The organism is Arthrobacter pascens, from assembly GCF_030816475.1.
In the GTDB taxonomy this organism is placed as follows: Bacteria; Actinomycetota; Actinomycetes; order Actinomycetales; family Micrococcaceae; genus Arthrobacter; species Arthrobacter pascens_B.
Map to the genome: position 1 here is coordinate 3325411 of NZ_JAUSXF010000001.1, position 114382 is coordinate 3439792.

The 114382-nt window shown below is 64.6% G+C and carries 106 protein-coding genes and 2 pseudogenes (2 of these 108 running past the window's edge); 53 read left to right on the forward strand and 55 right to left on the reverse strand.

Going from position 1 to position 114382, the window contains the following annotated elements:
* The 4 genes from QFZ40_RS15190 to QFZ40_RS15205 all read right to left on the reverse strand — a co-directional run.
* On the reverse strand, window positions 1–866 hold the 5' portion of the coding sequence (locus QFZ40_RS15190) for an FAD-dependent oxidoreductase (RefSeq protein WP_306905416.1). Its footprint begins 526 nt before the window's first position; the window shows 866 of its 1392 coding nt (coding positions 1–866); it begins with the start codon at window positions 864–866; its stop codon lies off the left edge, out of view.
* A 212-nt stretch (window positions 867–1078) separates the two neighbouring features.
* A complete protein-coding gene (gene trxB / locus QFZ40_RS15195; protein ID WP_306905418.1) occupies window positions 1079–2056 on the reverse strand; it encodes a thioredoxin-disulfide reductase in 978 nt (325 codons plus the stop codon).
* Between the two features lie 24 nt (window positions 2057–2080).
* Window positions 2081–2503, reverse strand: coding sequence for an arsenate reductase ArsC (locus QFZ40_RS15200; RefSeq protein WP_306905420.1), 423 nt, complete (start codon window positions 2501–2503; stop codon window positions 2081–2083).
* 157 nt (window positions 2504–2660) lie between these two features.
* Window positions 2661–3335 (reverse strand): metalloregulator ArsR/SmtB family transcription factor, encoded by a 675-nt coding sequence (locus QFZ40_RS15205; protein WP_306905422.1) that lies wholly within the window; start codon window positions 3333–3335, stop codon window positions 2661–2663.
* A gap of 45 nt (window positions 3336–3380) precedes the next feature.
* Between QFZ40_RS15205 and QFZ40_RS15210 the strand changes: the two genes are divergently transcribed.
* From QFZ40_RS15210 to QFZ40_RS15220, 3 genes are all read left to right on the forward strand, one after another.
* Complete coding sequence (locus tag QFZ40_RS15210; protein WP_306905423.1) at window positions 3381–4121, forward strand: aquaporin; 741 nt, start codon at window positions 3381–3383, stop codon at window positions 4119–4121.
* 65 nt (window positions 4122–4186) lie between these two features.
* A complete protein-coding gene (locus QFZ40_RS15215) occupies window positions 4187–4537 on the forward strand; it encodes an ArsR/SmtB family transcription factor (protein ID WP_306905424.1) in 351 nt (116 codons plus the stop codon).
* A gap of 35 nt (window positions 4538–4572) precedes the next feature.
* Window positions 4573–5118, forward strand: a complete 546-nt coding sequence (locus tag QFZ40_RS15220; protein WP_306906939.1) for a GNAT family N-acetyltransferase — start codon at window positions 4573–4575, stop codon at window positions 5116–5118.
* Here QFZ40_RS15220 and QFZ40_RS15225 read toward each other — a convergent pair.
* Together QFZ40_RS15225 and QFZ40_RS15230 are read right to left on the reverse strand one after the other, a co-directional pair.
* Window positions 5075–5428, reverse strand: a complete 354-nt coding sequence (locus QFZ40_RS15225; protein ID WP_306905425.1) for a cupin domain-containing protein — start codon at window positions 5426–5428, stop codon at window positions 5075–5077. The genes QFZ40_RS15220 and QFZ40_RS15225 overlap by 44 nt on opposite strands.
* Window positions 5429–5513: 85 nt before the next feature.
* Entirely contained in the window at window positions 5514–6563 is a 1050-nt protein-coding gene (locus QFZ40_RS15230) for a serine hydrolase (protein WP_306905427.1), read from the reverse strand.
* A gap of 199 nt (window positions 6564–6762) precedes the next feature.
* Between QFZ40_RS15230 and QFZ40_RS15235 the strand changes: the two genes are divergently transcribed.
* Entirely contained in the window at window positions 6763–7665 is a 903-nt protein-coding gene (locus QFZ40_RS15235) for a potassium channel family protein (RefSeq protein ID WP_306905429.1), read from the forward strand.
* Window positions 7666–8140: 475 nt separating this feature from the next.
* On the opposite strand, the gene QFZ40_RS15240 is transcribed toward QFZ40_RS15235, so the two are convergent.
* Window positions 8141–9322, reverse strand: coding sequence for a GmrSD restriction endonuclease domain-containing protein (locus QFZ40_RS15240; RefSeq protein WP_306905430.1), 1182 nt, complete (start codon window positions 9320–9322; stop codon window positions 8141–8143).
* A gap of 391 nt (window positions 9323–9713) precedes the next feature.
* Here QFZ40_RS15240 and QFZ40_RS15245 point away from each other — a divergent pair, with 391 nt between their 5' ends.
* Both QFZ40_RS15245 and QFZ40_RS15250 read left to right on the forward strand, forming a co-directional pair.
* Window positions 9714–10175: a MarR family winged helix-turn-helix transcriptional regulator gene (locus tag QFZ40_RS15245; RefSeq protein ID WP_306905431.1), complete on the forward strand. Its 462-nt coding sequence runs from the start codon at window positions 9714–9716 to the stop codon at window positions 10173–10175.
* Window positions 10172–11431 carry an MFS transporter gene (locus QFZ40_RS15250; RefSeq protein ID WP_306905432.1) on the forward strand — a complete coding sequence of 420 codons (1260 nt, stop codon included), beginning with the start codon at window positions 10172–10174 and terminating at the stop codon, window positions 11429–11431. The genes QFZ40_RS15245 and QFZ40_RS15250 overlap by 4 nt, the downstream gene beginning before the upstream one ends.
* Window positions 11432–11438: 7 nt before the next feature.
* On the opposite strand, the gene QFZ40_RS15255 is transcribed toward QFZ40_RS15250, so the two are convergent.
* Window positions 11439–11819, reverse strand: a complete 381-nt coding sequence (locus QFZ40_RS15255) for a VOC family protein (protein WP_306905434.1) — start codon at window positions 11817–11819, stop codon at window positions 11439–11441.
* A 344-nt stretch (window positions 11820–12163) separates the two neighbouring features.
* On the opposite strand from QFZ40_RS15255, the gene QFZ40_RS15260 reads away from it, so the two are divergent.
* Window positions 12164–12745 carry a dihydrofolate reductase family protein gene (locus QFZ40_RS15260; RefSeq protein WP_306905435.1) on the forward strand — a complete coding sequence of 194 codons (582 nt, stop codon included), beginning with the start codon at window positions 12164–12166 and terminating at the stop codon, window positions 12743–12745.
* Window positions 12746–12757: 12 nt separating this feature from the next.
* Here QFZ40_RS15260 and QFZ40_RS15265 read toward each other — a convergent pair whose 3' ends face one another.
* Both QFZ40_RS15265 and QFZ40_RS15270 read right to left on the reverse strand, forming a co-directional pair.
* Window positions 12758–13102, reverse strand: coding sequence for an iron chaperone (locus QFZ40_RS15265; RefSeq protein ID WP_306905436.1), 345 nt, complete (start codon window positions 13100–13102; stop codon window positions 12758–12760).
* Between the two features lie 64 nt (window positions 13103–13166).
* Window positions 13167–13505 carry a DUF1801 domain-containing protein gene (locus QFZ40_RS15270; protein ID WP_306905438.1) on the reverse strand — a complete coding sequence of 113 codons (339 nt, stop codon included), beginning with the start codon at window positions 13503–13505 and terminating at the stop codon, window positions 13167–13169.
* 217 nt (window positions 13506–13722) lie between these two features.
* Here QFZ40_RS15270 and QFZ40_RS15275 point away from each other — a divergent pair, with 217 nt between their 5' ends.
* Window positions 13723–14124, forward strand: coding sequence for a hypothetical protein (locus QFZ40_RS15275; protein ID WP_306905439.1), 402 nt, complete (start codon window positions 13723–13725; stop codon window positions 14122–14124).
* Between the two features lie 108 nt (window positions 14125–14232).
* Window positions 14233–15156, forward strand: coding sequence for an NADP-dependent oxidoreductase (locus QFZ40_RS15280; protein ID WP_306905440.1), 924 nt, complete (start codon window positions 14233–14235; stop codon window positions 15154–15156).
* Window positions 15157–15458: 302 nt separating this feature from the next.
* Here QFZ40_RS15280 and QFZ40_RS15285 read toward each other — a convergent pair whose 3' ends face one another.
* The 4 genes from QFZ40_RS15285 to QFZ40_RS15300 are packed head-to-tail and all read right to left on the reverse strand — an operon-like array spanning window position 15459 to window position 19450.
* Window positions 15459–16490, reverse strand: a complete 1032-nt coding sequence (locus QFZ40_RS15285) for a LacI family DNA-binding transcriptional regulator (RefSeq protein ID WP_306905441.1) — start codon at window positions 16488–16490, stop codon at window positions 15459–15461.
* A gap of 35 nt (window positions 16491–16525) precedes the next feature.
* Window positions 16526–17260 carry a cupin domain-containing protein gene (locus tag QFZ40_RS15290; RefSeq protein ID WP_306905442.1) on the reverse strand — a complete coding sequence of 245 codons (735 nt, stop codon included), beginning with the start codon at window positions 17258–17260 and terminating at the stop codon, window positions 16526–16528.
* Between the two features lie 3 nt (window positions 17261–17263).
* The gene (locus QFZ40_RS15295; protein WP_306905443.1) at window positions 17264–18289 is read right to left on the reverse strand and encodes a PmoA family protein; all 1026 of its coding nucleotides are present in this window, start codon (window positions 18287–18289) and stop codon (window positions 17264–17266) included.
* 39 nt (window positions 18290–18328) lie between these two features.
* Window positions 18329–19450 carry a Gfo/Idh/MocA family protein gene (locus QFZ40_RS15300; RefSeq protein ID WP_306905445.1) on the reverse strand — a complete coding sequence of 374 codons (1122 nt, stop codon included), beginning with the start codon at window positions 19448–19450 and terminating at the stop codon, window positions 18329–18331.
* A 224-nt stretch (window positions 19451–19674) separates the two neighbouring features.
* Between QFZ40_RS15300 and QFZ40_RS15305 the strand changes: the two genes are divergently transcribed.
* Complete coding sequence (locus QFZ40_RS15305; protein WP_306905446.1) at window positions 19675–22068, forward strand: beta-glucosidase family protein; 2394 nt, start codon at window positions 19675–19677, stop codon at window positions 22066–22068.
* Here the strand turns inward: QFZ40_RS15305 and QFZ40_RS15310 are convergent.
* Window positions 22010–23164 (reverse strand): low temperature requirement protein A, encoded by a 1155-nt coding sequence (locus QFZ40_RS15310; RefSeq protein WP_306905448.1) that lies wholly within the window; start codon window positions 23162–23164, stop codon window positions 22010–22012. The genes QFZ40_RS15305 and QFZ40_RS15310 overlap by 59 nt on opposite strands.
* Window positions 23165–23255: 91 nt before the next feature.
* Here QFZ40_RS15310 and QFZ40_RS15315 point away from each other — a divergent pair, with 91 nt between their 5' ends.
* From QFZ40_RS15315 to QFZ40_RS15325, 3 genes are read left to right on the forward strand one after another with little or no spacing between them, the layout of a single operon-like run.
* Complete coding sequence (locus QFZ40_RS15315; RefSeq protein ID WP_306905449.1) at window positions 23256–23936, forward strand: TetR/AcrR family transcriptional regulator; 681 nt, start codon at window positions 23256–23258, stop codon at window positions 23934–23936.
* 25 nt (window positions 23937–23961) lie between these two features.
* Window positions 23962–24879, forward strand: a complete 918-nt coding sequence (locus QFZ40_RS15320; protein WP_306905450.1) for an ABC transporter ATP-binding protein — start codon at window positions 23962–23964, stop codon at window positions 24877–24879.
* Complete coding sequence (locus QFZ40_RS15325) at window positions 24879–26567, forward strand: ABC transporter permease (RefSeq protein WP_306905451.1); 1689 nt, start codon at window positions 24879–24881, stop codon at window positions 26565–26567. Before QFZ40_RS15320 ends, QFZ40_RS15325 begins: the two co-directional genes overlap by 1 nt.
* Before the next feature lie 56 nt (window positions 26568–26623).
* Here the strand turns inward: QFZ40_RS15325 and QFZ40_RS15330 are convergent, their stop codons facing one another.
* From QFZ40_RS15330 to QFZ40_RS15350, 5 genes are all read right to left on the reverse strand, one after another.
* Complete coding sequence (locus QFZ40_RS15330) at window positions 26624–27094, reverse strand: pyridoxamine 5'-phosphate oxidase family protein (protein ID WP_306905452.1); 471 nt, start codon at window positions 27092–27094, stop codon at window positions 26624–26626.
* 63 nt (window positions 27095–27157) lie between these two features.
* The gene (locus QFZ40_RS15335) at window positions 27158–27721 is read right to left on the reverse strand and encodes a hypothetical protein (protein WP_306905453.1); all 564 of its coding nucleotides are present in this window, start codon (window positions 27719–27721) and stop codon (window positions 27158–27160) included.
* Window positions 27722–27769: 48 nt separating this feature from the next.
* Window positions 27770–29914 (reverse strand): glycosyltransferase family 39 protein, encoded by a 2145-nt coding sequence (locus QFZ40_RS15340; RefSeq protein ID WP_306905454.1) that lies wholly within the window; start codon window positions 29912–29914, stop codon window positions 27770–27772.
* 8 nt (window positions 29915–29922) lie between these two features.
* Entirely contained in the window at window positions 29923–31287 is a 1365-nt protein-coding gene (locus QFZ40_RS15345; protein WP_306905456.1) for a glycosyltransferase, read from the reverse strand.
* A gap of 81 nt (window positions 31288–31368) precedes the next feature.
* On the reverse strand, window positions 31369–32364 hold the full coding sequence (locus QFZ40_RS15350) for an aldo/keto reductase (protein WP_306905457.1): 996 nt from the start codon (window positions 32362–32364) through the stop codon (window positions 31369–31371).
* Between the two features lie 318 nt (window positions 32365–32682).
* Between QFZ40_RS15350 and QFZ40_RS15355 the strand changes: the two genes are divergently transcribed.
* On the forward strand, window positions 32683–33240 hold the full coding sequence (locus QFZ40_RS15355; RefSeq protein WP_306905459.1) for an NADPH-dependent FMN reductase: 558 nt from the start codon (window positions 32683–32685) through the stop codon (window positions 33238–33240).
* A 172-nt stretch (window positions 33241–33412) separates the two neighbouring features.
* Window positions 33413–35601 (forward strand): annotated as a pseudogene (gene helR, locus QFZ40_RS15360) (RNA polymerase recycling motor ATPase HelR).
* 4 nt (window positions 35602–35605) lie between these two features.
* Here helR and QFZ40_RS15365 read toward each other — a convergent pair.
* The 5 genes from QFZ40_RS15365 to QFZ40_RS15385 form a co-directional block, all read right to left on the reverse strand.
* Complete coding sequence (locus tag QFZ40_RS15365) at window positions 35606–36793, reverse strand: acetyl-CoA C-acetyltransferase (RefSeq protein WP_306905460.1); 1188 nt, start codon at window positions 36791–36793, stop codon at window positions 35606–35608.
* A 59-nt stretch (window positions 36794–36852) separates the two neighbouring features.
* Window positions 36853–38877 carry a 3-hydroxyacyl-CoA dehydrogenase NAD-binding domain-containing protein gene (locus tag QFZ40_RS15370; RefSeq protein WP_306905461.1) on the reverse strand — a complete coding sequence of 675 codons (2025 nt, stop codon included), beginning with the start codon at window positions 38875–38877 and terminating at the stop codon, window positions 36853–36855.
* 81 nt (window positions 38878–38958) lie between these two features.
* The gene (locus QFZ40_RS15375; RefSeq protein WP_306905462.1) at window positions 38959–40122 is read right to left on the reverse strand and encodes an acyl-CoA dehydrogenase family protein; all 1164 of its coding nucleotides are present in this window, start codon (window positions 40120–40122) and stop codon (window positions 38959–38961) included.
* Complete coding sequence (locus QFZ40_RS15380; protein ID WP_306905464.1) at window positions 40119–41363, reverse strand: CaiB/BaiF CoA transferase family protein; 1245 nt, start codon at window positions 41361–41363, stop codon at window positions 40119–40121. The genes QFZ40_RS15375 and QFZ40_RS15380 overlap by 4 nt, the downstream gene beginning before the upstream one ends.
* Before the next feature lie 32 nt (window positions 41364–41395).
* Window positions 41396–42607, reverse strand: a complete 1212-nt coding sequence (locus tag QFZ40_RS15385; RefSeq protein WP_306905466.1) for an MFS transporter — start codon at window positions 42605–42607, stop codon at window positions 41396–41398.
* Window positions 42608–43127: 520 nt separating this feature from the next.
* Here QFZ40_RS15385 and QFZ40_RS15390 point away from each other — a divergent pair.
* From QFZ40_RS15390 to QFZ40_RS15415, 6 genes are all read left to right on the forward strand, one after another.
* Window positions 43128–44159, forward strand: a complete 1032-nt coding sequence (locus tag QFZ40_RS15390; RefSeq protein ID WP_306905467.1) for a LacI family DNA-binding transcriptional regulator — start codon at window positions 43128–43130, stop codon at window positions 44157–44159.
* A gap of 94 nt (window positions 44160–44253) precedes the next feature.
* The gene (locus QFZ40_RS15395) at window positions 44254–45255 is read left to right on the forward strand and encodes a VOC family protein (RefSeq protein WP_306905469.1); all 1002 of its coding nucleotides are present in this window, start codon (window positions 44254–44256) and stop codon (window positions 45253–45255) included.
* A gap of 44 nt (window positions 45256–45299) precedes the next feature.
* Entirely contained in the window at window positions 45300–45842 is a 543-nt protein-coding gene (locus QFZ40_RS15400) for a carboxymuconolactone decarboxylase family protein (protein WP_306905470.1), read from the forward strand.
* Between the two features lie 60 nt (window positions 45843–45902).
* Window positions 45903–47012: an alcohol dehydrogenase catalytic domain-containing protein gene (locus tag QFZ40_RS15405; RefSeq protein WP_306905472.1), complete on the forward strand. Its 1110-nt coding sequence runs from the start codon at window positions 45903–45905 to the stop codon at window positions 47010–47012.
* Window positions 47013–47114: 102 nt separating this feature from the next.
* Entirely contained in the window at window positions 47115–47297 is a 183-nt protein-coding gene (locus tag QFZ40_RS15410; RefSeq protein WP_306905474.1) for a hypothetical protein, read from the forward strand.
* Window positions 47298–47330: 33 nt separating this feature from the next.
* On the forward strand, window positions 47331–47615 hold the full coding sequence (locus QFZ40_RS15415) for a hypothetical protein (protein ID WP_306905476.1): 285 nt from the start codon (window positions 47331–47333) through the stop codon (window positions 47613–47615).
* A gap of 38 nt (window positions 47616–47653) precedes the next feature.
* Here the strand turns inward: QFZ40_RS15415 and QFZ40_RS15420 are convergent, their stop codons facing one another.
* Window positions 47654–48184 (reverse strand): cupin domain-containing protein, encoded by a 531-nt coding sequence (locus tag QFZ40_RS15420; RefSeq protein ID WP_306905477.1) that lies wholly within the window; start codon window positions 48182–48184, stop codon window positions 47654–47656.
* Window positions 48185–48359: 175 nt separating this feature from the next.
* On the opposite strand from QFZ40_RS15420, the gene QFZ40_RS15425 reads away from it, so the two are divergent.
* The 8 genes from QFZ40_RS15425 to QFZ40_RS15460 all read left to right on the forward strand — a co-directional run bounded on the left by QFZ40_RS15425 (window position 48360) and on the right by QFZ40_RS15460 (window position 56650).
* Window positions 48360–49385 carry a fumarylacetoacetate hydrolase family protein gene (locus QFZ40_RS15425; protein ID WP_306905480.1) on the forward strand — a complete coding sequence of 342 codons (1026 nt, stop codon included), beginning with the start codon at window positions 48360–48362 and terminating at the stop codon, window positions 49383–49385.
* Window positions 49386–49438: 53 nt separating this feature from the next.
* A complete protein-coding gene (locus tag QFZ40_RS15430; RefSeq protein ID WP_306905482.1) occupies window positions 49439–50428 on the forward strand; it encodes a C-terminal binding protein in 990 nt (329 codons plus the stop codon).
* Window positions 50425–51729, forward strand: coding sequence for a phosphopyruvate hydratase (gene eno, locus QFZ40_RS15435; RefSeq protein WP_306905484.1), 1305 nt, complete (start codon window positions 50425–50427; stop codon window positions 51727–51729). The genes QFZ40_RS15430 and eno overlap by 4 nt, the downstream gene beginning before the upstream one ends.
* Window positions 51726–52772 carry a phosphotransferase gene (locus QFZ40_RS15440; protein WP_306905485.1) on the forward strand — a complete coding sequence of 349 codons (1047 nt, stop codon included), beginning with the start codon at window positions 51726–51728 and terminating at the stop codon, window positions 52770–52772. Before eno ends, QFZ40_RS15440 begins: the two co-directional genes overlap by 4 nt.
* Window positions 52769–53707, forward strand: a complete 939-nt coding sequence (locus QFZ40_RS15445; protein ID WP_306905486.1) for a fumarylacetoacetate hydrolase family protein — start codon at window positions 52769–52771, stop codon at window positions 53705–53707. Before QFZ40_RS15440 ends, QFZ40_RS15445 begins: the two co-directional genes overlap by 4 nt.
* Window positions 53708–53777: 70 nt before the next feature.
* Window positions 53778–54716: a quinone oxidoreductase family protein gene (locus QFZ40_RS15450; RefSeq protein WP_306905488.1), complete on the forward strand. Its 939-nt coding sequence runs from the start codon at window positions 53778–53780 to the stop codon at window positions 54714–54716.
* Window positions 54717–54782: 66 nt separating this feature from the next.
* Window positions 54783–55007, forward strand: a complete 225-nt coding sequence (locus tag QFZ40_RS15455; RefSeq protein ID WP_306905491.1) for a hypothetical protein — start codon at window positions 54783–54785, stop codon at window positions 55005–55007.
* Window positions 55008–55072: 65 nt separating this feature from the next.
* Window positions 55073–56650 carry an arylsulfotransferase family protein gene (locus QFZ40_RS15460; RefSeq protein ID WP_306905493.1) on the forward strand — a complete coding sequence of 526 codons (1578 nt, stop codon included), beginning with the start codon at window positions 55073–55075 and terminating at the stop codon, window positions 56648–56650.
* Window positions 56651–57375: 725 nt separating this feature from the next.
* Here the strand turns inward: QFZ40_RS15460 and QFZ40_RS15465 are convergent.
* The 5 genes from QFZ40_RS15465 to QFZ40_RS15485 form a co-directional block, all read right to left on the reverse strand.
* A complete protein-coding gene (locus tag QFZ40_RS15465) occupies window positions 57376–57699 on the reverse strand; it encodes a hypothetical protein (RefSeq protein WP_306905495.1) in 324 nt (107 codons plus the stop codon).
* Between the two features lie 83 nt (window positions 57700–57782).
* Entirely contained in the window at window positions 57783–58370 is a 588-nt protein-coding gene (locus QFZ40_RS15470; protein WP_306905497.1) for a TMEM175 family protein, read from the reverse strand.
* A gap of 81 nt (window positions 58371–58451) precedes the next feature.
* Window positions 58452–59135 carry a DUF4166 domain-containing protein gene (locus QFZ40_RS15475; RefSeq protein WP_306905499.1) on the reverse strand — a complete coding sequence of 228 codons (684 nt, stop codon included), beginning with the start codon at window positions 59133–59135 and terminating at the stop codon, window positions 58452–58454.
* Between the two features lie 2 nt (window positions 59136–59137).
* Window positions 59138–59944 (reverse strand): SRPBCC family protein, encoded by an 807-nt coding sequence (locus tag QFZ40_RS15480; RefSeq protein WP_306905501.1) that lies wholly within the window; start codon window positions 59942–59944, stop codon window positions 59138–59140.
* A 58-nt stretch (window positions 59945–60002) separates the two neighbouring features.
* Entirely contained in the window at window positions 60003–61043 is a 1041-nt protein-coding gene (locus QFZ40_RS15485; protein WP_306905503.1) for a LacI family DNA-binding transcriptional regulator, read from the reverse strand.
* 236 nt (window positions 61044–61279) lie between these two features.
* On the opposite strand from QFZ40_RS15485, the gene QFZ40_RS15490 reads away from it, so the two are divergent.
* Window positions 61280–61801: a hypothetical protein gene (locus QFZ40_RS15490; RefSeq protein ID WP_306905505.1), complete on the forward strand. Its 522-nt coding sequence runs from the start codon at window positions 61280–61282 to the stop codon at window positions 61799–61801.
* A 13-nt stretch (window positions 61802–61814) separates the two neighbouring features.
* Window positions 61815–64199, forward strand: coding sequence for a carbohydrate binding domain-containing protein (locus QFZ40_RS15495; protein ID WP_306905507.1), 2385 nt, complete (start codon window positions 61815–61817; stop codon window positions 64197–64199).
* A 141-nt stretch (window positions 64200–64340) separates the two neighbouring features.
* Here QFZ40_RS15495 and QFZ40_RS15500 read toward each other — a convergent pair whose 3' ends face one another.
* Window positions 64341–65240 carry a helix-turn-helix transcriptional regulator gene (locus QFZ40_RS15500; RefSeq protein ID WP_306905508.1) on the reverse strand — a complete coding sequence of 300 codons (900 nt, stop codon included), beginning with the start codon at window positions 65238–65240 and terminating at the stop codon, window positions 64341–64343.
* Window positions 65241–65425: 185 nt separating this feature from the next.
* Here QFZ40_RS15500 and QFZ40_RS15505 point away from each other — a divergent pair, with 185 nt between their 5' ends.
* The 4 genes from QFZ40_RS15505 to QFZ40_RS15520 all read left to right on the forward strand — a co-directional run bounded on the left by QFZ40_RS15505 (window position 65426) and on the right by QFZ40_RS15520 (window position 67986).
* Window positions 65426–66661, forward strand: a complete 1236-nt coding sequence (locus QFZ40_RS15505) for a multidrug effflux MFS transporter (protein ID WP_306905509.1) — start codon at window positions 65426–65428, stop codon at window positions 66659–66661.
* Between the two features lie 53 nt (window positions 66662–66714).
* On the forward strand, window positions 66715–67212 hold the full coding sequence (locus tag QFZ40_RS15510; RefSeq protein ID WP_306905511.1) for a DinB family protein: 498 nt from the start codon (window positions 66715–66717) through the stop codon (window positions 67210–67212).
* Window positions 67175–67624, forward strand: coding sequence for a DUF1801 domain-containing protein (locus QFZ40_RS15515; RefSeq protein WP_306905512.1), 450 nt, complete (start codon window positions 67175–67177; stop codon window positions 67622–67624). Before QFZ40_RS15510 ends, QFZ40_RS15515 begins: the two co-directional genes overlap by 38 nt.
* 104 nt (window positions 67625–67728) lie before the next feature.
* Complete coding sequence (locus tag QFZ40_RS15520; RefSeq protein ID WP_306905513.1) at window positions 67729–67986, forward strand: hypothetical protein; 258 nt, start codon at window positions 67729–67731, stop codon at window positions 67984–67986.
* A 14-nt stretch (window positions 67987–68000) separates the two neighbouring features.
* Here the strand turns inward: QFZ40_RS15520 and QFZ40_RS15525 are convergent, their stop codons facing one another.
* The 7 genes from QFZ40_RS15525 to QFZ40_RS15555 all read right to left on the reverse strand — a co-directional run bounded on the left by QFZ40_RS15525 (window position 68001) and on the right by QFZ40_RS15555 (window position 76099).
* Window positions 68001–68474, reverse strand: coding sequence for an SRPBCC family protein (locus QFZ40_RS15525; RefSeq protein WP_306905514.1), 474 nt, complete (start codon window positions 68472–68474; stop codon window positions 68001–68003).
* Window positions 68475–68629: 155 nt separating this feature from the next.
* Window positions 68630–69388, reverse strand: coding sequence for a DUF624 domain-containing protein (locus tag QFZ40_RS15530; RefSeq protein WP_306905515.1), 759 nt, complete (start codon window positions 69386–69388; stop codon window positions 68630–68632).
* A 69-nt stretch (window positions 69389–69457) separates the two neighbouring features.
* Window positions 69458–71101 carry an ABC transporter substrate-binding protein gene (locus tag QFZ40_RS15535; protein ID WP_306905516.1) on the reverse strand — a complete coding sequence of 548 codons (1644 nt, stop codon included), beginning with the start codon at window positions 71099–71101 and terminating at the stop codon, window positions 69458–69460.
* A 21-nt stretch (window positions 71102–71122) separates the two neighbouring features.
* Window positions 71123–71992: a carbohydrate ABC transporter permease gene (locus QFZ40_RS15540; RefSeq protein WP_306906940.1), complete on the reverse strand. Its 870-nt coding sequence runs from the start codon at window positions 71990–71992 to the stop codon at window positions 71123–71125.
* A 29-nt stretch (window positions 71993–72021) separates the two neighbouring features.
* The gene (locus QFZ40_RS15545) at window positions 72022–73005 is read right to left on the reverse strand and encodes an ABC transporter permease (RefSeq protein WP_306905518.1); all 984 of its coding nucleotides are present in this window, start codon (window positions 73003–73005) and stop codon (window positions 72022–72024) included.
* A gap of 12 nt (window positions 73006–73017) precedes the next feature.
* The gene (locus QFZ40_RS15550; protein ID WP_306905519.1) at window positions 73018–75063 is read right to left on the reverse strand and encodes a beta-galactosidase; all 2046 of its coding nucleotides are present in this window, start codon (window positions 75061–75063) and stop codon (window positions 73018–73020) included.
* Between the two features lie 292 nt (window positions 75064–75355).
* Window positions 75356–76099, reverse strand: coding sequence for an aspartate/glutamate racemase family protein (locus QFZ40_RS15555; RefSeq protein WP_306905521.1), 744 nt, complete (start codon window positions 76097–76099; stop codon window positions 75356–75358).
* Window positions 76100–76211: 112 nt separating this feature from the next.
* Between QFZ40_RS15555 and QFZ40_RS15560 the strand changes: the two genes are divergently transcribed.
* From QFZ40_RS15560 to QFZ40_RS15580, 5 genes are all read left to right on the forward strand, one after another.
* Window positions 76212–77036, forward strand: a complete 825-nt coding sequence (locus QFZ40_RS15560) for a MurR/RpiR family transcriptional regulator (RefSeq protein WP_306905524.1) — start codon at window positions 76212–76214, stop codon at window positions 77034–77036.
* Between the two features lie 134 nt (window positions 77037–77170).
* Entirely contained in the window at window positions 77171–78742 is a 1572-nt protein-coding gene (locus QFZ40_RS15565; protein WP_306905525.1) for an NCS1 family nucleobase:cation symporter-1, read from the forward strand.
* A gap of 147 nt (window positions 78743–78889) precedes the next feature.
* Window positions 78890–79327: a TfoX/Sxy family protein gene (locus QFZ40_RS15570; RefSeq protein WP_306905526.1), complete on the forward strand. Its 438-nt coding sequence runs from the start codon at window positions 78890–78892 to the stop codon at window positions 79325–79327.
* Between the two features lie 22 nt (window positions 79328–79349).
* Window positions 79350–80135, forward strand: a complete 786-nt coding sequence (locus QFZ40_RS15575) for an SDR family NAD(P)-dependent oxidoreductase (protein ID WP_306905527.1) — start codon at window positions 79350–79352, stop codon at window positions 80133–80135.
* A 104-nt stretch (window positions 80136–80239) separates the two neighbouring features.
* Window positions 80240–80491 carry a hypothetical protein gene (locus tag QFZ40_RS15580; protein WP_306905528.1) on the forward strand — a complete coding sequence of 84 codons (252 nt, stop codon included), beginning with the start codon at window positions 80240–80242 and terminating at the stop codon, window positions 80489–80491.
* A gap of 269 nt (window positions 80492–80760) precedes the next feature.
* On the opposite strand, the gene QFZ40_RS15585 is transcribed toward QFZ40_RS15580, so the two are convergent.
* Window positions 80761–82122 (reverse strand): MFS transporter, encoded by a 1362-nt coding sequence (locus QFZ40_RS15585; protein WP_306905529.1) that lies wholly within the window; start codon window positions 82120–82122, stop codon window positions 80761–80763.
* 154 nt (window positions 82123–82276) lie between these two features.
* Here QFZ40_RS15585 and QFZ40_RS15590 point away from each other — a divergent pair, with 154 nt between their 5' ends.
* The gene (locus QFZ40_RS15590; protein WP_306905530.1) at window positions 82277–83527 is read left to right on the forward strand and encodes an Nramp family divalent metal transporter; all 1251 of its coding nucleotides are present in this window, start codon (window positions 82277–82279) and stop codon (window positions 83525–83527) included.
* 13 nt (window positions 83528–83540) lie between these two features.
* Here the strand turns inward: QFZ40_RS15590 and QFZ40_RS15595 are convergent, their stop codons facing one another.
* Complete coding sequence (locus QFZ40_RS15595) at window positions 83541–83894, reverse strand: GNAT family N-acetyltransferase (RefSeq protein WP_306905531.1); 354 nt, start codon at window positions 83892–83894, stop codon at window positions 83541–83543.
* A gap of 201 nt (window positions 83895–84095) precedes the next feature.
* On the opposite strand from QFZ40_RS15595, the gene QFZ40_RS15600 reads away from it, so the two are divergent.
* Window positions 84096–84422 carry a DUF6457 domain-containing protein gene (locus QFZ40_RS15600; protein ID WP_306905533.1) on the forward strand — a complete coding sequence of 109 codons (327 nt, stop codon included), beginning with the start codon at window positions 84096–84098 and terminating at the stop codon, window positions 84420–84422.
* A 104-nt stretch (window positions 84423–84526) separates the two neighbouring features.
* Here the strand turns inward: QFZ40_RS15600 and QFZ40_RS15605 are convergent, their stop codons facing one another.
* Window positions 84527–86839 carry an FdhF/YdeP family oxidoreductase gene (locus tag QFZ40_RS15605; RefSeq protein WP_306905534.1) on the reverse strand — a complete coding sequence of 771 codons (2313 nt, stop codon included), beginning with the start codon at window positions 86837–86839 and terminating at the stop codon, window positions 84527–84529.
* Window positions 86840–87066: 227 nt separating this feature from the next.
* On the opposite strand from QFZ40_RS15605, the gene QFZ40_RS15610 reads away from it, so the two are divergent.
* From QFZ40_RS15610 to QFZ40_RS15620, 3 genes are all read left to right on the forward strand, one after another.
* The gene (locus QFZ40_RS15610) at window positions 87067–88839 is read left to right on the forward strand and encodes a RecQ family ATP-dependent DNA helicase (protein ID WP_306905535.1); all 1773 of its coding nucleotides are present in this window, start codon (window positions 87067–87069) and stop codon (window positions 88837–88839) included.
* Between the two features lie 129 nt (window positions 88840–88968).
* A complete protein-coding gene (locus QFZ40_RS15615) occupies window positions 88969–90165 on the forward strand; it encodes a TerC family protein (protein WP_306905536.1) in 1197 nt (398 codons plus the stop codon).
* Between the two features lie 139 nt (window positions 90166–90304).
* A complete protein-coding gene (locus QFZ40_RS15620) occupies window positions 90305–93964 on the forward strand; it encodes a TM0106 family RecB-like putative nuclease (protein WP_306905537.1) in 3660 nt (1219 codons plus the stop codon).
* Window positions 93965–93996: 32 nt separating this feature from the next.
* Here the strand turns inward: QFZ40_RS15620 and QFZ40_RS15625 are convergent, their stop codons facing one another.
* The 5 genes from QFZ40_RS15625 to QFZ40_RS15645 form a co-directional block, all read right to left on the reverse strand.
* A complete protein-coding gene (locus tag QFZ40_RS15625; RefSeq protein WP_306905538.1) occupies window positions 93997–94311 on the reverse strand; it encodes an acylphosphatase in 315 nt (104 codons plus the stop codon).
* Window positions 94312–94316: 5 nt separating this feature from the next.
* Window positions 94317–94862, reverse strand: a complete 546-nt coding sequence (locus QFZ40_RS15630) for a YceI family protein (RefSeq protein ID WP_306905540.1) — start codon at window positions 94860–94862, stop codon at window positions 94317–94319.
* A gap of 98 nt (window positions 94863–94960) precedes the next feature.
* Window positions 94961–95755, reverse strand: a complete 795-nt coding sequence (locus tag QFZ40_RS15635; protein WP_306905541.1) for an alpha/beta fold hydrolase — start codon at window positions 95753–95755, stop codon at window positions 94961–94963.
* Window positions 95756–95840: 85 nt separating this feature from the next.
* The gene (locus tag QFZ40_RS15640; protein WP_306905542.1) at window positions 95841–96821 is read right to left on the reverse strand and encodes a pullulanase X25 domain-containing protein; all 981 of its coding nucleotides are present in this window, start codon (window positions 96819–96821) and stop codon (window positions 95841–95843) included.
* Window positions 96822–97111: 290 nt separating this feature from the next.
* The gene (locus tag QFZ40_RS15645) at window positions 97112–98173 is read right to left on the reverse strand and encodes an adenosine deaminase (RefSeq protein WP_306905543.1); all 1062 of its coding nucleotides are present in this window, start codon (window positions 98171–98173) and stop codon (window positions 97112–97114) included.
* A gap of 321 nt (window positions 98174–98494) precedes the next feature.
* Here QFZ40_RS15645 and QFZ40_RS15650 point away from each other — a divergent pair, with 321 nt between their 5' ends.
* Window positions 98495–99124, forward strand: a complete 630-nt coding sequence (locus QFZ40_RS15650) for a transglycosylase family protein (protein ID WP_306905544.1) — start codon at window positions 98495–98497, stop codon at window positions 99122–99124.
* A gap of 130 nt (window positions 99125–99254) precedes the next feature.
* Here the strand turns inward: QFZ40_RS15650 and QFZ40_RS15655 are convergent, their stop codons facing one another.
* Window positions 99255–99845 (reverse strand): hypothetical protein, encoded by a 591-nt coding sequence (locus QFZ40_RS15655; RefSeq protein WP_306905546.1) that lies wholly within the window; start codon window positions 99843–99845, stop codon window positions 99255–99257.
* A gap of 156 nt (window positions 99846–100001) precedes the next feature.
* Here QFZ40_RS15655 and QFZ40_RS15660 point away from each other — a divergent pair, with 156 nt between their 5' ends.
* The 5 genes from QFZ40_RS15660 (at window position 100002) to QFZ40_RS15680 (ending at window position 104952) form a co-directional block, all read left to right on the forward strand.
* Window positions 100002–100922, forward strand: coding sequence for an MSMEG_6728 family protein (locus QFZ40_RS15660; RefSeq protein WP_306905547.1), 921 nt, complete (start codon window positions 100002–100004; stop codon window positions 100920–100922).
* Between the two features lie 4 nt (window positions 100923–100926).
* A complete protein-coding gene (locus QFZ40_RS15665; protein WP_306905548.1) occupies window positions 100927–101787 on the forward strand; it encodes an NAD-dependent epimerase/dehydratase family protein in 861 nt (286 codons plus the stop codon).
* Window positions 101788–101919: 132 nt separating this feature from the next.
* The gene (locus QFZ40_RS15670; protein WP_306905549.1) at window positions 101920–102330 is read left to right on the forward strand and encodes a DUF1622 domain-containing protein; all 411 of its coding nucleotides are present in this window, start codon (window positions 101920–101922) and stop codon (window positions 102328–102330) included.
* A 33-nt stretch (window positions 102331–102363) separates the two neighbouring features.
* On the forward strand, window positions 102364–102996 hold the full coding sequence (locus QFZ40_RS15675; protein ID WP_306905550.1) for a CG0192-related protein: 633 nt from the start codon (window positions 102364–102366) through the stop codon (window positions 102994–102996).
* Window positions 102997–103182: 186 nt separating this feature from the next.
* A complete protein-coding gene (locus QFZ40_RS15680; protein ID WP_306905551.1) occupies window positions 103183–104952 on the forward strand; it encodes an HNH endonuclease signature motif containing protein in 1770 nt (589 codons plus the stop codon).
* Window positions 104953–105031: 79 nt separating this feature from the next.
* Here QFZ40_RS15680 and QFZ40_RS15685 read toward each other — a convergent pair whose 3' ends face one another.
* Window positions 105032–105352, reverse strand: a complete 321-nt coding sequence (locus tag QFZ40_RS15685) for a hypothetical protein (RefSeq protein WP_306905552.1) — start codon at window positions 105350–105352, stop codon at window positions 105032–105034.
* A gap of 116 nt (window positions 105353–105468) precedes the next feature.
* On the reverse strand, window positions 105469–107973 hold the full coding sequence (locus tag QFZ40_RS15690; protein ID WP_306905553.1) for a Tex family protein: 2505 nt from the start codon (window positions 107971–107973) through the stop codon (window positions 105469–105471).
* A 139-nt stretch (window positions 107974–108112) separates the two neighbouring features.
* Here QFZ40_RS15690 and QFZ40_RS15695 point away from each other — a divergent pair, with 139 nt between their 5' ends.
* Window positions 108113–108409 carry a hypothetical protein gene (locus QFZ40_RS15695; protein WP_306905554.1) on the forward strand — a complete coding sequence of 99 codons (297 nt, stop codon included), beginning with the start codon at window positions 108113–108115 and terminating at the stop codon, window positions 108407–108409.
* Between the two features lie 29 nt (window positions 108410–108438).
* On the opposite strand, the gene QFZ40_RS15700 is transcribed toward QFZ40_RS15695, so the two are convergent.
* Window positions 108439–108873 carry a nucleoside deaminase gene (locus tag QFZ40_RS15700; protein ID WP_306905555.1) on the reverse strand — a complete coding sequence of 145 codons (435 nt, stop codon included), beginning with the start codon at window positions 108871–108873 and terminating at the stop codon, window positions 108439–108441.
* Between the two features lie 243 nt (window positions 108874–109116).
* A complete protein-coding gene (locus tag QFZ40_RS15705) occupies window positions 109117–110187 on the reverse strand; it encodes an alkene reductase (RefSeq protein ID WP_306905556.1) in 1071 nt (356 codons plus the stop codon).
* 214 nt (window positions 110188–110401) lie between these two features.
* Here QFZ40_RS15705 and QFZ40_RS15710 point away from each other — a divergent pair.
* Window positions 110402–111721, forward strand: a pseudogene (locus tag QFZ40_RS15710) (aspartate aminotransferase family protein); the annotation flags it as partial.
* An 83-nt stretch (window positions 111722–111804) separates the two neighbouring features.
* Here QFZ40_RS15710 and QFZ40_RS15715 read toward each other — a convergent pair.
* From QFZ40_RS15715 to QFZ40_RS15725, 3 genes are all read right to left on the reverse strand, one after another.
* The gene (locus QFZ40_RS15715; RefSeq protein ID WP_306905557.1) at window positions 111805–112317 is read right to left on the reverse strand and encodes a hypothetical protein; all 513 of its coding nucleotides are present in this window, start codon (window positions 112315–112317) and stop codon (window positions 111805–111807) included.
* 434 nt (window positions 112318–112751) lie between these two features.
* The gene (locus QFZ40_RS15720; protein WP_306905558.1) at window positions 112752–113405 is read right to left on the reverse strand and encodes a DUF6318 family protein; all 654 of its coding nucleotides are present in this window, start codon (window positions 113403–113405) and stop codon (window positions 112752–112754) included.
* 218 nt (window positions 113406–113623) lie between these two features.
* Window positions 113624–114382 carry the 3' end of a purine-cytosine permease family protein gene (locus QFZ40_RS15725; RefSeq protein ID WP_306905559.1) on the reverse strand. Its footprint extends 999 nt past the window's final position, so only the last 759 of its 1758 coding nucleotides appear in the window; its start codon lies beyond the right edge, outside the window; the stop codon is at window positions 113624–113626.

Consider the following 114382-nt stretch of genomic DNA (forward strand, 5'->3'; position numbering starts at 1 on the left):
GTGACGGATGAGTCCAGGGATTTGATTGAGCTGATGCCAAAGCCGGTGTGCAGTTCTATCTTTCCGGCCTCCACAAGCCGGCGGACCCGGCCTCCGAGCTGGCCCCGGGCCGGCAGCCCGTCGAGGTCTCCTCCGCCGTAGACCTTCGCGGCCGAGTCGCCCCTAACAGCCCACAGAATCCGGGTGTCCGGCTCGTCCCAGGCGAGGTCAGCGAGGTTGATCAGGGTGTTGGCGGCGGAGTGCCCGGCACCAGCCACCAAGACCCGGCGGCCGGCAAACGACGCGCGGTCACGGCCCGTGACGTCAGGCAGCGGCACGGAGATCCGGCCCTCTGCTGCATCTTCGCCGATGGCGGGAAGGCCCGAGGTTCCCAGCGGGTTCCGGGTGAACCATGTGCCGGAGGCGTCGATAACTGCCGCGACGGTGTGGTCCCGGGTTCCGCCGTCGGCATGTACTACCCGGACTTCGAAAGGTGTGTTTTCCCGATCCCGGACGTGGGTCTTGTCCAGGCCCTGACGGGTGACGCCGGTGACCCGGGAGCCGGCCTGCAGACGCGACGAGATCTGGGGAAGTGCAGCCAGGGGTGCGAGGTAGCTGTCGATCAGCTCCCCTCCATAGGGCAGGGCAGTGGGCCGTGGCGCTTCCCAGCCGGTTGCTTCCAGGAGGCGGACGGCGGCGGCATCGAGGTTGAACCGCCAAGGTGAGAACAAGCGGATGTGGCGCCATTGCTCAATGGCCGCCCCGGCAGCAGTGCCGGCTTCGAAGATCAGCGGTTCCAGGCCCCGTTCGAGCAGGTGGGCCGCGGCAGCCAGGCCGACCGGACCGGCGCCGATGACTGCGACCGGGAGGGTCTTCGCTGGCTCCACGGTGTCCTCTTTCATCCGTCGTGGTGGTGCGTTAAGACTTACTTCCCCAACTAGGTAGCAGCAGATGTCGTTTTGAGCGGGCAAAACCACATCTGCTGCTACCTAGTTGGGCGAAAGTGGGTCAGCAGCAATCCAGATCGTCGTCGTCACAGCAACCGGAGTCGCTGCAGCATCCGTTCCTCATCGAGCTCACCCCCTCCCCTCTTCCCGGTTTAGGCGTGCGTGGGTTCTTCCACCAGCGCAGTGGCTATGCTGTCCGCATCGGCCAGGGCGGCCAGGTAGCGTTCTGCATCCAGTGCGGCAGCACACCCGGTTCCCGCCGCCGTAATCGCCTGGCGGTACCGGTGATCCACGGCGTCCCCGCAGGCAAACACACCGGAAAGATTGGTCACGGTGGTGGGCGAGTCCACCTTGATGTAGCCCTCGGCGTCCAGGTCTATCTGCCCGGCCACGAGTTCGGTGCGCGGGACATGGCCAATGGCCACGAAGAGGCCGGTGGCCGTGTGCTCGCGGGTCTCGCCGGAACGGGTGTCCGTCAGGGTTACCCCGGTGACCTTCCCGTCGCCGTGGATCGCGGTGACGGCGGAGTTCCACGCGAAGCTGATCTTCGGGTTGTCCTTGGCGCGCTGGGCCATGATGCGGGATGCGCGCAGTTGATCCTTACGCACGACGACGGTCACGGACTTTGCGAACCGGGTCAAGAAGGTGGCTTCCTCCATGGCAGAGTCACCGCCGCCGACGACGATGATGTCCTGTTCGCGGAAGAAGAAGCCGTCGCAGGTGGCACACCAGGAGACGCCGTGCCCGCTGAGCCTCTTCTCCTCCGGCAGGCCGAGTTCTTTGTAGGCGGATCCGGTGGCCAGGATGACCGCCGGGGCCTGGTGCGTTTCGCCTGATCCGGTTACCACGATCTTCAGGTGACCTTTGAGATCAACTGACGTGACGTCGTCGAACACTACCTTGGCGCCGAATTTTTCGGCCTGTTCCTGAAGCCCGTCCATCAGCTCAGGGCCCTGGATTCCGCCCGGGAAACCGGGGAAGTTTTCCACCTCGGTGGTGTTCATCAGGGCTCCGCCGGCGGTGACAGATCCGGCCAGCACCAGCGGTTCCAGTCCGGCACGCGCCGCGTAGATGGCTGCGGTATAACCTGCGGGGCCGGATCCGATGATGATCAGCTGTTCGTTGCTCATGGCGCGTTCCTCAGTGGTTTCGGGCTACTTGGCGGCCGGGATCAGCGAGTCGATCAGACCCTCGATGCGGGTCTTGATCTCGTCGCGGATAGGCCGGACCGACTCTACGCCCTTGCCTGCCGGATCCTCCAGGACCCAGTCCTCATAACGCTTCCCCGGGAAGTAGGGGCACTCATCGCCACAGCCCATGGTGATCACCACGTCGGACTCCTTCACGGCCTCGGTGGTGAGGACCTTTGGAACCTCTGCGGACATGTCGATCCCGACCTCGGCCATAGCCTCGACGGCGGCAGGGTTGATCTTGTCGGCCGGCTGGGAACCTGCCGAGCGGACCTCGATTTCGCCTTTCGAGAGGGATGTCAGGAACGCCGCGGCCATCTGGGAGCGGCCGGCGTTGTGGACGCAGACGAAGAGGACGGAGGGCTTCTTGGCTGTTTCGGTGGTCACGCTGTTCTCCTGGATTCGGTTGGGTTGGGTGGGTACGGTCTGATCTGCGATGACCCTGTGACTCCCAAACCGAACATTGATGATGATCGATATAGAGAGTATCCGGTCATACATTGATGAATGTCAATATTGTTCTGAATGAAGCTTTCCAAACCGCTCAGGCTGCGCTGACACGTGGCGCAAGGTCGGTAACGCGGTGGGCGATGTCATCAAAGGCCCGATCGAAGGCCTCCTTGGTGCCCAGGCGCAGGGGGTCAGGGATGGACCAGTGGATGCCCGTCATCCCGCGCAGTTCCTCGTGGGCGTTGTCGCAAACGGTCACGACGAAGTCCGCTTCGTTCGCCACCTCACCCAAGGCTCGGGGCGATATGTTGGGAAGGTCCAGGCCGTGGCGGCGGGCAGTTTCGATGGCACCAGGGGCGATGCGGTTCGCGGGATGCGTTCCGGCGGAGACTGAGGGGATACTGCTAGCCTGCCCCCAGAGGGCTGCGGCCAGCTGCGAGCGCGCACTGTTGTGCGTGCAGACAAACAGGACGCGGCGGGCTCCGTGGACAGCTCCCGGCACCAGTCCATCAAGAGCCCCGGCCGCGAGTCGAAGATAGCTCCGGCGCTTGTCCGCTTCCGAGCGGTGCCGGGTCGCTAGTCCGGCGTCTTCCAGCGTTTTCAGGTGGTGCGAGAGCAAATTGGAGGACATGCCCAGTTCCGCCTGCAGTTCCGTGGGAGAGAAATCCCCCAGCGTCAGCAGGTCCACGATGCGCAGGCGCGCCGGATCGGCGAGGGCTGCGTGCCTGGCTACGCGCGCTTGGAAGGTGGAAGCTGCCTCAATATCCATTGATTCAATTTTGACTGAGGTAATTTCTTGCGTCAAGCTGGAGGCATGATTTCAGACCAGCCGCCCCTGTGGCGCCGAGCCGTCGCTGAACTCCTCGGCACCGGCCTGCTCGTTGCCGTCGTCGTCGGTTCCGGGATTGCCGCCCAACAGCTCTCCCCGGGCGACGTCGGTCTGCAGCTGTTCGAAAACAGCACCGCAACAGTTCTGGGCCTGACGGTGCTGATCCTGGCGTTCGGTCCGGTCAGCGGCGCCCATTTCAACCCGGTCGTTTCGCTGGCCGACTGGTTTTTGGGCCGGCGCAGCGGGTCCGGCCTGACCCTGCCGGATGTCGGCGCCTACGTGACGGCCCAGGTGGCCGGGGCCATTGGCGGCAGCGTGCTGGCCAACGCAATGTTCGACGTCGGGACGTCCATCTCTGCCAAGGAACGGGCAACGTCGGGGCACCTGCTCGGTGAGGTCGTCGCGACCGCAGGGCTCATCCTGCTGATCTTCGCCCTCGCGGCTACGAAACGCGGCGCCCTTGCGGCACCCGCAGTAGGCGCCTATATCGGGGCCGCGTACTGGTTCACGTCCTCAACGGCGTTCGCCAACCCCGCCGTGACCGTCGGCCGCATCTTCAGCGACACCTTCGCCGGTATCGCGCCGGGCTCCGCGCCCGCCTTCGTCGTCGCCCAGGTGCTCGGTGCCGCCGTCGGCCTGGGCCTGCTGCTTCTGCTGTTCCCCGCTGCTTCCCGCGCTGCGGACGATGTCGTGATCCCTCATGCCACCCGGACAACCAGGCCATAGGCTCTTCTTGCGGGGGCATCCGGCTCATAGATTGATGGACGTCAATATTCGGGCATAATGGATAGATGACCTCACTGCCTCTGCTTGAACCGGCCGCGGACACCGCCGCCTGTTGCCCGCCGGCGGCGCCCGGGATCGGTGCTGCCGAAGCTCAAGACACAGCGGCCGTGTTCAAGGCGCTGGCCGACCCCAACCGGCTGCGGCTCCTTTCCATCGTCAAGGGCGCCGAGGGCGGAGAGTCCTGCGTCTGCGACCTCACCGAGCCGCTGGACCTGGGCCAGCCCACCGTGTCCCACCACCTGAAAATCCTCGTCGATGCCGGGCTGCTCCGCCGTGAAAAGCGCGGAACCTGGGCCTACTACTCGCTGGTTCCCGGCGCCCTTGAGCGCACGGCAGGACTACTGGAGACCCTGTGACCGCAGCTTTGCCATTGGCAATCACCATCCGTTCCATGCGCCAGGAGGATTGGCCGTCCGTCCAGAGCATCTACCAGCAGGGGATCGACACCGGCCACGCGACGTTCGAATCCTTGGCGCCGGACTGGGATGGGTTTGACGCGTCCCGGCTTCCCCGCCACCGGATCGTGGCCGAGACAACGCAGGGCCGCATCGTCGGCTGGGCTGCCGTCTCTCCGGTGTCAGCGCGCCCTGTCTACGCCGGCGTCGTCGAACATTCCGTGTACGTCGCGGCCGAAGCGCGGGGCCTCGGCGTGGGCACAGCACTGCTGCGGGCCCTTTCCGCATCAACCGAGGCGGACGGGATCTGGACCATCCAAGCCAGCGTCTTCCCCGAAAACGAAGCCAGCCTCAACCTCCATCTCGCCAACGGCTACGTCGTCGTCGGACGACGGCAACGCATAGCCCGGATGGGCCACGGACCCCTTAGCGGCACATGGCGCGACACCATCCTGATCGAACGCCGCTCACCCGAGCCGGGCGCCGCCGTCGTTCTCCCTACGCCGGAAGCTGCACCAGCCGGTCAGTCTTCACCACCGTAAAGAGCACCGCTGAGTCTTCTTCCGCCTCGAGGCTGTGCAGTCCCTCCGGCACGATCAGCAGGTCCCCCGCCTTCCCCTGCCACGAGTTCCCGCCTGACTTCAGCCAAACACTTCCCTTCAGCACAAAGACCGTGGCCTCGCCGGGGTTCAGATGTTCGCTGAGCCGGGTGCCGGCACGGAAGGCCATGACGGTTTGGCGGAGGGTTTTCTCGTGCCCGCCGAACGCTGTATCTGCTGCGCGGCCGCTGGGGGCGGCAACCGCGGCCTCGATTTGCTGACGGGCCAGGGCGTCGATCGATATCTTCTGCATGAGGCCACCGTACCCATGTTTGCGGCTGCTAACCGGGAGATGTGCGGCTGCGCGCCCAAGGGTGAGGCACAGCCACGAGGACTTCCTACGGGCTCGGGGCCGGGGAAGGAAAGAGTGCCTCCACGATTGTCTTCGTCAGCGAGTGGATCATCCTGATGCGGCGGGCCTGGTCCCTACTGTCGGCGCTTTCGGTGTAGATCACCAGTGCATAGGTTGTGTCATGGAAGCTCAGCAGCGCGACGTCGTGGAGGTTCCCGTAAACCTGCCCGTATTTGTGATGCACCGTGATATCCGGTCGGGTGGCGGCGGGGATAAAGGCTTCAACGTTGGTGTTCTGCATGTAACTGAGCAGCTGCTTGGTGTTCTCCGGGCTGAGCAGATCCCCTGCATAGAGTTGCTTTAGGAAGACCGCCATTTCCGCCGGTGTAAGCCGGTTCTGTCGCGGATCGTACGTGATGCCTATTGAGGCGGCGTACTGAATGAGATCCGGAAACCCGACAGCGTTCATCAGCAGGAGCCACGAATCGTTGTTGCTGGTATTGATCATGGACCTAATTTGAAAACCGGCGCTGTAGCTCCCCAGCTCTTGTTCCATCGTTGCTTTACCGGTTTCAACGAGGTGATAGTAAGCCGCTGCGGTGATGAGCTTCGCCGTGCTGGCCGCAACGAATGCCGACGCATCTCCATATGTGCGTGTCTCGCCGCCGGCAACCGCAGTCAGGGCAACACCCACGCGGTAGCCCTTGGCGCCCTTGAGAATCCGATCGATTTTGTTCTGCAGGTTCGCAGGCATGGCTGCCGTCGCCCGGCCTTTTGGTTCTGCAGCCAGCGTGGCGGTGGCGGCAGGGAACTCCGAAGCAACCGGGGCGGCAGACGAGGCAGGGGCAGTCGGGGCCCCGGAGGCAGGCAGTGCCGGGGCAGGCAGGGCGGGGGCAGTCGTAGCCCAGACAGCCGGAGCGTCGGGCCAACTCAGCGAACCGGACCAGGAGGGGAGTCCCGGAGGAGCCACTCCGAACGTGACGCTGGCCAGGATAACCAGCGCGAGGGTACCCCCCGAGAAAGCGAGTTGTTTCCGCCAGCGCAGCGGTGATCGGTAATGGCTGCCCTCCTGATACAGCGGCAAATCCAAGGGCATTGGGGATCTCCTGTCTCGACCATAGATCGAAGCAGCATCAGCATCCCCAGCCACCGCCAATACCAAGCACGCTTATTAAAGCACGGGTATCTGCGGAACGAGACTATTGACGTTTCCAGGCGTGCATGCATGCCCGTCGGCCGGGGCGCCGCCCGGCTGCCTCCCTCTGGCGCGATGCATGTCCGCCCTAAGATGAGGCATGGACTTCGCGGATATGCTCTGGACGGTTTTGGGGGCCGGGCTGATCCTGCTGATGCTCGCCGACGTCTTTCGCACACTCCTCTTTCCGCATGGTTCAGGTCCTGTAAGCCGGGCCATCATGCGGGGACTTTGGCGGCTCAGCCGGAAGCTGAGGGGCCGGGGGTCCACCATCGCAGCGCCGTTGGCCATGGCTGCAGTCATCGGCGCGTGGGCAGGGATGGCGGCCATCGGGTGGGCGCTGCTGTATCTGCCCCACCTGGCAGATGGCTTCGTCTACGGCGATGGGGTGCCGCGGGAGGCTGACTTCGCCGAAGCGCTCTATATCTCGCTGGTCACTCTTTCCACCGCGGGATACGGAGACATTGTGGCGGCCTATCCGCTGCTCCGGCTGGTGGTGGCCTTCCAGGCCGTCACTGGTTTCGGCTTGCTTACCGCCACGGTCTCCTGGATCCTGCAAATGTACCCGGCGCTGAGCCGTCGGCGGGCTCTTGCCCATGAGCTGAACCTGTTCCGGGAATCTGCAGGTCCTGAAGGTTTGGCCTCACTGGATCCGCAGCATGCAGCCGGGCTGCTCGAATCACTCGCCAGGAACGTGGCATCGGTCAGCATAGATCTGCTGTCATTCCAGGAGACCTATTACTTTCATGAAGTCGAAGAGAGGAGTTCGTTGCCGGCGACAGTTGGCTATGCCGGCCAACTGGCGGCAGACGCCGAGCACAGCGGGAACCCCGACCTGCAATTTGCCGGACGGATGCTGCATGCAGCACTTGAACATCTCGCAGAGGTCCTCCGCGGGAATTTCGGCCATCCCGGGACGACGTCGTCTGACGTGTTTGACAGCTACGCGCTGCATCACAAACACACGCAGTCCCGGAAAACGGACACTTCGGAGGCGGAGTAGTTGGCTATTTAGCCGCCTGAATGGCTTTGCGGACCGCTGAACCCAGCACCGAGATAACCGGGACCAGGCAGGCGAGCGCCACCACGGTATTGGGCCGGAAAACCACTCGTCCACGGATACAGCGGTAGACGCCCAGCGGCAGGACCTGCCGCCTCCCCCTCCGCCGGACGCGCCCACCTGTCCGGCCTCGCCGCCGCCGCCGAACCCGAAGGACACCAGCGCAACGGGGATGACCTCCTCGCCGCCAAGCTGGACGGGCGCGGCATAAGCCTTTGAGACGCCCACGTTCTTGAAGGTTTCAACCAGGGACGCGAAAGTATCAGGCATGGCTCCCACAATATGAGCCCGCGCCAACTATCGATACCCCTGGTTAGCGCCTCTATAGATGGACTGCTCAAACAGCCTCATATGAAAGCCGTGGATACCTTCTACATGAAAAGGTATCCACGGCCATCAGAGCCTGAAGAGGCAACCATTACTCGCAGGCGATCCCGTCGGAATCCCGGTCAAGGGCACCCCGGTAGCCAGGCTGGTTCGCATACAAGGGAGCGGCACCGGCCGCCCTGACAGCATCGCAATTTTTGTAGTAGGCAGCCGGAGCAGGTGCGGGAGCCGGAGCGGGAGCAACGCGGGCAGCGGGGGCAGGTGCCGGTGCCGCGACGGGCGCAACCGGCGCCTTCTCGTTGGTCGGTGCGAGCTGACCTGGGCAGTCAGCCAGAATCCTGGCCATCGCATCGTGCTCCGCTTGGGTAACCCACAGGCTGTACGTTGCCTTGACCGAAATCTGGCGGGCGACGTACTCGCAGCGGAAACCCTTGTTCGGCGGCAGCCAGGTGGCCGCGTCGCCGTCGCCCTTCTTGATGTTGGTGGGACCGTCTGTCGACTGCAGGTTCAACGGATCATTGGCGAACGCCGTCCGCTGCTCGGTTGTCAGCTGCTGCGCGCCCTTCTGCCAGGCGTCGCTGAGGGCAACCACATGGTCGATCTGGACGGCGCTGCTGGTGGCAGTCCCCCGCAGGAAGCTGATGGTGGAGCCCGTGTAGGGATCCGCCAGCGTTCCCGTCTGCACCTTGCAGGGAACACTGTTGGTGAACGTAATGGCCGTCAGGTCGCGCTTGAGAATGTCGTTCCTGGTGTCGCAACCGTTACGGTCCACGTCCGCCCAGGCCTGCCCGAACAACGCACGGTCATATCCCGTTTTGGGCGCCCGGCCCTTAATCGGGAGCGTGGCCAGCAGATCGACCGCCTTCGTCGCGAAGGCCGGCTGCGTCTTCGGAGCCGTGGCGGTGATGCCCTGCGCCAAAAGGTAGGGAGTCTCCGGATCCAGCGGCTCACCCGTCTCCTGGGCCGTCGGAGCGGACGACGGCGTGGGCGTGGGTATGGCTGTTGCGCTTGCTTTTGTGGTGGTTGGCGAAGCGTTCTTATCCAAAGAGGCGGCCCGGAGGTCCTCCGGAGCAGGCCGCGGCGTTACGGCGGCCCCGGCGATAAGAAGCGCAAAGGAGACAGCAAGGGCGATGGCACCTGACTTCCGCTTCGCCGGTAGCCTCGCCCAGGATCGGCGTCCGGTTGCCAGGACATAGAGGCCGGTGATGGCGCCCGAGAAGGCCAGGACGACGAGTGCTCCTCCCACGCCACTGCCAAACGAAGCGATGATCATGAACAGGGCGGTGACGGCCCCAACGATGAACGTTGAAACAGGCTGCTTACGCGGCGGCTTCTGGCCAGGCCCGGGCCCGGGAGCAGATGGAGCTGACCCCAGGAGGGTCTCATAGTTCGACAAGTTTCCCCATTAATAAAGGCCCAGGCAACCTGGCCGGGCCTCTTGCTTTCAACACATTTGTGCTCTGACAAGCCTATTTAGTTGCAGGCCCGTGCGGTCGATATCGCGGCGATCCTGCCGAAAGCCTGATTGAGTCTTGATCCAACCTTGATAACCGTCCGTCGAATTGCCATCCGCAGAACGTCCCTTGCAGCCGCCCACTGACCGGAGCATAATGGTTAGCAGAGCTAATTAGCAGTGCTAACTATCGCCGGAGGCGCAAGAGTCCATGACCATCAACGAAACGACGGACCGGGAAACTATCGGGTCCATCAGTCCGCACACCCTGGCGATGGAGCTTCGCACTGCCGTCATGCGGACCTCCCGCCGGCTCCGGGTCGAAGCAACCGGAGAGGTGATCACGCCGGGACAATACACAGTGCTGGCTCAGCTGCACGGCGGCGGCCCCCGCACGCTCCGGGAACTGGCTGAAAGCGAGCATGTACAGGCACCTTCCATGACACGCATCGTCAATGCCCTTACGGAGCAGGGCTTTGTGTCCCGGTCGGCCAGCCCCGAGGACGGACGCCAGGTGCAGGTAACCATCACGCCTGCCGGTGCGGCTGTCCTGGAACAGGCCCGCAGCCAGCGGACCGCATGGCTGGCCCACCGGGTGGCCGGCCTCAGCGCCGAGGACCGCCGGACACTGAGCCGCGCCGCCCACATCATGCAGGACATGAGCGCCAAATGAGCACGATGTTCCAGGCACTGGAGGACCGCAGCTACCGCTTGTGGGCCGGCGGGGCCCTGGTGTCCAACGTTGGCACCTGGATGCAGAGGGTGGCGCAGGACTGGCTGGTACTGACCGTCCTCACCAACCATTCAGGCACCGCCGTCGGCATCACTACGTTTCTCCAGTTCCTTCCGATGCTGCTGCTCGGCCCCTACGGGGGCGTCCTCGCCGACCGTTACCGCAAACGCGTGATCCTGCTGTGGACGCAGTCGGCAATGGGCCTGTGCGGGCTGGCCGTTGGGCTCCTGGTGGTGACCGGTTCAGCGCAGCTGTGGCATGCCTATCTGACTGCCCTCTGCCTCGGACTGGCCAGCGCCGTTGACGGACCCACACGCCTGGCCTTCGTTTCCGAACTCGTGGGCCAGGACAAGGTAGCCAATGCAGTGGCACTGAATTCTGCTTCTTTCAACACCGCCCGGCTCACAGGTCCTGCCATCGCTGGCGTGCTCATTGCCTGGGTCGGCACCGGCCCCGTGTTTCTGCTGAATGCAGCCAGCTTCGCGGCCGTCATTATCGCGCTGACACGGATCCGGGCAGCGGAGTCTGCCCCGTCCGCTCAGGCACCCCGAGGCAAACGCCAGGTCGCGGAGGGCCTGGGCTACGTGCGCCGCCGGCCCGACCTGGTGCTGATCCTTGTCCTGGTGGGCATCCTTGGGGCCTTCGGCATGAATTTCCCCATCACCAATGCCCTGATGTCCACGACGGAATTCGGGATGGGGCCCGGGGAATTCGGGCTCCTGGGCTCGATCATGGCCGTGGGAACACTGGCCGGCGCGCTGCTCGCCGCCCGCAGGGACCGTCCCAGGCTGCGTTTCCTTCTTGGCGGGGCCCTGGGGTTGGGCTTCTTCACCCTCATTGGCAGCGTGTCGCCGTCGTTCTGGTTGTACGCGGCGGTCCTGATACCCGTCGGCCTGGCATCAATGACATTCCTGAACAGCTGTAATACGAGCATCCAGCTCACCGTGGACCCGCGGTTCCGCGGACGGGTGCTTGCCCTGTCCCTGGCCGTCCTTCAGGGCGGGACCGCCCTGGGGGCGCCCCTCATGGGCTGGATCGGCACCGAACTCGGCGCGCGCTGGGCCGTGGCCGCCAGCGGAACGATTGTCTTGCTGACCGGCCTGTGCGCGGTGACAGTTGTCGCCCGAAGAAGCCGGCTGACCTTCCGGGAGCAGCTTCGGACCGCGCTCCCCCGGAAGCGCGAATCCGTCGCCTGAATGGTTGTTAGCTGCGCTGGGAGATATTGAGAATATTCCCCTCGCTGTCCAGGAACCAGGCGGCTTTCCCCCAGTCATTGGTGGCAACGCCGTTCTCCGTCTTCAGGCCGGGAAAGTCGTACTCTTCGAAAACGACGCCGCGGCCCCGCAGTTCCTCCATCTCGCGTTCGATGTTGTCCGTCTCCCAGCCCATCTGAGTGTTTTTGGCTGAACCTGCATTCTCTGTCTGGTAAACGAGGAAGCTCGTCCCCTTGCCTGCGCGGTACATCAGGCTGTCGTCCTCAGGGGTTTCGGAAGGCTCCAACCCCAGCTTGTCCCGATAGAAATCCTTCGCCCTGTTGATGTCCTTCGCGGGGAGGACAGCCATGATCTCTAAGTCCTTGAGCATGATGATTTCCTTTTGTGCATTCTTTTGTTGCTGGATGGCGATCCTCTCCCCCGGTTTCGGTCCCGGAGCGTGCTTATCCGGGCCGCGTGGCCGCCCGTTCCGCCGAATGCCGGGACGGCCACCTGGGACTCTGCAACGCCCCTCCAGCCATCATCGGCGCGAGGGTCCCCGAAAGCTTATGTGGCCATTATGGAACTGATTTGTGCCCACGGAAATAGTCGTTTAATTACCGTCCACGGGCCGGTTCAGAACCCTTCGACTTTCACGCAATTAACCCCGCTCCGGGCGCCCCTATGGGCGGGATAATGAAAACTCAGCGCTCGGACGGCTCTAAGGAATCGATCATGGGAAAAGTATCCGTCACCAACAATGTCTCGCTGGACGGCGTGATGCAGGCCCCCGGCAGGCCCGACGAGGATACCCGCGGGGGCTTCGACCGCGGCGGCTGGGCGGTGCCCTACACAGATCCCGTCATGGCCGGCGCCATGGCGGAAGGAATGTCGCGGCCGGGCGTCCTCCTGTTGGGGAGGCGCACCTATGAGGATTTCGCAGGCTACTGGCCGCAGCAAAAAGACAATCCCTATACGGAAGTCCTGGACAACACCTGGAAATACGTCGCCTCGAACACGCTGACAGAACCGTTGCCCTGGAAGAACTCCACCCTCCTCACCGGTGACGCGGCAGATGCGGTGGCCGAACTGAAGAACCAGCCCGGGCCGGACATTGCCATCCTCGGCAGCGGGGAACTCATCCAGTCGCTGAGGCGCCGGAATCTCATCGACGAGTACGTGCTCCTCATCTATCCGCTAATTCTCGGAGCGGGCCGCCGCCTGTTCCCTGACGGGGCGCCGCCGTCGGGGCTCCGGCTCACCAACAGCCTGACGACGACCACCGGCGTCGTGATCGCCACGTATCAGACAGCGTGAACCAAGCCGGCCCTACTTCAGGATCTCCGCGCGGCGCAGTAGGACGATGTCCTCCAGCACGTCGTCCGGGACAGGGTGGTCCGGCGTGAAACGGATGGTCCCCTTGGACAGGGAGTATCCCTCAAGCCTGCCGGCGACGGCGTCAATCACCGCAGGGGAAAACGGAAAGATGGAGAGGTGCTTGGCCGCCGCCACGACACCGATGAGGGGCTTGCCCTCTAACTTCAGGGCAGGCATCCCGTAGCTCATCCCCTCCACAGCCTCCGGCACCAAGGCCCGGGCAGTGTCTATGACGCGCTGCAGGCATCCGCGTTCGGGCTCAGGCAGATCGGCCAAGGAATCGTCAACGGAACCCATGGGCCATTCTATTCACGCCGGACGTGACGGCGGCACTGAGATGAGGGGGTGGCACGGGACCGTGTCAGGCAGCGGCTTTCTCGACGAGCGCGCGAATCTTGGCCTCCGTTGCAGCATCCAGCGAGGTGATATTCCAAGCGACCGGGTGCATATGGGCGCCTTCCTCACGTGCGGGGTTCACAACTTCGCCAAAACCGAACGCGATGAAGTCCTTATCCGGTTTGATGTAGCAGATGTCCTTGCCGTCCTTCACATAGAACGGGAGTCCCCAGCGGACGATCGGTTCTAACGAGGGCGCGCTCTCCCGGATGATGCGATGCAGGCGTTCCCCAATTTCCCGATACTCTGCGGGGGCTTCGCTGAGTTTGCTGAGAACAGCCGCGTCACCCTTCTTCGTGAACATCGTGTTCAGGCCTCCTTCAAATCGTCGTCAGGCAGTTGTTGTAGCCGGCCTCGTGTGCGCGTGGACCACGCAGGTGTCGGGACCAGCGACGGCGCCAAGCCTATGTCGCCGGAGCGAGGTAGTCGAGGCATGCAGGAGTTGGCCGTCACCGAGCGCCCGTTGACTGGGTGGGGTCGGCACGGCAGGCTGTGAGGACATCCGCGGCAAGGGGAGCACGATGAAGTACCCGGTGTACCTGATCGCCGTCGCGGCTGTGCTCGGGTTCGCCCTTGGCGAGGGGCAGATGACCGCGGCCTACCGATCCAAGCGCGAGCGGGACCTCACAGTGGTGGCCCGGTCGAAGGCCGGATTCAAGTCGATGGGCTTCTGGTACACGTCCTTTTCAACCACGGTAACGGTGGAGTCGGTGGAGGTGACCGGTTCGGAGGCTGGCGTCCGGTTCAAGGAATTAACCGAGCAATACCAGGCCTCGACGGCGAATGGGCCCAGCATCGCCCCCTCGGCCTACTCGCTGCCGCAGACCGCAACATTCCGTGCATCCGGGGACGGCTGGCAGCTGGACAGCATCACCCCTACCGTGCACGGGGGCGGCCTGCCAATGTCCGTCGTCGAGGACTGAGAACTGCCCCGTAGGCCGGCCTGCTTTCAGGCGGTCATTGCCCGGGACAAGGGTCGTTGGCATGATGAGGAAACCAACCGTGCCGCAAAATCAGACGGGGAGACTGCCATGAAAGCTGTCCAATTCACCGAGTATGGCGGGCCGGAGGTCCTCAAGCTCGTCGACGTAGAGGAACCGCACGCCGGGCCTGGCCAGATCCGTGTGGCCGTTCGTGCGGCAGGCGTCAATAGCTTCGACTGGAAGATTCGACGCGGGGCACTGGCAGCCGTCATGCCGATGAGTTTTCCTGCCGGAGTGGGGCTGGATGCATCGGGAATCGTGGACGAGGTCGGCGACGGTGTGCAGGGAACTGCAGTCGGTGAGGAGGTCTTCGGCAGCGTCCCCATTAACCCCTCCTCCACCGGCGCGGCGGCCCAGTACGCGGTGTTGGCCGAGTGGGCGAAGAAGCCGGAGAGTCTCTCCTTTGAAGAGGCTGCCGGGTATCCGATGTCGACCGAAACGGCGCGCCGGGCGTTGAACGTGTTGCCCCTGGAGACCGGTCAGACCCTCCTTGTCAATGGAGCCGCTGGCGGTGTGGGCCTGTCCGCCGTCCAATTCGCCCTCGCCGCCGAAGCCACTGTGATCGGCACGGCCAGTGAGGGGCATCACGAGTATTTGCGCTCCCTCGGTGCGATCCCGACGACGTACGGCCCCGGTCTGGTTGACCGGGTGCGGGAGCTTGCCCCGAGCGGAGTCGATGTCGCCCTCGACGCGGTGGGCTCCGGGATCCTGCCGGAGCTCATTGAGCTCACAGGCAGTGCCGACAGGGTTATCACCACCGCCGACAACCGGGCCGCCGAGTATGGCGTGCGGCTCACTGGCGGAATAGGCCCGGACCGTGCGCCGCAAGCACGCACCGAAGCGGCTGCGCTATTCGAGCAGGGAAAGTTTCGCCTGCCGGTCGAGGAAACCTTTTCGTTGGAAAATGTCGCGGCCGCGCACGCGAAAAGCGAACAGGGCCACGTGCTGGGCAAATTCATCGTGACTGTGTAATCGTCGGCATACCGGAAAACATCTGGCGGCAATCCGTTTCGCTCCGCCATCAACGGAATAGACCAGTCCCTAATCTTGAGCAAATACTTCACCCGTTTTCGGCTGATGCTGAGCAGAGATGGCTAGCTTGGGTGCATCAGCGAAAGGGAAGGTGAACTGGAATGACGATATTTGAGTACTTGTCAGGATTAGCCATCATGCTTGGTTCTCTGGCAGCGCTCCTCGGACTGTCTGCGGGAGTCATCCGCTACCGGACAGGACGGCACGTAACGCCGGCTCCTTAAGCCGGAGCCCCGCCGACGTCACAATGGCGGGGTGCTCGGTGCCGCCGTCGACCCCCGCACCACCAGCTCCGTCCCGAGCTCGATCCGCTGCGGCAGTTCCTCGTCCCCGTCCAGGTGCCGGAGCAGGGCGCGCATCGCGGTCTCCGCCATCTGGACCACAGGATGGCGGATGGTGGTCAGCCCGGGCTCGATCCACTCAGCCGCTGGAATGTCGTCAAAGCCAACGATGGACAAATCCTGCGGAATACGGAGGCCGGCCGCGCGCGCAGCCCGGTACGCACCCAGGGCCTGGGCGTCGTTGCCCGTGAAAATCGCGGTGGGCCTTTCGGCCAGCTCCAGTAATTTCCGGGTTCCGGCCTCGCCCGCCTCAGTTGAGAAGTCGCCCGGAACCATCAGTTCCGGATCCACCCTGACCCCGGCGCGGCGCAGCGCGGAAATGTACCCGTCCTCGCGGGCACTGCTGCACTGCAGGTCCTCGCGGCCGCCGATCATGCCGATCCGCCGGTGGCCCAGCTGCAGAAGGTATTCCGTCGCCGCGTGGGCGCCCTCCCAGTTCGCGGCCCCCACCGTCATCAGATCAGGGCCGGGCTGGCCCACCGGGTCAATGAGCACCACCGGGATCCCCAGCGACTTGATCCGCTGGATCTGCTTGGCGTCGAGTTCATAGACCGCCATCAGCAGCCCGTCCGACTTCCGCTCGGCAAGGTTCGCCAGCCAGGGCCTGATCCGCGAGCCGTCCATGGACAAGCTGCTCACTACCGTGCCGTACCCGGCATCCTGCGCCACGCGCTCCACGCCTTCGATGATCTCCAGCGCCCACTCCGAACCCAGCCCGGGGAACACCAGATCGATCAGGCCGGCCTTCTTGCTCCGCTTCGCCGGGCGGCGGGCATAGTCCCGCCTGGCGATGATCTCCTCCACCCGGGCCCTTGTGGCCGTCGCAACATGGGCACGGCCGTTCAGCACTTTGGAAACGGTGGGAACCGAGACGCCGGCCTCCCGGGCAATCTCGCTGATCGTCGCCCGCCCGACGTCCTGTTTGCTCACCACGGAACCCACCTTCCAGCCGGAGTGACCTCGCAGCGCTAATCGGTTTCGGAAAGTTCCCAAGCCTGGATCCGGCCGCACATGCCGTAAATCCTGCTGGTATTCCGTTTTCCCATGATAGTCCGCGCATCCTGCAGATAGAAACTTTCGGCCGCTTCCAGAGAACGCAACTGCTTCCGGGTGGTTTCGGCCTGCTGCTCCGCTCCTTCGGACAGGAATTCCGCCCACCTCCCGGCCTTGGAACTGACCAGCCGCGCCGCCGCAGCATGGAAACCTGCCAGGGCGGCGGGGCCGGATGCCAGGACGGCCTCCTTCAGCGCCAGGTACCCTTCGAGTGCCAGATCACGACGACGGCGGGCGGCGTCCTCGCCTGCCGCCAGTCCGGCGTCGGCGTCCCGGAGTTCAAGCACCGCCGCGCGGCGGTACGCCTCAGCGTCGGCGAGGTGCTCCTGCGGGAAGGTCATCACGGCGTCGCCGTTTTCCGGCAGCCCGGCGTTCTGCATGACCACCAGGACCTTCAGGTCGCCCGAATCGTTGATGGCCCGGTGCACTGTGCCGGGGGTGAACCACACCACGGCTCCCGGCGCCAGCAGTGTGGACGTGAACCCGCGCGAGTCCAGCGTCTCCAGCCGGCCGGTGCCCGCCAGCACCACATAGGCCTCGGTGGATGCGGTGTGCAAATGCGGTGCGCCACCGGCGGCACCGTCCTGGCCCGGCCAGTTGTAGATGCTGATCTCGGACACGGCGGTGGCTCCGGGAAACGTGGTGCCCACGGTTCAGGTCCAGCTGTCCAGCGCGGCCCGGGCGGCGCCGGCGAGCGCCCCGGCGAAGCCTTCATCCAGGCTCCCGTCCGCGATTACCACGGCGTACCGGTACGTCAGCGGCGCGCCTTCACTCAGGGGCACCACCTCACTGAAGAACGGCGCGGAACCCAGGCAGGCGAACATCGATGAGCGGGCGAACCACTGATTCGGCGCCCCGGGGTTGGCGCCGTCCTCCACGAACATGATCGAAGAGAAGCGGCAGGTCACATCATGCTGGCCTGTGAAGGCGATCCACGGCGACCGGCTGCCCATGAGCTCGTCCCCGCCGGCGCCCTGCCCGGAGCGGAATTCGCCTCCCGTGAAGGACCGCGGTCCGCGCCAGAACAGTCCGCCGTAGCCGGCGTTGTCCCTGCCCTCCGTGGTGGGGCTGCCGATCCCGATCTCGGCGCCGGAGATGTTGTGCATCTCCGTCTCGAACAAAAGCACCCAGCCGGCCGCGGGCCTGCCGGGAACATCCAGCAGCCGGACGTTGAAACGGCGCTGCTCGGCTATCACCGGCCGGCCGTCCTGGCCGGACCAGTGCAGGACTTCCGACGCCGTGATCCCGGCACCGGAATCATTGATCGCCGTGAACGCCCGATGCTTCATGGCGCCGTTGTTGTCCAGGTTGGCGTAGCCCGTGGCCCGGGTGTACGTGGCGCCGCCCCAGAAGTTGTGCTCCCCTACATTGGGCAGCGCCCAAGAGAGGCCCTTGTGCCACACATGGTCCCAGGGCCGGGAAATGGTCACCTCGTCGCCGTCCAGGGTGGTGAGCGGGTGGAAGAACGGCCGCGGGCTCTCATACTGGTCATCCGCGGGCCGGTAGGTGTACCTGGCAATCTGCTGGCTGCCGGCCGAGAAGACCAGGGCGGTGCCGTCGTCGGAATAGCTCAGCTCTGTTTGTTCCACGGCGGTTTGTTGCACGGCGGTTTGGTGCACGGCGGCTTGGTGCAGGGCGGGATCGGTAGCAGCGGAATCGGTTGCGACAGGGCTGGTCATGAAAACTCCAAATATCGGGGGTTTGGTGCCGGAAAAAGATCAGGCGACGGCGGTGGCGGCAGTGGCTGTTGAATTCAGGACCCGGGTTCCCAGGCCGTCGCCGTCCATGCCTGAGTAAAAGGTGTGGCCGGGGACAATCTCTCCCCGGCGCACGGTTTTGCCCGTGAAGGCGGAGGCGTAGATGGCGGCAGCGAACTCCAGCGTCTGCCGGGCCGAGTCCGCCCCGGCTGGAAGCGGCTGTCCGGCGTCGAGCGCGTCATACATGGCCAGGAACTGGGCGGAGTGGCCGCTGCCCAGTTCCAGCGGTTGGCTTTCCCACGCATTCCGGACCGGATCCTCATGACCCGGCGCGGCAGTGATGGTCCAGTCGTTGCTGCCGTACCCGTACAGGTGGCTGAGCTCCACGGTGGCGAACTCGCAGTCGACCCGGATGTCCGAGGTCTCCCGCGGGGACAGCAGCGAGTTGGTGACGGTGGCTACAGCGCCGTTGGCGAAGCGCACAATTGCCACGGACAGATCCTCGGTGGAGGTGGCCCGCGCCTGCCGCGAGGCAAGGGCCGTCACCTCCTCCCACGGTCCCAGCAGATGGAGCAGGAGATCGAACTGGTGGATGCCGTGGCCCATGGTGGGACCGCCGCCTTCGGCTGCCCAGGTGCCGCGCCACGGCACATCCCAGTAACTGTCGGGGCGATACCAGAGGGTATCGCAGCGCGCCACGAGCGGACGGCCGAAATCGCCGGCGCCGATCAGGGAGCGGGCAGCGGCCGAGGCATCCCCGAACCGGTGCTGAAAGACGCAGGAGAACTGCGCTCCGCCTTTTGCCTGCGCCGTTTCCAGCCTGTCGAAGTCGGCCAGGGACAGGGCCGGCGGCTTCTCGGAGAGGACGTGGGCGCCGGCTTCCAGGCACTCGATGGCCTGGTCAATGTGCAGCATCGGCGGGGTGCACAGGTGCACGATGTCCGGCTTCGCCTCCGCCAGCAGCTCTGTGAGGCCCAGGTAGCGGCCCGAAATGTTGTGCTGGTCGCCGAAGGCCTGCAGCCTGGACTCATCCACATCGCAGGCGGCCACCAGCTCCGCCCGGCCGCCGGTCCGGGCCAGATTGTCAGCATGCACCGCCGCAATCCCGCCTGTTCCCACAATGGCCACTTTGTACGTCCGCATCTGAAATTCTCCGCCTTTGCAGTCAGTCATCGGGAGCGCTCCGGATATTTCCGAAACTTTCCAAACTGCACCAGAAGTTTCTGCCGCAGCTTGAGGGCAGCCTTGCCCCGGCCCTTCAACCGTAGGAAGCCAATCCGTTCAAAGTCAAGGGTTTTCAAATCTAGAAAGTAAACAAAATTTTCTGATACTTTCTAAGAAACGTGTTCCAAACCTAGGAGAAGCGTGTGAGCAGCGTTGCCCAGAATGAAGTTCTGCCCCGCGATGCCGGTCAGGACGCCGTCGAACGCCTGGTGCGGGAGATGACCCTGGAGGAAAAAGCAGCCCAGCTGGTGGGCGTCTGGGTGAATGCCTCGACCGACGGCGACTCGGTTGCGCCGCTGCAAAGCCAGCTGGCCGGCGATGACCGGTCCTGGGATGAGGTCATCTCCCGGGGCCTGGGGCAGATTACCAGGATGTACGGGACAACACCGCTGGAACCCGTGGAGGGTGCACGGCGCCTGGCGGCGGCCCAGGAACAGATTATGGCAGCCTCCCGCTTCGGCATTCCTGCCCAGGTGCACGAGGAATGCCTGGCCGGCCTCGCCGCCTGGAAAGCCACAGCATTCCCTGTGCCGCTCGCCTGGGGCGCCACGTTCAACCCTGACCTGGTGCGCATGATGGCCGGAAGGATCGCTGCCGGCATGCGTTCACTGGGCGTGCACCAGGGCCTGGCGCCCGTGCTGGATGTGGTCCGGGACCTGCGCTGGGGCCGGGTGGAGGAGACCATCGGCGAGGATCCTTATCTGGTGGGCACTGTGGCCACCGCCTACGTCCAGGGCCTGGAGTCCGCGGGAATCGTAGCCACGCTTAAGCACTTTGTGGGCTACTCGGCCTCCCGCGCCGGCCGCAACCACGCGCCTGTCTCCATGGGTCCGCGCGAACTGGCCGACGTCATGCTGCCGCCTTTCGAGATGGCCATCAGGCACGGCGGGGCCCGGTCGGTGATGCACGCGTACACCGACATCGACGGCGTCCCGGCCGCGGCCAACCCCGCCCTGCTCACTACGCTTTTGCGGGACGAATGGGGCTTCACCGGAACTGTGGTCGCCGACTACTTCGGCGTGGCCTTCCTCCACCACACCCACGGCGTGGCGGCCGACGCGGGCGATGCCGCGGTGCTGGCACTGCAGGCGGGGGTCGACGTCGAACTTCCCACCGTGAACTGCTTCGGCGAGCCGCTGCTCCAGCGCGTCCGCGACGGCGCACTGGACGAATCGGTCATTGATACCGCGCTGCGCCGGGTCTTGCGGCAGAAGCTGGAAGCCGGGCTCCTCTCCCCCGGCTTCCAGCCTGCCCCGCCTGCCCTGGCCGGCGGCCAGGTCGATCTGGATCCGCCTGGGAACCGTGATCTCGCCCGGCTCGTGGCGGGGCAGTCCCTGGTGCTGTTGAGCAACAGGACGTTCGACGGCGGTCCGGCGCTTCCGCTGCTCCCCGGAGGTCAGGGTTCACTGGGCATTGTGGGCCCGCTGGCCGAGGATCCGTTTGCCATGCTGGGCTGCTATTCCTTCGACGCGCATGTCGGAGCGTCGCACCCGGACGTGCCCATGGGCATTTCGGTGCCCACCGTCGCCGGGGCCGCTTCGGCGCGGTTTGGCACCGTCCACAGTTCGGTGACGGGCACCTGCGAGGCGGCCAGCGAGGAACAGGTCCTGGAGGCCTGCCGGGTTGCTTCCGAGGTGGATACCTGCGTGATCGTCGTGGGTGACAATGCGGGGCTGTTCGGCCGCGGAACCTCCGGCGAGGGCAACGATGCCGCCGATCTCCGCCTCCCCGGCGACCAGCACCCCATGCTGGACCGGATCCTTGCGGCTGCGTCCGGCGCCGGCACCCGTACCGTCCTGGTGGTCCTCAGCGGCCGGCCCTACGCGCTCGGGGATTTCGCCGAACGGGCCGACGCCATCATTCAGGGGTTCTTTCCCGGCGAGGAGGGTGCCGAGGCGCTCTGGGACGTGCTCACCGGCGTCGTCAATCCATCCGGCAAACTTCCGGTGTCCATCCCCCGGACCCCGGGCGGGCAGCCTGGCACCTACCTGCACAGCAGGCTGGCGGGCCCTTCAGAGGTCAGCGCTCTTGACCCGTCACCCCTGTACGGCTTCGGCCACGGCGGCTCGTACACCACCTTCGGCTTCTCGGACCATCATTGCAGCAGCCGCTCCATCCCGACGTCGGGCGCCGTCACCATCGGCTGCACTGTCACCAACACGGGCGTGCTGGCTGGCGCCGAGGTAGTGCAGCTGTACCTCGAGGACCCGGTGGGCGAGGTGGTCCGCCCGGTCCGGGAGCTGATCGGCTACACCCGGGTGGAACTGGCCGCCGGTGCCTCCGCCGCCGTGGAGTTCACCGTGCACGCCGACCGCACGTCCTTCACCGGGCTGGGGATGGAACGCATCGTGGCGCCCGGACTCGTGAAGCTGCACGTGTCGACGTCGAGCACCACCGACGTGCATACGCACGACGTGATCCTGGACGGTGAGCGCCGGGTGGTGGGGTTTCAGCGGGAGATGCTGACGCCGGCCAGGGTCACGCCCAGCTCGTCCGCCGCGCGTGGCGCCGCCTCCGAAGCTCCACGTAGCCAGTGACAAGGAGCAGCAGCATCACGGCAAACGCGAGGACGACGGCGGCGGGCACCAGCGCGCTCACCGGTATGAGCAGGGCAGCGATCACCACTGTCGGCAGTGCCCAAGGCAGCACAGTGCGCACCGGCTGCCCGTATCGCAGCGAGATCATCGCGTTGGTCGCGTAGAACAGGGCCACACCCCCGCCGAGCGATATGCCGGAACCGAGCGGCAGGTGCTCATACGGCTCCGGAATCGCCGTCGCGATTGCGCCGGCGATTGCTGTCACTCCCAGGACCAGGAGAAACGGCAGGAACAGTGTGGTCTGCAGTATCCCGGCGAAGTCTGACCGGGCCTGGAGCCGCAGCAGCCCCGCCGTCATCGTACCGGTGCCGTACTGGAAGAACGCCCAGCCAAGGAGGGCAACGACGAGGAACCCCAGTGCCCCGACCAGGCCGGAGCCCGGGCCCCATTCATCCGAGACCTCACTGACGATGGTAAAAATCGATTCGCCAAGAACGATGATCACAAAAAGGCCGAGCCGTTCAGACGCATGCTCGATGTTGATGCCGCCGACTCCCCTGTCCGGCCAAAGGCGGGCGCCCAGCGCCGCCATGCCGACCTCGACGGCGATGGAGACGGCCCACAAGATGACAGCAATGTGGAGCGGTAAAAAGGCTGCGGCGAGCCAGAGGAGCGCCGTTCCGCCGTTATAGATCCAGATCCGCCACGGTGTATCCGCCGATTTTTGGCCATGCTGGTAAAGCCACAGGACCAGCAGGACGGCGCGCATCGCGGCGTTGCCAAGCGAAAAGGCCCACGACCGTTCACCAAAAGCGCCCGGAGCTGCGGCCGCCATGACGCTGCTTGCGGCCATGGCCGCCAGCATCGCAACGCCCAGCGCCCGGGCCGACAAACGGGGCAGCAGGTTAACGACAGAGGCGATGTTGACCCAGGCCCACCAGGCCGGGAAGAAAAGCAGGACAAACGTGCCGAACTGGGCCAGGCCGGGGTCGCCGTGGATCCCGTGGGCCAACTGCCCCACGAACGCGACAAAGACGAGGTCGAAGAACAGTTCCATCCAGTGCACGCGGCCGGGATCACGGAATCTCTCCATCATTGCCCCATGCTATTGCCGGGCCACCCGGTTATGTAGGTCCCGGCTACACACGCTCTTGTCCTTAGCTATACACTCGAGTAGCATCCTATACATGCGTACAGCAGTGATGACTTCGCTGAGCAGCCAGAACCTGGAGCTGACTGCCCGGACACGGCTTCGCAACGCGGCAATCGAGTGCTTCGCCATCGACGGGTTCGATGTCTCCGTGCGCACCATTGCCTCGCAGGCCGCCGTAAGCGCCGGCCTGATCAGGCATCATTTCGGGTCAAAGGACCTGCTTCGGGAGGAATGCGATGCCGCCGTCCTGACTACGCTCCGCGAGCTCAAGAGCGCCGCCGTCGAAATGCCCTCCGGGCAGCTCATGGAACTGCTGGCTCAGGCCGACGAATACGGCGGTCTCCTGCTGTACATCCTGCGCAGCGTGCGCGACGGCGGCAGCGGGGGCCGGGCGTTCCTCGAGCACATGATCGCCGATGCCCAGGAATACACCCGGAAGGCCATCGACACGGGCCTGCTGAAGCCGAGCCACGATCCGGAGGCCCGCGTCCGCTATCTGGTGATGCAGGGTGTCGGCGGCATGATCGTGGCACTCTCCCGCTACCCGAACATCACCATGGACAATTTTTCCGCCATCATGTCCGAGATCATGGCCGACATGACGCTGCCGCAGCTGGAGCTGTACAGCCAGGGACTATTCGCCGACAGCAGTGTCTTCGACGAATATCTGCGCGCCACCGGCAGGACGGACCGCCCTGCTTCAACCCAATCCTGATCGGTTCTCAGCAAGAGGAGTTCCCGTGTCCACATCAAGTCCCGCCATTGAAGTTGTTGGCCTTCGAAAGTCGTTCGGGCGCCAGGTTGCGCTCGACGGCCTGGACCTGAGGGTCGGGACAGGCCAGATCGCCGGCTTCCTTGGACCCAACGGATCAGGCAAGTCCACCACCATCCGGATCCTGCTGGGAATGCTGCGGGCTGAAGCCAGCACCGTGCGGGTCCTCGGCGGTGATCCCTGGAACGACGCCGTCGCCCTGCACCGCCGCATTGCCTACGTCCCCGGGGACGTGAATCTTTGGCCGAACCTCACCGGAGGGCAGGCAATCGACATCCTGGGTGAGCTCAGGGGCGGCGCCAGCAGGGCCCGCCGGGATGAGCTTCTGCAGCGTTTCGAACTTGATCCGTCGAAGAAGGCGCGCGCCTACTCGAAGGGGAACCGGCAAAAGGTCGCCCTGGTCTCCGCACTGGCATCGGATGCGGAACTTCTGATCCTGGACGAGCCGACGTCGGGGCTCGACCCGATCATGGAGGCTGCGTTCAGGGCCTGCATCCGGGAGGTCAAGGCCGAGGGCCGCTCGGTGCTGTTGTCCAGCCACATCTTTGCCGAGGTCGAAAACCTCTGCGACACCGTGACCATCATCCGGAAGGGCAGAACCGTCGAGTCCGGGACCCTTGCCGAGCTTCGCCACCTGCGGCACACCACCATTTCGGTAACCCTGGACGACCCCGCCGCCGACCTGTCCCTCGTCCCCGGAGTCAACGACCTGGCACGGGACGGGGAGCGCTGCACTTTTACCGTTTCCGACGCGGATCTTGCCGGCGTCTTGGCGGCTCTGGCCCGCTGGCGGCCACGGGCGCTTGTCTCGACGCCGCCGTCGCTCGAAGAGATTTTCCTCCGGCATTACGGCCCGGAGATGGCAGCTGAAGGGGTGACGGTCTGATGACTGCGGCTCCGGCATCAGCCTCGTCCTCGCCATCGGCATCGGCCAGGAAGCCGCGTGCTTCCACCCACCGGCTCGCGTCCCAATCAACTACGCAGGGCCTGCGGAACATGGTGGTCTTCATCCTCCGCCGCAACTGGCTGCGGCTGCTGGTCTGGACCATGCTGCTGGCGAGCATGATCCCGCTCGTCTACGAGTCGCAGCGCGCCGCGTTTCCCACCCAGGCCGACCGCGAGGCCTACGCGTCGATCGCGAACACGCCGGCGGTGGCCGCTCTCACCGGGACGCCGTATGCAGCCGATACGCTGGGCGGCATCCTGGTCCTCAAGATCTGGATGACGCTCGCCATCACCCTCGCCTTCGCCACCGTCTTCCTTGTGACACGGAACGGCCGCGCCGACGAGGAAGCAGGACGCACTGAATTGCTGCGGTCCAGCGTGCTCGGCCGGCACGCCTACACCCTGGCGAACTATCTCGTCGTCGGCGCCTTCAATGTTCTGGTCGGTATCACGATTGCAGGTGCCGCGGTCGCCCTTGGCCTTCCGGTCGACGGCGGCCTGGTCCTTGGCGCGTCACTCACCGGCCTTGGGCTCTTCTTCCTGGGCGTTTCCGCCGTTGTTGGTCAGCTCGCCTCGACCAGCCGCGGCGCGAATGGTTTCGCCAGCATGGTCATCGGCGCGGCGTTTGTGATCCGCGCGGTCGGCGACCTGGAAGGCATGGGCACCACACCCGGCTGGATCTCCCTCGTGTCTCCCATCGGCTGGGCGCAACAGATGCGCCCGTTCGGGGAAAACCAGTGGTGGCCGCTGGCTCAGTTAGTGGTGGGCGGCGTCCTGCTTTGTGCCGTTGCCCTGCGGCTCGAAGCCCGGCGCGACCTCGGATCCGGCGTGCTGCCGGACCGGCCCGGGCCGGCCGAGGCGAGCCCGGCCATGATGATGCCGTTGGGCCTGGCTCTCCGGCTTCAGCGGGGTTCCCTTGTCGGCTGGTTCGCCGCCGTCGTGGTCATGGGCCTGCTGTACGGCTCGGTGGCCGCACAAATGGCTGACCTCCTGGCATCCAACGCCATGTACGCCGCCATGTTCGCTGGCCATGGCTCGTCGTTCACGGACGGCGTCATCGGGCTGCTCGTGATGCTGAACGCCATCGTCGCCAGCGCATTCGTCGTCGAGAGTGCGCTGCAGGTGCGGGCCGAGGAGGCCTCCGGCCTCGCCGAGCCCCAGCTTGCGGGGAGCGTCTCCAGGCTTCGATGGACCGGCGGCCGCCTGCTGCTGCCGGTGATCGGCTCCGCGCTGCTGCTGGTCATTGGGGGGCTGGTGATGGGCGCTGCATACGGAGCCTCGCAGTCCGATGCCTCGCAGGTCTGGGTGCTCCTGGGTGCGGCCATTGCCTATTGGCCCGGCGTGCTCGTCACGGCCGGTGTCGTGGTTCTGCTCATCGGTGTCGCCCCGCGACTGGCCGCCACCCTGTCATGGTTCTATTTCAGCACCATGGTCATTATCAGCGTTTTCGGGGCGCTGTTCAGCCTCCCGCCCGAGGTGACAGGGAACACCCCGCTCACGGCGACGCCCCGCCTGCCGGCCGACGCCTTCACGGTGCCGCCGGTCCTGGCCCTGTCCGCGATTGCTGTTCTCCTGTGGGCCGCTGGCCTGGTGTGGTTTACCAGGCGCGATATCGCCCAAGGGGCATAAAGGGCGTCAAGGATCCACGAAGTCAGCCATTCTTGGTTCGCGCGGGTTGTTGAGGGTCATTCAAAGGCTGAACGATGAGCGCCTTCGGTGGGGGTCCACCAGGTATTGGGCGGAGCGACGGTAAACCGGCGTCCTGATATCTGGCCGGGCACGACCCGTACGAAATGATCTTTCTTGCCTGCTTCCCAAGGGAACAGCGGTAGGGAGAAGGTGCTCAGGACATCTTCCTTTTGAGTCAGGAGCTCCGCCTTGCCCCGAAGAACAACGCTCCAGGCAACGCCGGTGTCAGGATCGACGCCGTCAGCTTCCATGGCCACGGGAAAATCACTCAACGCCGCCTGAAGCTTGGCGCCCGAACCGGTCCGGAAGACCACTGTTCCATGATCGGTGGTGTAGTTGACGGGAAAGATGTCAGGTCCATCCTCATGCCAGACTGCCAGACGGCCTACCGATACCTGCCGCAACAGGTGCCAGCACTCCTGGCTTTCCAGTTGCTCTGTCTTGGGCACCAGCGGCTCGTTTTCCATACCACCGATCCTAGGCTCACCGGCAGCCGAAAGCACTGGCCTTTTCAATAGTGCCCAAATGGGTCAGGACACAGCGAAGAGTGCCAGCGCTAGGCCCGCCGCGACCAGCGCCTCCCGGGCCGCGGTCAGGCCCGGCACCGGCCTCGGACCAGAATCCGCGCGCAGGGTGAAGGTGGCAAGCAACCATCCGGCCGACGCGAACACCATCACTATGGCCACTAGCAGGTCTACGAGCAGGACACCGAGTTCGTGGCCGGGATGACCCGTCCCTGAACCTGCGTTGCGGGCCGCTTCAAACAGGACCCAGCCTCCCAACCCGGCCAGGACGGCGTGGTAGACAGCCGGAGCCGCTCCATCGCCGGATCCGGGCGACGGCGTCGCCAGTTGAAATACCATCCGCCCGACAAACCACAGGAACACCGCCCCCAGAACAGCCGCCAAAGGCAGCTGTCCCGACGGCGCCCAGCCCAGTCCCACGGCCGCCACAGCGGCCGCCACCAGGGCAGAACCGCCCGCATCCGCCTTGCCCGCCACTGTTTTGGCACGGAGGATGCCTGCCACGCTGCACAGGACAGCGGCCGTCAAAGCCAGCACGAGCGCCGTCACCAGGAGGGTGCTGCGGAACATATGAAATTTCCTTCCAGAGAATGCAAAGCCCTGAGACGTCGGTTGTCTTTAGGGGTGGAGACGGTAGACCGTTGATCCTCCGACCTGGGTGGAAGGGAACGTCGCTTCAACCCATTGGGTGATGGCTGAGGATGTTCCGTTCCCCCCGGGACGTCCCCGGCCACCGGTGCTGGCGCCGGCATTACCGAATCCGCCGAACCCGCCGAACGCATTGCCGGGAACGAAGTAGGCGATCTGCCCGTCGTCCACCAGCTGCTTGAACTGGTCCAGTGTCGGATACGGATCCGAGCCGCTGAAACCGCCGATGGCCATGACCGATGTGTTGGACCCGAGCTCCAGGGCGGCCGCGCTGTTGGCCCCGACGGTGGCGGCTGCCCATGTCGTCTGGGTCTTCTGCAGTAACGCATCCAATGCCGGGTTGCCCGGGGTTTCGCCAAAGCCCACGCCAGCAGGTGTCGCTGCACCTGCCCCGGCCCCGGCCGCGGCCCCTGCGAAGCCTTCCGCATCCCGGGAGCCGGCGAACCTACCCGATGCTCCGCCGCGGGGAAAGCCGCCGCTCTGGCTGGTGCCCGCAAGTCCCATGGTCCGGTTGTTGGTTTCGGGGGCCGGCCCTGACGCAGGCGAACCACCCGTGTGGCCCACCGCCGCCGTCGCCGCCGTCCAGGCGCCTGTTCCCAGGCCTGCCGAGAGCAGGGCCGAAATCAGTACCGCCGCCCCCGCCTTCCCGGTACGCGCCGGGCCGGCGGCAAGCAAAGCCGCAGCCAGGACACCCAGGATCACAACCACCCAGCGAAGCCAGGGCAGCCAGTCAGGGACACTGGATAGCAGGACGAAGGACCAGATCGCGCTGAGCAGGACAGCGGACGCGAGGACAGCCCGGGCTGCCGGCCGGGCCCGGAGCTTCCAGAGCTGTACGCCGGCGACGCCGATCACCGCGGCCACAGCCGGCGCCAGTTCAATGGTGTAGTAAGCGTGGATGGTGCCGCTCATGAAGGAAAAGACGACGGCGGTGGTCAGCAGCCAGGTGCCCCAGAGGATCAGGGACGCGCGGACCATATCCGTCCTGGCCGCCCGGAGCGTGAACCACAGTGCACCCGCGAGAAGGACGAACGCGGTGGGCAGCAGCCAGGCCACTTCGGCACTGAACTCGCCCCCGAACAGGCGCAGCACGCCGGGAGGGCCGCCCATGGCAAATCCACCCCCGCCGACGCCAGGGAAATCCCCGGCGCGCCCGGCAAAGTCGGGGAAGTCCTGCGCCGCAGGCCCGCCGGCATTTCCGCCGTTACGGCCAAGGATGCGGCTCAGCCCGTTATAGCCGAAGGCGAGTTCCCAGAAGGAATTTGTCTGCGAACCGGCCATGTACGGCCGGTCGGATACCGGGGTCAGCTGGAACACCAGCGAATAGGCTCCGGCGACGAGCGAGATGCCTCCGGCGGCGGCCAGCAGGTGCAGGAGCCGCTTCTTGAAAGAAACAGGAGCCGCGATCAGGTAGGCAAGTGCGAGGGCCGGGACAGTCATGAATCCCTGCAGCATCTTGCTCAGGAAGGCCATGCCCACAAAGGTGCCCGCCCAGAAAAGCCACGCGGGACTGCCTTTCCGGGTGGCGGTCACCGTCATCCAGGCCGCCACCATAAGGCAGAAGACCATCATCGCGTCGGGATTGTTGAAACGGAACATGAGTGCCGCCACCGGTGTGGCGGCGAGGGCAGCGCCGGCGATGAGTCCGGCGGCCGGTCCGGCGGCCTTCCGGACAGCAAGGTAGAGCATCCCGACCGACGCGACGCCCATCAAGGCTTCGGGCAGAAGCATGGTGAAGGAACCGAAACCGAAGACGCGGCCCAGCAGGGCGGGTATCCAGAATGCTGCCGGCGGCTTATCCACTGTGATGGCGTTGGAGGGGTCCAGGGACGCGAACAGCAGCGCCGTCCAGTTCTTTGTCCCTGCCTGCACGGCCGCCGCATAAAAGGCATTCCCGTAGCCCGAGTTTGTCAGGTTCCAGAGATAGGTCAGGGCGGTGACGAGGAGCAGGGCCGCTGCCGACGGTCGCACCCACGCAGGTTGCTGGTCGCCAAAGGCCAGCTGCTTCCAACGGGGTGCCGACGATTGCCGGGAAGCGCGCGCATTCACTCCGGCGGGGCCGGGGGAAATTCGGTCTCGGCCGTGGCCGGCGTCGATGACGGATTCGGTGCTCATGGTGTCTCTCACTTGGTAGCGGGGGCGCCAGGTTGGGCCGGGGCGGTAGCCGGTGCCGGGGCCGGCGCGGGAATGTTCCGGCCGGGACGTTTGAAAACCCATGCCCGGAACAGGATGAACTTCAGGAGTGTGGCCAGCAGGTTTGCGCCGACGACTGCGGCCACTTCAACACCCCTTGAGGGCTCGGGTCCGGAGTGAAGCCAAAACAGCACGCCTGACGTCATTACCAGGCCCAGGGCGAAAATAACGAGACCCTGGAACTGGTGCCTGACCGCGCCGGAGCGCCCGGAAACCCCGAACGTGAAAAGCCTGTTTGCCGCGGTGTTCGCAACCGCCGTGAGCAGCAACGCAATAAAGTTCGCGGTCTGGGCACCGGAAAACCCGCGCAGGAAGACGAACAGTGCCAGGTAGGCGAGGGTCGAGAAGGCGCCGATGACGCCAAAGCGGACCAGCTGCCCCAGGAGCGCCCCGCCGCTTTGCGCGGGGGCTTTGCGGCCAAGGGCGCTACGCAGCTCCGCAACGGGGATGCGTCCGTTCATCATGTCCCGGCCGATCCGCATGATCCCTTTCAGGTCATCGATGGAGGTGCGTACGACGTCGACCGACGAGTCCGGGTCATCAGTCCAGTCCACCGGCACTTCAGCCACCCTCAGTCCGGCGCGGTCGGCGATGACGAGCAGCTCAGTGTCGAAAAACCACGAGTCGTCGACAGTGCAGGGCAGGAGGGCGTCCGCTATGTCCGAGCGGATGGCCTTGAAGCCGCACTGGGCGTCCGAGAACCGGGCGCCGAGGGAACCGCGGAGGATCAAGTTGTAGCTTCGGGAGATAAATTCACGCTTTGCCCCGCGGATGACACGCGAGTTCCGGTTTAGCCGGGTTCCGATGGCCAGATCGGAATGCCCAGACAGCAGAGGGGCGACTAGCGGCAGGAGGGCTGCAAGATCTGTGGACAGATCGACGTCCATGTAGGCAACCACGGCCGCCTCTGAGGCAAGCCAGACCGTCCGGAGCGCCAGTCCGCGTCCCTTCCGGTCCAGGTGGGTGAAGCGCACTTCTTCCAGTTCCCGGCTCAGGCCACGGGCAATGTCCAGGCTCGAATCAGTGCTGGCATTGTCCGCGATGGTGATCATGAAGGGGTGCGGGAAACTGGCCTTCAGGTAGGAATGCAGGCGCCGGACTGCTGGTTCCAGTCCGGCTTCCTCGTTGTAGACGGGTATGGCCACGTCGAGAACCACGGTCCCGCTGGACGTGTCGACGGGAGCACGTTCACGCCGGATGGCGGCGAAACGATCCACCGGGTTTTCAACCGCCTGACGAAGGACCCCTGGCGCTTCGGGCTGTAGCCGCCCCGGCTCGGTTGTTGTACTGGACATGCTTTGAAGGTAGGCAAGGAAGGTTGGTGCTTCCCCTACGAATGCTGGAAGTACGCCCTAAAGCCTCCCCTCAGCTGTCCTTTACACTCCTGCGGGCAGGCGATCCAGGATGGCCTCGATGTCACGGTGCTGGCTTTTGCTGAGCGGCCCATAATCGAGTGCGGCAACGTTCTCAGCGACCTGTGACGGGTTCCGGAATCCGGGCAGCGGGACAGTCTGAGGGTGGTGTGCCCAGATCCATCCCAGCGCACCTTGCGCCGGCGTCCGGCCTTCCGCAGTCAGGATGTGCCTGACGGCATCGAGCCGTTCCAGGAACTCCGGGGAGGGGCTGCCGTCGCTGAACCATCGCAGCCATTCCGGTTGCCGGCCGCGGATATCGTCAGCGGGGAGCCTGCTGGCCGAGGTGTATCTGCCTCCAAGCAGCCCCATCGCCAGCGGCGAACGGCACAGCCCGGCGAGGTCGTGACGCTCGCACACGTCGAGCATGTCGGGGTTGTCGTCCAGAACGTTGAGCTGCAGTTGGACCGCGGTGCAGCGGGGGCCGGCAGCAAAGACCTCGGCCCGGCCCGGGTCATCGGTGCTGATGCCGTACCAGCCGATAAGCCCTTCTGCGGCCAGGTCTTCCAGGGTGTCGACGAGTTCAGCGGCACGAGCGTCGTCGACGTCGGGGGTGTGCAGTTGATAGAGGTCGACGCGGTCGCGGCCGAGCCTGCGCAGCGACGCCTGCAGAGCCTCGCGGACATAGGACGGCGACGTGTCGACGCCGGTGAGCTGCCGGGTGGATTCATCGATGGTGTTGCCAAACTTGGTGGCCACCAGGACGTCGGGATGATCAGCCAGCACCCTGCCCAGGAGTCTTTCGCTGTGCCCTGCGCCGTAGGCGTCGGCAGTGTCAAACAGGGTGATACCCAGCTCGACGGCGCGGTGCAGGCCCTGTACAGCGAGGTCGTCGTCGACACCGGCGTACCCAAGCTGTTGGTCACCTGCGGCCATCGCTCCGCCGATGGCCCAGCAGCCGAGGCCAAGAGCGCTGACTTCCAGGTTTGAGCGGCCAAGCCGCCTTGTCATTACGGTCATGCGGTTTTTCCCCTTGTAGGTCGCAATAATGGCGTCAAGGACCAGGGCGTCCTACTGTGAAGCGGCTTCAGCGGCACCCAATATACCGGTCAGGGACCAGTTCACATGGGGACCGCATTTCGAGTCAACCCCTCAACGTGACCTAGCGGAACCGGAGGACAATGGAGCCGCTTCAGCGGCCGGACCTTGAACTCCACGCCGATCAGGCATCCCCTGGACAGTGGCAGCAGCTCGCTGATCGACTGAGCTGGTCAAGAGTATTCTGAGACCGAGATCGGAACCCGCGACCGAAACGGGAATTCAACGGGGGTGGTTTACATGGTGAGGATCGCTGTGGTGGTCGGCAGCACCAGGCCAGGGCGACGAAGCAGGCAGGTGGCGGACTGGGTGATGTCCCGGGCATCTTCCCGGGGAGGTGCCGACTTCGAGATGCTGGACCTGGCCGACTACAACCTGCCGTTGTTGGACGAGCCCGTCCCTCCATCCCTCGGGGACTACAAGCATGAGCACACCAAAGTGTGGGCGCAGGCGGTCTCGCGGTTCGATGGCTTCGTCTTTGTCACGGCTGAATACAATCACTCAGTGCCCGGCGTCCTGAAGAACGCCCTGGACTTCATCTACGCCGAATGGAACAACAAGGCCGCGGGCTTCGTCTCCTATGGAAGTGCCGGCGGCGTTCGTGCCGTCGAAAACCTGCGGTTGGTCGCCGGTGAACTCCAAATGGCTGACGTCAGGGCGCAGGTGTCACTGCCATTTGCCACCGACTTCGAGAACTTCACCACTTTCACCCCGAGTGAAGCAGCGGAAGAGGCCCTGGAGCCGCTCCTGGACCAGCTGATCTCCTGGACAACAGCCCTGAAAACCATCCGGGGCTGACTCCCAGTGGAGGCGTCGACATTCATGCGGGCGTTGACAATTTCGGGGAACAGGGAGAACGGAGGCATCACATTCCTCCTATTTCCAATCTATAGCTGACAGGGGGTCTTGCCGCAAGACCGGGGCACTGCCGCAGAATTGGGAGCCGAAGCCCCGGAGAGGAACTGATGCCATGCCCCTGACCACCAGCGCGTTCAACCTTCCTGATCACCTCATGCACAAGGCGGACCCGGCGCTGATCGCCGGGGATGAGCAGCATTTTTCGGCAATTGCGGAGAGCCTTGAGCTGTCGATCGCCGATCTGTCCGCCCGGCTCGATGCCACACGCAAGGCGCCCGGCCGGTTAGGCCAGGAGGCGCTGGAGCGGGACGTTGAGATCCGCCGGCTGACCTCTCGCCTGCGCGCGCTGCGCCGCTTCGGTTTGGATCTGTGCCTTGGCCACATCGTCAGCGCGGACAACGCCCGGCCCGTCTACATCGGACGGCTTGGCCTCACGGATGCTGAGGGGCGCCGGCTGCTCATCGACTGGCGCTCCCCCGCGGCCGAACCGTTCTTCGGAGCGACCCACGCCAACCCGATGGGTCTGGCAAGCCGCCGCCGGTACCGCTGGACCCGCGGCCGGATCAGCGACTACTGGGACGAAGTATTCACCACTGACAGTTCGGTCGGGATTGCCCACTACCCCGCCCTCGATGACCTGTCTGCCTTCATCGCCAGCCTGGGCACCAGCCGGACGGCCCGGATGCAGGACGTGCTCGGCACCATCCAGGCCGACCAGGACGCCATCATCCGTGCGGCACCCCGCGGCGCTCTCGTCGTCGACGGCGGTCCGGGCACGGGGAAAACCGTCGTCGCCCTGCACCGCTCCGCCTACCTCCTGTACTCCGACCCCCGCCTGGGTCAGCGTGGCGGTCATCGCAGGAGCGGCCTGCTGTTCGTTGGTCCGCACCGGCCCTACCTGTCCTACGTCGCCGACGTCCTCCCCAGCCTCGGCGAGGAGGGCGTGCAGACGTGCACCCTGCGGGACCTCGTCCCCGAAGGCGCCCTGGCAGCAGTTGAGACCGACCCGGACGTGGCGCTCCTGAAGTCGTCAGCGCGGATGGTCAAAGCAATCGACGCAGCCGTCGGGTTCTACGAGAAAGCGCCCGCCAAGGGGCTGGAGATCGAGACGCCGTGGGCGGACGTCTGGCTCAGTGCTGAGGAGTGGGCCGAGGCGTTCGGGACGCCCGTTCCGGGCACGCCGCATAACGAGGCGCGCGAAGAGATCTGGGAGGAACTGCTCACCATCCTGGTCGACAAGTTCGACGGCGGCGACGTGCCGGAAGACCTGCTCCGCAGGGCGTTGGTCCAGGACACCGAGTTGGTGGAAGCGTTCAGCCGGGCTTGGCCGTTGCTCCATTACGCGGACGTCGTCAGCGACCTCTGGTCGGTGCCCGCCTACCTCCGGCTGTGCGCGCCCTGGCTCAGCGCTGACGAGGTGAAGAAGCTGCAGCGCCGGACCGGCAAGGCCTGGACCGTGTCTGACCTGCCGCTCCTGGATGCCGCCGGGCAACGGCTCGGCGACCCCGAGGCGTCGCGGCGCAAGCGCCGGCAGGAGGCCACACTGGCCGCCGGGAGCTCATGGACCGTGTGGTCGATGACCTGGTGGCGGCCGACGACTCCGAACTGCTGGTGATGTCGATGCTGCGCGGGGAGGACATGCAGGACAAGCTGGTCGACGACGACGCACTTCCAGGCCTAGACCCGGACGAGCTCGCCGGCCCGTTTTCCCACATCGTGGTGGACGAGGCGCAGGAGCTGACCGACGCCGAGTGGCAGATGCTGCTCCTCCGCTGCCCGTCCCGGAGCTTCACCGTCGTCGGGGACCGCGCCCAGGCCCGGCACGGGTTCGCTGAATCGTGGCGGGAAAGGCTCGAGAGGGTTGGCTTGACCAACGTGAACCTGGCCACCCTCGGCATCAACTACCGGACGCCGAAGGAGATCATGGCGGAAGCCGAGCCGGTCATCAGGGCCGCGCTCCCGGACGCCAACGTGCCGACCTCCGTCCGCAGCAGCAGGATTCCCGTCGTCCACGGATCGACTTTGGAACTGGATGCTGTCCTTGGCTCCTGGCTCAGCTCCCATACCGACGGGATCGCCTGTGTGATCAGCACCAGTGACGTCCTGCACGGCTCCTTCGGGGAGACGTCCCGGATCAGATGGCTGACCCCGGAACTGTCGAAGGGCCTCGAGTTTGACCTGGTGGTCCTGGTCGACCCGGATGCCTTCGGCACGGGCATTGAGGGGGCAGTCGACAGCTATGTCGCCATGACCCGGGCGACGCAGCAACTCGTCATCCTGACGACCCGCGGTTCATCGTGAGAGTTCATCGTGAGAGCAGCAACGCTTCACCCTGGCCGCCGCCTCCGCATAGTGCAACAGCCGCCTTGCCCGTGCCGCGGCGCTGGAGCTCGTATACGGCGGAGACCACTACCCGTGCGCCGGAGGCACCGATGGGATGACCGAGGGCGATTGCTCCCCCGTTGACGTTGATTTTGTCCATCCCGATCCCCAGCTGTTCGGCCGAATGCAGGGCAACGGAGGCGAAGGCCTCATTGATCTCCACGAAGTCCAGTTCCTGCACGCTCCAGCCCTCCGTCTCAAGAGCCTTGCCTATGGCGCGGGCAGGCTTGTCCGGCAGGGACGTGTCCGGTCCAGCTGTCTGTCCCGCGGCGCCAAGAACCGCCATGATCTCCAGGCCATGCGTCTCTGCATAGGCCCGGGTTGTCAGGACGACGGCGGCCGCGCCGTCGTTAAGGGGTGAGGCGTTTCCGGCAGTAACCGTGCCTGCTGGGGAGAACGCCGGCCGGAGCCTGCCCAGAGTGTCCTCATTGCTGTCGGGTCGCACTCCCTCGTCGATGCTTGCCAGCTCGGCTTCCCCGCGGCGCCGCGGCACCTTGACCGGGACAATCTCCGCGTCGAAGAGGCCGGCGGACTGAGCGGCAGCTGCCCGGCGGTGGGAGTCGGCTGCTGCTTTGTCCTGCGCGGTGCGGGGAATCCCCATGGCGTCATTGGCATGATCGGTGGCCAGGCCCATGGCCTCATGGTCGAAGGCATCGGTGAGTCCGTCGTGGGCGGCCGAGTCGATGAGCGCGGCATTGCCATAAAGATATCCGGCGCGCGAACCCGGCAGCAGGTGCGGGGCGTTGCTCATTGATTCCTGTCCGCCGGCGACCACCACGTCGGCCTCTCCCAGCCGCAGGAGCCGGCTCGCGTCGATGATGGCGCTGAGTCCGGACAGGCACACCTTGTTTACTGTGGCGGCGTGGGCGCTGAGCGGGATGCCGCCCGCGACGGCTGCCTGGCGGGCGGGATTTTGCCCGGCCCCGGCCTGCAGTACGTGTCCCATGATGACGGCGCCGACGGTGTCGGGGGCAACGTCGGCGCGGTCGAGGGCCGCGGCGATTGCGGCGCCACCGAGCTCGACGGCGGACAGCGGGGCAAGTTGTCCCATCAACTTGCCCTGCGGTGTGCGGGCGGCCCCGACGATGACAACATCTGTTTTGTGGTTCATGACTTCTCTTTCGATGGGGCGAGGTGCAGCTGGCGAAACGGCGAGGATGCGGAGCCGGGCTAGCCGGCGGCGGGAATGGGAACGCGCAGTTTCGGATGGAAGGCACTGCCTGTTTCCCGGTCCAGCAGGGGCGTCAGGCCGCCGGTGTGGAAGGGAAAATTGGCTCCGAGGATCATGCACAAGTCAATCTGCTCAGGTCCTGCCACCACCGATTCGTCCAGCATGGCCGTGACTTCCTCCGCCAGCGCGCCCAGGAGTGAGGCGCGGACTTTGTCCGGGTTTGCCGCCTTCGACGCCGGCAGCAAGGCAGCAGTGGCCGGCGAGATGCCGCCGTGGTGGTCCAGGTAGCCCGGCAGACCTCCAGCCACAAGCGAGGTCAGGCTGCGGCTCACCCCGAAGCGCTGAGGGTACGCCTGATGCATGGTCTCGCAGATGTGCAGCTGCACCGCCGGGCCGATGAACTGCAGCAGTTCCAGCGGTGTCATGGGCAGGCCAAAAGGATCCAGGGCGTGATCGACGACGCCGGGATCGCTGCCTTCATCGATCAGGGCCAGGACCTCGTCGAACAGCCGGGTCAGCACGCGGTTCACCACAAAGCCCGCCGTGTCAGTGGTGAGTACCGCCGTCTTTCGCAGCCTACGGGCGAGTTCAAACGCCGTGGCAAGAGTCGTCTCGTCTGTCTGCGGTGCGGTGATGATTTCCACGAGCGGCAGCACTCCCACCGGGTTGAAGAAGTGGAAGCCGATCAGCCGCTCCGGGCGGGCTAGGGTGGCGCCTATGGCCTGGATGGACAGCGAGGAGGTATTGGTCAGCAGCAGGGTATCCGGGCGCACGTGCGGTTCCAGTTGCTCAAACACCGCGCGTTTGACCGCCAGCTCCTCAAAAACTGCCTCGATGACCACATCGCAGTGAGCGAATGCCGCCTTGTCCGTGCCGCCGGTAATCAGGGCGCGAATGGCCTCAGCGTCGGCGGCCTTCAGGCGCCCTCGGTTCACGAGTTTGTCCAGCTGCCCGGCGATCCAGCTCATTGCCGCGTCGATGCGGTCCTGGGACAGGTCCGTGATCCGTACCGGCACGCGGAGCTGCTGCGCGAAGACGAGGGCCAGCTGGCTGGCCATCAGTCCGGCACCAACGACGCCCACTGAGCGCACCGGCAGTGGCTCCTCGTCCGGCCTGCCCGCGGGCTTCTTCGCCAGGGATTGTGTGAGCTGGAAGGCGTAAATGCTGGCACGTGCCTCATCGGAGAGCAGCAGCTCACCAAACGCGCAGATCTCGGCTGCCTCGTTGCCGGCGCTGCCAGCTGCGGCTGCCGCCTCGGCGATCAGCTGCAGGGCGCGGTACGGTGCGGGGGCGGCGCCATGCAGCCGGGCATCCAGCTGTGTCCGCACAGCGTCCAGGTCTGCCGGTGTGTCAGCGAAGCCAGCCCGGGGCGCCGCCGTCGACCTGCCGGAAAGGATGCCGGCGGCGAAATCCAGCGATGCCGCCAGGAAGCCCTCGTCCGTCAGTACGGCATCGACCAGGCCAAGGTCAGCAGCGCTGCGGGCCGAAAGGTTCTTTCCCGCGAGCGAATCCGTGACCACCAGCCGGGCGGTCGCGGCAGCGCCGAGCAGTGCAAAAGTGCGCGGGATGCCGCCCCAGCCAGGCACCAGGCCAAGGCGGACCTCCGGAAATCCCAGGGCCCGGACAGAATCGGCGGCGGTGCGGTGGTCCGCGTGCAAAGCCAGTTCCAGCCCGCCGCCAAGCGCGGTCCCGTTAATGAACGCGAAGGTGGGCACCGGAAGCGCCGCAAACTGGCCCAGCGCCTCCAGGCCCTGCCGTGCCACGGCCTCAGCCTGCTGCGGCGTGGCCGCCTGCGTCATCGACTTCAGGTCCGCACCTGCGCAAAAGACCGGGCCCTGGCCGGTCACGGCCACCGCATCCACTCCCGCCAGATCCAGATCGCTCACCGCGGCCGCGTACCCGGCCAGCGATGCCGGACCCAGGGTCACCGGGCGATGGCCGGAGTTTTCCAGGGTGAGGAGGGCAAAGCGGAAACCGTCGTGGTCCACAAAGGTAGTCCGGGTTTCGGTAACGGTTTCTGACACAGGTGTTCCTTCAGGTAGACATACAGGACAGCAGAACCTGACACCAGATAGCTCAGGGTCAGGGCTGAGGGCTAGCGAGGGCTACGAGAAGCTCGGGATGCCTGTGATCGCGCGGCCCATGATCAGCGCATGGATTTCGTCGGTCCCCTCGTAGGTGCGCACGCTCTCGAGGTTGTTGGCGTGCCGCAGCGGCGAGTACTCAAGCGTGATGCCGTTTCCGCCGAGGATGGTCCGGGCCGATCGGCAGATCTCGATTGCCTGGCGGACGTTATTGAGCTTGCCGAAGGAGATCTGTTCGGGCCGCAGGCGGCCGACATCCTTGAGCCGCCCGGTCTGGAGGGCCACCAGTGTGCCCTTCTGGATCTCCAGGACCATGTCCACGAGTTTCTGCTGGGTGAGCTGGAACGAGGCGATCGGTTTGCCGAACTGGGTGCGGTCGCTGGCGTAGGCCAGGGCTGCGTGATAGGCGTCACGGGCGGCGCCCATGGCACCCCACAAAATGCCGTACCTTGCCTCGTTGAGGCAGGAAAAAGGACCGCGGAGGCCGACGACGCCGGGTAGCACGGCGCTGTCCGGCAGCCGGACGTCGTCGAGGGTGATGTCGCACTGGATGGAGGCGCGCATCGACAGTTTTTCGGAGATTGGGGTCGCCAGGAAGCCCTCGGTGTCGGTAGGTACGACGAAGCCGCGGATGCCTTCGTCAGTGCCCGCCCAGATGATCGCGACGTCGGCGATGGAGGCAAGGCCGATCCACCGTTTGGCTCCGTTCAGCACCCAGCCTGAGCCGTTTCGCTCGGCACGGGTGAGCATGTTGGCAGGGTCGCTGCCCGCCGTGGGCTCGGTGAGGCCGAAGCAGCCGATCAGTTCGCCCGCGGCCATGCCAGGCAACCACTGCTGCTTCTGCTCTTCCGAACCGAATTTGGAGATGGCGCTCATGGCGAGCGATCCCTGCACGGACACAAACGTGCGGATGCCGGAGTCCCCGGCCTCCAGCTCCATGGCTGCAATCCCGTACTCGACGGCGGTCCGTCCGCCACAGCCGTACCCCTTCAGGTGCATGCCCAGCAGGCCGAGGCTGCCCATCTCCTTGACCAGGTCCTGGGGGAAGACTGCCTCCTCGTACCAGGAGTTGATGTTGGGCCGGATCCGGTCATCGACGAACTGGCGGACCTGGCTGCGCAGGTCAATCTCCTGCTCGGTGAGCAGGAAGTCGATGTCGAGGTAATCGGTGGCGAGGTCGGTCACTGGTGTGCTCCCATTGGCTGGTTGATACTGCTACTGCTGTGGTCTTGGTAAGGGGGTTCGGTGGTGGTTGGACTGCGAAGCCATTCGCGCACCTCGTCGGCATGCTGTCCGAGCCGTGGTGGCCGCCGGACGTAGGTGACAGGCGTGTCTGACAGCGTTATGGGGTTGGCGGCCAGGTCCACACTGTCCTGGCCTTCGCCCACGGTGACGCGGGCGTCCAGCCCCAGTTCTCCGGCCATGGCGAAGGCACCCGCGATGTCGTTGACCGGCCCGCAGGGGATTCCGCGTGCCGACAGGGCCCGGTACCAGTGATCGGCGGTCTGCTCGATGGTCAGCGACGTGATGGCCTGATCGAGTTCCTCGACGTGGGCGACGCGGGCCCTGTTGGTCGCGAAGCGCGGATCGGTCGCTGCCTCGGGGATTCCGAGTGCCGCACACAGCTGCTGGAACTGCCGGTCGGTGCCGACGGCGATGACAACCGGCCTGTCGGCAGCCGGGAACAGCTGGTAGGGCGCGATTGAAGGGTGGCGGTTCCCGAAGATGCCCGGGACGGCGCCTGCCGCGGTGTAGCCGACACTCTGGTTGACCATGCTCGACAGCAGGGTACTGAGCAGGTTGACTTCGACGAGCTGGCCCCGGCCGCTGCTCTCCCGTGCCCGAAGCGCAGCCAGCACGCCGATCGCGGCGTGCAGTCCGGTCAGCACGTCGACCAGGGCGACGCCGGCCTTGACCGGCGCGCCGGGGCCGGGGCCGGTCACACTCATCAGTCCCCCGACCGCCTGTACCAGCAGGTCGTAGCCGGGCAGCGCCGCGGCCGCCTCTTCCGAGCCGAAGCCGGTGATCGAGCAATACACGAGCCGCGGGTTGATCGCGGCGACCTGCTCGTAGGACAGGCCATGCCGTGCCATCGTGCCCGGACGGAAGTTCTCAATCAGCACGTCAGCGCGCCGGATCAGCTCGACCAGGTCGCCGTTGTCGTCGGCCACGGACATATCGGCTGTGAAGGATCGCTTGTTGCGGTTCACCGACAGGAAGTATGTCGCCTCATGGTCATCCGTGAACGGCGGCCCCCATTGACGGGTGTCGTCACCGGTACCGGGACGCTCGATCTTGATCACGTCGGCGCCAAGGTCACCGAACAGCATCGTCGCGTAGGGCGCGGCCAGCACCCGGCTGAAATCGGCAACAACGATTCCGGCCAGCGCGCCGACAGGCTGGTTTTGCGAACCTATGTCATTCATTTGGCTTTCCTTCCGAGGTGATCACGAGGTGATCAGTGAGCGGCCGCGGGGACGGCGTTGTTGAACAGGGCAGGCCGCACGATCAGCATGATCGCGGCAGCCAGCAGCGGCAGCAGCGTGACCTGCAGCAGGCCGGCTCCCTGCCAGCCCAGCGCGGGCACCAGCGCCGCAAACAGCAGCCCGGAGAAGGCGGCCGATCCGTAATAACACGTGACGAACAGGCCGGCGGCACGCCCGACCTGGTACGGACGGACCGCGCGCTGGATAGCGCTGTTGGTGTTGGGGAAGAAGACGCCGGTACCGAACACACCCATCAGGCAAGCGAACACACACTGCCAGGCGAAGGATGCCTGTACTACGTAGATCAGCACGCCGACCACCGCCATGACGACCAGGGAAACGATCAGCAGGGTCCGCTGGTTGATGCGGTCGCCGATCCAGCCGCCGAACAGACCGGCCACGCCGCCGATGCCCACGAAGCTGAGAGCCAGCGCGGCCTCCCCGGTGGACACGTGAAGCTGAGTGGTCAGGAACGTCGGGTACAGGCCCAGGAACCCGTAGAGGGCGAGGGCACCGCAGCCGGAAGCGGCAGCGATGGCCAGGGAGTTGCGGTTGTAGGCCTTGGCCGGCATGTAATCGTAGGAGCCTTCGACGCCGGTCATGCTGATGGCGCGCTCGGTGAACTTGGGGCTGACGACGAACATGGCCACGACGGCGATCACCAGGCCGAGCAGCCCGAAGATGGTGAACGGAGCCCGCCAGGATCCGAAGTTGGCGGAGAACATGACACCCAAAGGCGGGCCGAAGGTAGCACCCAGACCGAAAGCGAAGCCCAGGACACCGAGGGCAAGGCCGCGGCGGTTGTGGAAGAAGGCGCCCACAGCGGCGAACAGTGCCGCGGCCTGCATCCCTTCACCCAGCCCCGAGATGATCCGGTACAGGGCCATATCGCCCCAGGAGGAGGCCAGCGGCGTTGCCAGCGTGCCCAGGGAGTAGATCACGATGCTGAATATCAGGACCGTCTTGCGCGAAAAGCGCTCGACCAGGAAGCCCGCAGGGATGCCTGCAATGGCCATCCCCAAAGTGAAGATTGTGGCCAGCAGTCCGCCCGCCTGCAGGTTGAACCCGTATTCCTTGCTGATGGTGCCCAGCAAGGGCGGGAAGACCTGCCTGTCCATCGCGTTAAGCATGAAGGTCAGGGCCAGCACGGCGAGCGAAACACCGGCAACGACCTTGGAGGGCATGCCCTCAGGGTTGTTCTTTACCCGGGATGGCGCCGGACTGGCAGGGATTGCGTCCATGGAAATCGCATCCATGGGCTCGGGGTACGTGGGTACGGCGTGGCCAACGGTGGAACCGGCTGCACCGGGGGCCGGGCTGGTGCCGGAAGGTGTGGGGTGGGACATCATTGTCTCCTAGTCGGGAGGGGCTTGCTTCGTATGGGGAATGAAGCCTGCATTGAACTGATGCGAAGTGCGGCAGGGCGGGCCTGTCCGGTCCCATCTGAAGGGGGCCGGCTGAGGATCTGCTCCGGGTTTATCTGGGCTGAAGTGGAGCTCACGGGTCCTGTCATCACGAGGTCTAGAACAATGCTAACGATAGCACCACACTGGAGCGAGTCAAGAGTGGAATCTATTTGATCGATGATCGTCCCCAGCTCTTGACCTGCAGAACGCTCGTGCTATCGTTAGCACATAGGTGGCGCGAAAAGCCGCCATTCCCAGCATATGATGATCCACTAACAGCATTGCGTCAGGAGGAACGATGGTCACGACGAAGGATATCGCTGCACATCTGCAGCTGTCAGTGTCGACCGTCGGCCGTGCCCTGGCCAATGACACCCGCATCAGTGAAGAGACGAAGGCCCGCGTCCGCCAGGCGGCCTCGGAACTGGGCTACGTGGGCAACCACGCTGCCAGGATGATGCGGGGAGCCCCGAGCAACGTGGTGGGACTCGTCATTCCCGACATCCGCAACAGCTTCTACTACACCATCGCCCACGAATTGTCGGCGATCATGGCCGGTGAGGACTACCAGCTGATGCTGGCCGAGACATTCGATGATCGCCTCATCGAGCGCCGCCACCTTCGCGAACTGTCCGCCAGCCGCGCAGCCGGCGTAGTGATCGCTCCGACCCCAAACCCGCACAATGACTCCGTCGGCATGCTGCGCGGTATGCCACACGTCCAGTTGCTGCGAAGGCACGCGTCACTAGGTGCTCAGTGGTTCGGCCTGGATGACCAGCGGGCGCTCCAGGACGCCACCACCCACTTGCTGGATCTGGGCCACACGCGGATCGCGTACATCGGCGCGCCCGCCGACCTGCCCACAGGCCGGGAACGGCTGGAGGGCTACCACCAGGCGCTTCGCGACCGGAGCGTCCCAATACGTTCCAACCTTGTCGAACTAGGCCCCCCGGCGTCGCCCGAGCACGCCCGGGAAGCTGTGCGCCGGCTCCTGAACCGGCCAAGCCCGCCCACCGCCGTCGTGCTTGGATCTGTACTGCACACCGTAGGCGTGCTGGACGGCTTGCTGGAGATGGACGTCGACGTCCCCTCGGAGCTGTCCGTGGTCGGCTTCGGCGATCAGAGCGGGTTCTCCTGGTGGGGCCCCGGCCTCACCACGATCAGTCTTCCCATCGGCGACGTCGCCACGTCCTGCGGGCTGTGGTTTATCCGCAGGCTCAACAATCCGCCGGCCGGAAACGACCCCTACGAGTCGGCATCCGTGGGCTGGCTCGTGCCGCGTGGCAGCACTGCCGCACCACCCGCGGTGACGCGCGAGCGCTCCGCCTAAAGACCGCAACACCCAACAAAAGAGGCGCGCGTGCGTGCCTTCCAAATCGTAGGTGCTAACGATAGCACCGACTTGACCCATTGGAGAGGACAGCATGCTGCCACCGGTCGACTTGCGCCCCCCGTTCAACATCACCCGAACCAGCCACCTGCGCCTGAATGTGGCCGACCTGGCCGCCAGCCGTGATTTCTACACCACGGTCCTCGGCCTGGTGGTGACCGAGGAGGATGACTCCACGATTTACCTGCGTGGCCTCGCTGAGGCCTGTCACCACAGCCTTGTGCTGGAGAAGAGCACCGACGGCGGCACGGCCCGCCGTATCGGATTCCGCGTCTTCTTCGAGGAGGACCTGGACGAGGCCTACCGCTACTTCCGTGACCGGGACCTCCCTGCCGAGTGGGTGGACATGCCGCATCAGGGGCGCACGTTGCATGTCTCAGACCCTGTCGGGACGCCGCTGGAGCTGTGCGCAACCATGGAAACCCGGCCCCGGCTGCACATCAACTTTGAGCAGTACAAAGGCGCCCACGCCCAGCGCCTGGACCACTTCCAGCTGCTCACGCCCGACGTTTACGAACTGTGCGCGTTCTACAGCAAACTTGGTTTCCGAAACTCGGAATACCTTGAGTACGGCGATGAACTCGTAGGCGCCTTCATGTACCGCAAGGGCACCTGCCTTGACCTGGCGATGGTGCCCGGCGACGGTCCAAGCCTGCACCACTTCGCTTACACCGTCTCCGAGAGCCATGACATCTTCACCGCCTGCGACTTCGCCGGCATCCTGGGCTACGGCGACCAGGTGGAACGCGGCCCGGGCCGGCACGGACCGGGCGGAATGCTCTTCGCGTACCTCCGCGACCCGGACGGCCATCGCGTTGAGGTCTTCAACAGCCATTACCAGACCATCGATCTTGAGAACGAGCCGGTGCGGTGGGATGCCGCATCGGTGAGCACCAACGCACGCTGGGGCCTGCCCGCCCTGGAGCAGTGGTACTTCGAAGCCTCGCCCTTCGTCGGCGCACCGCTGAAGTCCCCGGCCGTCCGTCCTGCCCCCATGACACTGGAGAAGTTCCTCGGCAGCCCGCAGCCCCTCTGATCACCAGCCCCTCTAACACCAAAAACCGACTGGAGCACCACATCATGTCCCGAGTTCCGTCCCTCTCCCGCGACGACGCCGCCTCGGTCCACCAGCAGCCGCTGTGGGACCGCATCGAGGCCGAGCGCAAAATGCCCACCGCCAATATCTTCCGCTCACTGGCGAATGCCCCGGTCCTGCTCGACGCGTTCCTGTCCTACGCCAACGCCATGCGTGACAGCTCCCTGCTGAGCCCCAAGCTGCGGGAGCTGGCCATCCTGTCCGTGGGCCATGCCACCGGCTCTGAATACGAGATCGCCCACCACCAGTCCCACGGCCGCAAAGCCGGACTTACTGACGAGCAGCTTGCAGCAGTGGCCGAGGGCGACAGCACGGAGCTTTTCAACGACACCGAACGCGCCGTGATAGCCCTGGCACGCGAATCCACCCTCAACGTGAACGTGTCCGATGCCAGCTGGGCAGCCGCTGCCAAGCACCTCGACGACCAGCAGATGGTGGAGCTCACGCTGACCATCGCCTGGTACAACTCAGGCGTACGGGTCATGGGTCTGCTCGGCATCGAACTCGAGGACAGCTACCGCAAGTAGCTGCCCGCCCACCCACTCCCCCAAGAATCACCACCCTTTCGTTCCTAGAAGGAGCCGTCAATGGCGACGATGCGCGCAGCCCGACTGCATCAGATCGGCGAACCAATGTCGATCGACACCATCGAAGTACCCAAGCCCCGACCCACCGACGTACTGGTCAGGGTCAAGGCCGTCGGCATCGTGCCGAACATGGCCAACGTGATCAACAACTGGCCAACCTGGTTCCCGCACCAGCCCATCCCGAATTTCCCGGCGATCTTCGGCCTCGATCCCATCGGCGTGGTGGAGGAGGTCGGAGAATCCGTCATCAACGTCAAGCCGGGCGACCGGGTTTACGTGAGCCCGCTCCGCTCCTGCGGCAGCTGCTACGCCTGCTCCGGCGGCACCCCCAGTCGCTGCCGGTATTACACCCTCAACGGATACTTCAGCACCTCGCGCGACGGCCAGCGGATCTTTGACCTCTACCCCTATGGCGGGTTCAGCGAGTTCATGACCGCGCCGCAGCAGGCCCTGGTCAAGATCCCGGACAACCTTCCTTTCGAGCTCGCCGCCCGTTTCGGCTATATCGGCACGGCCTACGGAGCGCTCCGGCTTGCCGACGCCGGGCCTGGCACTGTGGGCCTGATCGACGGCATCACCGGTACCCTGGGCGTGGCCGCGACTGTGCTCTGCCTCAGTATGGGGGTAGCCAAGATCCTCGGCACCGGACGCAACCAGGAGCTCCTGGACCGGGTGAAGGCCCTTTCACCCGGTCGGATCGAGGTCATGAACCTTGGTGAGCAGTCCTCCGGCGAGTGGGCCAAGGCCCGGACCCGTGGCGACGGAGCCCACTTCGTGATCAGCGCGCTCGGGGCCAGGGCTGACGCGGCCACCATGGTCGATTCCATGCACGGCGTCCGCCGGGGTGGCCGGGTGGTCAACGTCGGTGGGGTCTCCGAAGAAGTGCCTGTCGACATGAAGTGGCTGATGGACGAGCAGGTTCAGATCATCGGCTCAAACTGGTTCACTGCCGCCCAGGGGCAGGAGATGGCAGACATGATCGAGACAGGCACCCTGGACCTCACTTATCTGGAGACCGAGGCGTTCCCGCTGTCCGATGTCAACACGGCAATTTCCGGACGGCTGAAGGACCCGCGCGGCGGCTTCAGCAACTACGTGGTCATTCCCTGACCGCATGACCAGGCCGGTCGTCCGCTGCATGGAGGGCCGGCCTTCGTGGACGGTGCAAAGGTGGATCGGTTTCGCAGGTTCACTACTTGAAAGGACGAGCACATGATCACCAAAAGGATCCACCAAATGCTGGTCAGTTCCGACGCCTGGGGCAGCTCCTCGGGCGGGCACCGTGTAGAAAGGTTTCCCAGCGGCCGGATTACATCCTCCCCCTGGGAAGGATGGTGGCACGAGGAACTCCAGGCCGAGGGCCGTGAAGGACAAAGCGGCGGACCGGCTTCATAAGCGTCAGCGAGTGAACCCGAAACGGGGAAGTCAGTGAACTCCACAGCAACGGTAAGAATAGATGAGTGGGCCAGGCTCACAGGTGCAGACGTTGAAGTCTGGCAGCGAAACCGGATGATCCGGAGAGGCCGCGTCGAGATGGCCAACAGCGATTCAAGCATGGCCTGGATCATGGCAGATGGCATCGAAACAAGGACCCTTGTCGAAAAGTCGCAGGGTCATGTCATCCGAATATCCATCAGGAACACCGAGATGTTCAGCCAAGGTCAGGTAGAACATCCGGAGAAGATAGACGTTGTCCTTTACACGGGGGGTTAGCAGGCTTCAGCCTTTCCCCTACTACCTAGGACAGGCATTCAGGCGCTGGCGCCGGTGAGCACAAACGCCACCGTCGCCGGCGCCTGCGTTTTGTTCCGCCAGGCATGCCGCGCGGCGACCTGTACGACGGTATCGCCGGGTGTCAGGCGGACCTCCGCGCCGTCGTCCAGCTCGAGCCACACCTCCCCTTCGAGCACAACCCCGTAGTCCACGCTGGGTGTGCGGTGCATTCCGTCGGGCTCGAACACCTTGGCCAGATCCGGTGCGTAGGAAGCAACTTCCTGCCCGGCCGCGGCGGGATCGAAATCGGGACTCATGACCACGGAATCAGGGGCGTAGCTGACGATTACGAAGCTTGCACCGCCCGGGCCTGGGACCACAGGGCCGTGATTGTCGGTGGGCTCGGCGTCGGGTGGCGTGGTCGAAGGCACCCCAGGCGTGAACCAGATCCGGATCTGAGCCTGTCCCGGCATCGTTGCGAAATCGTGGCTGTGGGGTACCGCCCCGTCGGAGACAAAGACGGACTTCCCAGTGCCATCCGTACCTGTAACCACTCTGCGTACCGTCACTTAAATTCCTATCCTCGGCTAGAGTGCCATCGATAGCACTATGCTCAATTATTCCATCCCTGTCAACGCCGCGCTCTCAGGGCGGCATACTGCTCGACAATGGCGCCCCCACGGTGTCACTTGGCAAAAGTCATTCAGGGGTGGCGCTTCGAACAGGCTGTGCTATCGTTAGCATATGTTCGAAGATGAGAACGGAAACGAGGCCATTGCTCCCGCGGGCGTAGTGCTGGCCCAGGCGGGCTTGCCCGGGAAGCCGGCCGAAGCCTGGCTGGTGCACCGCGACCGCGCCCTCCCGCTGCTTGACTGGGCGGAGGACTGGCCCTGCGCGAGGTTCGCGTCCGTCACCGACCTCATCCGGGAGTGGGGCTCGCACCATGCCGAGCTTCGGCGGTTGACCGAGCTGCCCCGGACCACGGAAACGATCGCCCGGAACGGGCTGCCCGTCGGTTCCCTGAGGCTGGAGGCTCCGGTGCAGCCCGGACAGCTGTTCTGCTCCATCGGCAACTACCGGCGGCAGGTCATCGAGGCCGCCGTCGATGCGGGTGAGCCGGCCGACGCCGAGAACCTGCGCGCCGCAGCCACGCAGGCGCTGAAGCAGCGGCGCACAGACGGCAGCCCGTACGTCTGCCTGACCAGCATCCACAGGATCGGCGCCCCTGGAAGCGAGCTGGTTCTGGATCCTGATGTTGTCACCTTGGACTGGGAGGTCGAGATCGGTGCCGTCATCGGAGCGTCCGGCTCACGGCTGACGCCGTCCGAGGCTCCCGCGGTCATCGCCGGCTACTGCGTGGTCAATGACCTGACGGTCCGTTCCCGGGTGGTCCGGCCCGACCTGCCCGGCCTCGGCAGCGACTGGCTGCAGTGCAAGGGCCTGCAGGGGTCGCTGCCGCTCGGACCATGGTTCGTCCCCGCCTGGCAGGTCCCCGACCCCGCCGGCCTCCGGCTGCGGCTGTCGCTTAATGACACGCTCATGCAAAACGACACCGCCGACGACATGGTGTTCAGCATTCCCGAACAGCTGTCGTACCTGTCCCGGCACACCCGTCTCCGCCCCGGCGACCTGCTCTGCACCGGCTCCCCCGCCGGTTTCGGCATCCACCATGGCCGCTTCCTGCGCGCCGGAGACACCGTCAGGGCTTCGGTGGCCGGCCTGGGCGAACAGACCACCCGGTTCGTCAACCCGACAATCCATCCCAGCTGATCCCACCCAGACCCGGCCGCCACAGGCCGGATCGTCAAGAAGGAGCACGACTCATGACCCCACAGCAAACAGTCCTGCTGACCGACCGGGCCTGGCCCGATGACAGTATCGAACGACGCATCATCGAAGATGCCGGCTTCACTCTCATCGCCGGCCCGGCCGACCCGGCGCCGGTCGAGACCATCGATGCCCTGGTGGCCGAACACCAGCCCGCCGCCATCCTCACGTGCTGGGCAACGGTGTCCGCCGCAGCGATCGCGTCCTCTCCCGAGCTACGGGTCGTTGCCCGGATGGGAGTGGGCCTGGACAACATCGCCGTTGCCGGCGCCACTGATCGCGGCGTGCAGGTCACGAACGTCCCCGACTACTGCGTCGCGGAAGTCTCCGATCACGCCGTCGGGCTTGCCCTGGCATGGACCCGCGGCCTGGTCCCCGCCGATCGTGAGGTCCACGCCGGCAGCTGGAACCCTGCCGGGGCCCGGCTTCGCCGCCTGTCCACCCTGACTTGCGGCGTCGTCGGATACGGCAGGATTGGCAGGGCGACGGCGGCCAAGCTGCGTGCGCTGGGAGCTCGCGTCGTGATCAGCGACCCGAACCCTCCAGCAGACACCGGCGGTATCGAAGTCATGCCCCTCGATGGCCTCCTCGCCGCCAGCGACATCGTCGTCCTGCATGCACCCCTGATCCCGCAGACCCATCACCTGATCAGCGAGCGGGAACTGGCATTGCTTCCCCAGGGTGCCTTCCTGATCAACGTCAGCCGCGGCGGACTGATTGATACCGCCGCGCTGCTCGCCGCCCTGCAGGCAGGCCATCTCGGCGGAGCGGGCCTGGACGTCCTGGAAGAGGAACCCGCGGTTCCCGAAGAACTGCTTACCCACTCCGGGGTGATCATCACCCCGCACATCGCCTTTGCCTCCGACGCGTCGGTCATCGACCTGCGCCGCAGCGCTGCCGAGGAAGTGGTCCGCGTCCTGCGTGGCGAGCCGGCTCACTACCCCTGCAACACCCCATCCCCCCTCTCCACAGGAGTGTCATCTTGAGCACGATCCGTACCGTCCACGGCCGGCAGATCTTCGACTCCCGCGGCCGCCCGACCGTCGAGGTCGACGTCGTCCTCGACAGCGGCGCGCTGGCCCGGGCCTCCGTGCCCTCCGGCGCCTCCACGGGCACCCATGAGGCCCACGAACTGCGCGACGGCGACCAGTCAGTTTTCGACGGCCTCGGCGTCACCGCTGCGGTGGACCATGTGAACGGCGAGATCGCTGCCGCTCTGCGCGGCAGGGACGTCTTCGACCAGCGCGCCATCGACGACCTGCTGCGGGACCTGGACGGGACCCCCACGCTGTCGCGGCTCGGCGCGAATGCCGTCCTCGGCACCTCGCTGGCTGTCTGCCGCGCCTCGGCCGTGGCCAACGGGCAGCCGCTGTTTCGACGGATCGCGCAGCTGGCCGGCGTTGACGAGCCTGTGCTGCCGATGCCGATGGTCAACATCCTTTCCGGCGGTCTCCACGCCGGCCGAGGCATGGACGTCCAGGACTTCCTGGCCGTGCCGGTCTCTGCCACCTCCGCGCTGGAGGCAATCCAGCTCACATCCCGAGTCCGCACGGCTGCCGCAACGCTCTGCGCGGCACGGGGGCTGCCGACCCTGCTGGCAGACGAAGGCGGGCTGAGCCCCGGCTGCCGTACCGGTGAGGAGGCCCTTGAGCTGATCACCCAGGCCATCGAGGCGGCAGGCCTGCAGCCCGGTGCCGACATCGCCATCGCCATCGACGTCGCCGCGACCTCCCTGTATGACCGAAACGCCGGGGACTACCATCTGCGCCGGCAGGAAAAGCATGCCAGCACTGCCGAGATGATCGACATGATGTCCTCCTGGGTCGACCGCTTCCCCATCGTGTCAATCGAGGACCCGCTGGACGAGGATGACTGGGCCGGCTGGCAGACGATGACCAGGCGCCTGGGCCAGCGGATCAGGTTGATCGGCGATGATCTCTTCACCACCAACAGCAAACGGCTGGCGGAGGGCATCGCCCGCGGCGTGGCCAACGGCGTGCTGGTCAAGGTCAACCAGAACGGCACCCTTACCGGCACCCTCGATGTCGTCGCCGAGGCACGCGCGGCCGGCTACGCCCCTGTGGTGTCGGCCCGGTCCGGGGAGACTGAGGACGATTTCCTGGCCGATCTGGCTGTCGGGACCGCTGCCGGGCAGATTAAGATCGGATCCGTGCGGAACTCCGAGCGACTGGCCAAGTACAACCAGCTGGTCCGCATCGCCGAAGACTCTGCCCTCACCTTCAGCCGGCTGCCCGCGCTGGCCCCGTCCGCGGACGCTGTTCTGTGACCGGCGACGGGCCCCGGGCCCGCGTGGAGGAGTTCCTGCGCCGCAACGGACTGATGCAGTCCGGGGAGGTGGCGCTGCTGACTCCCCTGACCGGCGGCGTGAGCTCGGACCTGTGGCAGGTGCAACTTCCCGGCCGCACCCTGTGCGTGAAGGGCGCGCTGGCCCGGCTCAAGGTGGAGCAGGAGTGGCTCGCACCCACCTCCCGCAACCGGGTGGAGTACGACTGGCTGCGGTTCGCCGGTACTGTCGCTCCGGAGCAGGTCCCGCAGGTGCTTGCCTACGACGAGCATGCCGGACTGTTCGCGATGCAGTTCCTTCCGCCCGGGGAATACCCCGTCTGGAAGGACCAGCTCCTTGCCGGGCGGGTGAACCCGGCAGCTGCTCACGCCGTCGGCGACCTGGTCGGCCGGCTGCACGCAGCGAGCGCCAAGGATCCCTCGGTCCCGGGCATATTCGCGACTGATGAAAACTTTGATGCCCTGCGAATCGAGCCCTACTTCCGGGTCACCGCCCGTGCAAACCCCGATCTGGCGGGCCCGATCGAGCGTCTCGCCGCCGTGACAGCCGGCACGCATCGGGCGCTGGTGCATGGCGACGTAAGCCCCAAGAACATCCTTTTCGGTCCGCACGGCCCGGTGCTTCTCGACGCCGAGTGCGGCTGGTTCGGGGACCCGGCCTTCGATATCGCATTCTGCCTGAACCATCTGCTGCTCAAGGCGGTCGCCCTGCCGGAGCACACTGCGCAGCTTCGCGACTCCGCGCGCCAGCTGGTGGACGGTTATGCCCGGCACATCGACTGGGAACCCGCGGCGGGCCTGCTGGCCCGCGTCGCGGCTCTGTTGCCGCTTCTCGCCCTGGCGCGGGTCGACGGTGCCTCCCCGGTGGAGTACCTGACGCCGTCGCAACGCGGCCAGGTGCGCAGCATCGCCCGGGCCCTGATGTCCGGGCCCGGCTCGACCATCGACTCAATCGTGGATGACTGGATGCTGGCGGCCGGCGCCGCCACCGCCGCGACGACCCACAACAAGGAGCAGACGCCGTGACGTTTTCCCTGTCCACCGTCCGGATCGACGGGTCAGCGACCCCCGTGCTCCGGCTCCCGGACGGCCGCCTGTACAGGATCGACGACCTGGCGCCGGAGATTCTGGCGGCCAATCCGGCAGCCGGGCTGATGTCCCTCTTCACCAACTGGGAGACTGCCGAACCACTGCTGCTCGCCGCCGTCGCGGCCCTCTCCACCACTCAAGCGGATCCGGTGCCCGAGCCGGCCGAACCGGAGGACTGGCTCACCCCGCTGCAGTACCCGAACAAGGTCATCTGCACCGGGGCCAACTACTTCGACCACGTCTTCAACGACGGCGGCCACACGGGTTTCTCAAAAGAGGACAACATCCCCGTCTTCTTCCTCAAGCCGCCCACCACCACGTTAGTGGGCCAGGGCCGGTCCGTCCGCTACCCCACCCAGACCGAGAAGTTCGACTATGAGCTTGAGCTGGCGTTCGTCATCGGCCGGGGCGGCCGGCACATCCCGGTGGAACAAGCCCGCGAGCATATCGCCGGCTACACCATCGCGTTGGATCTGTCGGCCCGCGACTGGCAGCGCCATCCGAAGCACCTGGTCAAGTTCGACCTGTTCGGCGGCAAGGTCTTCGACGACAGCTGTCCGCTCGGGCCCGGCATCATCCCGGCCCGATTCATCGACGACACAAACCTGCAGCTGCAGTTCTGGCTTAACGGCGAGCTGCGGCAGAATGCCAACACCTCCGACCTGATCTGGTCGGTCCCGGAGCTGGTCTCCCTGATCAGCGAGCACGTGACCCTGGAACCGGGTGACGTCGTGCTCACCGGAACGCCGGCCGGTGTCGGGCTTAGCACCGGGACGTGGATGCGGGCCGGCGACCACCTCAAGGGGCAGATCAGCGGCCTCGGATCGATCAGCGTGCAGATCAGGCCAGCCGACACCCGTCAGCCGGGCTAAGCCCTCCCCGGAACCCGCACCTTGCCATGTGCGGCCCCGGGACCCCCACCAGACACGAAGGAAGCACACCATGAAGGTAGCAGTTCTGACCCAGACCGGAACCACGCCCAGCTATGCGGATTTTCCCGACCCCCGGCCCCGTGGCGGCCACGTCGTCGTCGACGTCACCGCTGCGGGTGTCCATCATCTTGACCTGGCCAAGGCATCCGGCGCCTTCGGCGATCCCGACACTCTTCCGTACGTGATTGGCGCCGACGGCGTTGGCCGGACCACCGCCGGCCGCCGGGTCTTCTTCACCTCACCGGTGGCGCCACACGGCTCCTGGGCCGAGCGGACGCTGGTCGCGGAGCAGGACCTGCTCGACCTGGCCGACGACGTCGACGACGTCACCGCCGCTGCGCTGGGCAACACCGGGCTGGCCGCCTGGCTCGCCCTCACGTGGCGCGCCAACCTGCAGCCCGGCCAGAACGTCCTGGTCCTGGGCGCGACCGGGGCGCTCGGATCCGTCGCCGTACAGCTGGCCAAGGCCCTCGGGGCGGCCACCGTGGTGGCCGCTGACCGGGACCCGGACCGGCTGGCCCGCTCCAGCGAGCACGGCGCCGATGCCACCGTTACCATCACCCCGGACACCGATCTGGTGGGCGCCTTCCGCGACGCCGTCGGCGGACGCGGCTTCGACGTCATCATTGACCCGGTGTGGGGTGCACCCGCCCTGGCCGCCATGCACGTGGCTGCCCGCGGCGCCCGTCACATCCAGATCGGCCAGTCAGCGGGGGCCACCCTTGAATTGCCGGCCGCCATCATCCGGGCAGCACGACTGGAGCTCCTGGGGTTCGCCCACATCGACCCGCCGGTCCAGGTCCGCCGCGACGCGTACCTGAGACTGACCGAGCTCGCGGCCACCGGCGCCCTGACCGTCGACACGATGACTCTCCGACTCGCCGACTGCAAGCGGGCGTGGGAGCTGCAGCAGCAGGGCGCCCCGCGCAAGCTCGTCCTGACCCCCTAGGCCCGGCCTGGGGCAATGGACCGACACCCATCCATGAGGCAATTCAATGACAGTAGAAGGACCGCAATGATTGACCAGACCCACTACGCCGTCCAGGTCAGGATCGACCATCGGAGTGAACTCCAGAACGAACTCGACAGGGCCCTCGAGGAAGCGATCGGGGAGGCTCTCAAGAACCCCGGGCCCGGAGTGCTGGTGACCCGGCATGACCACCGGACGTTCACCGTCGAGCTCTCCAGCGACGTTCCGCACGGGACGATCTCCGAATTGGACCTCCACGCGTCCGTCTGAGCGCTCACAGCGACTTCGCGGGATCCGGCCAGTTGCCTCCGAGGCTGCGGATCAATCATTAGAGCATGAAAACGACGGACGAACACGAACATCACCCGCTGAACAAACAGGTGTCCTGGCTGCACGGCATGGTCACCCGGCGGTCCATGCTCGCCAGCACTGGTCTGGCCGGCATCGGGGCCCTGGGAGCCGGAACCTTCGCGGGCAGGACCCTGCTCCCTGAGCGGGTTGCGTCGACGACGGCGACGCCCCCTCCCGCCGCAACCCCGTCGGCAGGCCAGCCGACCGGAAGCGCCGCGCTTCCCGACAGGACCTTCGTAAGCAGCAAGCTCACCACGCCGCATGTGACGAGCTGGGGGGCCGGCCAAACGGCTCCGGGACTTGTTTTCGCCACACCGCAGGGGCACGGCTCGGCGGCCGTCATCCTCGATAGCGGCAGCAGGCCGGTCTGGATGGAGCCCAGCGGCGCCGGGGCAATGGACCTGCGGGTGCAGACATTCGAAGGCAAACAGGTGCTCACCTACTGGCAGGGGACCAGCGAGGGCGGCCACGGCGCCGGCAAGGGAGTCATCCTGGACTCTGCTTACCGGACCGTCGCGTCTGTCAGTGCGGGGAATGGTCTCAGCATCGACCTGCATGAGTTCAGGCTCACGGATGCGGGAACCGCGCTGATCCTCGCCTACCCCACAGCGCAGGCGGACCTCACCGCCGTCGGAGGTCCTGCCAAGGGATACCTGCTTGACTGCCACGTGCAGGAAGTCGATGTGCGGAGCGGCGCCGTCTTGCTTGACTGGAAAGCCTCCGAACACATCGGCCTGACCGAAACGTACGCCACTGCCGGCGGGAAGCTGTCCAAGGACGGGACCACCGAGGCCAATGCCTTCGATGCCTACCATCTGAACTCCGTGGACGACGACGGCGATGCCTTGCTTATCTCGTCCAGGCACACCCATACGCTCTACCAGATCGACCGCAAATCCGGGGATGTTCGCTGGCGGATCGGCGGCAAGAAGAGTGATTTCACCGTCGCGGATAACGCCGCCTTCGCCTGGCAGCACGACGCCCGCCGGAGGTCCGCCACGCTGATCAGCCTCTTTGACAACCACTTCGCCGAAGAGACGACCGGCACCTCCCGCGGGCTGTTGCTCAACATCGACGAGGCCGCGAAGACGGTTACCCTCAAGCAGGAGTTTGCCAATGCCGGGCACGGCGGCAACGCCGAAGGAAACATCCAGCTGCTGCCCAATGGCAACGTGATGGTCGGCTGGGGCGCCGACCCTTCGGCAACCGAATTCTCTGCGGACGGAACTGCGGTCTTCGAGGCCGCGGGACTCGGCAACGGCTGCTACCGGGTCTACCGGTTCCCGTGGACCGCGCAGCCGGACACGCCACCCAGCATGGCGATCAAAAACGGCGCCGGCCAGAGCATGCAGGTCTTTGCCAGCTGGAACGGGGCCACAGAGGTCAAGTCCTGGCGGGTACTCACCGGCCCGGACAGCAACTCCCTCAAGGCAGCCGGCACGGTGCCCAGGAGCGGATTCGAAACCATGGTGGCCGTCGCCAGCGCCAAATTTGCGGCCGTCCAGGCTCTGGCCGCTGACGGATCGGTGCTGGGCACCTCCGGCGTGACGCCTTCCTCTTAGGTATGCGATGTCAGTAGCTAGGGCACCCACAGACGCATATAAAAAGGCCCTTCCGGCCACTTGTAGAGAGATCCACATGACTGACAATCGCAAGTCCAGGGTGTCCCCTTTCCGCATCATGCTCTTGGCCGCCAGTGCTGCTCTGTTCGCCGCCCGCTTGGTCATCGGGATCCGCTCGAGGGGAACCGAGATGCTGTGGGACCTGCTCCTCGCGCTGGTGATTGTCGGCCTCCTCATGTTCTTCCTGCTGGCCATTCCAATCAGAAGGGCCAGGAAGACTGCGGAGGCCGTCCGTGCCGCACGGCCTGACGCGGTCGTCGTCGAAACATACTGGGCCGTCGAGCACACCGGCTTTTTCCTGAGGCCCGGACCGCTGCTGCGACATGCCAGAGGCCGCGGCGGGCGCGTCCTCGTGGTCGCAGACGGGCGGGGAATCGAACTGATCCGTCCTCGACGGGCCCTCTCTTTCGGGCTGATCCCTTGGAGCTTTGTGCAAGACGTCCGACTGGAGGAACTGAACGGCCCTCTTGCCTCCCGGCCGAAGCTGGTGTTCGAAATCCAAGGAAGGTCCACACCATTCCAGGACCGCTTTGAGCTTCTCCCCACGGGGACGGAGCAGCGGGCCCGCGCCGTCCAGTCCTTGAACGCGATCCTTGCCAGGCGTCCCGCAGCGTTTTCGTCGGAGCCTGAGATACCTCATGTGGAGCTTCGGCCCGCTTGGGCCGCTAACGGGCAGAACGCCGGTTGCGCGCCTGATGCACCAGTCCGACGAAGGCAAGGACTGATGCCGCCTCAATCAACACCATCAGGCCCAGCAACAGCCACTGGCTCTCGCCGATGAAGACGATGGCACCGATAAGGACAAGCGTGCTTACCAGTGCCAGGGCGTAGACCGCGAATCCGAAGGCCACCCGGGCACTGCGCACGCCCGTCCGGAAGCCGAAGCCCATCGGCTCTCCACCGGGATACCCTTCCACGCGGTCAGGGCCGGCCGGCTGGAGCCTGTCGAACTCCTCCCAAGGGTCCCGGTCCTGATCCTGGCTGGTCATAGTCCCATTATCCCGCGAATCCGACGTCCTTACTGTGGGATCACCGGTCCTTGAAGTGGCCGTTGCCCGAATGACCGGGCCGGTTAGTCCCCGGGTGCCCGGGTGACGAAGTGCTCGACGCGGCGGTCGGGAATCAGCCAGATCAGGGCAACCACTGTGTAGGCCGCAAGGCCGAGCAGCGGCTGCACGACACCCAGGGCGATGCCAATGAGGTAGATCAGCGGGGAAGCTTTGCCTTTCCAGTCCCGGCCAACGGCCCGGGCGAGGGCCCCGTCTCTGCCCTGTTTCCGGATCAGGGCCTGCTCGAGGACGAAGTAGGCGATCGCCGCACAGAGCAGGTTGATTCCGTACGTCAGCACCGGGATCTGAACGAAGCCGGATTCATCCATCCAGCGGGTGCTGAACGGAATCAGCGAAAGCCAGAACAACAGGTGCAAATTGGACCAAAGGATCGCCCCGTTGACCCGGTCGGCCAAGTGGATCATGTGGTGATGGTTGTTCCAGTAGATCCCGACGTAAACGAAGCTGAGCAGGTAACTGAGGAAAGTGGGCAGGACACTGGCCAGGCCGTGCCATGTCGGTTCCTCCGGCACATGCAGCTCCAGCACCATGATGGTGATGATGATGGCCAGCACGCCATCGCTAAACGCCTCCAGGCGGTTCTTGTTCACCAGGCTCCCTTCATCAAAGCATCATCCTAATTCAGGGATCGTTGGCTTCGCGTTGTTGCTCGGGGAGACCTCACGCCTTAGCTACTGCCGGTGCTCCTCACGGATCGGCCTCAGCCGTTGTGGAGCGCCTTCGGCCGGGATGGCAGGAAACGTGCAGGTGAACTCGCCCCTGTACCCGAAGAGGAATCCCAGGACAGGGTTCCTGACCTGCACCTGGATGGTGAAGACTCCTCGATCGTCGTCGAATGTCTCATAAAGATCGGCGGTCCCGGTAAACGCCGGCGGGAAGGTGAAACCGAGGAAGCCTTCGTAGAAACGCTGGCTCGTGGATTGAAGATGCAGCGACCCATCAGCCAGCACCTCAAGGACGAGGTCGGTGGCGAGGTGCTGGTGCGTGCCGAGATAATCGACGATCCCGCCGTTCTCAGCACTGTAAATCATGGTTGCGTCGAAGCGGCGTTGCTTGGACGGCGATAGCTCCAATGTGCGGACGAAGGTGACAGTGGGCCGACCCAAGCCGTCAATGTAGGGGTAGTTTTCAATGGTGAAGGGAATGTTCGATCCCTGGTCCGGGAAGAGGATGTTGCGGTACGCCCCGAGGCGCAGGAACGGCTCGGTCCACCAGGCTCCGCGCCGGACTTCGGAGAAGACGCCCCGTCCCACGCAGGCGTAGCCGGATTCCGTGTCAACGCCGAACCGCTGTTGCAGCATGGGGTGGAGGCGTTGGAAATCCTCTCCCAGCGCACGGGCAAAGATCGATGCCATACCTACTCCTGCCCCACCGTCTGAGCCTGGGCCTGTTTCTTCTCCGGCGACGGAAGGGATCCGAGCGCGGACGGGGCCAGGGCCGAGCGCCGGTCAGGCGCCCGTCGCAGGCAACGCCTGGCTCGCGGGACGGTCCAATGCGACGGAGTCACTAGTGCTGCGAGGGCGGTACCCAACGCGAGGATCAGAGCGGCGTCGGCCCTGCCGCTGGTGAACGCCGGGCGGATCAGGAACGCCGCGGCTAGGAGTCCGGCAGACCTGGCTGTTGCATCGATAATCCACCGGTTGCGCGATTGCCTGGGGTCGACGTCCGATTCCGCCCACAACCGCAACCGGTCAAAGCTTAGTGCCGTCGCCCACCCCAGAAGCGGCCGGATCACCGGGCCATCCAGCATCCCGCCGAACCGGCCCATTCCTGGCTGATAGTTATAGCCGGTGACGAACCGGACTCCCTGTTCCGTGGGAATGTAACGCCAATAGCCTGAGCCTGGCCCGATCGGCGAAAGTGGGTCCGTGGTGGAGAACTTCAGGACTGAGGTGGCCTGTCCGTCTCCCCGAAACCTGTTGCCCAAGGACGTTCCGGTCCCTTTGATCGTGTGGAACGGAAGCCGGAACTCATAACGGAACCTGGTCGGCCCGTCAGGCTCCCGGCCGGTCGGAACGATCCGGGAAAACCTCAGGTCCCACCGCGGATGCAGGTCCGGATCCTGGCTCAGTGTCCACAGCCGCTCCATGGGCGCCCGGATGGCAATCTCGACGTAAACCTGCCTGTGGTCGCCAAAAAGCGGCCTGCGTTGATGTTCCCCCATGCCAGCATCATAAATGGGAGCCGGCGCCTTAAAGCTTCAGGCGCTCACACCTGGGATTTCAGGAAATGGGCGCAGTCGACGCGCGCACCACCAGTCGCGGCGGAACAATGAGCGGCTCCAGGGCCTCTTCACCGGGCTTGGTGATGAGTGCCAGCAACCTTGAGACTGCCAGTTCACCGGCGGCCTTGAAATCGATGTGGACGCTCGTCAGCGCGGGTTTGTAATAGGCAGCGCCCCGAACATCATCAAATCCCACAATGCTCATATCACCAGGCACGTCAATCCCGCGCTTGTCGAGTGCGGCGAGCGCGCCCATCGCCATTTCATCATTGGCAGCCACGATCGCCGTCGTGCCGTCATCAAAGCCCGCGTCCCTGGTGATCCTGAATCCGGAGGCGGCAGACCAGTCCCCGTGCTCCATTCCTGTTACGGCCATCCCGAGCGTTGCGGCCTCGCGGACAGCCGTCTGTAGGCGCTTTGTGGTGGAGAACCACCCCTCGGGTCCGGCGATGATGTAGATCCGCCGATGGCCAAGGTCGTGCAAGTGGCGGACCACAAGCTGGGCGCCCGGGTCAATGTCTGACTGCGCGTGAGGTCCTTGCAGGCCGTCACCGTTGACTTCACGCAATAGCGGGACGTGCAGGGCGAGTTCGTCGAAGAGTTCGGCGAATTCTTTTGTAGGCGCCAAGGCCAGTGCGCCGGCCACGTACTGCAGGCCCGTCTGTTTGACGGTCCTTGCGCTGGTTTCCGGTGAATCGACGTCGAGATTCACGATTTCCAGAACATATCCTGCCGCCGCAGCGGCGCTGGCTGCGGCGCGGACGATATTGCTTGGCCCTGCTTCCGACAGCTCGTACACGAACAGGAGAATGCGCGTGGGCTGGCTTGTCCTCAGCGCCCGGGCCAGCGGGTTCGGACGGAAGTCAAGTTCCTCCATGGCCTGGCGGACCTTTGCCTTGGTGGCCGGCCTGATTCCCTGGAAGCCGTTGAGGAAGCGGGTCACTGTCTGGGTGGAGACTCCGGCCGTTTCCGCGACATCGTAAATGGTCGCCGCCCGGCGGATCGTCGCTGCCTTTACGGCGTCAGTTTCCTTCGTCACGAATCGTTCTGCCCTCACTGCCGTTTCCCAGTGCTCCAGAATATACCCCTCCAACAATCCGTTTCGCCAGCAAATGTATATCGATTGACAAGAGGAATCCGCGCGGGCTAACGTCTGCCCAGGAACTCGGTGCAGAGTTCGAAACCAGGAGGCGTAGACCGTTGTTGCCCATTAGGCCCGTACTTCCACCTCCCCCAAAACCCAGGCCAAACGGCTGTCGTTCCTTCGGGCTGACATTGCCGGCGGGAAAGGCTGCCGCTGCCGCACTTATCCTGGCCGCCGCTACAGGCTGCTCAGGCCCAGGCGCCTCAGTCGACCTCTGGCAGGGCAAGGCCGTCGACTCCTCAGACCTCTCCTTGGCTCGCGGAATCTCTTTGGTCTCCTCAGTGCCGGTGGGCAGTAACGGACACGTAAGCGAACCGGACGCCCGCAGCCAGATCGTGGTCCTCAAGAGCGTCGCCACACAGCATCCGGACATCCGGGCCCTCATTGTCAGCTCCAGCAAGTCGGCGACCACGGAATCAATGGTGAATTTCGCCGCCGATTGGCAGCTTCCCCGTTCAGGAGTGGTCAGAGACAATGCAGCTTCGCTTGCCCAGGCCATCGACTCAGCCAAAGACGCCGTCACCACCGTCCTGATCGAAGACGGCCACGTGGTCCGCTCATGGAGCAATCGGGTCGTACTTGCCCAGGAAATCGATGCGGCATTGACCGATGCTGCGGTCACCCCAGGTTCGACGCCAACGACGGCGCCGTAAGAAAGAGGAAGAGATGAAACGAAAGTCTGCGCGAAGGCGCATGGCCGCAACGGCGGCCAGCGTCGTTGCAGCACTGCTAGTGGCTACGGGTGTCATCGGAACATCAGTGCCGGCGAGCGCGGCAGGTGCGACCTACTACGTCGACTGCTCCGCCGCAGCCAACGGCACCGGAACCCAAACGTCCCCCTGGAACAGCTTTGCCACCCCGAATACAACCACCTTCGCCCCCGGCGATCAGCTCCTCTTCAAGCGTGGCACCAGCTGCGCAGGAACCCTGCATCCCCTCGGATCAGGCAGTGCCGCGGGCGGATCAATCACCATCGACGCTTACGGCACCGGAGCCCTGCCAAAGATCAATGCCGGCGGAGCAACGGACGCCGTCTACCTCTACAACCAGCAATACTGGGAAATCCGGAACCTCGAAATCACCAACACGGGAGCCGTCAAGGGTGCGAACGCCCGCAGGGGCGTCTACATCGTCCTGGAGAACTTCGGCGCCGGGAACCACTTCAATGTCAGCAACCTGAACATCCACGACGTCAACGGCAACACCTCCAAGGAGGTCGATGGAAGCGCGGGGATTCTCTTCGCCGTCCTCGGCACAGCCACCCCCACCTGGTTCAGCGATGTCGTCATCGACGGAAACACTGTTGCCAACATTGCCCGCAGCGGAATCAACATGAGCAGCTCCTGGCTCTGCCGCCCATCCATCGGCTGCAACACCCCGGCATGGACCCCCTGGCAAGGCGTGATCATCCGGAACAACACGGTCCATGACACGGACGGCGACGGGATCGTCGCCCAGATGACACAGAACGCTGTCATCGAACACAACGTTGTCTACAACGCAGCACTGGCTCCCAATATGGCCAACGCGGGCGTCTGGGCCTGGGATGCCGACGGGACCGTCATCCAGTACAACGAGGTCTACGGAACCAAGAGGCTGACCGGCAACAATGACGGCCAGGGATACGACGTCGACTACGGCCAGGACGGCACCGTGGTGCAGTACAACTACAGCCACCAGAACGACGGCGGCTTCATCCTGTACTGCGGTTGCGGCGGCGGTTCCCGCCTGAACAGCAACTCCGTTGTGCGGTACAACGTCAGCCAGGACGACAAGCTCCGTGTCATCAACATGCTTGGTGCCACGGACGCAAAGTTCTACAACAACTCGATCTACATCCCCGCCGGTTCCACCGCTAACGTCTTCGAATCCTCAGGGGCATGGAACGACCTCATGGTGGCCAACAACATTATTGTGAACAACGGCAGCGGCGGGTACGTGTACTCCAGCCAGACGCCCGATCAGTACGCCTGGCTGAACAACATCTTCTACGGGAACCATCCGGCCAGTGAACCCAACGACCCCCGGAAAATCACGGCGGATCCTCTTCTGGCGTCAGCCGGTTCAGGCGGCACGGGGACGGGCTCTGTGAGCGGATACCAGCTGACATCGGGCTCCCCCGCGATCGGCGCCGGGCTGGTTATTCCCAACAACGGCGGCAAGGACTACTGGGGCTCCACCGTCCCCTCCGTCTGCCCGCCCGATATCGGAGCAGACCAGTTCAGCTCCCCCTCGGACGCCACCTGCCTTGCCAATCAAAACCTGGGTTTCGAGGCCGGGTCCTTGTCGGGCTGGAGTCCCTGGAATACGGCCTCCGTCGTGAACACCGGAGCCCACTCCGGCACCTACGCCGCCCGCCTCGGATCCGCACCTGCCTCCGTGGAAAAAGTGGTGAACCTTGCCCCATGGACCACCTATAGGGTTTCGGGCTGGGTGAAGTCGGCAACCGCCGGAGAAGTAGTAAACGTCGGCGTCAAGAACTCGGGCGGCCTCGAAACCACGGCCAGCGCCTCAAGCACGGCATGGACACAAGTATCAGCTGACTTCACCACTGGTTCGACAGACGGACCCGTGACCCTCTACTGCTATAAGAGCAGCGGAACGGGCAACGGCTACTGCGATGACCTGGCAATTACCCCGGTGAAGAATTACCTCGTCAACGGCAACTTCGAATCCGCCCATACAGTGCCGTGGCGAAACGGCGACTTCTCGCTCAGCAGCACGGCTTCGAACGGCAAGTTGGCCGGGCTGGCCAATTCGTCCCTTAGTGGCAGCACCCTCTGGCAGATCGTCTACGGCCTCAGCCCCAACACGACCTATCGCTTGACCGGCGCGATCGCCAGCCAGGTCGCGGGCTCCCAAACTGCTCTGGAGGCCAAACTTTACAACGGCACGGCAGTCTCCGCAGTATCGACGACGTCGACGGCATACGGCAAGCAGTCACTGACGTTTACCACCGGCGCCGGTGTCACGTCGGCGAGGATATACTGCCACCTCGCCTCCGGCACCGGGGATGGCTACTGTGACGAGGTGACGCTCACGCAGCAGTAATCGCCTCCTCACTGTAGGAAGAGGGCCGGCTTTGAACCGCACCTCCGGAAGTTGGGCTTGGCACCCCCGCTTCCGGGGGTGCGGTTCATTCCGGCCGTTCAGGCGCCGAAGAGAGGAAGGCGTTGGGGGGTCCAGCAGCCCTCAGGGATGCTGGACTTTTTGTGGCGGGGCCGTGGCGGCAAGGTCCTGGATTCGTTCAGTGGCAGCCCAGCTGGCCAGCAGGCGGAGGCGTTCGTCGGATGGGGAGCCTGGCACCGCCGGATAGACCGTGAGCGTGAAGCCCGGGTCTTCGGCGAGTTCCATGGCCTCGTAGGCGAGCTCAAGCTCCCCCACCACGGGATGGCGGAAGATTTTGGTTCCAGCGTAGTGGCGCCGGACATTGTGGGCAGCCCAGCGGGTCCGGAATTCGTCGCTGCGCGTGGACAGTTCCCCGACCAGGTCGGCCAGGGCCTTGTCGAAAGGGTTGCGTCCGCTTTGCGTCCGCAGGATGGCGACGTTGGTGTTGGCCGCCCGTTCCCAATCGGGATAGAAGTCCCGGGCTTTGGGGTCCAGGAAGATGAAGCAGGAGTGGTTGGCAGGACGTGCGGGGCTGCGGTACATGTCCGAGTACAGGGCGTAGCCGAGCTGGTTGGCCGCGACGATGTCCATGTAATGGTTGCCGATGAGGGCCGGCGCTCCCGTAATGGCGTCAAGCATGAACTGCAGCGGCGGGCGGACTGCCCTGAGTTGAACCGGACGACGGCGGGCCTTGCCTGAGGTGCCCGCGGTGCGGGCGAGGTTGTAGAGATGGTCCCGTTCGGCCTGGTCAAGCTTCAGTGCACCGGCGATCGCGTCCAGGACACTTTCGGAGGTACCGGACAGGTTGCCGCGCTCCAGCTTTGTGTAATAGTCCACGCTGACCCCAGCGAGCATGGCAACCTCTTCACGGCGCAGGCCGGGGACCCGGCGTCGGCCGCCAAAGAGCGTCAGTCCGGCCATCTCGGGACTGATCTTGGCGCGCCTCGAGGCAAGGAACTCGCGCACTTCCATCCTGTTATCCACCAGTCCAAGCTACCGCGGGACGGCACGGAGTAGGGAGGTACTGCGAGAACCTGGATCAACAGAGCCCTCGCTGCAAATGGCATGAACCTGTTGCATTGAACATGTTCCCCTTCGGGCCTGAGTCCCGGGTCAAGCCCTGACTACAGGCCCTGGCCACAGGCCCTCATCACAAGAACGGAGCCAGCGTGACCGCCGTCGACACCCCGGTACCCGCCCGTGAACAGACCGTCGGCCGCCCCCTGGCGGTCGTGCTCGGACTGCTGACAGTCTTCGGTCCGATTTCCATGGATCTGTACCTGCCCGTACTTCCTGCCCTCACGGCTGAACTTCAGAGCACGACGTCGGTGGCCCAGCTGACCATCACGTCCTGCCTTCTGGGCCTGGCCATCGGACAGGTCATCGCCGGCCCCCTCTCGGACCGGTTCGGCCGCCGTACGCCGCTGCTGATCGGCGTCATCGCCTACACGGTGACCTCGGGCCTGTGCGCACTAAGTCCGACCGTCGAAGCACTCATCATCGCCAGGTTCGTGCAGGGCCTCGCCGGCGCCGTCGGCATTGTCATTGCACAGGCTGCTGGCCGGGACGTGTATTCAGGCGGCAAGCTGCTTCGCTATTACGGCCGCCTCACGGTGCTTGGAGGACTGGCGGCCATCATTGGCCCCGTCATCGGCGGCCAGCTCGCAGCCGTGACGGACTGGCGCGGAGTCTTCCTGTTTCTCGCCGCCGTCGGAGTCGCCATCCTCGTGGCGTCACTGGTGGTCTTCACGGAGACGCTGCCGGTAGGCCGGCGCGTCACCGGCGGGTTCTCGCATACCCTCAATGACTTCCGCCGGCTCCTTGCCGACAGGGTGTTCGTCGGGGCTGTACTGATCACCGGCTTCACCTACTCTGCGATCTTCGCCTACCTGAGCGGGGCGACATACATCCTCCAAGGCATGTACGGCCTCTCCCCGCAGGGCTACTCGTTCGCTTTCGGACTCAACTCCCTGGGCTTCATGGTCTTCGGATTCATCGCCGGCCGCCTGTCCGAAGGCTGGTCTGAACGAGGAACGCTCGCCCTTGGCCTGATCATGACAGCCGCCGGCGCCCTGGGCCTGCTCGCGACGGCACTGCTCCATCTACCCCTGATCGCCATCATCCTGTCCCTGTTCACCATGGTCAGCGGCGTGGCCGTGACCAGTCCGCCGGCCACCTCGCTGGCGCTGAAGGACTATCCGGACATCGCCGGCACAGCCTCCTCCCTGCTGGGACTGGCCCGGTTCGCTTTTGGCGGCCTCGCCGCGCCTCTGGTCGGCATCGGCGGAGCCAACGATCCTGTTCCGTTCGGCGTCGTGGCATCCGTTTCCGCAGCAGCCGCCGGACTTTCCCTGGGACTGGTCAACAGGCGCCGCAAGAACCGGAACGTTGCGGGCATTGCCTAAGCCAGGTTCCCTGGCCGGTTGCTCCGGGCGGACCGTCTTGGAATACTGCACACATGCCCTCGCTCCCTGTAACCCTGTCCGAAGAAGTCATCAGCCAGCCGGCCCGGGCCCAGTTCGAGGCATTCCTCAATGAGCATCGGAGTGCACTCAATAGCTGCCTGGACGGGCTGACCGAGGAACAGGTCCGCGCGTCATTGGTGCCTTCCCGGACTACGCTGCTGGGCCTGGTGAAGCATGCCACCTTCGTCGAGAAGGTCTGGTTCGACGAAGCCATCACGTGCAGGCCCCGCGCCGATATCGGCATTCCGACGACGCCGGACGAGTCGTTCATCCTCGACGACGATGACACTATCGCCGCCATCCAGCGGGCCCACCACGACGCATGCGAGGCATCCCGCAGGGCGGCGTCCTCCCTGCAGCTGGATGACCTCGTCCACGGAAACCGCCGCGGCCCGCTCCCCCTGCGCTGGGTGTACCTCCATATGCTGCGCGAGCTCGCCCAACACTGCGGTCATGCGGACATTCTGCGCGAGCAGCTCCTCAGCGATTAAGGGCATGGTGGTACACGTGGACTACATCAAGGACGAACGGGTAGACCGGTACATCGAAGCACTCCCGGCATGGCAACAGGCCATCTGCCAGCGGGTCCGCGACCTGGTCCACGCGGCGGATCCGGGTGTCGAGGAAACCATCAAACGGACCGTCCAGCCGTACTTCGTCCTGGACGGAAATATCTGCGCGCTCCTTGCGGCGAAGGACCATGTCAACGTCTTCCTGTACGACGGCGGCATCGTTCCGGACCCGCAGGGCATCATCACCGCCGGACACGACAACAAAACCGCCCGCACCGTTGCCTTCCGTGAGGGCGAGAACATCGATGAGCAGGCACTCGGCGATATGTTCAGGGCCATCATCGCGAATAACCGGGCGGGTGGCTGGCGGAAGATCAAAGGCAGCCAGTAGTCGGACCCTCTTCAGGGCCCTTTCCACGTGTAGATTTGTCCAAAAATGGTGCGGCGCAAATGTCAAAGCGGACCACCTCGAAAACTGCCTCCCGAAGGAGCCGCATGACAAGCACTGATATTGAAAAATTCCTCCGGGAGTCCGTGAACCAGGAACCGGATGCCGAATCCGGCCTCGACGCGGATGAACTCTACGGGCTGTATACGAGCTGGTGCCTGCTCAACAACGTGGAGCCCGAGACCCCCGATGCCCTGTGGACTGCCCTGAAGGGGCGCGGCATCAGCCCCGGCAGCAACCACCTGACGATGAAGGGGCCGGTGGCCGCTGACTACATTATTGCCAGCGCGCCCGATCTGGACTGAAGGAAGGGCCGGTCCTAGAGCTCCCCGGTCGCTCCGGCGTCGTTCACTTCACCGCGCCAGCCGCCCGTTTCGCTTCCTCGCGACTCAACGAAATCCTTGAACTTGCGCATGTCCGCCTTCACCTGCATATTGTCGAGGTTCAGGACGGCCCCGGCCTTCTCCGTAAAGGTTTCCGGCGCCCATTCGAATCGCACATGGACCCTGGTGGTGTCGGCGTCGAGCGACGTGAAGGAGACAAGGCCGGCGTGGGATTTGCCGTCGAGGCTGCGCCAGGCAATCCGCTGATCGGGCTGCTGGTCGATTATTTCAGTGTCGAACTCTCGTTCCACTCCGCCAATTTTGGTGACCCAATGGTTGGTCGTATCGGTCAACTGGGTCACGGACTCAACGCCCGACATGAACTCCGGAAAAGACTCAAACTGCGTCCACTGGTTGTATGCCGTCCGTACCGGAACGGCCACGTCCACAGTTTCTTCTACGGTTTCCATCTGATTCCTCCTGCTCGTGATGGTCGGTTCGCATCAGCTGACCGAAGGCGGCCGCATCATGGCCGAGCCGGCGGCCGCCACGTGTGAAACACTAAGCTTGCTGACTTCCTCTGTCCAGACCCGTCGGAAACTCCTCCACGCTCCAGGTTCCACGCCTACCCGGCAGGCACCGTGAACTTGTGCTCGATGAACGCCAGCAATGGCCGGGAGTTCAGGCAGATCAGGTGGACCACAACCCCGGCTAAGAAGATCAGCAGCGACACAGTGGTGACCGTCAATAGGAACGCCGTGACGAACAGGATGCCGGCGTTGCCAAGGGATACCCGCTTCTGCGCACCCAGGCAAAACAGCGAGAGCCGGTGGATGTCCCGGCGTCGGAAAGTAAACCGGGACAGCAGCAGCATGGCAGTAATGGCCGCGGTGCACAACATCAGACCCAGTCCCAGCAAACCGAACCTGGCGGCGGCCTGGGCCGGATCGCCCGGGTCAAGGGACCCGGGCAGCGAGTTCAGGTTCAGGACAATGGCTCCCAGCACCGCCACGTATGGCAGCCAGACCATGAGCGCGCTCGGGAAGTTGCTGCGGTAGCCCCGGACGAAGTCGCGCAGGACGCCTGTCTCCTCCCCCGCCAACAGACGGTTGAAAGCGTAGGCGGCGGCCACCAGCGACGGACCCACCGGCACGAAGGACAGCAGCACCACCATGCCGCCAGCGAAGGAACCCCCGCCGGCGGCGTTCAAATCCGGGTTCGAAGCCGCGTTCGAAGCCGCGTTCGCCAATGTGACCAACACAGGCGCCAGCACGAGCGGGATGTTGCACAGCACCAGCAGGGCACTGCCCACCATCACGCCGTAGACAACTCCGGCCGCCTTGAACAGCGGGCCGGAGCCGTATTCCGCCTTCTTCAGTGCCACGGCCTACCCTTCCTTGCCTTCACGTGCCCGCCGCCTTCGCGTGCCCGCAGGCGCTGGCTTCGGGTGAACCTACTTCTTGCTGCCGTTGGCCTGATAAGCCTTGTAGGCCTTGTTGGCCAACTCTACGTACTTGGACTGGCCCTTTGCGTCGAGTTCCTTGACGTAGGCATCGAACTGGCTCAGCGGCCGCTGTCCGGTGATGAACTTGAGGGTGTTCTGCTTGACATGGTCCTTCAGCGGCGTGAGCGCCAGCGTGGCCTGTTCACGGTCGGTATCGCTGTATGGCACGGGAGGCAGAGTCTTCAACGGGGTCTTGCCTTGCATGTCCTTCTGGAACTTGAGCTCTTCCGCACTCATGGTGGACTGCAGCAGGTCAGTGGACCCGCCATAGGCGAAATTTCCGCCGGAGAAGCCATAGTCGACGCGCAGGTCCTTGGTCCCGGCAGGGTTGAGGCCAAGGAAGTTGACGTCCGGAGCCAGCTTGCGCTTGCCGTCGGCGCCGACGTCGTAGGTGGTCCCCTTGACTCCCCACTTCGTGAACTCCTGCCCTGCGTCGCTGTAGAAAAGCCAGTCAATGAACTGGATCAGCGCCACAAAGTTGTCGTTCTTGGCAACGGAAGCATTCAGCATGATGCCGTTCTCCAACCGCGAGCCGCCGATCAGGTCCCCGGCAGGCCCGCCGGGAACGGTGATCTTGGAGATCGCGAAGTTACCCTTGCCCAGGGACTGCTCCATGGACGTCCGGTACGTGACGATGTTCTGTGAGTTGGTGCTGATCACGAAGGACTTGCCGGAGACGAACTTCTGGATGGCGGAGTCGTCAGTCTGGGTGAAGCTTTCCGGATCCATCAGCCCTTCGGATACCAGTGAGTTGAAGTAGGTGAGCAGTTCCTTGAATTCCTGCGAGCCCGAGCCGAAGCTGAACTTCTTGTCAGAATCGTCGAAAACCAGGCCGTCCACCAGGCCCCAGCCGCTCACCGTGCCGAAGGCGGTCCCTGCGATGTTGAGGACCGCATTGCCGTTGAAGCGATCCGAGAAAGGGGTGACGTCCGGGTAGGCCTTCTTCAGGGCCCGCAAGGCATCCCTGAATTCATCCCAGGTCTTGGGGATCGCGATATTGTGCTTCTGGAAGATGTCGGTGCGGACCGCGAGGGTGTAGTCCGGCCACAGTTCCTCGTGCAGGCCGGGCAGCACATAGTACTTTCCGTCCTGCTGCCTGAGGCCCTCGATTTCTGGCTCGAGCTTCCATTTCCTGATCTTGTCCTGGAAGTTGGGCATCAGGCCGACGTGGTCACTGACCGGCAGCACAGCACCGGACGAGACGTAGGCGGCCTCCTGGCCCGGGTAGGTCTTCGCGATGATTTCCGGAGCGCTGCCCGAACTGATCAGCAGGCTGCGCTTCTGTTCGTAGTCACTGCTGGGAACAATGGTGGGATTGAGGGTGACGTTGTTGTCCGCAGCAAGCTTCTGCCACAGCAGCCAGTCCTTTTTGTACGGGTAGGTGGGTTGGTCGCTGAACAGGAAGCTGAAGGTGAGCGGCGCCGTTGCCTTGAACGTGTCTCCTACGCCGAAGCTGTCCATCGCTCCCGCTCTGGCCTTCGAGGTGTCAGTGATGCCAGCCTCGGAGTCGCACGCTGCCATGGTCAGGCCAATCGCGACGACGGACGCAAGGCCGAGGAAGTCTCGTCTGCGGAGCTGTCGTTGGGGGATCATTGGGTGTCCTTTCATAAGAGGTTATTCCTTGACGGAACCGAGCATGACGCCCGAAAAGAAGTACTTCTGGACGAAGGGGTAGACGCAGAGGATGGGGAGGACGGTGAGGACGATGGTGACGGACTGGATGTTGGCGGCGATCTGCCCCACGTTTTCCACGGTGCCGCCGGCGGAACCTGCAGTGGTGACCCCGGCGATCATGTTGCGCAGGTAGATCGTCACCGGGAACAGCTCAGGCTTGTCCAGGTACAGGAAAGCCGTGAACCAGGAGTTCCAGTTGGCCACCGCATAGAACAGGACCATGGTGGCCACGATGGCCTTGCTCAACGGCAGGACCACCCGGAACAGCACGCCGTACTGCGTGAGCCCGTCGATCGCCGCGGCCTCCTCGAGTTCCCGCGGCATGTTCTCGAAGAATGACTTCATGATGAGCAGGTTGAAGACGCTGATGGCGTTGGGCAGGACGACAGCCCAGATGGTGTCCCGCATTCCCAGCGAACTGATCAGGACGTAATTGGGGATCAGGCCGCCGTTGAAGAACATGGTGAACACCGCCAGTCCGATGAAAACACTGCGGCCCTTCAGGTCCTTTTTGGCGATGGCGTAGGCAAACGTGGTGGTCAGGACCATGGAAATGGCCGTGGCCACCACCGTGTACAGGACCGTGTTGCCGTAGTTGCTCCAGAACGTCGAATCCGCCAGGATCAGCCGGTAGGTCTCCACATTGAAGCCCAGCGGCACCAGGTTCACCCGGCCGGAATTGATGAAGCCTTCACTGGAAAATGACTGGGCAATGATATTCAGGAACGGGTACGCCGTGATGAAGACGACGGACAGCAGAAACACCAGGTTGAACGCCCTGAACGCCTTCATGCCCGTGGATTCCTTCATAGCCCGGGGTGTGGACACCTCGGCCGCCTTCACCAGAGGCTCGTTCCGGCAGTGCGGCGGAAGATGGCGTTCGCAGACAGGATCAGCACCAGTCCGATCACCGATTCGAACATCCCGATCGCGGCCGCATAGCTGAAGTTGCTGGATTCCACGCCGACCCGGTACAGGTAGGTGGAGATCACATCAGAGGTTGCATAGTTCAACGGGTTGTAGATCAGCAGGATCTTCTCGAAGCCCACCGCCATGAATGTGCCGATGTTCAGGATCAGGAGCGTGACGATGGTGGGCCGGATGGCGGGCAGCGTGATGTGCCAGGTCTGCTGCCAGCGGTTCGCCCCGTCGATTCGGGCTGCTTCGTAGAGGGATTCATCGACGCGGGTCAGGCTCGCAAGGTACAGGATGGCACCCCAGCCCATGGTCTGCCACACCTCGGAGCTGATGTACATGGGCCGGAACCAGTTGGCGTCCTGCGTGAAGTTCACCGTGGATCCGAAGAGGCCTTCCGAGATCTGGTTGACCGTGCCCGTGAGGGAAAAGTTCTGCAGGATCATGCCGGCGATGATCACCACGGACATGAAGTGCGGCAGGTAAGCCACGGTTTGGACGAACTTCTTGAACTTCTGCGAGCGCAGCTCATTGAGCATCAGGGCGAAGATGATGGGCATCGGGAAGCAGAAAAGCAGGGTCAGGACGCCCAGGACGATGGTGTTCTGGAATGCCTGCCAGAAGCTGGGATCGTTGATGAACAGGACCACGTACTTCAGGCCCACCCATTTCTGTCCAAAGATGCTGCCGCCGGGCTGGAACTGCCGGAAGGCGATCACGTTTCCCAGCATGGGCAGGTACCGGAAAATCGCCAGGTACAGCAGCGGCAGGACCAGCAGGGTGTAAAGCCGCCAGTCCCGCCTGATGGCAAGTTTCCAGCCCGTTTTGGTCTTCATGGCCTTCTTCGGCGGCTTCACGCCCTTCATGGCGGGCTGAGCCTCAGGTGGGACTTCAAGTCGTAGTGCCACGGGTGTTCCCTCCTATCGTGTGGGTTCTGCGAGGACCAATACCTCGTTGGGGGGAAGCTCCACCGTTCCTTGGATCCGGCGTCCGGTGAGCCGGTCGGTTCCCCCATCGCCGACGTCGACCCTTGCGGGGGCATCGTTGTGGTTGAGTACCAGCAGGAAGCTGCTGCCGCTGCCAGTACGACGCCGGACCTGGACCCCCGGCGGAGCCTGCAGTTCCGGCTGGACGCCGGCAGCCTCGCATTCGGCTGCGAGCAGGAGCTTCAGGAAGGTGGGGTCAACCCGGGCGGAGAGGTACATCGCGCTGCCTTTCCCGAAAGTGTTGCGGGTGACTGCCGGCGATCCGGCGAGCCGGCCGGAATCATAGCTCGCCAGCACTTCGGCTTCTTGGGTGTGCAGGTGCTCAGTCCAGTAACTGGCGGAGGCGGTGCCGCCGTCGGAAGTTGTGAGCTTCACTTCCTCCCCCTCCCCGGCGAGGGGGTGCATTTCCTCGCTCCATGCGCCCAGGACCTTCCGAAGAGCGCCCGGGTAGCCGCCCAGCCGGATCGTGTTGGACTCATCCACGATGCCGGAAAGGTAGGAGACCACCAGGCGGCCGCCGTCGGACACGTAGTCCTCGAACCGCTGGGCGGATTCGTCGTTGAGCAGGTACGCCGCCGGCAGAAGGACCAGGCTGTAGGCCGAGAGGTCGCTCTGAGCGCTGACAAAGTCCACGGTGATGTTGGCATCGAACAGGGGGCGGTAAAGGCGCAGGACCTCCTGGGCGTAGTTCAGGTCTGAGCGGGGTGAATTTCCCAGTTCCAGGGCCCACCAGCATTCCCAGTCGAAGACGACGGCTACCTTGGCGGTGGCGCGGGTTCCCGCCAGGCCGCCAAGGTCCTTGAGTTCGTTTCCCAGCTGGACGACCTCGCGGAAGATCCGGCTGTTGGGGCCGGCATGGCCCACCATGGCGGAGTGGTAACGCTCCGTGCCGCCCTTGGCCTGGCGCCACTGGAAAAACAAGATGGAATCGGCACCCTGGGCAATGGCCTGGTAGGAGCCGAGGCGCATCTTGCCCGGGAGCTTGGAAACGTTGACCGACCACTGGCTCACTGCCCCGGTAGCCTGCTCCATGACCATCCAGGGCTGTCCCTTGCGGAGCGACCGCATGAGGTCGAAATTCAGGGCAGCCGCCACGTGTGCGTCCGCTTCGCGCGGATCGGGGTAGATGTCCAGGGCGGCGGCGTCCTCTTCTGCAGCCCAGGCCCAGTAGTCGTTGGTCTTGTAGAAGCGCATGAAGTTGGTGACGATGGGCAGGTCGGGGGTGTGCCGGCGCAGGATGTCCCGCTCGGCCTTGAAGTGCTCGAGCATGCTGTGCGACGTGAAGCGGTGGAAGTCGAGGCGGCGCGAGGGGTTGGACCAGGTCCGCGGCTGCGCCGGGACGTCCACCTGGTTCCAGTCCGAATATACCTGGCCCCAGACGTCGGCACTCCAGGCCTGGTTGAGTTCCTCCAGCGAAGAGTATTTCTGCCGCAGCCATCCACGGAACGCTTTGGCAGCCCATGGGCCGTAGGAGACGGGGCCGTATTCGTTGCCCACGTGCCACATCATCAGCGCCCGGTGTTTGGCGTAGCGATCCCCCATCTGTTCAGCCATGGCTAGCGCCTTTTCGCGGTACACGGGATGGGAGACGTCGAAGTGCTGGCGGGAACCGAAGCCGAAAGTGGAGCCGTCGGCAAGTTCCGGCAGGATGTCAGGGTGCCGGGCAATGAGCCAGGCTGGCGGAACAGCATCAGGCGTGGCAAGGTCCACGCCGATGCCGTGTTCGTGCATGAGATCCATGACGTCATCCAGCCAGCCGAAGTCGTAGACGCCGTCAGCCGTTTCCAGCCGGCTCCACGAGAACACTGCAAGGGTGACCAGGTTGACCCCTGCTTCCTGCATCAGCCGGGCATCCTCGAGCCAGACGTCGCGGGGCCACTGCTCGGGGTTGTAGTCCCCGCCGTAGGCAATGCCTCCCAGGCGTTGGTGCATGCGATGGAGGCGTTCCTCCGCTAAATGCGCGTCAGGGCTGATGGTCATCTTTGTCCTTTGCTCGGCATCTCCGCCGCACGATTCTTCCCATGCGACCTGCATCACACGTAGAAACTATCGTAAAGTTTACGCAAGCACAAGGAGTCACCTGAACGGGCGCGAATGTATACAGACGCGGAAATTTTGCCGGCCGCATTCTCGGACAGCGCAATGTAGCGGCCGTTTGGGCAGTGCAGGGCTACTCAGGCGCGAGAGTTCATCCGGTTGTTTCTGATAATTTTTAGAAACTATCGGAGTGGGAAGATCTCGGAACGGCCTTAAAGCAGGCCAACCGCGGGCGTCAGGACACCGCGGGGGTGTCCACAGCAGGCCATGGCCACCCGGTAATGGTTTTGGGACGCGGCGTGGCGTACGTCCGGACCTTGGACGTGGACAGCCCCATCCGCACCAGCGACTCGGCGATCGTCACGGCCGCCGCCACGCCATCCACCACCGGGACTGAAGCCCGCAGCCGGATCTGCTCATCGAGACCGGCCATGCCGCCGCAGCCAAGCACAATGACCTCAGCCCTGTCCCTGCGTACGGCAAGCAGCGCCTGCTCCACGATCGCTTCGACGGCCCGCTCCGGATCCTCTTCCAGTTCCAGGACTGCCAGTCCGCTGGCCCGGACAGATGCGCAACGGGCATCCAGCCCGGCGAGCTTCAACCGGTCCTCGATCAGCGGCACTGTCCGGTCCAGGGTGGTGACCACCGAATACTTGTGGCCCAGGAACATGGCCGTGCTCGCTGCAGCTTCGGTGATGTCCACCACCGGAACATCGAGGAGTTCCTGCAGGCCTTCGCGTCCGTGCTCGCCGTAGCCGGCCTGGATCACCGCGTCATACGGCCCCTCATAGGACAGCACTGTGTCCATCACGGCGATCGCGGCGAGATAACTTTCGAAATTTCCTTCGCAGGAATCTGCACCGAAGCGGGGCGTCAGTCCGATGATTTCCGTTCCTGCGGCCGCAACGTGCCGTGCCTGGGCGGCGATGGAGTCGGTCATGGACCGGGTGGTGTTGACATTGGCAACGAGAATTCTCATGGTCCTTTTCCTGCTTCCGCCGATCGGGTATGAAGCCCTTCCCCAGAAGTATGCCCCGGACCGGGACCGGACTAAGAACCGGTGAGTGAGGTTGCCGTGAGACGGTAGTTTCATGAGGATCGACGAACGAATCGGACAGCAATACCCGGGGCTGAGCCCCCAGGAGCAGAAGGCTGCCGACACTCTCCTGGACCGGCTGGGCGACCTCGCAACCTACAACGCAGCAGAGCTGGCCGTGCTCAGTGGTGTTTCCAAAGCCACCATGAGCCGCCTGTTCCGAAGGCTGGGGTTTGCGGATTTCAATGAGGTGAAGGAGCACACACGAAACATCCGTTCCAGTGGAATGCCACTTGGTTCAGAGGATACTGACGCCAGCCTTGCCGGACACCTGGACCGGGAGGTGGAAAACGTCCGCCGCCTCTTCGAGCTCCTCGATGATTCCCGGCTGGCGGCTGCGACCGAAAAACTGGCGGGCGCCGGCACTGTGCTCCTCATCGGCTTCCGCAACAGTTTCCCCGTGGCGCTTCACCTGAGGCAGCAACTGCTCCAATGCCGCCAAGACGTCAACCTGGCCCCGCAACCCGGGCAAAGCCTCGGTGAGGAACTGGCGGGACTGGGCGACGGCGATGTCGTAGTCCTCTTTGGCTTCCGCCGACGGCCGGCGGATTTCTCCAGAGTCCTTAAGGCTGCGGCCTCCACGGGGGCGGCAACCATCCTCATCGCGGATTCAAGTGCCAGGCGGCTCGCGGCGGATTCCACTGTCTGGATTGAATGCCCGGTCGACGGCGGGCACGCCCTGGACAGCTACGCCGCGGCCATGAGCCTCGTCAGCATCCTCTCCAACGGAGTCCTCACACTTCTTGGCCGTGGTGGCCGGGACCGCGTCCGGAAGGTTGCCGGGTTCTTCGACTCGCTGGGCGAGATCGAATCCTCTTGACCCCAATGACACGCCTGCCCTCCGTCAGTAAAGAGAATTTGTTGCTGCAGAAACGCCAGTGAAACATCCGTTCCATCTAATTGCTCTTATGAAACGGCCGGACCGTCGGCTGTCCTGATCAATCAGAGGAACCCATGCCAGAGTCCCAGACGGCCGCTCCCCTTCGGGAAGACGTTCCCCCGGCAGCCGGCCCCTATGCCGCTTATGATCCCCAGCTCAGCAACGAGGATCTCGCTCCGCTCAGGAAACAGCACTGGAGCAGCTATAACCTTTTCGCGTTCTGGATGTCCGACGTCCACAGCATCGGCGGCTACGTCACGGCCGGAAGCCTGTTTGCCCTCGGACTGGCGAGCTGGCAGGTCCTCGTTGCCCTGCTGGTGGGCATCGTCATTGTGAACGTCTTCTGCAATCTGGTCGCGAAGCCGAGCCAGCTTACGGGCGTCCCCTACCCCGTCATCAACCGCGCCGTCTTCGGAGTCAAGGGCGCCAATATTCCCGCCATTATCAGGGGCCTGATAGCTGTCGCCTGGTACGGCGTCCAGACATTCCTGGCCTCCGAGGCCCTGGTGATAGTTTTCCTGAAGTTCTTTCCAGGCATGGCGCCGCTGTACGACGTCGAAAAGTCCGGCTTCCTGGGGCTCTCCACCTTGGGCTGGATCTGCTACGGAATCCTGTGGGTGGCACAGGCAGCACTGTTCTGGAACGGCATGGAAAGCATCCGGAAGTTCATCGACTTCGCCGGTCCCGCCGTCTATATAGTCATGCTGGTGCTCGCCATCTACCTCGTCTCCAAGGCCGGCATCGGCAACATCAGCCTTAATCTGTCCAGCGGCGAGCCGCTGGACTTCGCGTCCTCCATCCCCGTGATGATCTCGGCGATCGCCCTGGTGGTCTCCTACTTCTCCGGCCCGATGCTGAACTTCGGCGACTTCGCCCGCTACGGCAAGAGCTACAGCGCAGTCAAGAAGGGCAACTTCCTGGGCCTGCCGGTGAACTTCCTCTTTTTCTCACTCCTGACCGTCATCACGGCGTCGGCGACCATCCCGGTGTTCGGCCACCTCATCACGGACCCGGTCAAGACCGTCCAGGAAATCGACAGCGTCTTCGCCGTGCTGCTCGGCGGCCTGACCTTCGTCATTGCCACTGTAGGAATCAACATCGTGGCCAACTTCATCTCGCCCGCCTTCGACTTCTCCAACGTCAGCCCGCAGAAGATCAGCTGGCGGGCAGGAGGCATGATTGCCGCCGTCGGTTCAGTCATCCTTACGCCCTGGAACTGGTACTCCAATGACGACGCAATCCACTACACCCTGGGTGTCCTGGGGGCTCTGATCGGTCCCCTGTTCGGAATCCTGATCGCCGGCTACTACATCATCAGCCAGCAGAAGGTGTGGGTGGATGACATGTACACCCTGAAGTCCACGGGCCGGTACTGGTTCCGCAATGGCTACAATCCGAACGCCGTCAAGGCCGTTGCCATCAGCGGCGCCATCTCCATTGCCTCGGTGCTGATTCCCAAAATACTGCTCGATACCGGCGCCACATCGGTGAACGCCACCTGGATCGGGAACTACAGCTGGTTCCTGGGCTGCGGCCTCGGCCTCGTGGTGTTCTGGTTCCTGGAGCGGCGCTCACCCATGATCAGCCTTGAACCGACCGGAACCGAGGCGGACCTCAACGTCAGCGAAGGCCTCCTCAGCCTCTGACCCGGGCACGAACGAGCAGTTGTTAACCCTCTTTCCGCGCGGTTTGAGGGCATTAGCTGCTCGTTCGTGTGCCCGTTGAGGCGGGAACAGCCGGCCATCCTTGGAATAGCGTTGTCAGCCCACCGGAGCATTCCTACAGTTGGAACCATGAACCAGTGGGACCACAACACTGAAACGGAAAGCGGCGGAGAGCCTCCCGACGCCGGCGCCAATCGACGGCAGCTGCGCGCGGCGGCGCAGGCGGTCCTCGACCGGCTGTCCGGGGACTACATTGTCCGGCCCGGTGTTGAACGCGACAGGATGTTCGGCAGCGACGGACTGAAGGTGAATGGAAAGTTTTTCGCTTTCATTGGCAGGGAGGGCCGGCTGATCCTTAAGCTGCCCGCCAGCCAGGCCGCAGATCTTGTGGCAGCAGGAAAGGCTGAGCCCGTGACCATCGGCAGCCGGAAGACGCGTGAGTGGGTCGGGCTGCCGATGCCCGGAGCGCCCGGGGACACGGCCGAGTGGAAACGGGCCCTGGGTGATGCACACAGCTATGTGGCCGCAGTGACGGCGCCCCAACCGTCTGCGGCTGAAAACGAATAGCCGGACCCGAAGGGAATATGCCGTGGCGCGAATCTTCATCACCGGCTCAACCGACGGACTTGGCCGTGCCGCGGCAGAAGCCCTGATCAATGAGGGCCATGAGGTGGTGCTGCATGCCAAAACACCCGCCCGCGCAACCGCCCTGGCAAACCTCGCACCGCGCACAGGAGGCATCGTCGTCGGCGATCTCAGCAGCGGCGCTGAAACCCGCGCACTTGCCGACCAGGTGAACAACATCGGCAGGATGGATGCCGTCATTCACAATGCGGGCACTTATCTGGAACGGACACGGGGAACGACACCGGAGGGGCACGCACGGACATTGGCCGTGAATACGCTGGCACCCTACCTCCTCACCGCCCTGATTGACCGGCCGGACCGCCTGATCTACCTCAGCAGCGGAATGCACCGCGGAGGCACAGCATCCCTGCACGACATCGACTGGACCGAACGGCGCTGGAACGCCGGCCAGGCATACTCCGAGAGCAAGCTCCAGGTCACAGCGCTTGCCTTGGCGCTCGCACGACGCTGGCCGGACGTGCTCAGCCATGCCGTGGACCCCGGCTGGGTTCCCACCAGGATGGGCGGCCGCGGCGCGCCCGATGATCTGGAACTTGGCCACGCCACCCAGACCTGGCTGGCCACCAGCAACGACCCCGAAGCAACCCGGAGCGGTGGCTATTGGCACCACAGGAAGCAGCTGCAGCCTTCCCCGCACGCCCTCGACCCTGGCTTCCAGGATCGGCTCCTGGACCGCCTGACCGAACTTACCGGCGTCGTGCTGGGAACAAGCAAAACGACCAGGTAGCGCCACTCCGCCGCAATGACGGCCGGCGTGCACTCCGTCGGCATCATCAAGCTATCTGGCGTGTCTTCCCTCTGCGGATTTGCCTGGTCATAGGATGGGGCGCCATGGCACTGCAACTTGTTCAGGTGAATTTCAAGGCCCGGGACTCAGCGCTGGGCAGGTTCTGGGCGGAGGCCCTCGGCTGGGGCGTTTCGAGTGAGGGGCCCGGCGTGACCAACTTTGAACCCCTGGGCTTCGTCTGGCCCGATCCCGTGGCAGTCTGCGTCGATGTCGTCACCGTCCGGACCCCGAAACGGTGGAGTACCGCACGCACCTCGATCTCGGCACCACCTCCACGGCCCACCAGGCTGAGCTGACTGGACCCTGCACTTGGTGACTGGTGACCACGCGAGGCTTCGCTCGGCGAAAGATGTCGGGCCCTATCTGGAGTTCCTTCGCACTCCAGTCGTGAAGACCGTGTGCGGCTGTGTCAATCTCGACCTGATGCCTTATCCAGGCGGGGATCAGGCCGCAGAGGTGGCCCGGCTGCCACTGACGCCGATGTCGGCCAGGGCGATGTGCCATGGGTATGTCTCACCGATTCGGAGGGCAACGATTTCTGCGTCCTCCGACCGCACTGAAACGCTTAGACTGTCCGTTCGCGCCACAGCAGCGTCACCGGAAACACCAAAACGCTCAGGACAACCATGGCCGTGACCATAAGGCCCCAGCTCGCCTGATCCACGCCGTCGGCCCCAAACACCCCGATCAGCACGGTGGCCGTGATGGCGCCGACATAGCGGCAGGTCTGGAAGATCCCGGCGGCAACCCCCCGTTCCTGGGGCGTTGTTGACACGAACATGCCTTGGTTGGAGGCGACGCTGACCGCCCCGTAGGGCACGCCCATGATGGCAGTGAGCGCCAGTACCAGCGGAATGGCCAGCGAACTGGTCAGCGTCCACATCAGGGCGCCGGCGGCAGCCAGGAGTACCACGCCGTAAATCAGCACCCGCCGCACGCCGAACCGGCTCATCGCGCGGACGGCCCAGGGCGTCGCCACGACGGACATGGCGGCAAGCGGCAGCATGAGCAGTCCCACGACTCCCGGATTGTAACCGGCCGCTTCCTGGAGCAACTGCGGCAGGCCGAAGAACACGAAATAGTAGGCGCTGCTGAAAACGGCGAAGCACAGATACACGATCATCAGCGGCCGGTTGCGCCCCAGGAGCCGAAGATCAAGGAACGGCTGGGTGAACCGCAACTCCCGCCAAACAAACAGGGCCGCGATGACTGTTCCCGCGCCGAGCAGCCACCAGCGGTAATCGGGCAGCACATTGAGCAGGGCCATCATCATCAACAGGAGCGACGTGACGAAGCCCAGGATGCCCGGAATGTCCGAGGCCCGCACCAGCTCGGCCACGGTTCCCCGCTCCCGGGCCCCGTCCCGCGGCGCAACCTGCCTCACGATCAGCAAGGCCGCAAGCGCCAATGGCACGTTGATCAGGAACAAGGCCTGCCAGCCGACGGCCCCGACCAGGAGGCCTCCAACGACGGGGCCCACGGCGGCCGCGGAGGTGTTGGCCATTTGGATGCGGCCCAAGGGACGGGCCGTTTCCATGCCGGCCTCACGGGCAATTCCTCCGACCATCACGACAGCGCTCGGATAGGCAGCTGCGGTGCCCAGTGCCATCACGGCCCGGACCACGCAGAGGACTGCGAAGTTCGGTGAGAACGGGGCAAAAGCGCAGGTCACAGCGACCAGCCCCATGCCCAGCATAAACATCCGGCGGGCACCGAACCTGTCCGCCAGCCTTCCCATCAGGGGCTGCCCTGCCGCTGAACTGAGGTAGAAGGACGTGATCACCCAGGTAACAGTGGCAACGTCGAGGCTGAAATCCGCGCGGAGCACCACCAGCGCCACGGCAATCATGGATGAATTCAAGGGGTTCAGCGCCGTGCCCAGGCTGAGGCCGGCGACGGCCAGACTGGTCCGCGATTGGTTGCTCACGGAAACAGTCTGTCGCACAGCCATCAGGAACTTCGACTTGATGAAGAGGAGTGCAGCGTCGAGGCCAAAGTTGGACAACCTAAACTCTACTTTTCGGTATACCTAAATTGAGATATCCTCGTTCTATCAGTACCCCCAATGACGAGGATCAACGATGGCAGTTACCACCCTTTCGAAACGACAGGCGACTGGCCGCAAATGGTCACGCCTGCTGCTGATGGGCCCTGCCTTCGTAGCCGCCATTGCCTACGTGGACCCCGGAAACGTTGCCGCGAACCTGACCGCCGGCGCGAACTACGGCTATCTGCTCATATGGGTCCTCGTCGCCGCAAACGCGATGGCCGTCCTGGTGCAGTACCAGTCCGCCAAGCTCGGACTGGCCACTGGACTGAGCCTTCCCGAGATCCTCGGCAAGCGACTCGGCAACGGACGCCGCAGGCTCTTCTGGGTCCAGGCCGAGGTTGTGGCCGGGGCGACGGACATGGCGGAAGTCATCGGCGGGGCTGTGGCGCTTAACCTGCTGTTCGGACTCCCCCTGCTGGCAGGAGGCATCATCATCGGCCTGGCCTCCATGCTGCTTCTTGCACTGCAATCAGCCCGGGGCCAGAAGTCATTCGAATACGCCATCCTGATCCTTCTGGGAGTCATCGCCGTCGGGTTCGTCTCAGGCCTCTTCGTGAATCCACCCGACGCAGGAAGTGCACTGAACGGGCTCGTGCCGCGTTTTGAAGGCACCGATACTGTCCTTCTTGCCGCCGGCATGCTCGGCGCCACGGTGATGCCGCACGCAATCTACCTCCACTCCGCCCTGGCCCGGGACAGGCACGGCTTTTCCGAGGATCCGGCCGTGCGGACACGCCTGATCCGGGCCACACGATTCGATGTTGCCGGCGCCCTCCTGCTGGCCGGCGTCGTTAATATCGCCATGCTCCTGCTGGCCGCTTCCAGCCTCCGCGGGATCGAGGGAACCGACACGATCGCCGGAGCCCACGCCGCCGTCACGTCAGCATTGGGCCCGGCCATCGGCGTCGTCTTCGCGATCGGCCTGCTGGCATCGGGGCTGGCATCCACCTCGGTCGGGTGTTACGCCGGGGCCACCATCATGGGCGGACTGCTCAAGTTCAGGATCCCGCTGCTGACCCGCCGCATCATCACACTGATCCCGGCCCTGGCGATTCTTGGCCTTGGCGTCGAACCGACCCTCGCCCTGGTCCTCAGCCAGGTCCTGCTCAGCTTCGGCATCCCGTTCGCCCTAATCCCGCTCATCCGGCTCACCGGCAACCGCGAGGTCATGGGTATCCACACCGACTCCTGGGCACTCAAGCTCGCCGGTTGGACCAGTGCCACGCTCATCGTCGGACTCAACTGCATCCTCATCGTCCTGACCATCACCGGCCAGTCCTGACGGGAGCCGGAGCCTACGCCCGCGCGCGGGGAGCCAGGGCGTCGTTCAGGAACTCCAGGTGGGCAGGCGTGGTGGCTGTGGTGCGGTCCGCATATTCGGGGTGCTTGCTGATGAACTTCTTGATGAACGGGCACACCGGCACGATCTGCAGTCCCGCTTCCACCGTCGCATCCAGCGCCACCCTGGCCAGCCTGCCCGCGAGCCCCTGGCCGCCGTATTCCTCATTGATCACCGTGTGATAGAAAATCCGCTGCGGCGCGGCACCGGCGTCGTACTCTTTGTACGCTGCCTTTCCGATCACGTTGCCGGCCACGAGCACTTCAAACCGCTCTCGTTCCGGGTTGTGGCGGATAGTGGCATCACTCATTGGGCTCTCCTTGGTTGCACCTTTTGCTACAGCCTAACGGCGTCGGAGGTGCCTGTATTTCCAAGCCCCTCCAACCGGTGCCCGGCGTCCGGGCCGGTGACTTACTCCACAATCCCTTGTATTGTCGTGGGCACCGGGCCGGGCAACCGGTAAACCCGCCCCGCCCGGTGGACATGATTGGACACGACGAAGGAGAGTGCCATGACCACTGACAACGAAGCGCGGGTCCTGGACGAGTGGAGCCACCGGCTGGCCCAGGCACTGCAGATCCTCGATCTGGAAGTGGACCAGGAACTGCTCCTCGATCTCGCCCGGAAATCTGCCGACTCAGTGATCCACGCGGCGGCACCGGTCACCACGTTCCTGGTCGGCTACGCGGCCGGACTCGACGCCGGGACGGGCAGCGCCGGCTCCAAGGAGTCCTCCAGCGCGTCTGTCGCCAAAGCCGCCGGCATCGCGTTCCAGCTCTGCGAAGACGGACACGACGGCGGTCCGGCCAGCAAGGGATGGGCCGATACCGCTCAGTAAAAGACTGGCATGGGCGGTCCGGGCCCGCATAAGCTGCGCGGCGCCGGCCCGCTCCTGCGGGTCCGGGCCCCTAAGTGTCCAAGCCGCCTGAGGTTCCAGCCCGTCTACGCGGGCGCGGGCTCCCTGGCAGGCTCCAACCGGACGATCACTGCCTTGGACACCGGCGTCTGGCTTCCCTCGGCAACGCTGTCCAGCGGGACCAGCACGTTGGCCTCAGGATAGTAGGCGGCCGCGCAACCAACCGCCGTGGGATACGAAACCACCCGGAAGTTCCTCAGCACCCGCTCCGCGTTGTCCTTGTACACGCCGTGGACATCCACGTACTGCCCGTCGCGGAGCCCCAGTTCGGCGAGGTCCCCGGGGTTCACGAAGACCACGTCGCGTCCCTTCTTGATACCCCGATAGCGATCGTTATGGCCGTAGATGGTGGTGTTGAACTGGTCGTGGGAACGCATGCTCTGCAGAATCAGCGTTCCCGCCGGGCGCTCCACATGCTCCAGCTCGTTAACCGTGAGCATGGCCTTGCCGGTGGGCGTGTTGAACGTCCGCGAATCCCGGGGCCCGTGGGGCAGCACGAAGCCGCCCTCCTGCCGGATCTTCCGGTTGTAGTCCTCGCAGCCGGCCACCACGTGCGAGATGTGGTCCCGGATGAGGTCGTAGTTCTTTTCGAACCCGGCCCAGTCGGCCTTGATCGAATCGCCCACCACTTTGCGGGCCAGCCTGCTGACGATCGCCACCTCGGACAACAGCCCCGGCGCCACCGGCCGGACCGTGCCCTGTGACGGGTGAACGGCGCAGACAGTGTCCTCCACGGATACGAACTGCGGTCCGGATTCCTGCATATCGATTTCCGTGCGGCCCATGGTCGGCAGGATCAGCGCTTCGGTGCCGGTGACAGTATGCGACCGGTTGAGTTTCGTGGAGATCTGGACCGAAAGCTCGGTGTTTTCCATCGCGGCCACGGCAGCCTGGGTGTCTGAAATGGCTCCCACGAGGTTTCCGCCGAGTCCGACGAAAACCTTGATCCCGCCGTCGCGCATCTGCCGGATGGTTTCCACAGAGTCCACGCCGTGATTCCGCGGCGGCTCAAAGCTGAACTCCCTGCTCAGGGCGTCCAGGAATGCCGGCGGCATCTGCTCCCAGATACCCATGGTGCGGTCGCCCTGGACGTTGCTGTGCCCGCGGATGGGCGAGGCACCCGCGCCGGGTTTGCCCATGTTGCCGCGGAGCAGCAGGAGGTTGATGATCTCCTTGATGGTGGCCACAGCCTTTTTGTGCTGGGTGATGCCCATGGCCCACGTGATGATGACCTTGTCCGCCTTGAGGTAGCGGGCGGCGAGCTCGTCGATCTCCTCGACACGCAGTCCGGTGGCCTCCAGGACAGCGGCCTCGTCCAGGCCGGCAAGGTGGCCCTGCAGTTCCGCGAGCCCCTGGCAGTGTTCCTCGAGGAACTGGTGGTCCAGCACTGTCCCCGGATTCTTGGCTTCGGCGTCGAGGACCCGTTTGGAAACCGCCTGGAGCAGGGCCATGTCCCCGCCGATCCGGACCTGCACGAACTGATCCGCGATCTGCGTGCCGCGGCCCACGATCCCCTTGACGTTCTGCGGGTTCTTGTACCGCATCAGCCCGGCTTCCGGCAACGGGTTTACGGCCACGATCTCGCAGCCGGCTTCCTTTGCCTCCTCCAGCGCCGTCAGCATCCGCGGGTGGTTGGTGCCCGGGTTCTGCCCCATGATGATGATCAGGTCAGCCTTCGCGAAGTCGTCGTAGGAGATGGTGGCCTTGCCGATGCCGATGGTCTGGCCCATCGCCCAGCCCGACGATTCGTGGCACATGTTGGAACAGTCGGGCAGGTTGTTGGTCCCGTACGCCCTGACGAACAGCTGGTACAGGAACGCGGCTTCGTTGGAGGTCCGGCCGCTGGTGTAGAAGGTGGCCTGGTCCGGGCTGGGCAGGCCCGTCAGCTTGTCCGCGAGGATGGAGAACGCCTGCTCCCAGCTGACCGGGCGGTAATGGTCCTCGCCCGCCGGCTTATGCACCGGCTCCGTGAGCCGGCCCTGCATGCCCAGCCAATATTCGGTCCGCTCCCGCAGTTCACTGACCGGGTGTTCCGCCCAGAACTCGGAGCCGATCACCACCGGCGTGGCCTCCCAGGTGACGGCTTTAGCGCCGTTCTCGCAGAACTCGAAGGTCTTGCGGTGGCCTGGATCCGGCCAGGCACAGCTCATGCAGTCAAAGCCGTCCTTCTGGTTCAGGGCCAGCAGGGTTTTCCGTGCCCTGTCCGGACCCATGTGTTCAATGGCGGGCTTCATCGAGTGATAGACGCCGGGGATGCCTGCGGCCCACGTCTTCGGGTGGCCGGTGACTTCGATTTTTGCCTCGTCAGGTTCTTCGACCCGCGGGTTCTTGCTCGTCACTGTGTACTCTCCTTGATCCGGGACTGCCGCCGCAGCCAGCGCCGGTGCCTGTGGAAAACAGTCACTTTCCACAGTTGTTCAGGCAGCGGTGTAAGTCAAGGACGGTGCCCGCCTCACAGCCGGCACAGGCATAAGGGCGTCGTACGACGGCGGCGGCAGGCTCGCGCTAGGCTGGTCTGGACGGGCTGAAGCAAGCGGCCACAGGACCACCTTCCGGAGCCGCCACCATGTCCGAGTCCACAGCCCCAGGTGCCGATGCACCCGGCACCGCCGATGCCCTCCGTGCACTCGCGGCTTCCGCTTTTTCCCTGCCGCAGCTCCGGAACGGCCAGCTGGCCGGAATGACGGCCCTGGTGAACGGCCGCGACGTCTTGGCCGTGATGCCCACCGGCTACGGCAAGTCGGCCATCTACCAGGTGGCCGCCGCCCACCTGCTCCGCGGCGGCGGTATCCCCGGAAGCGGGGCTGAGGAGAGCGGCACCGTAGGGACCGGCACCCGGCCTGGTCCCGCCGTCGTGGTTTCACCGCTCATCGCCCTGCAGGAAGACCAGCTGGACGGACTGACCGGGGCGCTGGGCCCGCACGCCGCCGTCGCCATTAACTCTGCACACAGCGACAGGCAGGTGGAAAACGACTGGCAGGCTGTTGAAGACGGCAGCGCCACCTTCCTCTTCCTGGCGCCGGAGCAGCTGGCCAAGCAGGAGACCGTGGAACGGCTCGCAGCCCTGGACATTGCCCTGTTTGTGGTGGATGAGGCCCACTGCGTCTCCTCCTGGGGACACGACTTCCGCCCGGACTACTTGAGTCTCGGCAGCGTCCGCGAGCGCCTGGGCGATCCGCCGGTGGCCGCGCTCACCGCCACCGCCTCGCCGCCCGTGCGGGAGGAGATCGCCGAACGGCTCCGCATGAGGAACCCGCTGATCCTGGTACACGGGTTCGACCGGCCCAACATCAGCCTGGCGGTGGTCCGGCACCAGGAGGACAAGGCCAAGCGGCGCGCCGTGGTGGAGCAGGTGACGGAACGTGCTGGCGCCGGTCCCGGGGCAGGCGGAAAGTCGCCCGGGTTGCTCTACGCCGCCACGCGCAAGGACACCGAGAAGTACGCCGCCAAGCTGGCCGGGAACGGACTGCGCGCCGAGGCGTACCACGCCGGCCGCAGGGCGGCCGACCGTGAACGGATCCACGAGCAGTTCATGGACGGCCGCCTGGACGTGGTGGTTGCCACCACCGCGTTCGGGATGGGAATCGATAAGCCCGACGTCCGGTTCGTGATCCACGCGGACATTCCGGAGTCCTTGGACGCCTACTACCAGGAGATCGGCCGGTCCGGCCGGGATGGCCGGCCCGCGGCCGCGGTCCTGCACTACCGCGCCGAGGATCTGGGCTTGCGCAAGTTTTTCGGAACCCGCGCCCCCGACGGGGAATCCCTGCTGGCCATCCTCAAAATCCTCCGCCGGGCCGACGGTCCGGTGCCCAAACCCTCGCTGGCCGAACTCACCGGCTTCCCTGCCCGGCGCGTCACCGCACTGCTCAACCAGCTGCAGGAAGCGGGTGCCCTCAAGACCGGTAAGCGGGGCGTCCGGCTCACGTCCAAAGCGAAGCTGCCCGCCCTGGTGCGCCGCGCCGTCGAGCTCGCCGAAGCCCGCCAGCGCATGGACCAGTCCCGGATCACCATGATGCGCGGCTATGCCGAGACGGACGGCTGCCGCCGTCAGTTCCTGCTGGGCTATTTCGGTGAGGACCTCCCGCAGCCGTGCGGCAACTGCGACAGCTGCCAGGCCTCGCCCAGGGACCGGGAAAGCATCGACGACGGCGTGCCCGGCGCCGTCGAGCCTGCCGAGCCGTTCCCGCTCCAGTCCGCCGTGGTCCACAACGACTGGGGACCGGGCCTGGTGATGCGGCACGAGGACGATGTGATCACGGTGCTGTTCGAGCAGGAGGGGTACAAGACACTGTCACGCACCGCGGTGCTGGAGAACGGGCTTCTAAGACGGGCGTAGGAGGTGCCCGCTGCCTCCCGGTCCCGATCAGCCCGCCCGGTAGGCTGGACACGAGTACTGAGTCGTGTGGAGGTAGGGCAGCACCACCTTTCACGGCACGCCCGTCTGCCTGCACGAAAGGCCCGCATCGTGGAAGTACCGGCTTTTGTCTGGACCCTGACCGTGACTGGAATTCTGGGCCTCCTGGCCTTCGACTTCCTGTTCCATGTGCGCAAGGCCCACACTCCTTCGCTCAAGGAATCAGCGCTGTGGTCCTCGGTCTACGTCGGGATCGCGCTCCTCTTCGGACTGGGCGTGCTGGTGTTCGGCGGGCCCACCATGGGTGCGGAGTACTTCGCCGGGTACGTCACGGAGGAGGCCCTGTCCGTGGACAACCTCTTTGTCTTCCTGATCATCCTGGCCGGCTTCCGGGTACCCCGGGCCTACCAGCAGAAGGTGCTGCTCTTCGGCATCGTCGTCTCCCTCATCGCCCGGACCGGGTTCATCTTCCTGGGCGCCGCGCTGATCAACAGCTTCGCATGGGTGTTCTACCTGTTCGGACTCATCCTGCTGATCACTGCCGGGAACCTGCTCAAGCCTGACAACCACGACGAGGAGTCCGAAGGCCTGGTGGTCCGGCTCGCCAAACGCCTGCTGCCGACGTCCCAGCATTACGACGGCGACAAGCTGTCCACAGTGGAAAACGGCAAACGCGTCCTCACCCCTATGCTTTTGGTGATGGTGGCCATCGGCGGTACCGATCTCCTGTTCGCACTCGATTCCATCCCCGCCATCTTCGGCCTGACGCAGAATGTCTTCATTGTCTTCACCGCCACGGCCTTCTCGCTGATGGGCCTGCGTCAGCTGTTCTTCCTGATCGACGGGCTCCTGGACCGCCTGATCTTCCTCTCCTACGGGCTCGCCGCCATCCTGGGCTTCATTGGAGTGAAGCTCATCCTGCACGCACTGCACGAGAACACGCTGCCCTTCATCAACGACGGCCAACACGTGAACGTGGTGGAGGTCAGCACAGGAGCGTCCCTGGCCGCGATCCTGGCTGTCCTGGCGGTCACCATCCTGGCCTCCGTCTTCAGCCCGAAGGGCAAGGCCAAGAACGCTGTATCCAGCGCCAGGCGGCACGCCATCGAGTACCTGGACCTCAACTACGAAACGGACATGGCCGAGCGGGACAAGATCTTCGCCAGGATGTGCCGGGAAGAGGATCAGATCCGCAAGCTCCCGGAGAAGTACAAGAGGCTCATCCGCAACGAGACGGAATTCGTGAACCTGCTGCGCAGCGCCCACACCGAGCATGACAAAGCCCAGGTGCGGGCGGCGCAGGGCTAGCGCAACGCGGGGTCACTTAACGCCCCTCCGGACGCCTCCGAAGGGCCTTAAGTGACCCCGCGTTGTCAGTGCTTGTTGCTAGATTCAAGTCAGGGCCAGGGGAACCGTCCTCCGGCCAGGCTTTCAATGGGGAGGCCCCATGTTCCTGCTTGATCCTGCTTGTACTGATCCTCACTCGAGCGCGCCTGACCTGGTGTTCTCCGCCAGCGATCTTGTAGCCGCCAGCGAGTGTGAGTACCGCACGCTCCGCATTCTGGATGAGAAGCTTGGACGCTCCCCCAAGGCGGAATTTCCCGACGACGAAATGCAGCGCCGTGCCGGAGCTCTCGGTGACAAGCACGAGGCCAAGGTCCTGGCCAGCCTGATCACCCGGTACGGCGCCTGGGATGCGGGCCGCGGCGGGGGCGTCTATTCCATCGAACGCGGACAGAACGTGCGCTCGGACCTGCTCGCCAAGCAGGCTGAAACCGAGCTCGCCCTCCGTGCGGGAGCGGATGTGGTTTTCCAGGCTACTTTTTTTGACGGCGAGTTCCTGGGCTACGCGGACTTCATCGTCAACGAGGCAGCCGGCACGGGCAACCCGGGGCGTTATGAGGTGTGGGACACCAAGCTGGCCCGGCACGCCAAAGTCGGAGCGCTCCTGCAGCTGGCCGCGTATGGCGACCAGCTGATCGGGATGGGCTTGGAGCCCGCACCGAAGGTCACCCTGGTGCTGGGCGCCGTGCAGGACGGCGAGTACGTATGCAGCGTCCATTCGCTCACGGATCTTCTCCCGGTCTTCCGCGAGCGCCGTGACCGCTTCCGCTCGTTGGCCGGCACCCATCGTGGCGGCGATTCCCCGGTTCAGTGGCGGCAATCGGGAATCACGTACTGCGGCCGGTGCCCCTATTGTGCTGAGCAGGTCCAGTCCCACCACGACCTCCTCATGGTCGGGGGCATGACCTTGGGCCGGCGCAAGAAGCTCCTCGCGGACGGCATCACTACCATCGAGGAACTGGCAGACCTCCCCGCCGGCCGGGCCGCCGGTTCACTGGCCAGGCTCCGCGACCAGGCCCGGATGCAGCTGGGACGTGACATCCCCGACGGTTCCCGGACCTTCATTAAGGATGGCCAAGAGCACACTGTTACCTTCAAGGTGCTGCCCGAGAACGCCCTGGCGAGCATTCCGGCGCCAAGCCCCGGCGACATCTTTTTCGACTTCGAAGGAGACCCGCTCTGGCAGGACCCCGCGACCGGTAAGTGGGGACTGGAATACCTGTTCGGCGTGATCGAGGCGCCGGTCGCCGGGGCCGATCCTGCTGGCCCGGTGGTGTTCCGGCCGTTTTGGGCTCACTCGCGATCGGAGGAGCGGCAGGCCTTCCTGGACTTCCTCGCCTATGTCGAAGCCCGCCGCGCCCGCTACCCGGACATGCATGTCTATCATTACGCCGCCTACGAGAAAACCGCGCTCCGGAACCTGTCGGTCACTCACCTGGCGGGCGAGGATATCGTCGATGACTGGCTCCGCGAAGGAGTCCTCGTGGACCTCTACGCGGTTGCAAGGCATTCCCTGCGGATCTCCGAACCGTCCTACTCCATCAAGAAGCTCGAGCCCCTGTACATGGGAGACAACCTCCGCTCCGGTGATGTGAAGGATGCCGGCGCCTCAGTGGTCGCTTACGCGGGCTATTGCGCGGCCCGGGACGACGGCGACTCTGCCAGGGCTGCCGAAATCCTCGCCTCCATCTCCGACTACAACGAGTACGACTGCCTTTCCACCCTCCGCCTCCGTGACTGGCTGCTGGGGCTGCGCGGGTCCGGACCTTCCGCCAGTTCCCGTCCGGGCGGAAAGCACGACGACGGCGCGCTCCTGCCGCGGCAGGTTGCGGCAGCCGACGCTGAAGCCACCGTTGAGGAAGCCACCGCGGAGGAGGTCCGGCTCCGGGAGTACCTGGACGGCCTCCCGGACACTCGCCCCTGGACCAACGACGAGCGGGCCGTGGCCATGGTTGCTGCTGCCACCGGATACCACCGGCGGGAGCGGAAGCAGTTCTGGTGGGAACACTTCGACCGCACCGAATCCGAACTGGATAACTGGTCCGACCACCGAAACGTCTTCGTCGTTGATACCGCCGAAATCCTCACGGACTGGACACTGGCCAGGCCCAAAGTCAGGATGCGCACCCGCACCCTGAGGCTGAGCGGGACCATGAGCGAAGGCTCCGACTTCAGGCCCGGCAGCACCTGGTGCCGGCTCTATGATGCCCCGGTACCGGACGGCCTCCAGGACCCGCAGGGCAACCACTCTGCCCGCGGCTTCGCGTTCGGCACGCTGGTCACCGAGGTGAAGGACCATCCTGACATTCCAGGCCGGACCATCATCACCATCGAGGAAAAGGAGACGGGCAAGGTCCCTGCCTACCCGCATATCCCCCTCGCCCTGACCGAGGATGAGCCGGTCCGCACCGCCAGCATCGAGGCAGCCCTCGCCGAGCTGGCCCAGAGGGTGGGCGCCTCCGTGCCCCGCCTCCCCGAACACCCCGGGGTGGACATCCTCCGCAAGATTCCGCCACGGTTCCGCTCGCTCCCGGCCCCTGCCGCCGCCGAAATCAACGCGGACCCGGGATCCGTCCCGGACTACGCGTCAGCAATCACCGCCTCCTTGTTGGATCTCGACCACTCCTACCTGGCTGTGCAGGGACCTCCGGGAACGGGCAAGACGCACGTCGGCTCGCAGGTGATCGCCCTGCTGGTCGCCCACGGCTGGAAGATCGGCGTCGTCGGCCAGTCTCACAACGTGGTGGAGAACATGCTGTGCACGGCCATCAAAACGGCGGGCGTGGATCCCGCGCGCGTGGCCAAGAAACTGTCCGCCCCGCATGAGGTGCCGTGGCGGCAGACGACGGACAAGGACGTCGCCGCGCTGCTCGCCAGCCAGGGCGGCTGCCTGATCGGTGGTACCGCCTGGACCATGACGGGGAGCTCAGTTCCGGCCGGCTCCCTCGACCTGCTGGTGATCGACGAGGCCGGCCAGTTCTCGCTCGCCAACACCCTGGCAGTGGCCCGGGCGGCCAATCGGCTCCTGCTCCTAGGCGACCCGCAACAGCTTCCCCAGGTCACGCAGGGCTCCCATCCTGAACCCGTTGATGAGTCCGCCCTGGGCTGGCTCGCCGCCGGCCACGCCACGCTTCCCGATGAGTTGGGCTATTTCCTGGCGGACAGCTGGCGGATGCACCCGGAACTGTGCCGTGCAGTGTCCGTCCTGAGCTACGACGGCAAGCTGGAATCCGCCCCCGCAGCATCCCTCCGCAGCCTGGCCGAGCTGCCCCCGGGGGTGGATACGGTCTTCGTAGAACACAGCGGGAACACCACCTGCTCCAGCGAAGAGGCAGCCGAAATTGTCCGGCAGGCACAGAGGCACATCGGGCTGAAATGGATCCCCGACGGCGATAAGCCGGCGCGGCCGCTCACCCCGGAGGACATCCTGGTGGTGGCCGCCTACAACGCGCAAGTCCAGCTGATCCGGCAAGCCTTGGGAAGGGCCGGACTTGACGGTGTCCGGGTGGGCACGGTGGACAAGTTCCAAGGGCAGCAGGCTCCCGTGGTGCTCGTTTCCATGGCGTGCTCGGCAGTCGCCGAGGCCCCGCGGGGAGCCGATTTCCTGCTCAACCGAAACAGGATCAACGTCGCAGTCTCACGCGGCCAGTGGCGCGCTGTGTTGGTGCGCTCCCCTGAACTGACCAACTACATGCCCGCCAAGCCCGCGGCCCTGGAGGAACTGGGCGCTTTCATTGGCCTAAGTCCCCGGGAACAGCACTGAAACGGTGCGGCATGAGGGCCGGAGAGAGCGGGTCAGCGGGCCCTGAACCTGCGGAAGTTCCCTTCGGCGGCGGAGATGGTGTCCTCCACGCGCTCCACCCGGCCTGGAGTATTCCCTGAATTCAGCCACTCCCGGAACTCCTGGATCCGCCGGCGCGGTCCTTCGGCAACCACATCCACCGAGCCGTCGGCGAGGTTCTCCACAGTCCCCGTCAGTCCCAGTTCCTCAGCCTTACCCATCGTCCAGAAGCGGAAACCCACGCCCTGTACCATGCCGAAGACGCGGGCAGAGAGCCGGACATCATCGGTTGCTGGGACATCATCGCTTGCTGGGACATCGGAGCTCATGGGCGTCAGGACTGCTTGACCAACGCTGCTTCGACGTTGATCTTCACTTTGTCGCTGACCAGCAGGCCGCCGGCTTCCAATGTCGCGTTCCAGGTCAGCCCGAACTCTTTCCGGCTGATTTCCGCCTCGGCTGAGAACCCTGCACGGGTGGCACCGAACGGGTCAACGGCGACGCCGGTAAATTCGACTTCCAGCTCTACTGGTTTGGTGATTCCCTTGATCGTGAGGTCGCCGGTAAGGGTGTAGTCCTCGCCGTCGCCCTCCACCGACGTGGCCCGAAAGGCCATCTCGGGGTAGTGCTCCACATCGAAGAAGTCCGCGCCGCGCACGTGCGCATCCCGGTTGGCGTCTCCGGAATCGAAGCTGGCCGTCCTGACCGTCGCGTGGAGCGAAGCATCCGCCAACGACTGGCCGATCCGGGCTTCTGCGCTGGCCTCTGTAAAGCGGCCGCGGACCTTGCTGATGCCGGCGTGGCGGACACTAAAGCCAATCTCACTGTGCGACATATCCAGGGTCCATACGCCGGGAGTGAGGCCTGAAGGAAGAGTCATGGTGCATCTCCTGAGTCGGTGAAAACCGGTCACAGCGACCAGATCCACAGTGCTGCAGCGGGCTGCCCAAGTCAAGGTTCGCGGAGCGCACTCTGGGGCTAGGCGGGCAGCGCGTGCAGGAACCGGCGGACCTCTGCGTTGAAGGCCTCCGGCGCTTCACACTGGGCCAAGTGCCCGACGTCGGGAATCACCGCCAGCTCAGAATCGCGGATGTTCCGGTGCATCTCGTTGGCGACGTCCACGGGAGAACGGACATCCTCCGCCCCGTAGAGCAGCAGCGTGGGCACCGTGATGGCGGGCAGTACGTCCCTGTAATCGGACCGGCCCATGGCATTGAGCATCGCGCGCATTCCTGCCGGGTGGAAGTCCGCGATGATTGCAGCCGCCTCCTCCAGGAGGGCAGGATCCGCCCGCTCCGTTAGCAGCGTGGGCAGCCAGTCCTGGATGAAAGCCTCAGCCGGCTGTTCAAGCTCCGCAGTGATTTGGGCGATACGCCGCTCCACCTCCTCGGGCGGCAAGGACCCGGCCCAACCTGCGTAGGCAGAAGCCAGCACCAGGGAGGCGGCCGCCTCCGGATGGCCTTTATAGAGTTCAAGGGCAACGCACGACCCCCAGGAGAAACCGAGCACGTGCGGTTTCCCGGCCACGGTTGCCCGTAGGAAACCAGCCAGGGCATCACCGAAGTCACGCCCGGTCAGCTCCGGGGGCGGATCATCCGACTGACCGCACCCCGGCGCATCCCATGCGATGACAGTGAACTCGTCCGAGAGCCCGTCCAGCTGGCGCCGCCAGATGCGGCTGTCCTCGTAGGCGCCATGAAGCAACACCAGCGGCGGGCCTGCGCCAGCCCGCTGATAGGCGATGCGCAGGCCTGCAACCTCCACGGAGTCCATATCCAATTCTAGGACTGCCCAATTTCAGGAGGGCCGGATTCCATGACTCCCGATTCCAGGACTCCGCGGCGGTCGCATCAGCGGATCAGTTGATGGTGATGTCCCGCGTTCGGTGGTCGTAGCGGATGGTGACGGAGCCGCCGTCGTGGTGCAGTTCGTGGTTGGGCCCGTCGAAGGTGCCGAACGCGCCGTAATTCTCTTCCCACGAGCGGTTCAGGGCGATCTTGAACGTGTAGTACCCGGCAGGCAACTCAGCGTTGATCTTCCACAGCTGGTCCAGGGAGTCGAGTTCCAGCTGGGCCTCGTCATACTGCGGTGCCCAGTTCTCCGGTGCGCCCAGGATCGTGTTGAAGTCGCCGGCCACGGCCACTGCTTCAGGCTGCGGGAAGGTCTCGACGTCGCTGGCAACGGCTGGCGCCGTCCCGTTGGTCGCTGCCGTCTCCGCCTTCGCCTTGGGGGCAGTCTTCCGAGTCCGTACCGCCTTGACGACGGGCTCCACCACGTCCTCGATCAGTTTTGCGGCCTTGCCGACGGCGTCGGCCGCTTTCTTGGCCGGCGCTTTTTTGGCCGGGGTCTTCTTGGCTGCCTCCTTCACGCTGCCCTCCTTGGGAGCGGGAGTCGTTGCCGTGGCCGCCCCGGCGTTTGCGACGGCTGCTGCCGTGCTGGCTGCAGCTGCCTTGTAAGGCACAAAGTTAGCCGGGGCCGCCGGAACCGGAAGGTCTGCCGGGACCGGTGTGCCGGCGTCGAGCGCTGCCGCAAAGGCGTCTGCATCGGGGAAGGCGACAGTGGCACGCATGCCGTCATCGGTGATGGTCCAGCCGGAACGGCCCTTGACCAGCCAGCCGGCCTTGACCAGCTTGGCCGTGGCCGATGTAAGCGTTTTGTGTCCGCGGGGGATGCCGCCGCTCAGCAGCTCGGCCTCGTGCGGGCTGAACGGAACGCGGGCCGTGGCTTCCGCGAGCACTTCACCAGCGTTCAACGAATCACCGGTCCACGCGCCTTCGGTCAGGACATCCAGCACTGTCTTGAGTCGAAGGTAGGTGTTTTCTGCGATGGACGTGGCCATGGTTCCCCTTTTTGTAAAGCGATCGGTCTCTCAGCATCTTGCCAAGAGCAGGTAAATCCCGCGACTCTGACAGGTAAATTCCGCGTGTCGCGACGGACTATGACGGGGATTTTACTGAAAGTGAGGCCGGAGTCTCGGCTATCGGGCTGTCTGCTCAACCCTGAAGCGCTGGAATGGGTGCCGCAGGGCTTCTCCCCAGACACGCTTGCCGCACCAGTGTAACCGGATGTTGAAGACCATGCGCGGACTGAGTGTGCTGGCCGACCCATAACCCGCGGGGAGAGTAGAAACTAGATGTCGTTAAGCTCCTTCAAGAGCTCGGCTTTCCGTTCCTCCGAGGCGAAGGAGGAATGAATGGAGTTGGCGGCGAGGCGGGCACGGTCAAACTCGGACAAGGCGAACACCGCATTCAATTGGGCAAAGTTGTCATCCACGTACCCGCCGAAATACGCCGGGTCATCGGAGTTGACGGACACATTCAGCCCTGCCGCGAGCATGGCGGGCAACGGGTGGTCCGCCAGGGTGTCCACGGCGCGGAGCCTGACGTTGGAGAGAGGGCAGACGGTCAACGGAATCCGGTCCTCCACGAGCCGTTCCACCAGTTCCGGATCCTCCATGCATCGGATTCCGTGGTCGATCCGTTCCACGCCCAGGATGTCCAGCGCATCGATGATGTACGACGGCGGTCCCTCCTCTCCTGCATGGGCGGTCAGCCGAAGGCCGGCTTCGCGGGCCCTGCCGAACAGCCGCTCGAACTTGGCCGGAGGGTTTCCCACTTCCGCCGAATCAAGGCCGATCGCGGCGATGGGCGCATTCATGGCCAAAAGACTGTCCAGGACTCCGAGAGCAGCCTCCTCAGGCAGATCACGAAGGAACGCGGCAATCAACAATGTGGAGATGCCGAATTCCTGAACAGATGTTGCCAGGGCGGACGCCACCCCGTTGACACAAGTCTCCAGGGAGATGCCGCGCGAGAGATGCGCCTGCGGGTCCATCATGATTTCGGCGTGCCGCACCCCGGCGGCGGCAGCACGGGCAAGGTACGCGCGGGTCATGTCGGCGAAATCCTGTTCCGTCTGCAACACGGCCATATTGGCGTAGTAGAGGTCCAGGAAGGACTGGAGGTCGGTGAACTCGTACAGTCCGCGCAGTTCCTCCAGCCCCGCGTACGGCAACTCCATCCCGTTGCGCTCCGCCAGTTCGAAGATCAGTTCCGGCTGCAACGTGCCTTCGATGTGGAGGTGCAGCTCGGCCAATGGCAGCGGCCGCAACGCCTCTCCCGCCGCGGCCAATGCGCCGGCGTCGCCCAGGACTTCAGGATGAGTGGGGTCAGGGTTCTGCGTCGGTTCCATCTGGCAAGAATATGCCTGGCCGGACGATGGCGCGCGCCCTCCCGTGCGGACTCCGGGCCCGGGGCAGGTCCAGCCGGGCGGCCCGGGCATCCCAACTGCCCGGCAGCACTATGGAAGCATCTCGGTTTGATAACGACGCGTGGATGACCTAGCGTGATGAACGTGCCCGCGACGCGGGACAACGAATGCCCGGTGCTGCCTCCACCAGAACTGCCCGGCCGGCAGACACCGTATTGACCTCTAATTGTCAGGGGCGGGCAGTGGCGCGACGACCTCCGGGGACGGACCGAGCGCAGGTGGCCTTCAGGAGCATCGCATCCCATGAAAAACACCACAATCCGTACTTCAGCGCGCCGCGGAGTTACTCTTGCCGCCGTTTCCGTGGCAGGCCTGGCGCTCTCGGCCACGGCCGCCAATGCGACCACCGGCACGTCCACCTGGGACTCTTTGGCACAGTGTGAAAGCGGCGGCAACTGGGCCACCAACACCGGAAACGGCTATACCGGCGGCCTGCAGTTCAGCGACAGCACGTGGGCAGCTTATGGCGGTACCGGCTCGGCCGCGAATGCCAGCCGGGACCAGCAGATTGCCGTGGCCGAGAAGGTCCAGGCATCTCAGGGGTGGGGAGCATGGCCCTCCTGCGCCGCCCAGCTTGGCCTGAGCGGAGGAGCGACGGCGGTGGCACCGCAGAGTGTCCCTGTCCAGATCCCCCAGACCCCGGTCCCTCAGGTACCTGTTACGCAGGCGCCGGCTGTATCTGCTCCGCAGCATGCTGCACCCGTGCCCTTGAGCGGTGAGACCTACACGGTGGAGCCGGGTGACACCCTCAGCATCGTGGCGGAGAAGCTTGGCGTCGAGGGCGGATGGGAGCGGCTGGCGGATGCCAACCTGGACACCGTTGCGAACCCGAACCTGGTGTTCGCCGGGCAAGTCCTGCAGCTGCCCGCCTAGGCTTCCCTCTTTTTTCCAAGCACTTCACGCATAAACTTTCCACATAACAACGACGCCGGAGCGTCCCCTCGATGGGGCGCTCCGGCGTCGTAGTTATATCTGGAAGCGGGATGCGGTGTGTGGCGGTCCGTCAGGCCGCAACCGGAAGTTCGCGGACGATCCGCACCTTCCACGAAGTGTCGTCGCTCGTATCCAGCAGGGCCACGGTTCCGTGGGCGACGTTGACAGCTACCCGCTTGACCGCCAGCAGTTCGAGGTACAGGTGCTCGTTCATCCGGCTTGGGGTATCGATCATGTACTTCATGGCATCGCGGACCTTGCGGTAGTTCGCGCTGCGTTCGCGGTGCAGATGAAGCTCCAGCATCTGGGCCTGGCGGACCTTGGGCTCGTGCTTGTTGAGCCAGGACACCGCCGCGTGTACGCCAACAACCAAGGCAAGGGAGACCGCATAAATCCACCAGCCGCTGGTCATGAGGAACAGCGGCAGGTTCCCGATGGCGACAATCGCAATGATGACGCGCAGGGCGGCGATCTTGCGCAACGTCAGCGCCACTGAGGCCAAGGCGGCGCGGAAACGGTGCTGGTCCTTGCGCGCTGCTGCCGGGTCGAGGGTAAATTCGTCGAGGACCAGAATGCCGTTGGCCTCCGGGGCGAGCATCTGCCCGAACTTGGGCGTGAAAGTCTTCGTGATGCCGGGGGTCAGCTCAGGTGTGGTTGTCATTGAATGCTTCCAGGAGGCGGGGGTGGTTTCGGTTATCTTAGTGGTTGAGCCATAGCCATGTATGCATAGGTCCAATATGTGAACACCATAGTGCGGGAGCATGTGGCCGCGGGCACTGCAATTGGCACATCCGGCGCATGCAGTCAGACTGAAGAGATGCAAACCTTCCTTCCGTACCCAGACTTCCGGAAAAGCGCCGCCGCGCTGGACCCCTCCAGGCTTGGCAAGCAGCGCGTCGAAGCGCTGCAGACCCTTCGTGCGCTGGTGATCCCGGAGTACGGCTGGCAGACACACCCGGCCGTGCGCATGTGGATGGGTTACGTACCTGCGTTGACCCTTTATGGCCTGGCCATGGTGGACGAGTGGACCTCCCGGGGCCACGCGGACAACACGCGCGCCAACATCACCGAATTCGCGCCCCAGGCAGCCCATCCGGACTATGCCGCCAAGATCCCGATGCCGCCCTGGCTGGGCGACCCTGACTTCCACCTCAGCCACCGGTCAAAACTGCTCCGCAAGGAACCCCATTTCTATACGTCCCTATTTGGGGATGCCGAGCCGGACCTGGACTACATCTGGCCCGAGCCGAAGCACGAATTCCTGCCGGCGGATCCCGAGGGTGATGTCCTGTGGATCCTGCGGGCCCCACACGCCGAAATCGACCCCCAGGCGCTGGACACTGTCGCGCTGCCGCCGATCAGGCGTGGCACGGCCACTGCCCAGGACAATAGCGGCAGCCAGGATGACTACTCCCCGGTTTTCGCCCAGGAAGGATCCCGCCGGCCGTCCAAGCAGCCGCGCAGGCTTCCGCCGAAACAACTGGTGAAGAAGCCCACCAGGAAGCGAAAGGCACAGGAGGACGCCTTCGCCACCCTCCCGGGCAAGACGGCCGTGGCCGTCCCCTTCGAGGATGGCAGCAAGTTCGCCGTGGGGCAGGTGCTCGGCCGGCCGATCACGCTGGAGGACGGGAGGTTCGGCCGCAACTTCGCTGTCACGGAAATCATCGACCGGTCCTCATTCGATTACCCGGCCCTCCTGCAGGATCCGCGGGTGTTCTTCCCCGTCCCGGCACCCTGATTCGATGACCGTGCTGATAGCCGGCTGCGGCGATCTGGGCACCGAAGCAGGCCTTCGTTTCGCAGCCACCGCCCACCGGGTTGTGGGCTGGCGGCGCTCACCGGAAAAACTGCCGCCAGAAATCGAGGGCGTGGAAGCTAACCTGGCCAGCGCCGGGCTTCCGCCCATCCCGGCGGACACCACCGCCGTCGTCGTAGCCGTCGCCGCGGATTCTCCCACCGAGGACGCCTACCGGGCAGCGTACGTTGACGGGCTGGAACGCGTCCTCAATGCGCTCAAGCGCGACGCTGTTGCGCCCCGGCGGGTGCTCTTTGTCTCCTCCACGGCCGTCTACGGTGATGCGGGCGGCGGCTGGGTTGATGAGAGCACGACGGCGGCTTCCGGCGGATACTCCGGCCGTATCCTTCGTGAGGCCGAGGAGTTGCTGCACGGACAGTTCCACGGAACGGAAACCAGGGGCATCGTACTTCGGCTCGGCGGCATTTATGGCCCGGCCCGGACCCGGCTGATAGACCAGGTGCGTGGGGGCTCCGCGGTTGTTCCCGACCAGCCCCGGTACACCAATCGGATTCACCGGGACGACGCGGCGGCGGCAATCGTCCACCTGATGACTATGAAGTCCATGCCTTCCGCGACATATGTAGGGGTGGACAACTATCCCGCCGAGCTGGGAGAGGTCCTTCGATTCCTGGCCTCCGAGCTCGGAGTTCCCGAGCTACCAGCCGGCCCGGCGGGGGAACCGCGGGGCGGGAACAAACGATGCAGCAACGCGCTGCTCCGGAGCACCGGATTCGAGTTCGCTTTTCCGTCCTTCCGTGAGGGCTACCGCGAAGTCCTGGCCGGAACCGGCGTCCGGCACCCCTAGCCATCCGGCAGCAGCTGACCGTCTACGCTGGTGCCAGGGAAAAGGGCAGGCAGATGTTGTCGGTCGAAGTGCCGTGGCCGCAGAGTGTCGTGGCTGAGTATGTCGTAGGCAGTACGTCGTAGGCAGGGGACTATGGACTTTCAGCAACTCATTGAGGCAGTAGGCAGGTTCATGGACTTCGCCGGCGTGGCTGTCATGGTCATCGGCGCGTTAGTGTCCATCCCCATGGCGCTCCGCGGTTACCAGCCGCGGAGGTTGCCTGCCGGTTCCGAGAAGCTCACCGTTTATCGCGCGTACCGGCAACTCCTGGGGAGATCCATCCTGCTGGGACTTGAGCTCCTGGTGGCTGCGGATATCATCCGCACCGTGGCCGTGACACCCACGTTTGAAAGCGTTGGCGTCCTGGCCATTATCGTGCTGATCCGAACCTTCCTTAGCTTTTCGCTCGAACTCGAAATTACTGGCCGCTGGCCATGGCAGAAGGAGCCTTCCGGGGACTCATCGCAGCCCGCGGAGGCTTCATCTGCAGTAACGTCCAGCTGAACCTATCCGTCCGTTGGTCCTAGGCTGGGAAACATGGCGATCATCCACACAGCTACCCTCATCCCATCCAAAATTGAGCTACTGAGCACGTGGCTGCCCAGCCAGCCCTGGTTCACGGATGGCGATCCCACAGATCTGGTGCGGCTGGGTTCGTTCCGGTTTGACGATCCGGACGGAGAGGTAGGCGTGGAAACGCTGCTCGTGGCCAGCAAGGGCGCCGTTTTTCAGGTGCCTTTGACGTACAGGGGCTCGCCGCTGCAAGGAGCCGAGGCCAGCCTCATCGGAACGATGGAGCATTCAGTTCTCGGGCAACGATGGGCCTACGATGCCGCTGGTGACCCCGTCTACGCGTCCACTTTGGCGAAGGCCATCCTGACGGGACAGCCCCAAGCCGAACAGCTGCTGGACGTCGATGGACAGTTCAAGCGGGTCCCTGACAGCGTGCACCTGCAGACCACGGGCATTCGCCGTACTGAGGTTCCCGTCGTCTCGTCGGCCGTTCCCGAAACGGTGGCAGGCGTAACGACCATTCACACAGGACATTTCGACCTCGTGATTAGTCGCCAACTCAACCTCAGCGGAGGGACTTCCGGACCACAGATACTGACAGCCACGTGGGCTGAGCAGATGGTCCCGGTGCAACTCGCATCTGTCTCTGAAGTCTGACTTCCAACCGCCAACCCGGTCTCTGAAGTCTCACGGCGGAGCCCCAACCCCAGACTCTGAGGTCCGACGGCGGGGCGCCACCCGGGCTCTCTGCAGCATGAGGGCAAAGGCCCAATCAGACTTCCGGCGAGGAACGGTAGGGGGCCTGCGGGCTTTATTGTCAGACCCCCTTGAGATGCTTTGGGTATGGATAGAACAGCAGCGGGGGATGCGTTGGAGGCCTTTGAGGCTTCCATTGCCTTGCTGCTTTCCCATGTGCGGCGCGGATTAGGCAGCTCGATCTCCACAGTTCCTGACCCTCTTCGCGAGCAGTCAGATGCATGCTTGGACGGGCTGGCCGAATCGGCCCGGGTGGAAGCCATGCTGGCCGCCCTTAAAGTGCACCTCAGTACGGGATACGCGGATAAGGCCGCGGCCATTGCGCCGCCGCCGGCAACGCCTCAGGAGCACACCGCCCAGCAAATGGCCGTGGTTGCCGAGGTTGCGTGTGTCCTGACCGTGAGCGAACAAGCCGCCAGTGCCCTCCTTGCCGACTCCCACGCTCTGACCAGTTCCCTGCCGTTGACGCTGGTCGCATTGCAGGAGGGGTCGATTTCGTGGCAGCACGCCCGGGTGATGGTCGATGAAACCACTGGCCTTGACCCGGCCGGCGCGGCAGCCTTGGAGGCACACTTCCTGGCACCTGACCTGCTGAACGTGGAGGCGGAGGCACCCGGCGCTGGGCGGAGCTGTCCGGCCGGGGAGCTGGTCCCGTCCCGGTTCCGGGCCAAAGCCCGCACCTGGCGTGAGCGCCACCACGCCGAAAGCATCCAAAAGCGCCACGCCAAGAGCATTCTGGACCGGCGGGTCGAGTACGCCCCGGACCGGGACGGCATGGCCTGGCTCTCCGCCTATCTGCCCGCCGACACCGCATCCGGGATCTGGGACCGGACCACCACCGCCGCCCGCGCCCTGCAAGGGCCGGAGGAGGACAGGACGCTGACGCAGCTGCGCGCCGACACCGTAGCGGCCTGGCTCCTCGAAGGCACCACCGGCACCGGCAACACGGCCACAATTACGGGCACCGGCACCACGACAGCCGCCACCGGAGCTATGGACGCCGGCACTACTATCTCCGGCGGGGTGCCATCACCCAAAGCCCAGGTCCTGGTCACTGTCCCGGTGTTCGCCCTCATGGGTCTGACTGAAGAGCCCGCCATCCTGGACGGCTACGGCCCGATCCCTGCCTCAATGGCCCGCAGGCTCGTTGCCGACGGCGCCGACTCCTTCCACCGGGTCCTGACCGACCCCCGCGACGGCGCACCCCTGGAAATCGGCCGCACCAGCTACCGCATCCCCACAGCCATGCGGCAATGGCTAAGGCTTCGGGACGGCAAATGCCCCTTCCCCGGCTGCAACAACCACTCCCTGGACAACGAAGCAGACCACCTCCTCGCCTGGACCCACGGCGGAACCACCGGCATCACCAACCTCGGCCAACCCTGCCGCAAACACCACAAACTCCGACACACCACCGCGTGGAAACCAACCCAAGCCACCAAGAACAAACCACCAGGCTGGACCTCACCCACCGGACGCCACTACCAAAGCGAACAACAAAACTGGGAACCACCCCACTGGCCCAACAACGCTATGGATGAAATCCAACATGAAGAACACGGATGGGAACCACCCGGCTGGCCGCGGGAAATCTACAACCTTGAAACCGAGCCGCCCGAATACCCTGGGCTGCCCGAAAATCCAGAGCTAACCGAAGATTCCGAATACCAGGAGCCGCCTGAATATCCAGAGCTTCCCGAGGATTTCTACCCGCGTGAATATCCAGAGCTACCCGAAGATTCGGGATACCCCGAGCCGCCTGAAGGTCCAGAGCTTCCCGAGGAATTCTACGTACCTGAAGGTCCCGAGCTACCAGAGGATTCCATCCCGGAATGGGCGGATTTTTTGCTGGCGTAGATCCATGACGCCCGTCCTGGATTGCCGTGCAGTAAGCCCCCTTCGAACTCAGTAGACCCTCTTGGATCTCGGTCTTGAACTACGCGTCCTGCCAGCCGCGGCCTTCAACAAAGGTGGCCACGAGGGTTCCGACGCCTTCCCGAAGCGAATTCGACGGATCAAAGTACAAGGCAGCTTCCGAGGCACGGCTGTGAGTGATCAGCTGCTCTGCTTCCAACTTTGCTTCCGGCACAGTTGCGCCAACTATGCCTGTTCTGGCCGGCAGCTCGGATGTGTGGACCATCTCGGCGTCGGTCTCCGACAACGGGATGGTGGTGCCGGTGTTGATCTCGTCGTGCGGGAACTCAAACTCTGCATCGTCGGAGGCGGCTGGAATGGTGTACTCCAAGAAGTAAGTCATGGTCCCAGCCTTGCAGAAACTGACCAGCCTAGAAAGTTCCCTCAGCCTTCAAGCATCCCTGCCATGCTTGTGGGACCGAAAAGCCAGCTCCAAAAAACTTAGCGGCGATGAAGGATCTACTTCCCGAGGCCGGCCTTGCGGAGGGCCTCAGCCATGGCTGTGTTCAGCGGTGCGGCTTGAGGCGCCGGGGACCTGTCGCCTGAAGGTTTTGCGGCCGAGCCCCTGCCACGGCCAGCATTCTGCGTTCCCGACGACTTCCTGCGGTCTCCCCGTGTGGCGGAGCCGTTGTCGGAACCTCTGCCTCCTCGAGCAGACCCGCCAGACTCCCGACCATCAGACTCCCGACTACTGGACGACGACCCGCCGGACTCCCGTCCGCCCGGCGCCCGCCCACCGGACGGCGAGGGTTCGTCGTCGAGCCTCAGCGTCAGCGAAATCCGCTTCCGCTCCGGATCCGCCTCCAGCACCTTTACGCGCACAACCTGCCCGGACTTGACTACTTCCCGCGGGTCGGAGACAAAGCGGTTAGCCAGGGCGGAAACGTGGACAAGCCCGTCCTGATGGACACCGACGTCGACGAACGCGCCGAAAGCAGCAACGTTGGTAACGGTACCTTCGAGGATCATTCCGGGCCTGAGATCGGAGATCTTCTCGATCCCTTCTGAAAAAGTGGCGGCGGCAAACGCCGGCCGGGGATCACGTCCCGGCTTGTCCAGCTCCGCCAAGATGTCCTGCACTGTGGGCAGGCCAAAGCTTCCATCCACGAAGTCACGGGGATCCAGGGACGACGCCGGCGCGGAGCCGGCGGCCACGAGAATCTTGCGCGCCACGGCATAAGCCTCCGGGTGCACGCTTGACGCGTCAAGCGGCTCTACTCCCCCGGTGATCCGCAGGAAGCCTGCGCACTGCTCAAACGCCTTGGCCCCCAAGCGCGGAACCTTTTTCAGCTCCGCGCGCTTCGCGAAAGGGCCGTGCTCGTTCCGGTAGGCCACAATATTTTCGCTCAGCAGTGGTCCGACGCCGGCCACCCTGCTCAGCAGCGCAGGCGACGCCGTGTTCACGTCGACGCCCACCGCATTCACGCAGTCCTCCACCACGGCGTCGAGGCTGCGGTCGAGCTTGGACGCGGTGACATCATGCTGGTACTGCCCCACTCCAATGGACTTTGGATCGATCTTCACCAGCTCGGCCAGAGGATCCTGCAGCCGGCGCGCAATCGATACAGCCCCGCGCAAGGACACGTCCATTCCCGGCAGCTCGGCCGCAGCCAGGGCCGACGCCGAATACACTGACGCCCCGGCCTCCGACACCACAAGCTTTTGCGGCTTCCGGTCGCTCCCGGAAAGCAGCTTGATCAGTTCCGCCGCGAGTTTGTCCGTCTCCCGGGAGGCCGTACCGTTTCCGATCGCCACGAGCTCGACGTCGTGCTGCCGCGCCAGCCGGACCAACGTCGCCAGGGATTCATCCCACTTCCGCACCGGTGCGTGGGGATACACCGTGTCAGTAGCCACCACCTTGCCTGTTCCGTCAACTACGGCAACCTTCACACCTGTCCGCAGCCCCGGGTCCAGGCCAAGGGTGGCACGGTTACCTGCAGGCGCTGCAAGCAGGACATCGCGCAGGTTGGCGGCGAACACCCGCACAGCCTCGTCCTCGGCCGCTGTAAACATCCGCCCGCGCAGATCAGCGGTGAGCCGAGCAAGCACCCGCGAACGCCAGGCCACCTGGGCAGTCTGCACAAGCCAGGCATCTGCGGGGCGGCCCCTGTCCGTAACTCCGAGGCATTTTGCCACGGCGGATTCGTAGCGGGAGCGCGCGGCGGCGAGGGCGTCGTCGTCGTTCGGGTCCGCCTCGGTGAGATCGAGCTCCAGAATGCCGTCCTTCTCACCGCGCAATAGCGCCAGCACCCGGTGAGAAGGCATTCCGGACGGCGCCTGGGCAAAGTCGAAGTAGTCCGCGAACTTCTGACCCTCCGCCTCTTTTCCCTTCTTCACCCTCGACACCATCCGGCCCTGGGTCCACAGCCGGTCCCGCAGTGTTCCGGCGAGGTCAGGGTCCTGGGCCACTCGCTCCACGAGGATGGAACGGGCACCAGCCAGCGCGGCGGTGGAGTCATCGATGGCATGATCCGGGTTCAGGTATTTGGCAGCCTCGCGCTCCGGGTCCAGCTCCGGCCGCTTCAGGAGGGTTTCGGCCAAAGGTTCAAGCCCGGCTTCCCGTGCGATCTGGGCCTTCGTCCGGCGCTTGGATTTGAACGGAAGGTAGATGTCCTCCAGCCGGGATTTGGTATCGGCGGCGAGGACTGCCCTCTGGACTTCCGGAGTGAGCTGCCCTTGGGCGGCAATCACTTCAAGCACCGTCCGACGGCGGTCCTCGAGTTCGCGGAGATAGCGCAGGCGCTCGTCGAGCTCGCGGAGCTGAGTGTCGTCCAGAGTCCCGGTCGCCTCCTTGCGGTAGCGGGCAATGAACGGGACAGTGGACCCGGCGTCGAGCAACTCCACGGCCGCCCGGACCTGCCACGATTTCACACCCAGTTCGGCGGCAATCTGGGTGTTGATCGCGTTTTCCGGCGCTTCGGCCGGGGACGTGGGGGCGGACGTGCGCTGCGGGAGTTGGGTCACCAGAACATCTTGCCCTACAGACCAGCGTGTCTCCACTGGCTTTCAGTTGGTCCCGCTGCGGTAGGTATTCCGCTCCGGGCCTCTAAGTGCTGTAGTGGAGGTGCCGTCACCGGTAATCATTCGCGAGGAAGAGGCCACCATGCGGGAATTGCTGATCGTCTTCCAGGATGGGTTTGAAGAGGCCAACATCACTGTCACGGTCAATGGCAAGCAGGTGCGGCGGGACTTGGGCGTTTCCACCAACCCCCTCCTGGGAATGGCCTCCGAAGTTTCAGTTGAATTGCCGGCCAAGGGCGCGCATGTAGGGGTCGAGGTCACCAACCGGGGGCTCAAAGCGATCACCAAGGTCAGCGGAAAGCCTAAGAGCCTGCTTGTTTCGATTGAGGACGGCAGGCTGATGATGCGCGAGGGCACAGGCCGGGAGGCGTTCCTTTAGATGCCCGCCTCGAGCTCCTGCCGCCTCCGTTATTTGGCGATGTCCTCGGCCCAAAGTTCAGCATGGTCGCGCTGGAAGTTGCGCATCATGTCAACGCAGCGCTCGTCATTCAGCACCACTACCTCCACCCCGCGGGAGCGCAGGAGATCGAATTCGCCGGGAAAGGTCTCTGCTTCTCCCACCACGACTTTCGGGATTTTGAACTGGATGATGGTTCCAGTACACATGGCACATGGGGCAAGTGTCGTATAGAGCACGGTATCCCGATAGCTGCGCTGGCGCCCGGCCGCACGGAGCGCTGACATCTCGCCGTGGGCAATGGGATCGCCTTGCTGGACCCTCTCGTTGTGTCCCGTCGCAACGATCTCCCCGCCGCGGGCCAATGCCGCACCAATGGGAATGCCGCCTTCGCTGAGGCTCTTCTGGGCGGCTTGGAATGCGGCTTCGAACACCGGATCGGTCATGGGCAAAGCCTACCCGGGAGATGGCTCCGGAATGGCGTGCTACCGCCAGAAAGCTTCCGATAATCCATTCGGTGGAGTATCATTGATGCTACCGCCGGGCCTTAATAACCCGACGGGCCACTTTACAAAATGGGGCCAAGAAAGCCGTCGGATGGCTTTTGGCCCACGCTGCCGGGACAGCACACCGAGCAGCAAGCGACGGCGGCACCCAAGCCGGGTGCCGCCGTCGTCGTTAACTTCTTGCTAGCTCTGGTAGGCGGGGTAATCTGTGTAGCCCTTGGCGCCTTCGCCGTAGAAGGTGGAGGGATCCGGCTCGTTCAACGGGAGGCTTTCCTTCCATCGCCGAGCCAGGTCCGGGTTGGCGATGGCGGCGCGGCCAACCACTACTGCGTCTGCATAACCGTCGGCAACCAGCGCAAACGCTGCGTCGCGGGTGGTGACAACGCCGAAGCCCGTGTTCACCAGGAACGTTCCGTTAAAGCGCGAGCGGAGATCCTGAACGAGCTCGTCGGTCGGCTCGTGGTGGAGGATGCTCAGGTACGCGAGGTTCAGGGGCGCAATGCTGTCCACCAGTACCTCGTAGGTGGCCCGCACGTCGGCAGCATCTGTTTCGGCGATGCCTTGGACGTTATGCTCCGGCGAAATGCGGATGCCCACCCGGCTGGCGCCAAGCGCTCCGACTACGGCGTTGACCGTCTCGATCACAAAGCGGGCACGATTTTCGGGTGAACCGCCATAGCTGTCCGTGCGGACGTTGGAGTTCGGTGCCAGGAACTCGTGCAGGAGATACCCGTTCGCCGAGTGCAGTTCCACGCCGTCGAACCCTGCCTCGATCGCGTTGCGCGATGCCCTGACGATCTCCTGGATGACCACGAGAAGCTCATCGGTGGTAAGCGCATGCGGCACCGGGTACTGCTGCTTGCCGACCGGAGTGCGGACCTCGCCCTCGATGGCGACAGCGCTGGGGGCCACGATCTGGTGGCCGCCGGTGATGTCCTGGTGGGAAACCCGGCCGCCGTGCATGATCTGGGCGAAAATCCGGCCACCTTCAGCGTGGACGGCCTCAGTGACTTTCTTCCAACCGGCGATCTGCTCTTCGGTGAACAGACCGGGCTGACCCGGGTAGGAACGTCCTGCGGGGCTCGGGTAGATGCCCTCGCTCACAATCAGTCCCAGGGATGCGCGCTGCCGGTAGTGCTCAACGACCAGCGGCCCGGGAATGCCTTCATCGCCGGAACGCACGCGGGTCAGGGGCGCCATCACCAGGCGGTTCGGCAGTTCGAGCTCACCAAGGGTCAACGGGGAAAACAGCATGCGCGGTTCCTTTCAAAGGCGGGTTGCTTCTGCTGTGCCCAACTGTCCCGGCGTCTGCAACTATTCCTGATGAGACGGGAATCACGGCATGTATTCCCTGTCCTGCTTAGGCTCCGGAGGGCCGCCCGCCCAGCGCCACGGCTATGGACGCTGGCCTATGACGGTGCCATGGTGAAGCCATAGGGGTGGACAGTCCGGCACCAAAGCAACGGAGGATGTCATGAATCTCGACGACTTGGTCTTCCATCCCTGGTCTCTACAGGGGCCTCGCGATGTGCCCACCTTGGTCGGCGGCTCCGGGAGCTACGTCACCGACATCAGCGGGAAGCGTTACCTGGACTTCAGCTCCCAGCTAGTGTTCACCAACCTCGGCCATCAGCATCCGCGCATCGTTGCTGCGATCAAGGAACAAGCCGACCGGCTCTGCACGCTCGCGCCCGGGAATGCGTCCGACATCAGGGGCGAAGCGGCGCGGCTGATTGTGGAGGTAGCTCCTGGGCACCTCGGGCACGTCCTGTTCACCACCGGCGGCACGGAGGCAATCGAGCATGCGGTGCGGATGGCGCGCCTGTACACCGGACGGCCCAAAGTGCTCGCCGCCTACCGCTCCTACCATGGCTCTACATCGACATCGATCCACCTGACGGGCGACCCGCGCCGCTGGGCCTCGGACACGGGCATGGCGGGTGTAGTCCACTTCTTTGGACCTTTCCTTTACCGGTCGGCGTTCGGGTCTGCGACGCCCGAGGAAGAGTGCGAGCGGGCGCTCGCCCATCTGGAGCAGGTGATCCTCCTAGAGGGCCCGTCCACGATCGCCGGGTTGGTCCTGGAATCGGTGACCGGCAGTTCGGGCGTCCTCGTGCCGCCGGCCGGCTACCTGCGTGGGGTCCGCGAGCTCTGTGACCGTCACGGCATCGTGTACATCGCCGACGAGGTGATGGTCGGCTTCGGACGTACGGGAGCATGGTTCGGCGTCGACCACGACGGCGTGGCGCCCGACCTGCTGGCGTTCGCGAAAGGCGTGAACTCCGGGTACGTGCCGTTGGGAGGCGTGCTGGTAGGCGACGAGATCTACGACATGTTCACCAAACGCCCCTACCCTGCGGGCATGACCTACAGCGGTCATCCACTCGCCTGCGCAGCAGCCGTTGGCGCGATCAACGCGATGCACGAGGAGGACACTGTGGGCGCAGCCGCACGCCTCGGCACGCACGTCCTGGGGCCGGGCCTTAGGGAACTTGCCGAGAGGCACGAGTCGGTCGGGGATGTTCGCGGCATCGGTGGTCTTTGGGCCATTGAACTGGTTCGCAATCGACTGACCAAGGAACCGCTCGTACCGATGGGAGCCAGTGGCCCGGCGAACGCGCCGATGGTTTCCGTCGCCAAGGCGTGCCTGGACCGGGGCCTCATGACGCTGGTCCTGGGCAACCGGGTGCATGTCGCTCCCCCTCTCAACGTGAATGACTCTGATGCCGCCACGGGCCTAGCCATCCTGGACCAGGCATTGGCTGTTGCCGACACCTTCGTGACCTGAATGAGGGCTGGCCACGCGACGGCTGAGCAGCAGGGGGATGCGGCGAGGTGGGGTCATTTTTGTTGCTGGATTAGGTTGGTGGGTTAGGGAGCCACGACGCCGGGGCAGCCTTGTCCGTGTGGGTTCTGATTGCAGTCGTCAGCGTAGTTCCGGGTGATGGAGCGCCATACGCTGATGGTCTGGGGCGGGGCGCTGAATTGGCCCTGACCCGGGATGGGCAGGGGCGGCCCGCTGTTCACCGAATAGGTTCCTCGGAAGGACGTTGTCAGGACGACTTGGAAGTCACCCGTGTTGGTGTAGGCGTGACTTGTCCGGGTCTTCTCGCCCCAGCGCTCCTGCGGCAGGGGCCCGCCCATGGACTGCTGCGGACCAAGCACGACGCCGTCCCCGTAGTTCCAGGTGTACTGAACAGGAGTGGCGATGACGTGAACCTTCTGGCCGAACATCATCACATCGAACTGCTGTTCTCTGGCATCGGCATAGAAGTTGGTCTCGGCCCCTCGGAGGGTGTGCGGACTGGGCTGGGCCACCACTGACCCGGCAATAATCGGCAAGCTCTGGAACTGTTTCTGGATTTCGGCGGCAATGCGGGGCAACAAATCCTCGGGCTTGGCGTCATAGAGGCAGGTTGGGCCTGAGTGGAATGACCAGACGGCGCCAGGAACACCACGTGGCTTCGAGTACCAGATGACTGGAATGCCTTCCTTACCCTCCGGCCCGTTCCTGCATTCAACTATTGTGGAAAGACAAGGCGTGTTGAATTCCCCTCCGCCGAGGTGGCACTGCAGTTCGTATTTGTAGTCATTGGGGTCGGTGTTTACAGTGCCAGGTTGAGCAATACTAAATTCGCCAGTACCGGGGTCAGGCACCCAAATATCAGCCCCTACGCGAACTCCGGTGTTTACAAAACCCCCGCCGATCCGTGGCTTCGAATCCGAAGCGTCTTCGGCGCGGGCAGTCAAAAGAAACGTCATCAAAAGCACCACACAGCAGGCGAGGACTGTGAGGGCCTTGCCTAAGTAAGCCATGGCTACCGGATCAAACCTAGGTCGTTGACCAGCCATCCTGCGTCGGCGAACTTCACCATCGCGACGCTTCCCGCATTTGTCGCAGCTGTCTTCTCTTGATAAGGGCTTCCGTCCTGGTTATGAATTACCAGTTCCTTCTGCAGTACTTGAAGAACCACCTGCATAGAGCCGTCGGCGGAAGACTTGGCGGTAGCAACCGGAATTTCTATTTGGCCGCCGGAAATCCATTTACCATCAGCCCAAGCAGCTTCGATATCGTCAACGAGTCCGTGGCAGAAGGCGCACTCAGCTTTGGAAAGCTTCGATAAAGCAACAGTGTCACCCGTCTCATACGCGTAGCTCAGAATGGAGAACCAATACTTCGTAAAAGCCTCCGCCCCCTCCTTCGTCTCCGTCTTTGCGACCTCGGGCAGGACGGGAACGGGGACGTTTTGGGCGGGGCCGGAGGCGTCAGCTGGTTTGTAGACCGCGCTGGGCGTCGGGGTCGGGCTGGGTGAAGTACTGGCCGACGTTGATTCTGAAGCAGCCGGGGATGATGTGCCGGGATCTGCAGGCGCTCCCCCCGCGCATCCGGCCAGCGCAACCGAAGCAGCAATAACAGAGGCAACTGCGCCGGATCGTATTCCACGGGACACAAAAACGTTGAGTGATGCCATGGGCAGCTATTCCCCCGATAGTTTGCAGACGCCTGGCTACGAACAATGACTTAAGGGTAGCCCAGGCTACATTTCGGTGATCAAAGTTATCCACAGGCACCCCGCCATCGTTTTACCATCGTGGCGGGTCAATGGAAAGTCAAAAATGCGGAGGCCGGCGCATAAATGCACCGGCCTCCGCAAAAATTCAACGGCTCTACAGCATTGAATACAAAGCCCTACTTCCCCGCCGGCAGCACCAGCTCTCCCGTCTTGTCAGTCGACAAGGCCAGCGATGAAACATACTGGGGGCCGCCGTCGGGCGCGTCCTGGGCGGAACGGATCATGTCCGGGCGTTCGAACTCCAGCCCGGTGACGTGGCAAAGAAGTTTCTGATCGCTGGGGTTCCCGTCGGCGTCGAACATGGGCAGGTCGATGCCGTCGTCGGTGCGCCGCAAGTAGTACCGGCCCTTCGTGAGCACGGCCAGGGCCGGCGCCAACACCAGGGCAAGCCCGACGGCGAAGATCGGCGAGTACGGCTGGATGGCTGCACCGAACGCCCCAAAGAAGACCGCGATCGAGACGCCGGCGGAAACCAGCATGGAAACAAACCCGACCGGATTCACCGCGTAGAGCATGCCTCGACGGAATTCCGGTACCTTCGGCGAAATCTTGAGCAGGTACTTGTTGATCGCGATATCGGATGCCACGGTGACCACCCAAGCCATGGCGCAGTTGGCGTAAAAGCCCAGGATGGTGCTCAGGAAGTCGAACATATTGGCTTCCATCAGGACCAGGGCGATCACGAGGTTCACCACGACAAACACCATCCGGCCGGGATAGGTCTTGGTGACGCGGGTGAAGCTGTTGGTCCAGGCCAGCGACCCGGAGTACGCATTCGTGACGTTGATCTTGATCTGGGAAATGACCACCAGCACTACGGCCAGGCCCATCGCCAGCCAGGCCGGCATCATCTCCTGGTAGACGCCAAGGAATTG

Bases quoted from the DNA above. Each gene is read 5' to 3' on its own strand.
- trxB (WP_306905418.1), bottom strand. From the start codon at position 2,056: ATGAGCAACGAACAGCTGATCATCATCGGATCCGGCCCCGCAGGTTAT.
- QFZ40_RS15205 (WP_306905422.1), bottom strand. From the start codon at position 3,335: ATGGATATTGAGGCAGCTTCCACCTTCCAAGCGCGCGTAGCCAGGCAC.
- QFZ40_RS15210 (WP_306905423.1), top strand. From the start codon at position 3,381: ATGATTTCAGACCAGCCGCCCCTGTGGCGCCGAGCCGTCGCTGAACTC.
- QFZ40_RS15215 (WP_306905424.1), top strand. From the start codon at position 4,187: ATGACCTCACTGCCTCTGCTTGAACCGGCCGCGGACACCGCCGCCTGT.
- QFZ40_RS15220 (WP_306906939.1), top strand. From the start codon at position 4,573: ATGCGCCAGGAGGATTGGCCGTCCGTCCAGAGCATCTACCAGCAGGGG.
- QFZ40_RS15225 (WP_306905425.1), bottom strand. From the start codon at position 5,428: ATGCAGAAGATATCGATCGACGCCCTGGCCCGTCAGCAAATCGAGGCC.
- QFZ40_RS15230 (WP_306905427.1), bottom strand. From the start codon at position 6,563: ATGCCCTTGGATTTGCCGCTGTATCAGGAGGGCAGCCATTACCGATCA.
- QFZ40_RS15235 (WP_306905429.1), top strand. From the start codon at position 6,763: ATGGACTTCGCGGATATGCTCTGGACGGTTTTGGGGGCCGGGCTGATC.
- QFZ40_RS15240 (WP_306905430.1), bottom strand. From the start codon at position 9,322: ATGATCATCGCTTCGTTTGGCAGTGGCGTGGGAGGAGCACTCGTCGTC.
- QFZ40_RS15245 (WP_306905431.1), top strand. From the start codon at position 9,714: ATGACCATCAACGAAACGACGGACCGGGAAACTATCGGGTCCATCAGT.
- QFZ40_RS15250 (WP_306905432.1), top strand. From the start codon at position 10,172: ATGAGCACGATGTTCCAGGCACTGGAGGACCGCAGCTACCGCTTGTGG.
- QFZ40_RS15255 (WP_306905434.1), bottom strand. From the start codon at position 11,819: ATGCTCAAGGACTTAGAGATCATGGCTGTCCTCCCCGCGAAGGACATC.
- QFZ40_RS15260 (WP_306905435.1), top strand. From the start codon at position 12,164: ATGGGAAAAGTATCCGTCACCAACAATGTCTCGCTGGACGGCGTGATG.
- QFZ40_RS15265 (WP_306905436.1), bottom strand. From the start codon at position 13,102: ATGGGTTCCGTTGACGATTCCTTGGCCGATCTGCCTGAGCCCGAACGC.
- QFZ40_RS15270 (WP_306905438.1), bottom strand. From the start codon at position 13,505: ATGTTCACGAAGAAGGGTGACGCGGCTGTTCTCAGCAAACTCAGCGAA.
- QFZ40_RS15275 (WP_306905439.1), top strand. From the start codon at position 13,723: ATGAAGTACCCGGTGTACCTGATCGCCGTCGCGGCTGTGCTCGGGTTC.
- QFZ40_RS15280 (WP_306905440.1), top strand. From the start codon at position 14,233: ATGAAAGCTGTCCAATTCACCGAGTATGGCGGGCCGGAGGTCCTCAAG.
- QFZ40_RS15295 (WP_306905443.1), bottom strand. From the start codon at position 18,289: ATGACCAGCCCTGTCGCAACCGATTCCGCTGCTACCGATCCCGCCCTG.
- QFZ40_RS15300 (WP_306905445.1), bottom strand. From the start codon at position 19,450: ATGCGGACGTACAAAGTGGCCATTGTGGGAACAGGCGGGATTGCGGCG.
- QFZ40_RS15310 (WP_306905448.1), bottom strand. From the start codon at position 23,164: ATGATGGAGAGATTCCGTGATCCCGGCCGCGTGCACTGGATGGAACTG.
- QFZ40_RS15315 (WP_306905449.1), top strand. From the start codon at position 23,256: ATGCGTACAGCAGTGATGACTTCGCTGAGCAGCCAGAACCTGGAGCTG.
- QFZ40_RS15325 (WP_306905451.1), top strand. From the start codon at position 24,879: ATGACTGCGGCTCCGGCATCAGCCTCGTCCTCGCCATCGGCATCGGCC.
- QFZ40_RS15330 (WP_306905452.1), bottom strand. From the start codon at position 27,094: ATGGAAAACGAGCCGCTGGTGCCCAAGACAGAGCAACTGGAAAGCCAG.
- QFZ40_RS15335 (WP_306905453.1), bottom strand. From the start codon at position 27,721: ATGTTCCGCAGCACCCTCCTGGTGACGGCGCTCGTGCTGGCTTTGACG.
- QFZ40_RS15340 (WP_306905454.1), bottom strand. From the start codon at position 29,914: ATGAGCACCGAATCCGTCATCGACGCCGGCCACGGCCGAGACCGAATT.
- QFZ40_RS15345 (WP_306905456.1), bottom strand. From the start codon at position 31,287: ATGTCCAGTACAACAACCGAGCCGGGGCGGCTACAGCCCGAAGCGCCA.
- QFZ40_RS15350 (WP_306905457.1), bottom strand. From the start codon at position 32,364: ATGACCGTAATGACAAGGCGGCTTGGCCGCTCAAACCTGGAAGTCAGC.
- QFZ40_RS15355 (WP_306905459.1), top strand. From the start codon at position 32,683: ATGGTGAGGATCGCTGTGGTGGTCGGCAGCACCAGGCCAGGGCGACGA.
- QFZ40_RS15365 (WP_306905460.1), bottom strand. From the start codon at position 36,793: ATGAACCACAAAACAGATGTTGTCATCGTCGGGGCCGCCCGCACACCG.
- QFZ40_RS15380 (WP_306905464.1), bottom strand. From the start codon at position 41,363: ATGAATGACATAGGTTCGCAAAACCAGCCTGTCGGCGCGCTGGCCGGA.
- QFZ40_RS15385 (WP_306905466.1), bottom strand. From the start codon at position 42,607: ATGCCCTCCAAGGTCGTTGCCGGTGTTTCGCTCGCCGTGCTGGCCCTG.
- QFZ40_RS15390 (WP_306905467.1), top strand. From the start codon at position 43,128: ATGGTCACGACGAAGGATATCGCTGCACATCTGCAGCTGTCAGTGTCG.
- QFZ40_RS15395 (WP_306905469.1), top strand. From the start codon at position 44,254: ATGCTGCCACCGGTCGACTTGCGCCCCCCGTTCAACATCACCCGAACC.
- QFZ40_RS15400 (WP_306905470.1), top strand. From the start codon at position 45,300: ATGTCCCGAGTTCCGTCCCTCTCCCGCGACGACGCCGCCTCGGTCCAC.
- QFZ40_RS15405 (WP_306905472.1), top strand. From the start codon at position 45,903: ATGGCGACGATGCGCGCAGCCCGACTGCATCAGATCGGCGAACCAATG.
- QFZ40_RS15410 (WP_306905474.1), top strand. From the start codon at position 47,115: ATGATCACCAAAAGGATCCACCAAATGCTGGTCAGTTCCGACGCCTGG.
- QFZ40_RS15425 (WP_306905480.1), top strand. From the start codon at position 48,360: ATGTTCGAAGATGAGAACGGAAACGAGGCCATTGCTCCCGCGGGCGTA.
- QFZ40_RS15430 (WP_306905482.1), top strand. From the start codon at position 49,439: ATGACCCCACAGCAAACAGTCCTGCTGACCGACCGGGCCTGGCCCGAT.
- QFZ40_RS15450 (WP_306905488.1), top strand. From the start codon at position 53,778: ATGAAGGTAGCAGTTCTGACCCAGACCGGAACCACGCCCAGCTATGCG.
- QFZ40_RS15455 (WP_306905491.1), top strand. From the start codon at position 54,783: ATGATTGACCAGACCCACTACGCCGTCCAGGTCAGGATCGACCATCGG.
- QFZ40_RS15460 (WP_306905493.1), top strand. From the start codon at position 55,073: ATGAAAACGACGGACGAACACGAACATCACCCGCTGAACAAACAGGTG.
- QFZ40_RS15465 (WP_306905495.1), bottom strand. From the start codon at position 57,699: ATGACCAGCCAGGATCAGGACCGGGACCCTTGGGAGGAGTTCGACAGG.
- QFZ40_RS15475 (WP_306905499.1), bottom strand. From the start codon at position 59,135: ATGGCATCGATCTTTGCCCGTGCGCTGGGAGAGGATTTCCAACGCCTC.
- QFZ40_RS15480 (WP_306905501.1), bottom strand. From the start codon at position 59,944: ATGGGGGAACATCAACGCAGGCCGCTTTTTGGCGACCACAGGCAGGTT.
- QFZ40_RS15495 (WP_306905507.1), top strand. From the start codon at position 61,815: ATGAAACGAAAGTCTGCGCGAAGGCGCATGGCCGCAACGGCGGCCAGC.
- QFZ40_RS15510 (WP_306905511.1), top strand. From the start codon at position 66,715: ATGCCCTCGCTCCCTGTAACCCTGTCCGAAGAAGTCATCAGCCAGCCG.
- QFZ40_RS15515 (WP_306905512.1), top strand. From the start codon at position 67,175: ATGCGGACATTCTGCGCGAGCAGCTCCTCAGCGATTAAGGGCATGGTG.
- QFZ40_RS15520 (WP_306905513.1), top strand. From the start codon at position 67,729: ATGACAAGCACTGATATTGAAAAATTCCTCCGGGAGTCCGTGAACCAG.
- QFZ40_RS15525 (WP_306905514.1), bottom strand. From the start codon at position 68,474: ATGGAAACCGTAGAAGAAACTGTGGACGTGGCCGTTCCGGTACGGACG.
- QFZ40_RS15535 (WP_306905516.1), bottom strand. From the start codon at position 71,101: ATGATCCCCCAACGACAGCTCCGCAGACGAGACTTCCTCGGCCTTGCG.
- QFZ40_RS15540 (WP_306906940.1), bottom strand. From the start codon at position 71,992: ATGAAGGAATCCACGGGCATGAAGGCGTTCAGGGCGTTCAACCTGGTG.
- QFZ40_RS15550 (WP_306905519.1), bottom strand. From the start codon at position 75,063: ATGACCATCAGCCCTGACGCGCATTTAGCGGAGGAACGCCTCCATCGC.
- QFZ40_RS15555 (WP_306905521.1), bottom strand. From the start codon at position 76,099: ATGAGAATTCTCGTTGCCAATGTCAACACCACCCGGTCCATGACCGAC.
- QFZ40_RS15560 (WP_306905524.1), top strand. From the start codon at position 76,212: ATGAGGATCGACGAACGAATCGGACAGCAATACCCGGGGCTGAGCCCC.
- QFZ40_RS15565 (WP_306905525.1), top strand. From the start codon at position 77,171: ATGCCAGAGTCCCAGACGGCCGCTCCCCTTCGGGAAGACGTTCCCCCG.
- QFZ40_RS15570 (WP_306905526.1), top strand. From the start codon at position 78,890: ATGAACCAGTGGGACCACAACACTGAAACGGAAAGCGGCGGAGAGCCT.
- QFZ40_RS15580 (WP_306905528.1), top strand. From the start codon at position 80,240: ATGGCACTGCAACTTGTTCAGGTGAATTTCAAGGCCCGGGACTCAGCG.
- QFZ40_RS15590 (WP_306905530.1), top strand. From the start codon at position 82,277: ATGGCAGTTACCACCCTTTCGAAACGACAGGCGACTGGCCGCAAATGG.
- QFZ40_RS15595 (WP_306905531.1), bottom strand. From the start codon at position 83,894: ATGAGTGATGCCACTATCCGCCACAACCCGGAACGAGAGCGGTTTGAA.
- QFZ40_RS15600 (WP_306905533.1), top strand. From the start codon at position 84,096: ATGACCACTGACAACGAAGCGCGGGTCCTGGACGAGTGGAGCCACCGG.
- QFZ40_RS15610 (WP_306905535.1), top strand. From the start codon at position 87,067: ATGTCCGAGTCCACAGCCCCAGGTGCCGATGCACCCGGCACCGCCGAT.
- QFZ40_RS15620 (WP_306905537.1), top strand. From the start codon at position 90,305: ATGTTCCTGCTTGATCCTGCTTGTACTGATCCTCACTCGAGCGCGCCT.
- QFZ40_RS15625 (WP_306905538.1), bottom strand. From the start codon at position 94,311: ATGAGCTCCGATGTCCCAGCAAGCGATGATGTCCCAGCAACCGATGAT.
- QFZ40_RS15630 (WP_306905540.1), bottom strand. From the start codon at position 94,862: ATGACTCTTCCTTCAGGCCTCACTCCCGGCGTATGGACCCTGGATATG.
- QFZ40_RS15635 (WP_306905541.1), bottom strand. From the start codon at position 95,755: ATGGACTCCGTGGAGGTTGCAGGCCTGCGCATCGCCTATCAGCGGGCT.
- QFZ40_RS15640 (WP_306905542.1), bottom strand. From the start codon at position 96,821: ATGGCCACGTCCATCGCAGAAAACACCTACCTTCGACTCAAGACAGTG.
- QFZ40_RS15645 (WP_306905543.1), bottom strand. From the start codon at position 98,173: ATGGAACCGACGCAGAACCCTGACCCCACTCATCCTGAAGTCCTGGGC.
- QFZ40_RS15650 (WP_306905544.1), top strand. From the start codon at position 98,495: ATGAAAAACACCACAATCCGTACTTCAGCGCGCCGCGGAGTTACTCTT.
- QFZ40_RS15655 (WP_306905546.1), bottom strand. From the start codon at position 99,845: ATGACAACCACACCTGAGCTGACCCCCGGCATCACGAAGACTTTCACG.
- QFZ40_RS15660 (WP_306905547.1), top strand. From the start codon at position 100,002: ATGCAAACCTTCCTTCCGTACCCAGACTTCCGGAAAAGCGCCGCCGCG.
- QFZ40_RS15665 (WP_306905548.1), top strand. From the start codon at position 100,927: ATGACCGTGCTGATAGCCGGCTGCGGCGATCTGGGCACCGAAGCAGGC.
- QFZ40_RS15670 (WP_306905549.1), top strand. From the start codon at position 101,920: ATGGACTTTCAGCAACTCATTGAGGCAGTAGGCAGGTTCATGGACTTC.
- QFZ40_RS15675 (WP_306905550.1), top strand. From the start codon at position 102,364: ATGGCGATCATCCACACAGCTACCCTCATCCCATCCAAAATTGAGCTA.
- QFZ40_RS15680 (WP_306905551.1), top strand. From the start codon at position 103,183: ATGGATAGAACAGCAGCGGGGGATGCGTTGGAGGCCTTTGAGGCTTCC.
- QFZ40_RS15685 (WP_306905552.1), bottom strand. From the start codon at position 105,352: ATGACTTACTTCTTGGAGTACACCATTCCAGCCGCCTCCGACGATGCA.
- QFZ40_RS15695 (WP_306905554.1), top strand. From the start codon at position 108,113: ATGCGGGAATTGCTGATCGTCTTCCAGGATGGGTTTGAAGAGGCCAAC.
- QFZ40_RS15700 (WP_306905555.1), bottom strand. From the start codon at position 108,873: ATGACCGATCCGGTGTTCGAAGCCGCATTCCAAGCCGCCCAGAAGAGC.
- QFZ40_RS15705 (WP_306905556.1), bottom strand. From the start codon at position 110,187: ATGCTGTTTTCCCCGTTGACCCTTGGTGAGCTCGAACTGCCGAACCGC.
- QFZ40_RS15720 (WP_306905558.1), bottom strand. From the start codon at position 113,405: ATGGCATCACTCAACGTTTTTGTGTCCCGTGGAATACGATCCGGCGCA.